Origin of the sequence: Frondihabitans sp. Leaf304, assembly GCF_001423105.1 — a bacterium.
In the GTDB taxonomy this organism is placed as follows: Bacteria; Actinomycetota; Actinomycetes; order Actinomycetales; family Microbacteriaceae; genus Frondihabitans.
In genome coordinates, this window is record NZ_LMNV01000003.1 from 334,146 (window position 1) to 447,448 (window position 113,303).

Annotated in this window: 113 protein-coding genes and 2 tRNA genes; 47 read left to right on the plus strand and 68 right to left on the minus strand. The window is 68.1% G+C overall.

Translation table 11 applies throughout. The annotated features are described in order from the left end of the window. Positions 1–148 precede the first annotated feature (148 nt). From ASF54_RS11825 to ASF54_RS11845, 5 genes are all read left to right on the plus strand, one after another. Positions 149–634 (plus strand): FBP domain-containing protein, encoded by a 486-nt coding sequence (locus ASF54_RS11825; protein WP_055963094.1) that lies wholly within the window; start codon positions 149–151, stop codon positions 632–634. Between the two features lie 93 nt (positions 635–727). Further along, a complete protein-coding gene (locus ASF54_RS11830) occupies positions 728–1,870 on the plus strand; it encodes a LolA family protein (protein WP_055963097.1) in 1,143 nt (380 codons plus the stop codon). A 17-nt stretch (positions 1,871–1,887) separates the two neighbouring features. Further along, entirely contained in the window at positions 1,888–2,847 is a 960-nt protein-coding gene (locus tag ASF54_RS11835; protein ID WP_200919618.1) for an ABC transporter ATP-binding protein, read from the plus strand. Between the two features lie 4 nt (positions 2,848–2,851). Then, positions 2,852–3,718, plus strand: a complete 867-nt coding sequence (locus ASF54_RS11840; protein ID WP_055963103.1) for an ABC transporter permease — start codon at positions 2,852–2,854, stop codon at positions 3,716–3,718. 112 nt (positions 3,719–3,830) lie between these two features. Further along, complete coding sequence (locus ASF54_RS11845; RefSeq protein WP_055963106.1) at positions 3,831–4,415, plus strand: type 1 glutamine amidotransferase domain-containing protein; 585 nt, start codon at positions 3,831–3,833, stop codon at positions 4,413–4,415. A 40-nt stretch (positions 4,416–4,455) separates the two neighbouring features. Here ASF54_RS11845 and deoC read toward each other — a convergent pair whose 3' ends face one another. Continuing rightward, entirely contained in the window at positions 4,456–5,142 is a 687-nt protein-coding gene (gene deoC, locus ASF54_RS11850) for a deoxyribose-phosphate aldolase (protein WP_055963109.1), read from the minus strand. 97 nt (positions 5,143–5,239) lie between these two features. Here deoC and ASF54_RS11855 point away from each other — a divergent pair, with 97 nt between their 5' ends. The 3 genes from ASF54_RS11855 to bla are packed head-to-tail and all read left to right on the plus strand — an operon-like array spanning position 5,240 to position 9,434. Next, positions 5,240–7,783: an ATP-binding protein gene (locus ASF54_RS11855; RefSeq protein ID WP_055964016.1), complete on the plus strand. Its 2,544-nt coding sequence runs from the start codon at positions 5,240–5,242 to the stop codon at positions 7,781–7,783. Then, the gene (locus ASF54_RS11860; protein ID WP_055963113.1) at positions 7,780–8,463 is read left to right on the plus strand and encodes a response regulator; all 684 of its coding nucleotides are present in this window, start codon (positions 7,780–7,782) and stop codon (positions 8,461–8,463) included. The genes ASF54_RS11855 and ASF54_RS11860 overlap by 4 nt, the downstream gene beginning before the upstream one ends. Then, complete coding sequence (gene bla / locus ASF54_RS11865) at positions 8,460–9,434, plus strand: class A beta-lactamase (RefSeq protein WP_084816230.1); 975 nt, start codon at positions 8,460–8,462, stop codon at positions 9,432–9,434. The genes ASF54_RS11860 and bla overlap by 4 nt, the downstream gene beginning before the upstream one ends. Positions 9,435–9,580: 146 nt before the next feature. Here the strand turns inward: bla and ASF54_RS11870 are convergent, their stop codons facing one another. Both ASF54_RS11870 and ASF54_RS11875 read right to left on the minus strand, forming a co-directional pair. After that, complete coding sequence (locus ASF54_RS11870) at positions 9,581–10,477, minus strand: NAD-dependent epimerase/dehydratase family protein (protein WP_055963116.1); 897 nt, start codon at positions 10,475–10,477, stop codon at positions 9,581–9,583. Then, positions 10,474–12,084 carry an ABC-F family ATP-binding cassette domain-containing protein gene (locus ASF54_RS11875; protein WP_055963119.1) on the minus strand — a complete coding sequence of 537 codons (1,611 nt, stop codon included), beginning with the start codon at positions 12,082–12,084 and terminating at the stop codon, positions 10,474–10,476. Before ASF54_RS11875 ends, ASF54_RS11870 begins: the two co-directional genes overlap by 4 nt. Before the next feature lie 90 nt (positions 12,085–12,174). Between ASF54_RS11875 and ASF54_RS16125 the strand changes: the two genes are divergently transcribed. Beyond that, positions 12,175–13,191 carry a bifunctional methionine sulfoxide reductase B/A protein gene (locus ASF54_RS16125; RefSeq protein WP_084816231.1) on the plus strand — a complete coding sequence of 339 codons (1,017 nt, stop codon included), beginning with the start codon at positions 12,175–12,177 and terminating at the stop codon, positions 13,189–13,191. 172 nt (positions 13,192–13,363) lie between these two features. Here the strand turns inward: ASF54_RS16125 and ASF54_RS11885 are convergent, their stop codons facing one another. Then, complete coding sequence (locus ASF54_RS11885; protein ID WP_055963122.1) at positions 13,364–13,651, minus strand: hypothetical protein; 288 nt, start codon at positions 13,649–13,651, stop codon at positions 13,364–13,366. Positions 13,652–13,826: 175 nt separating this feature from the next. Further along, positions 13,827–14,012 (minus strand): HPF/RaiA family ribosome-associated protein, encoded by a 186-nt coding sequence (locus tag ASF54_RS11890; RefSeq protein ID WP_055963125.1) that lies wholly within the window; start codon positions 14,010–14,012, stop codon positions 13,827–13,829. Between the two features lie 209 nt (positions 14,013–14,221). Here ASF54_RS11890 and ASF54_RS11895 point away from each other — a divergent pair, with 209 nt between their 5' ends. After that, positions 14,222–14,710, plus strand: coding sequence for a DUF1877 family protein (locus ASF54_RS11895; protein WP_055963127.1), 489 nt, complete (start codon positions 14,222–14,224; stop codon positions 14,708–14,710). 330 nt (positions 14,711–15,040) lie between these two features. After that, the gene (locus tag ASF54_RS11905; protein ID WP_157510167.1) at positions 15,041–15,376 is read left to right on the plus strand and encodes a hypothetical protein; all 336 of its coding nucleotides are present in this window, start codon (positions 15,041–15,043) and stop codon (positions 15,374–15,376) included. Here ASF54_RS11905 and ASF54_RS11910 read toward each other — a convergent pair. From ASF54_RS11910 to ASF54_RS11925, 3 genes are all read right to left on the minus strand, one after another. Then, on the minus strand, positions 15,360–16,040 hold the full coding sequence (locus ASF54_RS11910; protein ID WP_055963137.1) for an SDR family NAD(P)-dependent oxidoreductase: 681 nt from the start codon (positions 16,038–16,040) through the stop codon (positions 15,360–15,362). The two genes, ASF54_RS11905 and ASF54_RS11910, sit on opposite strands and share 17 nt — an antisense overlap. 67 nt (positions 16,041–16,107) lie before the next feature. After that, a complete protein-coding gene (locus ASF54_RS11915; protein WP_084816232.1) occupies positions 16,108–16,740 on the minus strand; it encodes a helix-turn-helix domain-containing protein in 633 nt (210 codons plus the stop codon). 481 nt (positions 16,741–17,221) lie between these two features. Further along, positions 17,222–18,175 carry an ABC transporter substrate-binding protein gene (locus tag ASF54_RS11925; RefSeq protein WP_235481052.1) on the minus strand — a complete coding sequence of 318 codons (954 nt, stop codon included), beginning with the start codon at positions 18,173–18,175 and terminating at the stop codon, positions 17,222–17,224. A 116-nt stretch (positions 18,176–18,291) separates the two neighbouring features. On the opposite strand from ASF54_RS11925, the gene ASF54_RS11930 reads away from it, so the two are divergent. Genes ASF54_RS11930 through ASF54_RS11940 form a run of 3 tightly spaced genes read left to right on the plus strand, consistent with a single transcriptional unit; the run spans position 18,292 to position 21,199 of the window. Further along, entirely contained in the window at positions 18,292–19,305 is a 1,014-nt protein-coding gene (locus ASF54_RS11930) for a FecCD family ABC transporter permease (protein WP_055963148.1), read from the plus strand. Continuing rightward, positions 19,302–20,345, plus strand: coding sequence for a FecCD family ABC transporter permease (locus ASF54_RS11935; protein ID WP_084816233.1), 1,044 nt, complete (start codon positions 19,302–19,304; stop codon positions 20,343–20,345). Before ASF54_RS11930 ends, ASF54_RS11935 begins: the two co-directional genes overlap by 4 nt. Before the next feature lie 59 nt (positions 20,346–20,404). Continuing rightward, on the plus strand, positions 20,405–21,199 hold the full coding sequence (locus tag ASF54_RS11940; protein ID WP_055963151.1) for an alpha/beta fold hydrolase: 795 nt from the start codon (positions 20,405–20,407) through the stop codon (positions 21,197–21,199). Positions 21,200–21,207: 8 nt separating this feature from the next. Here ASF54_RS11940 and ASF54_RS11945 read toward each other — a convergent pair whose 3' ends face one another. Then, complete coding sequence (locus tag ASF54_RS11945) at positions 21,208–21,465, minus strand: DUF6458 family protein (protein ID WP_055963154.1); 258 nt, start codon at positions 21,463–21,465, stop codon at positions 21,208–21,210. 196 nt (positions 21,466–21,661) lie between these two features. On the opposite strand from ASF54_RS11945, the gene ASF54_RS11950 reads away from it, so the two are divergent. Next, positions 21,662–22,417, plus strand: coding sequence for an SDR family NAD(P)-dependent oxidoreductase (locus ASF54_RS11950; RefSeq protein WP_055964029.1), 756 nt, complete (start codon positions 21,662–21,664; stop codon positions 22,415–22,417). 9 nt (positions 22,418–22,426) lie between these two features. Beyond that, a complete protein-coding gene (locus ASF54_RS11955; RefSeq protein ID WP_055963157.1) occupies positions 22,427–22,894 on the plus strand; it encodes a MarR family winged helix-turn-helix transcriptional regulator in 468 nt (155 codons plus the stop codon). 196 nt (positions 22,895–23,090) lie between these two features. On the opposite strand, the gene ASF54_RS11960 is transcribed toward ASF54_RS11955, so the two are convergent. Both ASF54_RS11960 and ychF read right to left on the minus strand, forming a co-directional pair. Then, on the minus strand, positions 23,091–23,687 hold the full coding sequence (locus ASF54_RS11960; protein WP_055963160.1) for an LON peptidase substrate-binding domain-containing protein: 597 nt from the start codon (positions 23,685–23,687) through the stop codon (positions 23,091–23,093). Positions 23,688–23,759: 72 nt separating this feature from the next. Then, positions 23,760–24,833 (minus strand): redox-regulated ATPase YchF, encoded by a 1,074-nt coding sequence (ychF, locus tag ASF54_RS11965; RefSeq protein ID WP_055963162.1) that lies wholly within the window; start codon positions 24,831–24,833, stop codon positions 23,760–23,762. 141 nt (positions 24,834–24,974) lie between these two features. On the opposite strand from ychF, the gene ASF54_RS11970 reads away from it, so the two are divergent. Further along, positions 24,975–25,565, plus strand: coding sequence for an exonuclease domain-containing protein (locus ASF54_RS11970; protein ID WP_055963165.1), 591 nt, complete (start codon positions 24,975–24,977; stop codon positions 25,563–25,565). A gap of 27 nt (positions 25,566–25,592) precedes the next feature. Here ASF54_RS11970 and ASF54_RS11975 read toward each other — a convergent pair whose 3' ends face one another. Beyond that, complete coding sequence (locus tag ASF54_RS11975) at positions 25,593–26,714, minus strand: Ig-like domain-containing protein (protein ID WP_055963168.1); 1,122 nt, start codon at positions 26,712–26,714, stop codon at positions 25,593–25,595. Next, the gene (locus ASF54_RS11980) at positions 26,711–26,914 is read right to left on the minus strand and encodes a hypothetical protein (RefSeq protein WP_055963171.1); all 204 of its coding nucleotides are present in this window, start codon (positions 26,912–26,914) and stop codon (positions 26,711–26,713) included. Before ASF54_RS11980 ends, ASF54_RS11975 begins: the two co-directional genes overlap by 4 nt. A 187-nt stretch (positions 26,915–27,101) precedes the next feature. Here ASF54_RS11980 and ASF54_RS11985 point away from each other — a divergent pair, with 187 nt between their 5' ends. After that, positions 27,102–27,863, plus strand: a complete 762-nt coding sequence (locus tag ASF54_RS11985) for a GntR family transcriptional regulator (RefSeq protein WP_055963174.1) — start codon at positions 27,102–27,104, stop codon at positions 27,861–27,863. Between the two features lie 41 nt (positions 27,864–27,904). Here ASF54_RS11985 and ASF54_RS11990 read toward each other — a convergent pair whose 3' ends face one another. The 10 genes from ASF54_RS11990 to iolC form a co-directional block, all read right to left on the minus strand. Further along, positions 27,905–28,309 carry a tautomerase family protein gene (locus ASF54_RS11990; protein WP_055963177.1) on the minus strand — a complete coding sequence of 135 codons (405 nt, stop codon included), beginning with the start codon at positions 28,307–28,309 and terminating at the stop codon, positions 27,905–27,907. Between the two features lie 37 nt (positions 28,310–28,346). Next, positions 28,347–29,435 carry a transaldolase family protein gene (locus ASF54_RS11995; RefSeq protein ID WP_055963180.1) on the minus strand — a complete coding sequence of 363 codons (1,089 nt, stop codon included), beginning with the start codon at positions 29,433–29,435 and terminating at the stop codon, positions 28,347–28,349. Positions 29,436–29,577: 142 nt separating this feature from the next. Continuing rightward, the gene (locus ASF54_RS12000) at positions 29,578–30,441 is read right to left on the minus strand and encodes a sugar phosphate isomerase/epimerase family protein (protein ID WP_055964031.1); all 864 of its coding nucleotides are present in this window, start codon (positions 30,439–30,441) and stop codon (positions 29,578–29,580) included. 18 nt (positions 30,442–30,459) lie between these two features. Continuing rightward, a complete protein-coding gene (locus ASF54_RS12005) occupies positions 30,460–31,527 on the minus strand; it encodes a Gfo/Idh/MocA family protein (protein ID WP_055963183.1) in 1,068 nt (355 codons plus the stop codon). Positions 31,528–31,553: 26 nt separating this feature from the next. Beyond that, positions 31,554–32,486, minus strand: coding sequence for a sugar phosphate isomerase/epimerase family protein (locus ASF54_RS12010; RefSeq protein ID WP_055963186.1), 933 nt, complete (start codon positions 32,484–32,486; stop codon positions 31,554–31,556). Positions 32,487–32,521: 35 nt separating this feature from the next. After that, positions 32,522–34,429 (minus strand): 3D-(3,5/4)-trihydroxycyclohexane-1,2-dione acylhydrolase (decyclizing), encoded by a 1,908-nt coding sequence (iolD, locus tag ASF54_RS12015; protein ID WP_055963191.1) that lies wholly within the window; start codon positions 34,427–34,429, stop codon positions 32,522–32,524. Beyond that, positions 34,426–35,346: a 5-deoxy-glucuronate isomerase gene (gene iolB / locus ASF54_RS12020; protein WP_055963194.1), complete on the minus strand. Its 921-nt coding sequence runs from the start codon at positions 35,344–35,346 to the stop codon at positions 34,426–34,428. The genes iolD and iolB overlap by 4 nt, the downstream gene beginning before the upstream one ends. 3 nt (positions 35,347–35,349) lie before the next feature. After that, positions 35,350–36,879, minus strand: coding sequence for a CoA-acylating methylmalonate-semialdehyde dehydrogenase (locus tag ASF54_RS12025; RefSeq protein WP_055963197.1), 1,530 nt, complete (start codon positions 36,877–36,879; stop codon positions 35,350–35,352). Between the two features lie 17 nt (positions 36,880–36,896). Further along, positions 36,897–37,850, minus strand: coding sequence for a class I fructose-bisphosphate aldolase (locus ASF54_RS12030; protein WP_055963200.1), 954 nt, complete (start codon positions 37,848–37,850; stop codon positions 36,897–36,899). Beyond that, entirely contained in the window at positions 37,843–38,811 is a 969-nt protein-coding gene (gene iolC, locus ASF54_RS12035) for a 5-dehydro-2-deoxygluconokinase (RefSeq protein WP_055963203.1), read from the minus strand. The genes ASF54_RS12030 and iolC overlap by 8 nt, the downstream gene beginning before the upstream one ends. A gap of 167 nt (positions 38,812–38,978) precedes the next feature. Between iolC and ASF54_RS12040 the strand changes: the two genes are divergently transcribed. Then, a complete protein-coding gene (locus ASF54_RS12040) occupies positions 38,979–40,259 on the plus strand; it encodes a DNA recombination protein RmuC (RefSeq protein ID WP_084816234.1) in 1,281 nt (426 codons plus the stop codon). Between the two features lie 96 nt (positions 40,260–40,355). On the opposite strand, the gene glpX is transcribed toward ASF54_RS12040, so the two are convergent. Next, on the minus strand, positions 40,356–41,348 hold the full coding sequence (gene glpX, locus ASF54_RS12045; RefSeq protein WP_055963206.1) for a class II fructose-bisphosphatase: 993 nt from the start codon (positions 41,346–41,348) through the stop codon (positions 40,356–40,358). Positions 41,349–41,498: 150 nt separating this feature from the next. Between glpX and fbaA the strand changes: the two genes are divergently transcribed. Next, the gene (fbaA, locus tag ASF54_RS12050; RefSeq protein ID WP_055963207.1) at positions 41,499–42,527 is read left to right on the plus strand and encodes a class II fructose-bisphosphate aldolase; all 1,029 of its coding nucleotides are present in this window, start codon (positions 41,499–41,501) and stop codon (positions 42,525–42,527) included. Positions 42,528–42,618: 91 nt separating this feature from the next. Here the strand turns inward: fbaA and ASF54_RS12055 are convergent, their stop codons facing one another. Both ASF54_RS12055 and ASF54_RS12060 read right to left on the minus strand, forming a co-directional pair. Continuing rightward, entirely contained in the window at positions 42,619–43,221 is a 603-nt protein-coding gene (locus ASF54_RS12055; RefSeq protein ID WP_055963210.1) for a DUF6264 family protein, read from the minus strand. Beyond that, positions 43,218–44,231 carry a 4-hydroxy-3-methylbut-2-enyl diphosphate reductase gene (locus ASF54_RS12060; protein WP_055963213.1) on the minus strand — a complete coding sequence of 338 codons (1,014 nt, stop codon included), beginning with the start codon at positions 44,229–44,231 and terminating at the stop codon, positions 43,218–43,220. Before ASF54_RS12060 ends, ASF54_RS12055 begins: the two co-directional genes overlap by 4 nt. A 132-nt stretch (positions 44,232–44,363) precedes the next feature. Here ASF54_RS12060 and xseA point away from each other — a divergent pair, with 132 nt between their 5' ends. The 5 genes from xseA to ASF54_RS12085 all read left to right on the plus strand — a co-directional run bounded on the left by xseA (position 44,364) and on the right by ASF54_RS12085 (position 48,798). Then, positions 44,364–45,587 carry an exodeoxyribonuclease VII large subunit gene (gene xseA, locus ASF54_RS12065; RefSeq protein ID WP_055963216.1) on the plus strand — a complete coding sequence of 408 codons (1,224 nt, stop codon included), beginning with the start codon at positions 44,364–44,366 and terminating at the stop codon, positions 45,585–45,587. Between the two features lie 47 nt (positions 45,588–45,634). Next, a complete protein-coding gene (locus ASF54_RS12070) occupies positions 45,635–45,892 on the plus strand; it encodes an exodeoxyribonuclease VII small subunit (protein WP_055963217.1) in 258 nt (85 codons plus the stop codon). Continuing rightward, positions 45,889–46,554, plus strand: a complete 666-nt coding sequence (locus tag ASF54_RS12075; protein ID WP_055963221.1) for a DUF4245 domain-containing protein — start codon at positions 45,889–45,891, stop codon at positions 46,552–46,554. Before ASF54_RS12070 ends, ASF54_RS12075 begins: the two co-directional genes overlap by 4 nt. A gap of 94 nt (positions 46,555–46,648) precedes the next feature. Then, positions 46,649–47,251, plus strand: coding sequence for a carbonic anhydrase (locus ASF54_RS12080; protein ID WP_055963224.1), 603 nt, complete (start codon positions 46,649–46,651; stop codon positions 47,249–47,251). A gap of 134 nt (positions 47,252–47,385) precedes the next feature. Then, entirely contained in the window at positions 47,386–48,798 is a 1,413-nt protein-coding gene (locus ASF54_RS12085; RefSeq protein WP_268761022.1) for a class II fumarate hydratase, read from the plus strand. Positions 48,799–48,888: 90 nt separating this feature from the next. Here the strand turns inward: ASF54_RS12085 and ASF54_RS12090 are convergent, their stop codons facing one another. The 6 genes from ASF54_RS12090 to ASF54_RS12115 form a co-directional block, all read right to left on the minus strand. Beyond that, a complete protein-coding gene (locus tag ASF54_RS12090) occupies positions 48,889–49,473 on the minus strand; it encodes a prepilin peptidase (RefSeq protein ID WP_055963228.1) in 585 nt (194 codons plus the stop codon). 167 nt (positions 49,474–49,640) lie between these two features. Next, complete coding sequence (locus ASF54_RS12095; protein ID WP_055963230.1) at positions 49,641–51,005, minus strand: PhoH family protein; 1,365 nt, start codon at positions 51,003–51,005, stop codon at positions 49,641–49,643. A 273-nt stretch (positions 51,006–51,278) separates the two neighbouring features. Then, positions 51,279–52,406 (minus strand): aminotransferase class V-fold PLP-dependent enzyme, encoded by a 1,128-nt coding sequence (locus ASF54_RS12100; protein ID WP_055963233.1) that lies wholly within the window; start codon positions 52,404–52,406, stop codon positions 51,279–51,281. Between the two features lie 25 nt (positions 52,407–52,431). Next, positions 52,432–53,244, minus strand: a complete 813-nt coding sequence (locus tag ASF54_RS12105; RefSeq protein ID WP_442855785.1) for an isoprenyl transferase — start codon at positions 53,242–53,244, stop codon at positions 52,432–52,434. A 4-nt stretch (positions 53,245–53,248) separates the two neighbouring features. Continuing rightward, complete coding sequence (locus ASF54_RS12110; protein WP_055963239.1) at positions 53,249–54,202, minus strand: hypothetical protein; 954 nt, start codon at positions 54,200–54,202, stop codon at positions 53,249–53,251. Further along, the gene (locus tag ASF54_RS12115) at positions 54,199–54,645 is read right to left on the minus strand and encodes a peptidase inhibitor family I36 protein (protein WP_084816236.1); all 447 of its coding nucleotides are present in this window, start codon (positions 54,643–54,645) and stop codon (positions 54,199–54,201) included. Before ASF54_RS12115 ends, ASF54_RS12110 begins: the two co-directional genes overlap by 4 nt. Before the next feature lie 122 nt (positions 54,646–54,767). On the opposite strand from ASF54_RS12115, the gene trhA reads away from it, so the two are divergent. Beyond that, complete coding sequence (trhA, locus tag ASF54_RS12120; RefSeq protein WP_055963245.1) at positions 54,768–55,415, plus strand: PAQR family membrane homeostasis protein TrhA; 648 nt, start codon at positions 54,768–54,770, stop codon at positions 55,413–55,415. A gap of 61 nt (positions 55,416–55,476) precedes the next feature. Here the strand turns inward: trhA and ASF54_RS12125 are convergent, their stop codons facing one another. After that, positions 55,477–55,779 carry a hypothetical protein gene (locus ASF54_RS12125; RefSeq protein WP_123942941.1) on the minus strand — a complete coding sequence of 101 codons (303 nt, stop codon included), beginning with the start codon at positions 55,777–55,779 and terminating at the stop codon, positions 55,477–55,479. Positions 55,780–55,796: 17 nt separating this feature from the next. Then, positions 55,797–56,681 (minus strand): mycothiol conjugate amidase Mca, encoded by an 885-nt coding sequence (gene mca, locus ASF54_RS12130; RefSeq protein WP_233573073.1) that lies wholly within the window; start codon positions 56,679–56,681, stop codon positions 55,797–55,799. A gap of 49 nt (positions 56,682–56,730) precedes the next feature. Here mca and ASF54_RS12135 point away from each other — a divergent pair, with 49 nt between their 5' ends. Both ASF54_RS12135 and greA read left to right on the plus strand, forming a co-directional pair. Continuing rightward, positions 56,731–57,186 carry a DUF4307 domain-containing protein gene (locus tag ASF54_RS12135; RefSeq protein WP_055963247.1) on the plus strand — a complete coding sequence of 152 codons (456 nt, stop codon included), beginning with the start codon at positions 56,731–56,733 and terminating at the stop codon, positions 57,184–57,186. A gap of 83 nt (positions 57,187–57,269) precedes the next feature. After that, on the plus strand, positions 57,270–57,761 hold the full coding sequence (greA, locus tag ASF54_RS12140; RefSeq protein ID WP_055963250.1) for a transcription elongation factor GreA: 492 nt from the start codon (positions 57,270–57,272) through the stop codon (positions 57,759–57,761). A 94-nt stretch (positions 57,762–57,855) separates the two neighbouring features. Here greA and ilvA read toward each other — a convergent pair whose 3' ends face one another. Then, a complete protein-coding gene (gene ilvA / locus ASF54_RS12145) occupies positions 57,856–59,097 on the minus strand; it encodes a threonine ammonia-lyase (RefSeq protein WP_055963253.1) in 1,242 nt (413 codons plus the stop codon). Between the two features lie 69 nt (positions 59,098–59,166). Between ilvA and ASF54_RS12150 the strand changes: the two genes are divergently transcribed. Then, a complete protein-coding gene (locus ASF54_RS12150) occupies positions 59,167–60,384 on the plus strand; it encodes a winged helix-turn-helix domain-containing protein (RefSeq protein WP_055963256.1) in 1,218 nt (405 codons plus the stop codon). Positions 60,385–60,430: 46 nt separating this feature from the next. On the opposite strand, the gene ASF54_RS12155 is transcribed toward ASF54_RS12150, so the two are convergent. Then, the gene (locus ASF54_RS12155; protein WP_055963258.1) at positions 60,431–61,012 is read right to left on the minus strand and encodes a LemA family protein; all 582 of its coding nucleotides are present in this window, start codon (positions 61,010–61,012) and stop codon (positions 60,431–60,433) included. Positions 61,013–61,231: 219 nt separating this feature from the next. Between ASF54_RS12155 and ASF54_RS12160 the strand changes: the two genes are divergently transcribed. Continuing rightward, positions 61,232–63,553: a hypothetical protein gene (locus ASF54_RS12160; protein ID WP_157510168.1), complete on the plus strand. Its 2,322-nt coding sequence runs from the start codon at positions 61,232–61,234 to the stop codon at positions 63,551–63,553. Positions 63,554–63,561: 8 nt separating this feature from the next. Here the strand turns inward: ASF54_RS12160 and ASF54_RS12165 are convergent. From ASF54_RS12165 to ASF54_RS12205, 9 genes are all read right to left on the minus strand, one after another. Next, positions 63,562–63,635: transfer RNA gene (locus ASF54_RS12165), tRNA-Leu, on the minus strand. A gap of 78 nt (positions 63,636–63,713) precedes the next feature. Continuing rightward, the gene (locus ASF54_RS12170) at positions 63,714–65,258 is read right to left on the minus strand and encodes an NAD(P)/FAD-dependent oxidoreductase (RefSeq protein WP_055963263.1); all 1,545 of its coding nucleotides are present in this window, start codon (positions 65,256–65,258) and stop codon (positions 63,714–63,716) included. A gap of 39 nt (positions 65,259–65,297) precedes the next feature. Then, the gene (locus ASF54_RS12175) at positions 65,298–66,557 is read right to left on the minus strand and encodes a S8 family peptidase (protein WP_235481054.1); all 1,260 of its coding nucleotides are present in this window, start codon (positions 66,555–66,557) and stop codon (positions 65,298–65,300) included. A gap of 5 nt (positions 66,558–66,562) precedes the next feature. Further along, positions 66,563–67,117 carry a DUF501 domain-containing protein gene (locus ASF54_RS12180; protein ID WP_055963265.1) on the minus strand — a complete coding sequence of 185 codons (555 nt, stop codon included), beginning with the start codon at positions 67,115–67,117 and terminating at the stop codon, positions 66,563–66,565. Positions 67,118–67,146: 29 nt separating this feature from the next. Beyond that, on the minus strand, positions 67,147–67,686 hold the full coding sequence (locus tag ASF54_RS12185; protein ID WP_055963268.1) for an FtsB family cell division protein: 540 nt from the start codon (positions 67,684–67,686) through the stop codon (positions 67,147–67,149). Positions 67,687–68,018: 332 nt separating this feature from the next. Next, the gene (eno, locus tag ASF54_RS12190) at positions 68,019–69,299 is read right to left on the minus strand and encodes a phosphopyruvate hydratase (RefSeq protein WP_055963271.1); all 1,281 of its coding nucleotides are present in this window, start codon (positions 69,297–69,299) and stop codon (positions 68,019–68,021) included. 111 nt (positions 69,300–69,410) lie between these two features. Further along, a complete protein-coding gene (gene hisS / locus ASF54_RS12195; protein WP_055963274.1) occupies positions 69,411–70,649 on the minus strand; it encodes a histidine--tRNA ligase in 1,239 nt (412 codons plus the stop codon). Positions 70,650–70,936: 287 nt separating this feature from the next. Continuing rightward, complete coding sequence (locus ASF54_RS12200; RefSeq protein WP_055963277.1) at positions 70,937–71,536, minus strand: TetR family transcriptional regulator; 600 nt, start codon at positions 71,534–71,536, stop codon at positions 70,937–70,939. A gap of 210 nt (positions 71,537–71,746) precedes the next feature. Further along, on the minus strand, positions 71,747–72,451 hold the full coding sequence (locus ASF54_RS12205) for a MazG nucleotide pyrophosphohydrolase domain-containing protein (RefSeq protein ID WP_055963280.1): 705 nt from the start codon (positions 72,449–72,451) through the stop codon (positions 71,747–71,749). Between the two features lie 106 nt (positions 72,452–72,557). Here ASF54_RS12205 and ASF54_RS12210 point away from each other — a divergent pair, with 106 nt between their 5' ends. Further along, positions 72,558–73,748, plus strand: coding sequence for a Na+/H+ antiporter NhaA (locus ASF54_RS12210; RefSeq protein WP_055963283.1), 1,191 nt, complete (start codon positions 72,558–72,560; stop codon positions 73,746–73,748). Here the strand turns inward: ASF54_RS12210 and mfd are convergent. The 3 genes from mfd to ASF54_RS12225 all read right to left on the minus strand — a co-directional run bounded on the left by mfd (position 73,745) and on the right by ASF54_RS12225 (position 78,709). Next, positions 73,745–77,368: a transcription-repair coupling factor gene (mfd, locus tag ASF54_RS12215; protein WP_055963286.1), complete on the minus strand. Its 3,624-nt coding sequence runs from the start codon at positions 77,366–77,368 to the stop codon at positions 73,745–73,747. The genes ASF54_RS12210 and mfd overlap by 4 nt on opposite strands. An 87-nt stretch (positions 77,369–77,455) precedes the next feature. Beyond that, on the minus strand, positions 77,456–78,037 hold the full coding sequence (gene pth / locus ASF54_RS12220) for an aminoacyl-tRNA hydrolase (protein ID WP_084816239.1): 582 nt from the start codon (positions 78,035–78,037) through the stop codon (positions 77,456–77,458). Between the two features lie 45 nt (positions 78,038–78,082). Then, on the minus strand, positions 78,083–78,709 hold the full coding sequence (locus ASF54_RS12225) for a 50S ribosomal protein L25/general stress protein Ctc (protein WP_055963289.1): 627 nt from the start codon (positions 78,707–78,709) through the stop codon (positions 78,083–78,085). Between the two features lie 282 nt (positions 78,710–78,991). Between ASF54_RS12225 and gndA the strand changes: the two genes are divergently transcribed. Next, entirely contained in the window at positions 78,992–80,452 is a 1,461-nt protein-coding gene (gndA, locus tag ASF54_RS12230) for an NADP-dependent phosphogluconate dehydrogenase (protein WP_084816240.1), read from the plus strand. A 19-nt stretch (positions 80,453–80,471) separates the two neighbouring features. On the opposite strand, the gene ASF54_RS16780 is transcribed toward gndA, so the two are convergent. From ASF54_RS16780 to ASF54_RS12260, 7 genes are read right to left on the minus strand one after another with little or no spacing between them, the layout of a single operon-like run. Beyond that, complete coding sequence (locus ASF54_RS16780) at positions 80,472–81,017, minus strand: amidohydrolase family protein (RefSeq protein WP_200919619.1); 546 nt, start codon at positions 81,015–81,017, stop codon at positions 80,472–80,474. Between the two features lie 8 nt (positions 81,018–81,025). Further along, the gene (locus tag ASF54_RS16785) at positions 81,026–81,655 is read right to left on the minus strand and encodes an amidohydrolase family protein (RefSeq protein ID WP_200919620.1); all 630 of its coding nucleotides are present in this window, start codon (positions 81,653–81,655) and stop codon (positions 81,026–81,028) included. Further along, positions 81,643–82,632, minus strand: coding sequence for an adenosine deaminase (add, locus tag ASF54_RS12240; protein ID WP_055963292.1), 990 nt, complete (start codon positions 82,630–82,632; stop codon positions 81,643–81,645). The genes ASF54_RS16785 and add overlap by 13 nt, the downstream gene beginning before the upstream one ends. A gap of 37 nt (positions 82,633–82,669) precedes the next feature. Continuing rightward, positions 82,670–83,554 carry an ABC transporter permease gene (locus ASF54_RS12245; protein WP_055963295.1) on the minus strand — a complete coding sequence of 295 codons (885 nt, stop codon included), beginning with the start codon at positions 83,552–83,554 and terminating at the stop codon, positions 82,670–82,672. Then, entirely contained in the window at positions 83,554–84,444 is an 891-nt protein-coding gene (locus ASF54_RS12250; protein ID WP_055963298.1) for an ABC transporter permease, read from the minus strand. The genes ASF54_RS12245 and ASF54_RS12250 overlap by 1 nt, the downstream gene beginning before the upstream one ends. After that, entirely contained in the window at positions 84,437–85,279 is an 843-nt protein-coding gene (locus ASF54_RS12255) for an ABC transporter ATP-binding protein (RefSeq protein WP_084816241.1), read from the minus strand. The genes ASF54_RS12250 and ASF54_RS12255 overlap by 8 nt, the downstream gene beginning before the upstream one ends. Positions 85,280–85,284: 5 nt before the next feature. Then, positions 85,285–86,409 carry an ABC transporter substrate-binding protein gene (locus ASF54_RS12260; RefSeq protein ID WP_055963300.1) on the minus strand — a complete coding sequence of 375 codons (1,125 nt, stop codon included), beginning with the start codon at positions 86,407–86,409 and terminating at the stop codon, positions 85,285–85,287. A 168-nt stretch (positions 86,410–86,577) separates the two neighbouring features. Between ASF54_RS12260 and ASF54_RS12265 the strand changes: the two genes are divergently transcribed. Both ASF54_RS12265 and ASF54_RS12270 read left to right on the plus strand, forming a co-directional pair. Next, on the plus strand, positions 86,578–87,180 hold the full coding sequence (locus tag ASF54_RS12265) for a TetR/AcrR family transcriptional regulator (RefSeq protein WP_055963303.1): 603 nt from the start codon (positions 86,578–86,580) through the stop codon (positions 87,178–87,180). 118 nt (positions 87,181–87,298) lie between these two features. Then, positions 87,299–88,741, plus strand: coding sequence for an NtaA/DmoA family FMN-dependent monooxygenase (locus ASF54_RS12270; RefSeq protein WP_055963306.1), 1,443 nt, complete (start codon positions 87,299–87,301; stop codon positions 88,739–88,741). Here ASF54_RS12270 and ASF54_RS12275 read toward each other — a convergent pair. The 6 genes from ASF54_RS12275 to ASF54_RS12300 all read right to left on the minus strand — a co-directional run bounded on the left by ASF54_RS12275 (position 88,705) and on the right by ASF54_RS12300 (position 95,316). Further along, complete coding sequence (locus ASF54_RS12275) at positions 88,705–89,451, minus strand: HAD family hydrolase (protein WP_055963309.1); 747 nt, start codon at positions 89,449–89,451, stop codon at positions 88,705–88,707. The genes ASF54_RS12270 and ASF54_RS12275 overlap by 37 nt on opposite strands. Before the next feature lies 1 nt (position 89,452). Continuing rightward, on the minus strand, positions 89,453–90,430 hold the full coding sequence (locus ASF54_RS12280) for a ribose-phosphate diphosphokinase (protein ID WP_055963312.1): 978 nt from the start codon (positions 90,428–90,430) through the stop codon (positions 89,453–89,455). Positions 90,431–90,510: 80 nt separating this feature from the next. Next, complete coding sequence (gene glmU / locus ASF54_RS12285) at positions 90,511–91,944, minus strand: bifunctional UDP-N-acetylglucosamine diphosphorylase/glucosamine-1-phosphate N-acetyltransferase GlmU (protein WP_055963314.1); 1,434 nt, start codon at positions 91,942–91,944, stop codon at positions 90,511–90,513. Between the two features lie 135 nt (positions 91,945–92,079). Beyond that, positions 92,080–92,721 (minus strand): NUDIX domain-containing protein, encoded by a 642-nt coding sequence (locus ASF54_RS12290; protein ID WP_055963317.1) that lies wholly within the window; start codon positions 92,719–92,721, stop codon positions 92,080–92,082. Further along, entirely contained in the window at positions 92,718–94,313 is a 1,596-nt protein-coding gene (locus ASF54_RS12295; protein WP_055963320.1) for a nicotinate phosphoribosyltransferase, read from the minus strand. The genes ASF54_RS12290 and ASF54_RS12295 overlap by 4 nt, the downstream gene beginning before the upstream one ends. An 85-nt stretch (positions 94,314–94,398) precedes the next feature. Beyond that, positions 94,399–95,316, minus strand: coding sequence for a ribose-phosphate pyrophosphokinase (locus ASF54_RS12300; protein ID WP_055963323.1), 918 nt, complete (start codon positions 95,314–95,316; stop codon positions 94,399–94,401). A gap of 208 nt (positions 95,317–95,524) precedes the next feature. On the opposite strand from ASF54_RS12300, the gene ASF54_RS12305 reads away from it, so the two are divergent. From ASF54_RS12305 to ASF54_RS12335, 7 genes are all read left to right on the plus strand, one after another. Further along, a complete protein-coding gene (locus ASF54_RS12305) occupies positions 95,525–96,100 on the plus strand; it encodes a hypothetical protein (RefSeq protein ID WP_055963326.1) in 576 nt (191 codons plus the stop codon). Between the two features lie 44 nt (positions 96,101–96,144). After that, positions 96,145–97,314, plus strand: a complete 1,170-nt coding sequence (locus tag ASF54_RS12310; protein ID WP_084816242.1) for a sensor histidine kinase — start codon at positions 96,145–96,147, stop codon at positions 97,312–97,314. Continuing rightward, positions 97,311–97,970, plus strand: a complete 660-nt coding sequence (locus ASF54_RS12315) for a response regulator transcription factor (RefSeq protein WP_055963332.1) — start codon at positions 97,311–97,313, stop codon at positions 97,968–97,970. Before ASF54_RS12310 ends, ASF54_RS12315 begins: the two co-directional genes overlap by 4 nt. Before the next feature lie 110 nt (positions 97,971–98,080). Beyond that, on the plus strand, positions 98,081–99,136 hold the full coding sequence (locus ASF54_RS12320; protein WP_235481056.1) for a zinc-dependent alcohol dehydrogenase: 1,056 nt from the start codon (positions 98,081–98,083) through the stop codon (positions 99,134–99,136). Between the two features lie 40 nt (positions 99,137–99,176). Beyond that, complete coding sequence (locus ASF54_RS12325) at positions 99,177–100,757, plus strand: FAD-dependent oxidoreductase (protein WP_084816243.1); 1,581 nt, start codon at positions 99,177–99,179, stop codon at positions 100,755–100,757. Next, on the plus strand, positions 100,754–102,028 hold the full coding sequence (locus ASF54_RS12330; RefSeq protein ID WP_233573068.1) for a cytochrome P450: 1,275 nt from the start codon (positions 100,754–100,756) through the stop codon (positions 102,026–102,028). Before ASF54_RS12325 ends, ASF54_RS12330 begins: the two co-directional genes overlap by 4 nt. A gap of 44 nt (positions 102,029–102,072) precedes the next feature. Beyond that, positions 102,073–102,603 (plus strand): cysteine hydrolase family protein, encoded by a 531-nt coding sequence (locus ASF54_RS12335; protein ID WP_162237131.1) that lies wholly within the window; start codon positions 102,073–102,075, stop codon positions 102,601–102,603. Positions 102,604–102,641: 38 nt separating this feature from the next. On the opposite strand, the gene ASF54_RS12340 is transcribed toward ASF54_RS12335, so the two are convergent. Then, a tRNA-Gln gene (locus ASF54_RS12340) sits at positions 102,642–102,713 on the minus strand. 199 nt (positions 102,714–102,912) lie between these two features. Between ASF54_RS12340 and ASF54_RS12345 the strand changes: the two genes are divergently transcribed. Beyond that, positions 102,913–103,413 carry a MarR family winged helix-turn-helix transcriptional regulator gene (locus ASF54_RS12345; protein WP_055963344.1) on the plus strand — a complete coding sequence of 167 codons (501 nt, stop codon included), beginning with the start codon at positions 102,913–102,915 and terminating at the stop codon, positions 103,411–103,413. A 38-nt stretch (positions 103,414–103,451) separates the two neighbouring features. Here ASF54_RS12345 and ASF54_RS12350 read toward each other — a convergent pair whose 3' ends face one another. The 5 genes from ASF54_RS12350 to ASF54_RS12370 form a co-directional block, all read right to left on the minus strand. Further along, on the minus strand, positions 103,452–105,269 hold the full coding sequence (locus tag ASF54_RS12350; protein WP_055963347.1) for an ABC-F family ATP-binding cassette domain-containing protein: 1,818 nt from the start codon (positions 105,267–105,269) through the stop codon (positions 103,452–103,454). Between the two features lie 140 nt (positions 105,270–105,409). After that, positions 105,410–105,862, minus strand: coding sequence for a molybdenum cofactor biosynthesis protein MoaE (locus tag ASF54_RS12355; protein WP_055963349.1), 453 nt, complete (start codon positions 105,860–105,862; stop codon positions 105,410–105,412). Next, the gene (locus tag ASF54_RS12360) at positions 105,855–106,370 is read right to left on the minus strand and encodes a MogA/MoaB family molybdenum cofactor biosynthesis protein (RefSeq protein WP_055963351.1); all 516 of its coding nucleotides are present in this window, start codon (positions 106,368–106,370) and stop codon (positions 105,855–105,857) included. The genes ASF54_RS12355 and ASF54_RS12360 overlap by 8 nt, the downstream gene beginning before the upstream one ends. After that, entirely contained in the window at positions 106,367–106,858 is a 492-nt protein-coding gene (gene moaC, locus ASF54_RS12365) for a cyclic pyranopterin monophosphate synthase MoaC (protein ID WP_055963355.1), read from the minus strand. Before moaC ends, ASF54_RS12360 begins: the two co-directional genes overlap by 4 nt. Continuing rightward, the gene (locus tag ASF54_RS12370) at positions 106,851–108,134 is read right to left on the minus strand and encodes a molybdopterin molybdotransferase MoeA (RefSeq protein ID WP_235481058.1); all 1,284 of its coding nucleotides are present in this window, start codon (positions 108,132–108,134) and stop codon (positions 106,851–106,853) included. Before ASF54_RS12370 ends, moaC begins: the two co-directional genes overlap by 8 nt. A gap of 51 nt (positions 108,135–108,185) precedes the next feature. On the opposite strand from ASF54_RS12370, the gene ASF54_RS12375 reads away from it, so the two are divergent. Beyond that, a complete protein-coding gene (locus ASF54_RS12375) occupies positions 108,186–109,082 on the plus strand; it encodes an MTAP family purine nucleoside phosphorylase (RefSeq protein WP_055964055.1) in 897 nt (298 codons plus the stop codon). Then, complete coding sequence (locus ASF54_RS12380) at positions 109,079–110,155, plus strand: NAD-dependent epimerase/dehydratase family protein (RefSeq protein WP_055963361.1); 1,077 nt, start codon at positions 109,079–109,081, stop codon at positions 110,153–110,155. The genes ASF54_RS12375 and ASF54_RS12380 overlap by 4 nt, the downstream gene beginning before the upstream one ends. Before the next feature lie 72 nt (positions 110,156–110,227). On the opposite strand, the gene ASF54_RS12385 is transcribed toward ASF54_RS12380, so the two are convergent. Then, positions 110,228–110,980 (minus strand): response regulator transcription factor, encoded by a 753-nt coding sequence (locus tag ASF54_RS12385; protein WP_235481059.1) that lies wholly within the window; start codon positions 110,978–110,980, stop codon positions 110,228–110,230. A gap of 110 nt (positions 110,981–111,090) precedes the next feature. On the opposite strand from ASF54_RS12385, the gene ASF54_RS12390 reads away from it, so the two are divergent. From ASF54_RS12390 to ASF54_RS12400, 3 genes are read left to right on the plus strand one after another with little or no spacing between them, the layout of a single operon-like run. Beyond that, a complete protein-coding gene (locus tag ASF54_RS12390; RefSeq protein WP_055963367.1) occupies positions 111,091–111,759 on the plus strand; it encodes a glycosyltransferase family 2 protein in 669 nt (222 codons plus the stop codon). Then, positions 111,756–112,385 carry a TIGR04282 family arsenosugar biosynthesis glycosyltransferase gene (locus tag ASF54_RS12395; protein WP_055963369.1) on the plus strand — a complete coding sequence of 210 codons (630 nt, stop codon included), beginning with the start codon at positions 111,756–111,758 and terminating at the stop codon, positions 112,383–112,385. The genes ASF54_RS12390 and ASF54_RS12395 overlap by 4 nt, the downstream gene beginning before the upstream one ends. Next, complete coding sequence (locus ASF54_RS12400) at positions 112,382–113,095, plus strand: class I SAM-dependent methyltransferase (RefSeq protein WP_055963373.1); 714 nt, start codon at positions 112,382–112,384, stop codon at positions 113,093–113,095. The genes ASF54_RS12395 and ASF54_RS12400 overlap by 4 nt, the downstream gene beginning before the upstream one ends. The last annotated feature ends 208 nt before the right edge of the window (positions 113,096–113,303 follow it).

Genomic DNA, 113,303 nt, shown 5'->3' on the forward strand with positions numbered 1-113,303 from the left:
ATAACACCCCCTCCCAGCACCATCCGAACGGCCCGTCGCACCCTGTGCGACGGGCCGTTCGGCGCGCGCCCAGCAGAAACCGGCGTGCGGGCCTCTGTCGGAGGCCGTAGCTAGGCTGGAACGACACCGACTGAGTGAAGGGCCGACTGTGAAGCCGCTGACCGAAGACGACATCCGCTCGTCGTTCGTGAACGCCCTCCCCGGCGATCTCGACCGTCTGCCCATTCCCGGGCTGCACGAGATGCTCTGGGAGGAGCGCGAATTCCTCGGGTGGCGCGACAGCCAGGCCCATCTGCGCGGGTACATCGTCGTCTGGATGGATGACCGGCCGACCGGCCTCGTCGTCCGCACCGCCTCCACGACATTGCGCCCCGGTATCGCCGCCATGTGCTCCCTCTGCCACTCTCCCCAACCCGCCACCCAGGTGCGACTGTTCACAGCACCCCGGGCTGGCGAGGCCGGGCTGAACGGCAACACCCTCGGCACGTACATCTGCGAAGACCTCGCGTGCTCCCTCCTCATCCGCGTCGCACCGCCCCATCTCAATCCTCCGGAGCGGATCGCCGAACGCGCCGCCGGGCTTCTGGCGCGCGTGCAGAACTTCACGGCCGGGGTCATGAAGACGGCAGGCTGACGCCTGTCGACCGAACACTGCTTCTCGGAGTCGGCTCGCAGACTCGCGACGTAGCCTGCCGAATCACATGAGTCGCGTAAGAAGGTCGTAGCAATGCTGCAGAAATCGAAGCTCCGGTGGATCCCCGCGATCGCCGTTCCCGCCGTCGTCATCGCGGGCGCGGTCGCCATTCCCAGCATGGCCAACGCCGGTGTCTCGCTGCCCTCCAAGTCAGCGGCGCAGATCGTGGCTCTCGCTGAGAAGAGCGTGGGCACGTCGTTCTCCGGCACCGTTGAGCAGACGGCCAACCTCGGTCTTCCCGACCTCTCGTCGTTCGCCGGGGCGACTTCGAGCGACGACGGCTCGGGCGTCTCCGACATCGTCAGCCAGCTGAGTGGCACCCACAAGGCCCGCGTGTTCGTCGACGGCTCCTCGAAGTCGCGGGTCCAGACGCTCGACCAGCTCGCGGAGCGCGACGTCATCCGTAACGGCACCTCCGTCTGGGCCTACGACTCCAGCGACAAGTCTGCCGTGCACCTCACCCTCCCCAGCCGAGACGGAGACACGCCCTCGGCCGGCGCGACGCCCTCCACCGGTGCTGTGCCGACCGACCCGGCCACCGCCGCAGCCTCGGCCCTCAAGGCGATCGGCCGCTACACGACGGTCTCGACCTCCGACAACGTTCGCATCGCCGGCCAGAAGGCCTATCAGGTCACGCTCGCACCCAACGATTCGAGCAGCCTGATCACGACCGCGACTCTGGCCGTCGATGCCACGACCGGGGTTCCGTTGCGAGTCGCGGTGACGGCCAAGGGCCAGACCGACCCGGCCTATTCCGTCTCGTTCACCTCGATCGACTACTCCACCCCGGCGGCCTCGACGTTCGCGTTCACGCCCCCGCAGGGCGCGACCGTGAAGAAGATCGCGGTGCCCGACCGCTCGGCGCACGCGGGCGGCACGACCACGAAGTCCCATCCCGGCATCACCAGCCGCAACGACCGCATCGCGAAGGCGAAGGCAGAAGCCCAGCCGACCGTCATCGGCACCGGTTGGTCGACCATCATCGGCGCGAAACTTCCCACATCGGCGATCAGTGCGCTTTCCAGCGACGACACGCTCGGTCAGGTCTTCACACCGGTCGACGGCGGACGCCTGCTGAAGACGGCACTGGTCACCGTGCTGATCACCGACGACGGCGAGGTGTACGCGGGCGCCGTGACCCCCTCTGCCCTCCAAGCCGCCGTCGCCGCGCAGTAACCCCCGCTCTGCCACCCGTGACCGCCGACCCCCTCGTGGCGACGACCGAACTCGCAATCGAGACGACGGGCCTCACCAAGGCCTTCGGACGCCAGCGGGCCGTCCACGACGTCGACCTCGCGGTGCCTCGCGGAAGCGTCTACGGCTTTCTCGGGCCGAACGGCTCGGGCAAGACGTCGACCATCCGCATGCTCCTCGGTTTGACCCAGGCGACCGGCGGCCAGATCCGGCTTTTAGGATCCCGCATGCCCGATGATCTCCGAAGCGTCCTGCCGCGTATCGGCGCCCTGGTCGAAGGTCCCGCGTTCGCGCCCTACCTCTCCGGTCGGGCCAATCTGCGCCGGCTCGACACGGCCGACCGCGATGCGCCCGGCGCGACCCGCAAGTCCCGTGTCGACGAGGCCCTCGACCGGGTCGGGCTCGGTCATGCCGCCGACAAGAAGGCCCACGCCTACTCGCTCGGGATGAAGCAGCGGCTCGGAATCGCCGGCGCACTACTCATGCCGCGCGACCTGCTCATCCTCGACGAGCCGAGCAATGGCCTCGACCCGCAGGGCACGCGCGAGGTGAGGTCGCTCATCGGCTCTCTCGCCGCCGACGGCACCACGGTGTTCGTGTCGAGCCATCTCCTCAGCGAGATCGAGCAGATGTGCACGCACGTCGGCGTGATGAGTGCGGGGCGCCTGCTGCTTCAGGGCACGCTCGACGACGTGCGGCGTCAGGGTGTGCAACGCGTCACCGTCGTCACACCGGATGCCGAGGCGGCGCAGCGGATCCTTGCGACTCTCGGCCTCGAACCCGAGCTCCTGCCGACGGGTGTCTCCGCTGCGCTGCCGACCACCGAACAGGAGCCGGAACGCCTGAATGCGGCCCTGGTCGCCGGTGGTGTGCGCGTGCGCGGCTTCTCGGTGTCGGGCGCGACCCTCGAGGATCGTTTCGTCGACCTGACCGGAGAGGGGTTCGCCGTTGCCGAATGAGACCGTGCCCGCTGGCACCGCGCCGAACAAGACGGCCTCTCGACCCGCGAGCGGTAGCTCGCTGGGGCTCGCGCTGCTCGGGTCCGAGATCCGGACGCTCTTCCGTCGAGTGCGGACCATCGCCATGCTGGGCGCGCTGGCGGCCATCCCCATCCTCTTGGCGATCGCCGTACGGGTGACGTCCGACGGAGGAGGAGGCGGGCCGGCGTTCCTCGGCGACATCACCCAGAACGGTCTCTTCGTCTCGCTCACGGCCCTCGTGGTCGCCATCCCCCTGTTCTTGCCCCTCACCGTCGGCGTCGTCGCGGGCGACACGATCGCCGGTGAGGCCGGTGCCGGAACGCTGCGCTACCTGCTCGTCGCCCCGGCCGGACGCGTGCGCCTGCTGGTCGTGAAGTACCTCGCGACGGCGCTGTTCTGCCTGACCGCGACTCTCGTCGTCGTGGTCGTCGGCGGAATCATCGGGGCGATCCTCTTTCCGGTGGGGCCGGTCACGCTTCTCTCCGGGCAGACCGTCTCCTTCGGCGAGTACGTGCTCCGCCTGCTGCTCCTGGCCCTGTACGTCACCGTCTCACTGCTCGGGCTGTCGGCGATCGGTCTCTTCATCTCGACGCTGACCTCGGTGCCTGTCGGGGCCATGGCGGCGACCATCGTGCTGTCGACGGTGGCGCAGATCCTCGGGTCGTTGCCCCAACTGGAGTTCCTCCACCCGTGGCTCTTCACCGATCACTGGCTCGAGTTCGGCGACCTCCTCCGCACACCGCTCTCGTGGGAGTCGTTCGGCAACAACGCCCTGCTTCAAGCGGGCTACATCGTCGTCTTCGGCTTTCTCGCGTGGGGTCGCTTCTCGTCCAAAGACATCCTGAGCTGAGGCGACCTCGGCGAGCGCCGCTGTCCCCCGCAAGCTGGACTCGGCACGACGTGGCGAGACTACGGTCACGGTCGTAAGGGTCGTCGGAGTCGACGCCCGGAAGGAGCCCATCATGACCACCGATCTCACCGGCCGCCGCGTTCTGGCCATCGTCACGAACTACGGCATCGAACAGGACGAGCTCGTCAAGCCCGTCGAGCACCTGCGCCAGGCGGGCGCGCACGTCGACATCGCCGCCACCACGCTCGATCCGATCGAGACCCTCGTCGACGACAAGAAGCCGGGCCAGTCGGTCACGCCGACGATCACCCTCGACGACGCCGACCCCGCCGCCTACGGTCTTCTGCTCGTCCCGGGCGGCACCATCAACGCCGACACTCTGAGGACGTCCGAGCGTGCCGTCGAGATCGTGCGATCCGTCGTCGACGCCCACGGCGCCATCGCAGCGATCTGCCACGCGCCCTGGACCCTCGTCGAGTCGAAGGTCGTGTCAGGCAAAAAGCTCACGTCGTTCCCGTCGCTCCGCACCGACGTCGTGAACGCGGGCGGCGACTGGGTCGACCAGTCGGTGGTGCGCGACGACTCGAGCTCGTGGACGCTCATCACGTCCCGGAACCCGGACGACATCCCCGACTTCCTGCGCGAGATCGACAAGGTGCTGGAGTCGCTCGAGACGCCGCAGCAGCCGGTTCTCTAGAAGCGAGTCGGCGAGCGGGGGCAGGCCGACGCGACCGGTCTCAGTAACCGGCCGTGTCGGATCCTGCGCCCGCGGTGTCGTCGGCGGCGAGCATCGCTCGCGAGCCCGAGACTCCGAGGCGGGTGGCGCCCGCGGCGACCATCCGGCGGGCGTCGTCGAGGCTGCGGACGCCACCGGAAGCTTTGACGCCGAGGCGCGGAGCGACGGTCGCGGCCATGAGCGCGACAGCGTGCTCGGTGGCCCCGCCGGTGGGGTGGAAGCCCGTCGACGTCTTCACGAACTCGGCGCCCGCGCTCTCGGCGGCCTTCGAGACCGCGACGATCTCATCGTCGGTCAGGGCTGCCGACTCGATGATGACCTTGAGCACCGTGGGGGCCGGCGCGGCGGCTCGAACCGCGGCGATGTCACGCTCGACGCTGTCGAAGTCGCCGGCCTTCGCCGCGCCGATGTCGATCACCATGTCGATCTCGTCGGCCCCGAGCGAGACCGACTCGGCTGCCTCGGCGGCCTTGACCGCAGAGGTGTGCTTGCCGCTCGGGAACCCGCAGACCACCGCGACCTTGAGGTCAGACCCCTCGGGGATCACGACGGGCAGCATCGAGGGCGAGACGCACACCGAGTAGGTGCCGAGCTCGGCGGCCTCGGCGATGAGGGCGTCAACGTCGGCGCGGGTCGCCTCCGGTTTGAGCAGCGTGTGGTCGATGAGGCGTGCAATGTCTGAGGGCATGACACCAGGCTAGTCGCCTCGAATTCGAAGGGAATCCGCCCCGCCCGATACCGTGGGGCCTGACCATGTGGGTGTTCGACGAGAGGTGGGGGTGAGCGTGAAGAGAGGGCAACTCCGCGTGTTGCTCGGCGCCGCCCCCGGTGTCGGCAAGACCTTCACCATGCTCGAAGAGGGCGCACGACTGAAAGCCGAGGGGCGAGACGTCGTCGTGGCTGTCGTCGAGACGCACGGCCGGGCTGCGACCGCCGCTCTCACCGACTCACTCGAGATCCTCCCCCGAGTGGTCTCGCGGCATCGCGGTGTCGAGCTCACCGAGCTCGACGTCGCCGGGGTGATCGCTCGCCGCCCGAGCCTCGCCCTGGTCGACGAACTCGCCCACACCAACGCCCCGGGCAGTCGCAACGAGAAGCGCTGGCAAGACGTGCTCGACCTGCTCGAAGCGGGCATCGACGTCATCTCGACCGTCAACGTGCAGCACATCGAATCGCTGAGCGACGTGGTGGAGCAGATCACCGGCGCACCGCAGCGCGAGACGATCCCCGACGCCGTGCTCCGTTCGGCCGACCAGATCGAAGTGATCGACCTCGCCCCGCAGGCTCTCCGCGATCGCCTCGCCGAGGGCAACGTGTATCCCGCCGCCCGCATCGACGCCGCCCTCTCCAACTACTTCCGGCTCGGCAACCTGACCGCCCTCCGCGAGCTCGCCCTGCTGTGGCTGGCCGACGAGGTGGAGTCGTCGCTCAAGGCCTACCGGGCCGAGCACGGCATCGACAGCAAGTGGGAGGCCCGCGAACGCGTCGTCGTGGCCCTGACCGGCGGCCCCGAGGGCGACACCCTCGTCAAACGCGGCGCCCGGATCGCCGCCCGCTCGGCAGGAGGCGATCTCATCGTCGTGCACGTCAGCCGGCAGGACGGCCTCGCCGAAACGCACCCCGGTGCGCTCGCCTCGCAGCGTGCACTCGCGGAGAAGCTCGGTGGCAGCTACCACCAGGTGATGGGCGACGATGTTCCGCGCGCCCTGGTCGACTTCGCGAAGTCGATGAACGCCACCCAGCTCGTGATCGGGGTCAGTCGACGCTCGCGACTCGCGGCAGCACTGTCGGGCCCCGGCATCGGCGCGACGGTGATCCGCGAATCCGGCGCCATCGACGTGCACATCGTCTCGCACGCCCGCGCGGGCGGCCAGTTCACTCTCCCCCGCGTCGGCGGTGCTCTGACGCTCCAGCGCCGGCTCATCGGCCTCGCCCTGACGATCGCGCTCGGGCCGCTCGTGACCTGGCTCCTCACGGCGCTCCGCTCCGACGACACCCTCACCAGCGACGTGCTCGTCTACCAGCTGCTCGTCGTCGTGATCGCCCTCGTCGGCGGCATCTGGCCGGCCCTCGTCGCCGCTGTGCTCTCCGGGCTCACCCTGGACTTCTTCTTCGTGCAACCGATCCACAGCGTGACGATCGATCAACCGTTGCACTTCATCGCCCTGGGCCTCTACGTGGTCAATGGCCTGCTCGTCTCGTACGTCGTCGACCAGGCGGCCCGCCGATCCCGATCTGCCGCCCGAGCCCTCGCCGAATCCGAGCTCCTTGCGACCGTCGCCGGGAGCGTGCTGCGCGGCCAAGACGCCCTCGAGGCCCTTGTGTCACGCACCCGCGAGGTCTTCGGCCTCACCAGCGTGCGAGTGCTCTCCGATGGAGAAGTGGTGTCGGAGTCCGGGCAACCCGACCGCGACGACCGGATCACGACGGTGCCGGCCGGGTCACACGGCTCGCTCGAGCTCCGCGGACCCACCCTCGCCGCCACCGAGCAGCGTCTGCTGGGCGTCATCGCCACTCAGGTCGACGCCGCCCTCGAACGATCCGCCCTCCGGCAGGCGGCCGACGAGGTAGCCCCCCTCGCCCAGGCCGACCAGATGCGCACCGCGCTGCTCGCCGCGGTCGGCCACGACCTCCGCCGACCGCTCGCCGCCGCCACGGCCGCCGTGACCGGCCTCCGCTCGCCCGGTGTCGAGTGGTCGGCTGCCGACCGCGACGAACTCCTCACGACCGCCAGCGAGAGCCTCGACTCGCTCGCGACCCTCGTCACCAACCTGCTCGACGTGTCGCGGGTACAGGCCGGCGTCCTCGCGGTGTCACTCGCGGCGGTCGACGTCGACGACGTGGTTCTCGGGTCGCTCGACGAACTGGGCCTCGGCCCCGACCGGGTCGAACTCGGACTGGCCGACTCCCTCCCCCCGGCGCTCGCCGACGGGGTGCTCCTGCAGCGGATCGTCGTCAACCTGCTCGACAACGCGATCCGCCACGCACCGCCGTCGACGAGGGTCCGCGTCGCGGCGAGCGAGTTCGGCGGACGAGTCGAACTTCGGGTCGCCGATCACGGCCCGGGGATCTCGAAGGAGCGACGAGACGAGGTGTTCGTTCCGTTCCAGCGACTCGGCGACACCGACAACACCACGGGGCTCGGGCTCGGGCTCGCGCTGTCACGGGGGTTCGCGGAGGGCATGGGCGGTACGCTCGACGCCGAAGACACACCGGGAGGTGGGCTCACGATGGTGGTGTCACTTCCCGTGGCGCCTGGCGCGGAGTCGAGCGGCGGTGGGCCCGGATCCTCGGCTTCGCCCGCCCCCGAAAAGGAGCCTGACGCATGAAGATCCTCGTGGCCGACGACGACCCGCAGATCATCCGGGCCCTGCGAATCACCCTCGGCGCCGCCGGATACGAGGTGGTCACCGCTGCCGACGGCGCCGCCGCCCTCGCGCAGGCCATCTCGCAGCACCCCGACATCGTGATGCTCGACCTCGGCATGCCGCACCTCGACGGGGTCCAGGTCGTTCAGGCGCTGCGGGGCTGGTCGCAGGTGCCGATCCTCGTCGTCTCGGGCCGCACCGGTGCCGCCGACAAGGTCGACGCCCTCGACGCGGGCGCCGACGACTACGTGACGAAGCCCTTCGCGATGGACGAACTGCTGGCCCGCATCCGAGCTCTCACCCGTCGGCTCGCGGGGCCGAGCGAGTCGCCGACCGTGCGCCTCGGCGACATCGCCATCGACATGGCGTCGCGCGTCGTCACCGGGCCGGACGGCGCGATTCGACTCACTCCGACCGAGTGGCGCCTGCTCGAGCTGCTCGTGCAGAACCCGGGCCGGCTCATCACGCGGGAGGCCATGCTCACCCAGGTGTGGGGTCCGTCGCACGCCCGCGACACCGGGTACCTCCGCCTGTACCTCGCGCAGCTGCGCAAGAAACTCGAACCCGTGCCGGCCAGCCCGCGCTACTTCGTCACCGAGCAGGGCATGGGATACCGATTCGTGCCGCAGGGGCTCGCGTGAGACGGCGCGGGAGCGCGATCGCCGCCAGCGCCCTCGTCGCGGCCGTGCTGCTGACCGGCTGCACGGCGGGTGGGCAGGGTGGGAGCGGTACCGAGCCGGCATCGGTATCGGCCTCCGCACCCGATGCGGCGGGCACGACCGCGCCGAGCCCGACCACGACCCCGGCAACGACCACTCAGTCGACAAGGGCCGAGTTCTCCGCTCTCGAGAACAAATACGGCGCACGACTCGGTGTCTTCGCCGTCGACACCAGCGCCCCCTCCGGCAGCGAGAAAACCATCGCCTACCGCCCCGGCGAGCGCTTCGCCTTCGCCTCGACCTACAAGGCCCTGGCCGCCGGCATCCTCTTCAAACAGTCGACCGAAGACGAGCTCGACCACACGATTCACTTCACGGAGAGCGACCTCGTCGACTACTCCCCCGTCACCGAGAAGCATGTCGCCAGCGGCATGACCGTGCGCGAGATCATCGCCGCCGCTCTCCAGTACAGCGACAACACGGCCGCCAACCTCATGCTCGATCAGCTGGGTGGCCCCGCCGGGCTCACCGAATCGCTCCGCTCGCTCGGAGACACGACCACGAGTGTCGACCGTCCCGAACCCGGCGTGAACGAGGCAATACCCAAGGATCCGCGCGACACCACGACACCCGCAGCCATCGCGGGCGACCTCCGCTCGTTCCTCCTCGGCGGTGCGCTCGCTGCCCCGCGCCGCGCCGAGATGACCACCCTCATGCTCGGCAACACCACCGGCGCGCCCTGGATCCGCGCGGGAGTGCCCTCGACGTGGAAGATCGCCGACAAGACCGGCAATGCGTCGTACGGCACGCGCAACGACATCGCCGTCGCCTACCCGCCGGGCCGCGCTCCGATCGTCATCGCACTGCTCAGTGATCGAGGCACGGTCGACGCTACGAGCGACGACGGGCTGCTGGCCGACGCCACTCGCATCGTCGTGGGCGCGCTCGAGTAGTCCCGCTGCCGGCCCCGCCGTCAATTTAAGAGCGATTCGGCCGATCGCCACCACGCTCGCCCGGATCCGCGTGGCCGAGATCTAAGATCACTCGCAAATTGGCGGCCCGGCGGCCTGACAGCCGGCGACCGAAGCACGCCCCGGACCTAGGGGTGCCTCACCCCGGCACCCGCGAGCACAGCGCGGTAGCCCTCGCGATAGGTCGGATAGGCGAACTCGAAGCCCGTGGAATGCAGGAGGGCGTTGTCGCAGCGCTTGTCTCCGGCTGCTCCCCTGGCCATCTCGGATCCTTCGCTCGGTTCGTCGACGTCGAGCTCGGCGGCAATGAAGCGCAAGACGTCGGAGAGGGGCGCCGACTCGTCGTCGACCCCCAGCACGACCGGAGGAGGCGTGGCAACGTCGAGGGCGAGGTGCACGATGGCCGCCGCCGCGTCGTCGCGGTGGATGCGGTTCGTGTGCGGAGAGTTGCGCGGGGCGTGCGCGCCCTGGCGCACCTGGTCGATGAGACGCTCGCGGCCGGGTCCGTAGATGCCGCCGAGGCGGAGGGAGACGGACTTCCAGCCCGACGCGGCGGATCGGGAGGCGAGCAACTGCTCGGCCTCGAGCAGGATCGCGGCGGTGGGGCCCGACGCCGTGGCCGGGGTGTCTTCATCGACCACGCTGCCGTCGGCCACGTCGTAGACGGCCGTCGAGGAGACGAACACGATCCGCGGCGACGCCCCCGAGGCGGCGACGGCGTCGAGCACGTGCCGGAGCCCGTCGAGATAGGTGGCGCGATAGTCGTCGGGGTCTCGGCTGCCGGCGGCGAGCGCGACGACGACCACGGCGGTATCCGCCGGGATCACGGGGGCGTCGACCGAGAGGTCGAGGCTCTGCCGGTCGAAGGAGCCGGGCAGCAGGTCGGCCTGGCGTCGGATTCCGACCACTTGCAGGCCGCGGTCGGCGAGTCGGAGGCCGACCTCGGTGCCGAGGTCGCCGGATCCTGCGATGACTGCCGTTCGCGGGGCAGCAGCACCCGCGAAACGGTGCGACGAGTCGCTCATGCGGCGCTCATCTCGAGCTCGGAGGCGGCGGCCCCGTCGGCGCCGAAGACGAGGCGACGGTTGGCGACCTTCTCGGCGAAGAAACGATCGTGGCTGACGACGATGACGGCGCCCGGGAAGTGCTGCAGGGCCCGCTCCATCACCTGCGTGCTGGCGAGATCGAGGTGGTTGGTCGGCTCGTCGAGGAGCAGGACGGACGCGCCCGACAGTAGGCACTGGGCCATCGCGACTCGCGCCCGCTGGCCTCCCGAGAGGGTGCGGATGCGGCTCTGCAGGTCGGCCTCCGAGAACTGGAACATCGTCAAGAAGCGGCCCACCGATTTGCGCGTGGCGGTCAGCGCGAGACTGTCGGGCATCGCGTTGACCGCGTGAGTGACCGTGTCGTCGCCGTCGAGCTCGTCGAGCATGCGGTTGTACGAGACCACCTTCGCTCCGGCGGCCCAGTTCGCCGAGCCGCTGTCGGCCTTCTCGTCACCCGTCAGCACGCGCAGCAGGGTGCTCTTGCCCGAGCCGTTCGAACCGAGCACGACGATGCGATCGCGACGCCGCACCTCGAACGAGACGCCCTCGAACAGCGTTCGATCGCCGTAGCTCTTGGCGAGCCCCTCGATGCGACCGAGGACGTCTTTGACGTGCAGGCCGCCGTAGATCTCGGTGATGATCTGGTCGACGGGTCGCGGCGTGCGAGCTTTCTTGATCTTCGAGAGCTCTTTCGAGAGCCCTGTACCGGCCTTCGCCGCCTTGACCGCCTCGCGACGGTCAGAGATCCCCTCCGACTCGAACGCGAGCAGCTCCGACTCGTGAGCGAACTGTTGCTCGAGCGTCTTCAGCCGGAACTGCTTCTGCACGATGTACTCGCCGAAGTTGCCGGGGTACTCGTGGAGGTGGAAGTTCTCGACCTCGACGATTCGGGTCGCGATCGCATCGAGGAAGCTCCGATCGTGCGAGACCACGATGGCGGCACCCTTGAAGTCGCGGAACCAGGCCTCGAGCCACTCCACGCCCGCGACGTCGAGGAAGTTCGTCGGCTCGTCGAGGAGGAGGACGTCAGGATCCTGCAGCACGATCTTCGCCAGGGCCGCCCGGTTGCGCCACCCGCCCGAGAGGTCGTCGATCGCGCTCGTCCGGTGCGCGTCGTTGAACCCGAGCACGCTGAGCGCCGTGTCGATGCGGCGGCCGTACTCCCAGCCATCGAGGCGATCCATCTCGGCGAAGAGCTCGGACTGGCGCTCGATCAGCGCGGTCAGCTCGTCACCGCCGTCGGGATCCATCGCCACGACGGCGATCCGCTCATCGATGGTGGCCAGCTCGGCCTCGATCGCGCGGATGTCGGCGAAGAGGGCCTCCAGCTCGTCGACGATGGTGAGCGTGCCGTCGAGCTCGGAGAACTGCGAGAAGTAGCCGACCTTCACACCCTGCTCGACCGTGACCGTGCCCTCGTCGGGATCGACCTGCTCGAGAATCAGCTTCAGCAGCGTCGTCTTGCCCGAGCCGTTGCGCCCGATCAGGCCGACCCGGTCACCGGAGTCGAGCTTCAGGAAAGCCTCTCGCAGCACGGGACGGTTCTCGAAGCGGACGGAGACGTCGTTCAGACGGATGAGACTCATAGGCGACAGTCTGACAGGAGCGCCTGCGCGGGAACTTTCTGGGCGCCCTCGGCGTTGGGGCGTGTAGACCGACAGACACAAGGAGGCACCGTGTCGAACGACTATCGCAAGACCCCCGAAGCTCTCGAGAAGCTGACGCCGCAGCAGTATCGCGTCACTCAGAAGAACGGCACCGAACCCGCGTTCCGCAATGAGTACTGGGACACCCACGACGACGGCATCTACGTCGACGTCGTCACCGGCGAGCCCCTCTTCTCGTCCATTGACAAGTACGACAGCCACACCGGCTGGCCGAGCTTCACCAAGCCGATCGAGCCCGCGAGCGTCACCACGAAGACCGATCGCAAGCTGTTCGTGAAGCGCACCGAGGTCAGGTCGGCCTCGGGCGACAGCCACCTGGGCCACGTCTTCCCTGACGGCCCGCTCGCGACCGGCGGCGACCGCTACTGCTTGAATTCTGCCGCCCTCCACTTCGTCCCCGCCGCCTCGCTCGAGGCCGAGGGATACGGCGCCTACTCAGCCCTGTTCACACCGAAGGAGAACCCCATGACCGACACCAGTGCCGCAACAGACACGGCAGCACACCAGGATCCGGCTCCCGCCACGACCGAGACCGCCCTCCTCGCCGGTGGTTGCTTCTGGGGCGCGCAGCAGCTGCTCCGCCGCCGGCCCGGCATCATCTCGTCGCGCGTCGGCTACTCCGGCGGCTCGGTGGAGAACGCCACGTACCGCAACCACACCGGCCACGCCGAGGCCGTCGAGATCGTCTTCGACCCCGCGGTGACGTCGTACCGCGAGATCCTGGAGTTCTTCTTCCAGATCCACGACCCGTCGACGAAGAACCGCCAGGGCAACGATGTCGGAGACAGCTACCGCTCGGCGATCTTCTACTTGTCGGACGAGCAGAAGAGCATCGCGCTCGACACCATCGCCGACGTGAACGAGTCGGGCCTCTGGCCGGGCAAGGTCGTCACCGAGGTCACCGCCGCCGGACCATTCTGGGAGGCCGAGGAAGAGCACCAGGACTACCTCGAGAAAGACCCCTTCGGCTACACGTGCCACTTCGTGCGGCCGAACTGGAAGTTGCCGCAGCGGAACGCCGCGTAGCCGCTTCTCGGCACTGAGACCGGCACCGGCACCGACGAGGCCGGGTCGCATCACCTTGCTAGGTGCATGCGATCCGGCCTTTTGTGCGCCAGGGCCTTTTGTGCGGCAGGGCCTTTCGTGCGCCAGGGCCCGGTGTGGAGCGCGGCTCCGCCGGATCCTGCGCCCTGGTCAGCTAGAAGCCGACGCGGCGCTGCTGCTGCCGCGGCTCGCCGAATCCCGGCAGATCGAGCGACGAGAAGTCGGGCATAGGGATCTCGGGAAGCGGCGGAATCTCGCCGTCGTTCACGACGATGGGCGCGCCGGGAGTCCAGAGCACCCACGTCGCGTTTCCCTCGGCATCGAGGAGGTCGAATTCGGCGGGCTCACCGGCGGCTGCTGCGTGGCGCAACCCGTCTTTGACCTCGACGAGCTGGGCGTCGCTGATGGCGATTTTCTGACCGGAGAAGACGATGTGCGGCATAGGCCGAGCGTAGGCCGGGCTGGGGCAGGGGGCGAGGGTGTTCGCCGCGGGAGGAACCGGGTCTGACTGGGAGGGGCCGGTTCGTTCGATCCCACGAGATCGCACTTGCGGTCGGGTGGCGGCGACCACTACTGCGATCTCGGCGCGGAGCCGTTCTTGCAGCGCAAACCTGGGCTCAGCTCAACGGAGCGAAGAGCCTCGACTGCTCGGACGACGACGTGACCACCGTGCTGACCGCGACACTGCCGAGGGGCATCGAGTCGAGCGCGCGACGGATAGCAGTGCGGCGATCTTCGCTCGTCGCCGAGACGTTCATGACGGCGCCGTTGGCGAGACGCGCCTGGATTTCGACGTGGAACACTGGGCGGCCCTCCTAGGTCGGTGGTGTCTAAGAGAAGTGTGCCCGTTCGAGCCCAAACCGAGAAACGTGAACTGACCCATTGCTTTCGGTACCGATGTGTGCTGGGCGGCTCATGCGTCCTCGTCTCCCCAACGGCCGCTTGCGTTCTCCGCTTTGCACCCTGTGGAGAACGCCCGCAGGATCCGGCACGGGTCGTCAGGATTTTCGGCATGGGAATTCGTTACTACGCCTATCCGATCCTCGCCTCCGACATCGATCTCGCCCGCCGCGACCCGGTCGGCTACCTCAACTCGCATCCCCTCGTCGACGACGACAAACCGTACGACGAGCAGCTGCGCCTCGACCTCGACAAGTCGTGGCGCGACCTCCAGGAGCTCTTCACGGTGCCGCACTGCTCGCCGGCCGAGTGGGGAATGGATCTCGTTCGTGGCAACGTCCACTACGACAGCGGTTTCGCTTACCAGCCGCACTACGCCGTGCTCACTCCGGAGCAGGTCGCGACCGTCGCGACCCAGATCGCACGCTTCGACAAGGTCGACGTCCTTGCCATGTACGTCGATGGTGGGCGAAGCCATGTGCGTGAGACGGGCCGGATCCGCGATTACACGAGCTACGTCGGGCACTTCCTGGCAGAAGCGCAGAAGTTCACGGCCGCCTGCGCGGAGGCCGGCTACGGCGTGATCTACACGATCGGGTGACCTTCATGGCCACCGATCCGTGGGTATTCGGAACGACGCAACTCATCACGGTCGGGGTTGCCGGCCTCGCGTTCGTCGGAGTGGCTCTGACCGCAACGTTGCGCTGGCGCGCCGACCGGAGCGACGAGCTCTGGCGGCGAATGAAATGGGCCTTCGATCAGTGCTGGCACGAGAGGGCAAGCGCTCGATCTGTCGGGCGCTTCGCCTTGCGGACGTTCATCGGCAGCGCCCACGAATCAGACCATCCTCAGCCTCCCGCATCGGTTTCGAGCTACGATTTAGTGCTTATAGAACGGGTGCTAAATACACTACAAGAAGAGGAGGCCCTTGATGGAAGCATGGGAGATAGCTGACGCGCAGCTCGCCGTCACAGTCTGTAAGGCTTTGAATAAACCACTCCCCGGATGGATCGCCGAACTCGCAAAAGTGGAATTGAACAACATCCCCGAGTGCACCATGAGGGAGTTCCGACTGTCACTGCCCGACACCGTGCCGAAATACGCCGACATCGTCTACTGGCGTCGCGTGCCCTGGTGGAAGGTCTGGAAGCGCTGCCAGTTCGAAGATCGGCCTCCAGAGCGGCTGACGAAGAAGAAACGCAAAGCGGCGCTTGAGCAGACGGCTGCCGAGCATGCCAACGCCGAACCGGCTAAAAGGCCGAGCTAGGCAGATCCTTCTCGTCGTCGGCGATCGCCCGGACGATGCGCTTCGCCACGTCATCGGGATCGAACCCGGCGCCCAGAGCGGGAGCAATGCCAGCAATGGGGTGCTGAGAGAGTTCGGTGCCGATATGGCCGGGCCGGGCGTCGAGCAGCCGGATGCCCTGGCGCCGATACTCGCGAGAGGCGGCGGTCATGAACGCCGCGAGGCCCGCCTTCGCCGCCGAATAGGCAGCCATGCCCGCCGTCGGAACCTCGGCGACGATGCCGCTCAGCGTGACGATAAACGGCGAACCACCCGCCTTCGCCGATTCGACGAGCGCCGGTGTCGCCGCCCTGATGAGCCGAATCGGAGCCTGGAGGTTCACGTCGATCAGCTCCTCGAGAGTGGCGTCGTCGATATCGCCCGCCGGGCCGAAGGCGACCACGCCGGCGGCCACCACGACGCCGTCGAGCCGCCCGTGGGCCTCGAGGGCCGCGGCGACCAGCGAGGCTCCCCCCTCGGGCGATCGAAGGTCGGCCAGGTAGGCGCCGTCGCCGCTGAGACGTTCCGCGGTCCGGCCACCGCGTACGACGACCGCACCCGCCTCGGCAAGCTCCCGCGAGATTCGCGACCCGAGACCTCCCGACGCTCCGACCACGAGAACGACCGCACCGCTGATGTCTGTCATTGCCCGCACGGTACCCGCTGCGGTGACGGAATGCCTGGCCCGGGGGCGACTCGCCCTCCAGGCCTGGTCAGGGGTGCTCGGAAGCGAGCGGCGTGATGCCAGACACGACGCTCTCGGCGTCGGGTATCCCGATGGACTGGAAGAGGGGAACCCATAGGGCCTTGAGACGCGCCTCGACACCCGGGCCACCCGGAGTCGGGAGGGCGCCGAGCACCCCGAAGGTGGCGTTGATGACGAGTTGTGCGGCGGCCTCTGAATCACCGAGGGGCGAGGATCGCGACCCGTCGAGTTCGGCCTCGATCTGGTCGCGGGCGAAGCGGTACCAGTCGTACCCGTCGGGCACCTCGATGTCTGCCCGTCGCAGCTCGTGCAGGAGACGAATCGATCCGGCGGCGACCGGGCACTCCTGAGCGTTGAGCGCCGACGACAGCAGCATGGTCGCGAGCTTCTCGACGCCTCGCGATGCCGGGATCGCGTCGTCGAAGCGCTGCCATCGAGCCTGCTGATCGGCGATCACAGCCACGGCGAGACTGTGCTTCGACGGGAAGAGGTGGTAGCCGATGGCCGACTTCGGCTTGTTCATCGCCGCGGCAACACCCGAGAACGACGTGCCCTCGTACCCGTGCGCCGCGAATTCGGCACCGGCCGCCTCGACGATCTCCTGTCGAGCGCGAGCCATTCCTGCTTGGCGTTGATTCATGGAACCCCTCAGACGAGCGCTGCTCCGGGTCTTTCGATTCCCGGTCCCTCACTATACGATCATCTATGTCAGACGATCGTCTGGGATAACTGCGGCGATTCAGCGCGGCGACTCCTCGTGAGAAATGAGCCCGAAGATATGAGCGCGGAGAAAAGAGCCCACTGATATGAGCGCGCACGAATCGAGCGCGGTGAAATGACCCCACACCGCCATCCGCCACACGCCGAGGTGTTCCGCAGCCTGGCTACCGGGCAGCCGATCCGCGTGTCGTGCACGTGCGATATCGCCCGCGACCACACCCACTTGGAATACCGAATGGCCCACCCGGGGCCGCCCGACCAGCTGAGAAGCGCTGCGGAGTCGATTCGCAGCTACCTCGCCTCCTGGAAGACGGCATCCGTCGCGTCCCGGTCCACTCGGCGGCAGGTGCCGACCGACTGGACCGGGTAGGCAATGCCGGCCGCGACGACGCCGTGACGATCTACCCCAGCGTTTTCTTCAGTTGCTGAAGCACGGCACGGGCCGCAGTCGGGCCCACATTCAAGAAGAACGTGTCGTCATCGACCGCGACGGCGTGCTTCGCCGACACCGCAGTGAGGGTCCGCCAGAGCGGCAAGCCGGTGAGTTCGGTCTCGTCGCCACCCTGGACGCCGTAGAACAGCCAGTCACCGTCGGCTTGCGACAGCTGTTCGGCGGAGATATCGACCGAGGTGTCGTCGGTGAACGTCTGGGTCGACGGGCGAGCGAGTCCGGCGTCTTCCGCGACGGAACCACTGAACGAGGCGATACCGAAGATCCGGGTGCGGTCGGCACTCTTTCGAAGGAACGAGACGGCCGGATCACCGTCGACGCCGCGGCCGAAGGCGGCGGCGTCATCCTGGTAGGCCGTCAGCCACGCCTCGGCCTGTTGCGTTTTACCGACGGCATCGGCAAGGAGAAGGAAGTCCTGTTTCCAGTATTTGCCCGTTCCCTGCGTGGCGACGGTCGGGGCGATGGCGTTAAGACCGGCGTACAGGCCGGCAGCATCCTTCCCGGCGATGTTCATGAGGATCAGATCCGGGTCGACATTCGCGATCGCTTCGAGGTTGGGTTCGAAGCGGTTGCCAACGTCGACGACATCGGCCAGCTGCGAGGCCTTCGCCGGGAACGCCTCGGTGAGGTACGCGGGGACGAGGTCGGCACCGTCGCCCGAGGTCGAGGCAGCCGGAGTGAGCCCCAGCGTGAGCAGGGCGTCCGCCTGCCCGGTCGAGATCACGACGATCTTCTTCGGCGCCGACGGGATGGTGGTGGAGCCCTCGAAGTGGGCGACCGTTCGAGGAAAGACCCCGTCGTCGGCATCGCTGCCCTTCCCTGCGGGCATGGTGCGCGGCGTCGACCAGGAGCCATCGCCCTGCGTCGCGGCCGACTTCTCGCTCGTGGCGGAAGCGCCGGACACCTGCGCACACCCGCTGAGAGAGAGTGTCGCGGCCGTGACGACTGCAAGGACTATGGCAACAGGTGAGGTCGTTCTTTTCATCATAAAGTTAGCTTAGGCTATCCTAATTACTCGTGATGTCTGACGAACGCCTTCGCCCCACCTCGGGCCCTCCCCGGGCGGCTATCCGCATCGTTTCCCTCGGGGCGCTCGCTACCGGCTTCGCCGTCGCGAGTCTCCTGGTGGGATCGGGCGAGCTGGGCCCCGGGCAGGTGATGCGGGGCCTCCTGGCCCACGACTCGACATCGGCGTCCATCATCGTCTGGCAGTTGCGCCTCCCCCGCACCCTGCTCGCTGTTCTGATCGGAGCAGCCCTCGCCGTCGCGGGAACCGTCATTCAAGCCCTGACCCGCAACCCCTTGGCCGAACCGGGTCTGCTCGGCATCAACGCTGGTGCCGCTCTCGCGGTCGTGACCGGAATAGCGGTCTTCGGCGGCGGTTCGGCTCTCGCTTCCACTTGGTTCGCTCTCGTGGGCGCCGCCGGCGCAGCACTCCTCGTGTTCGTCATCTCCACTCGCCGATCCCGGGCCTCCCCGACTCGACTACTCCTCGCCGGCGTCGCTCTCGGGGCGAGCCTGAGCGCACTGACCGGCATCATGATCCTGCGCGACGCCACCGCTTTCACGACCTTCAACTCATGGGTGGTGGGGTCGCTGACGTCGCGAGGCATGGACGTGGTGGTCACCGTCGCGCCGTTCTTGACGCTCGGGTTCGCTCTCGCACTCCTGTCCGGGCGCATGTTGAACGTGCTGACGCTGGGAACCGAACAGGCGACATCCCTCGGCATCCCTGTTCGCCTCGCGGTCGGAGCCGCCGTGCTGTCGGTGACGCTGCTGTGCGGGGCGGCGACCGCCGCGGTCGGCCCGATCTCGTTCATCGGGCTCGTCGTTCCTCACGTCAGTCGGCTGATCTGGGGAGCCGACCAGCGTCGGATCCTGGTCTCGAGCCTCGTCCTGGGGCCCGCGCTCCTCCTCGCCGCCGACATCGTCGGCCGCACCATCTCGTTTCCGGGCGAGATCGAGGCGGGTATCGTCACCGCTTTCCTCGGCGCACCGGTGCTGCTCTTTCTCATCGCGCGGCGAGCCTCGTGAGCGGCTTCTCCCGCCGCCGCGCTGTGCGGATCGGCGGCCTGTCGGTGGTCATCCGGCCGAGGGTGATCGGCGTGACCGGGATCCTCGCGCTCGTCGCTCTGACGGTCGCAGCGCTGTCGGTGGCCACCGGCACCTACCGGCTCGAGCTGCCCGGTGTCGTCGATGCCCTCACGGGCGGCGGAACCGCGACCGCCCGCTATCTCGTCGTCGAGCAGCGCCTGCCCCGCGCCGTGGCCGCACTCCTCGTGGGGTGCTGCCTCGGCGTCTCGGGGGCGCTCTTCCAGAGCGTCTCGCGCAATCCGCTGGGCAGCCCCGACATCATCGGCTTCACGACCGGGGCGGCCACCGGCGGGCTCGTCGTCATCCTCCTGACGCCGTCGCCGTCGGCCCTGTCGATCGCCGGGGGAACGATCGTGGGAGGCCTGGCCTGCGCCACCGTCGTCACCCTGTTCGCCGCGGCACGACGCTTCTCGGGCGACCGCCTCATCCTGGGCGGCATCGCCGTCGCCGCGCTGCTCGCATCGGTCAACGACTACGTGATCAGCCGGGCCTCCCTCGAATCGGCCGAGGCGGCGCGAGCGTGGAAGTACGGCAGCCTCAACCTGATCACCTGGGATCGAATCGTCCCTCTCGCCGCCTGTCTGCTCGTCGCGTCGGTTGTCGTGGTCGCGATTGCCCGCCCGGCAGGAATCCTCGAACTGGGCGACGATCTTGCCACCGGCCTGGGCGTGCGCACCCGACGGCAGAAGCTGATCATGGTCGCGGCCGGAACGATCCTGGCGGCCGCGGCGGTCTCCACCGCCGGTCCGATCGGATTCCTGGCCCTGGCAGCACCGCGTCTCGCCCGTGCCGCGGCAGGCTTCTCGTCAGTCGGGCTTCTCCCGTCGGGGGCGATGGGGGCTGCCCTCCTCGCGGCGAGTGATCTGGCGGCGCAGCGGATCCTCGATCCGTTCCAGATTCCGGTCGGGCTCGTCTGCTCGGCACTCGGCGGCTTCTACCTGCTGTGGATGGTCGGTTTCGCGAAGACCACCGAGAGCTGACGGAGATGCCCTCGAGATCCCGTGCGGGTCTAGCCTGATCGAGACCACGAGAGGGCGACATGGCTGACATCACGCGGGGAACGATCGAGCTGCAGGGCGCGACGATCGCGTTCTCGGAACAAGGATCCGGCCCCACCGCCGTCTACGCCCACGGTCTTTCGGGCAGCCGAGCGCAAGTGTCTCGACTCGGCGTCCCCGATCTGTCCGGCGTCGTCGACACCAACCGACTCGTCACCTACGACGCTCGCGGTCATGGCGAATCGACCGGCGCTGCCGACCCGGCCTCGTACACCTGGTCGTCGCTCGCCGACGATCTACTCGAACTGCTCGACACGTTCTCGCCCGACGAGCCCGTTGCCGGCATCGGCACGTCGATGGGGACGGCGACGTTGCTCTTCGCCGCGCTCAGACAGCCGGAGCGCTTCAGCCGCCTCGTGCTCACCGCGCCGCCGACCGCCTGGGCGACGCGGGCCGGGCAGACAGACGTCTACCGCCAGATGGCCGACCTGGTGGATGCGCGCGGCACCGGCGTGCTGGCCGGGATGATGGCGGCAGCGCCGGTGCCCGAGCTGTTCCGCGACGTCGCCGGCTACCCGCCGGAACCCGATGTCCGCCCCGAGCTCGCTGCGTCGATCTTTCGCGGAGCGGGCTCGTCCGATCTGCCGTCACCCGACGACCTCCGGTCGCTTGACCTTCCCGTGCTGCTTCTGCCCTGGGCTACCGACCCCGGGCACCCCGTGTCGACGGCCGAGATCCTGGCGTCACGCCTGCCGAATGCCGAGATGCGAATCGCCTCGTCGGCACCCGAGCTGGCCGGGTGGCGCGAGGCGATCCGCGACTTCGTCGCCGTCTAGGGGGTCACTCAGACGAGCGGGCCGCCGTCTTCTGTCGAACGGCGCGTGACGCGCTCGCCCGTCGCCGAGTCGATGCCCGAGCGCGAAGTGGTGGTCACCTGGCGGCGACGGCTGAGAAGCACGATTCCGAGGATGATCCCCAGCGCTCCCGCTGCCATCAGGATGTAGCCGATCAGGTGGATGTTGACGCCGGCGACCGTGAAGTCGACGGCGAACGCCAGAATGGCGCCGATAACGAGCAGGAAGATTCCTCCGCCGAGACTCATGGTGTTCCTTTCGTCGGGGTGACCTCGATTTCGAGGTTTAGAGGAAACCTATCGGGGCACGGCCCTCCGCGCCCGCTCACACGCGCTGCTGAGCAGCCCGGCCCGCGAGCTCTCGGGGTACTTGACGTTTCGTTTGCTACCTGACAATAATTGCGAGGTAGCAAACGAATTATCGTCGAACATGAAGGAGGGCGCCATGCCCACGGAACGCATCGCACTGGTCACCGGAGCAAATCAGGGAGTCGGCAAGCAGGTGGCGAAAGAGCTCGCCGAGCACGGGGTGACCGTGCTGGTCGGGTCACGCGATCTGGCGAAAGGCGAAGCGGCGGCTGCCGAAATCGGAAGCGGAGCCAGCGCGATCCAGCTGGACGTCACGGATCCTGCGTCCATCGAATCCGCGGCCAGCACCATCCGCGAGCGCTTCGGCCGCCTCGACCTTCTCGTCAACAACGCCGGAATCTCGAACACCCTCGGTGCGGGCCTCACCCCGGAGCAGAACGCGGCGCAGTCGACGGCCAGCCAGGCGTCGCTCGACGAGATCCGCGCGGTGTGGGAGGTCAACGTCTTCGGTGTCGTCGCGGTCTACCAGGCGATGCTGCCGCTGCTTCACGACGGGATCAACGCCCGCATCGTGAACGTGTCGAGCGGCGTCGGCTCGCTGGCGTCGAACGCCGACCCGAGCTTCCCGTACCGCGCCATCTTCGGCCCGGTCTACCCCGCCTCCAAGGCGGCGCTGAACGCGATGACCCTGGCGATGATGATCGAGCTCGAGGGCACCGACATCAAGGTCAACCTGGTCTCTCCCGGTTTCACGAGCACGGCGCTGAACAACTTCGCCGGCACCGAATCCGTCGAAGACGGCTCGCGCGAGGTCGTCCGCGTCGCCCTGTTCGGGCCGAACGACCCGACCGGCACCTTCACCCGCTGGGAGGACGCCACGATTCCGTGGTAACCATGTCGGGTGCCTGACGAACCCCAAGACCAACACGACTCGGTCGGAGCGTGGGCGAAGAAGTACTACCTCACCTCCCGCGCTCTGATCGAGTCGGTTCTGCGCGAGCACGACCTCGGGCCGACCCAGTGGTACGTGCTGTACCAGCTCGCCAACGTCAGCGCGACGAAGCAGCGCGACCTGAGCCAGCTGCTGAACATCGAGCGGGCGACCCTCAGCGGCGTCGTGGCGACACTCGTGCGCAAGGGACTCGTGGCGCAGGTGGCCGACGAGGTCGACCAGCGGCAGCGCATCCTGAGCATTACCGACGCCGGGCGTGCGCTCTGGGCCGAGCTTCCGGATCCTGTGGGGCGTGCGACGGCTCTGTCGTTCGACGGTGTCGATGCCGCTGACCTGGAGGTGGCGCGGCGGGTGCTGCGGGAGGCGACGCAGCGGCTCGTGGAGCACATGGCGGGGCCTGGTTCGGCTGGCGCTTAGCTCCTGTTGCTGATCCTTTCGCAAGGAACATCGGGCCACTGCTCCTTCCCACAGGAACGATTACTGACCGATCTCCTTGCTGGAATGACGACCGGCGTCACTTCTCCTGCTCAGCGTCGCGCGGCTCCTTTCGAGAGGACGCCCCTGTCGTCCTCAGTCGACGCGGATCCCCGAGATGGTGCGAGGGAGAAAAGCCTCACTCGGCAGACCAGAGCTCTTCGGCCTCGAGGGCCAGATCGATCAGCTGACGCAAGAGACCCCCCAGCGTCGTCGACCTCAACAGGGTGTAACTGTCGTAATCACCCAGCGGGGCGATCGCCGCAAGCTGCCAGACGGCGGCGACGGGATCGTCCGACAGCTCGATGTCGTCATCCGACATGGGCCCCGCGGCTCGGGTGATCAAGCGGCGGACCACTGCTTCGGCCTGGTCCCGTAGGGGTGCGAGCTTCTCGGACCACTCGAGATCGGGAAGCATCGAGAGCTTGGCCTGCGGGTACGGGTCTTCGTCGACCCAGCGCTCGACCGTGAACCGCTTGGTCCCCAGGCCGACGATGAACAGGTCGTCGGCACCCGCGGCGGCGCTCACGAGACGCGCCATTGTCCCGACCGAGGCGCGCTGGTCGCCACCCCCGGCCTCTGATCCGCGCTCAATGAGGACGACGCCGAACTCGGGTTCCTCCTCGTCGAGCATGCGGCCGACCAACGTGAGATACCGCGGCTCGAAGATCCGCAGCTGGATTGGCATGAAGGGGAACAGCACTGATCCGAGCGGGAACATCGGTGAGACGGCCATACCTCAGTGAAGCACCGCGGGCGGAGTGTTGGCAGGCGCCCAGAGAGCGGTCGTCCACACCTCGAGAGAGGCCTAGTTGTTGAAGCGAAACTCGACGACGTCGCCATCCTGCATGACGTATTCCTTGCCCTCGATGCGAGCCTTGCCGGCCGAGCGGGCGTCGGCGATCGAGCCGGTCTCGACGAGGTCGGAGTACGAGATGACCTCGGCCTTGATGAAGCCCTTCTCGAAGTCGGTGTGGATGACGCCGGCGGCCTGCGGGGCCTTCCAGCCCTTGCTGATCGTCCAGGCGCGGGTCTCTTTGGGGCCGGCCGTGAGGTAGGTCTGCAGGCCGAGCGTGTCGAAGCCGATGCGCGCGAGCTGGTCGAGGCCTGACTCCTCCTGGCCGGTGGAGGCCAGCAGCTCCGCGGCGTCTTCCGGGTCGAGGTCGATGAGCTCCGACTCGATCTTCGCGTCGAGGAACACCGCTTCGGCCGGCGCGACGAGCGCTGCGAGCTCGGCTTTGCGCGATTCCGAGTTGATGATCGTCTCGTCGACGTTGAAGACGTAGATGAAGGGCTTGGCTGTCAGCAGACCGAGCTCGGCGATGGGCGACAGGTCGATCGATGTGGCCGAGAGGGCCTCGCCGCGCTGCAGGGCGTCGCGGGCGGCGACGGCCGTCTCGTGCGTGATGGGCTCGACGCGCTTGAGGCGCAGTTCTTTCTCGTAGCGGACGAGCGCCTTCTCGACGGTCTCGAGGTCGGCGAGGATCAGCTCGGTGTTGATCGTGCCCATGTCGTTCTCGGGGTTGACCTCACCGTCGACGTGCACCACGTCGGGGTCGACGAAGCCGCGCACGACCTCGGCGATGGCGTCGGCCTCGCGGATGTTGGCGAGGAACTTGTTGCCGAGCCCCTCCCCCTCCGACGCGCCCTTGACGATGCCGGCGATGTCGACGAACGACACCGGCGCGGGCAGGATCTTCTCGCTGCCGAAGATGCCCGCCAGCACGCCGAGGCGCGGGTCGGGCAGGTTGACGATGCCGACGTTCGGCTCGATGGTGGCGAACGGGTAGTTCGCCGCCAGAACCTGGTTCTTGGTCAGGGCGTTGAAGAGGGTGGACTTGCCCACATTGGGGAGTCCGACGATCGCGATAGTGAGAGCCACGGTCCCCAAGCCTAACCGGCCCCACAGAACGAAGGATCCGGGCGGCGCAGGTCGCGGAGACCGGGTCACAGACCCGAGGTGGCCGGTTTGAGATCGGGGCGTCGGATCCTGAATGTCTGAGGCCCGTGTCACCATGACACCGTGCCCCTCGACTACGTAGCAATCGACTTCGAGACCGCGAACTCCTCCAGTGCGTCGGCCTGTTCGGTCGGTCTCGTCAAGGTCCGCAGCGGTGTCGTCGTCGACGCGGTGTCGTGGCTGATCAAGCCGCCGTTCGGGCACGACGACTTCAGCGAGTGGAACACCCGCATCCACGGCATCCGGCGCGACGACGTTATCGATGCGCTCGGCTGGCACGAGCAGCTGGCCGACCTGGTGACGTTCGCGGGCGACGACGTGCTGGTCGCGCACAACGCCGGGTTCGACATGGGTGTGATCCGGGGCGGGTGCGCCGCGACCGGGCTCGAACCGCCGGCGTCGCGCTACCTCTGCAGCCTCCAGGTGGCGCGCAAGACCTACGCGCTCGAGTCGTACCGCCTGCCGGTCGCGGCGATGGCCGCCGGGTTCGAGGGATTTCAGCACCACGACGCCCTGGCCGACGCCGAGGCCTGCGCGGCGATCATCGTGCACGCCGCCGAGCGGCACGGTGCCACCACGGTCGACGAGCTCGCGGCCGCGACCGGCGTGCGCATCAACACGCTCACGCCGAAGACGGCTGTCCGCTTCGTCTAGGGGCCCTCGTTCGAACGGCTCCGGGAGCTAGCGCACGACCTTGATCGTCTTCGACTCGATGTCGACGTTGCCCTTGCCGTCCGACACCTGCACGTAGAAGCGGTAGACCCCGGCCGCTGCGGGAGCCTTGATCCGATACCGCCCGGTACTCACCTTGGTGAAGTTGGCGCGCGGGGCGGTGCCGTTCTGGTCGATCGTGGCCGACGTCCGCGACACGCTCCAGGTCAACTTGTCGCGGTCAGGATCCGCCGCCGGCGCCGCGAGGGTGAACGTCTTGCCGGCCTTCACCGACCCGACCGAGAACCGCAGCGACGACACGACCGGCGGCCGGTTCGAGCCGCCCGACCCGCCCCAGGCCTTCGCGAGCGCGTAGTACGAGGCGCGCTTCTTGTCTCCCGGCCGGATGCCGAACCAGAGAGACTGCAGGTCGGTCTGATTGCTGTAGTGGAACATGGTGCCGCCGAGCGAGATACCCCGGGCCCCGGTGATGTTCGACCATGCCGAAGCGTAGGTGCGGGCGTTGGCAGCATCGGTCGGCTGGACCGGCTGACCGTTCGCGTCGCGGGCGACCTCCCAGGATCCGAAGGGGCCCGCCTCGGTGAGCACGTACGGCTTGGTGAACTTCCCGGCCCGCCACGCCTTCTCGACCGTCGGGATCCCGCCGTACATGTTGAGCCCGAACACGTCGAGCGACGGCGCGTACTTCTCGTACGCCGGCCAGAACGCCGTCTGAGCGTCGGTGGAGGTCACCAAGTGGTGGGAGTCGATGGCGTGGATCGCCTTCGCGGCCTTCTCGATGAACTTCGCGTAGCCGGCTCGCTGGGTGGCGTTCGGCAGGGTGAGCATCACCTCGTTGCCGACGTCCCACATCAGCACCGCGTTGTCGTCTTTGTAGGCCGTCACGGTCTTCTTGATGGTCGCGAGCGCCTGCTTCTGGTAGGCCGAGTTCGTCGTCCAATTCTGGTTCTGGTCGATCCACAGACCCGCGATCACACGGAGGCGGTTGGCGCGAGCCTGCGCGAAGAAGGTGTCGGTCGTGCTCGAGACATCGGTGCCCCAGTCGCGCACGGTGTTCGCGCCCATCGACGCGATGTCGGGAAGGTACTTCGCGGGTGCGTTGACGTTCGGGTCGTAGGTGACGCCCTTCACCGTGTAGGCCTGCCTCCGACAGTGAGATGCCACGACCCCTGCGATCCGGCGACGCGGACGGCCAGAGCGGTCGTAGCGGCCGCGGTCGTAGCAGCCTCGGCGGGCGCGGGTGCGGCGGCGGTGAGACCGCCCGCGACGAGGGCCGCGACGGCGGCGGCCGAGACGACCACGGCTGTGGAGGAACGGACAGTGCGCGGCATGGGGCTCCCAAGCGATCGGTTGCTCCCACGCTACGTGTCGCGAACGCACCGCGCAGTCCCCCAAAGTGCCTGCACTGATGGCCTCCGGCGCGAGCCGACGCTCCCTCAACTGGACGGATGCTATTGTCAGCACATATGCGGCCAGACCCTACGGTCTACGGGGTCGCCCGTGCAGCGGGGAGTGGCGATGACAGCGCAGGATGGCGTCTTACCAGCGGACCTCTTCATGGATCTCGACAGATCCGGGCCCATGCCCCTGTACTTCCAGGTCTCGACCCGCCTCGAGCAGGCCATCACCTCCGGCCGCCTGCCCGCCGGATCGCGCCTGGAGAACGAGGTCGCCCTCGGTGAACGGCTCGGCCTCTCGCGCCCCACTATTCGACGCGCTATTCAGGAGCTGGTCGACAAGGGTCTTCTCGTCAGGCGGCGGGGTATCGGCACGCAGGTCGTGCACGGTCCGGTCAGCCGGAAGGTCGAACTGACCAGCCTCTTCGACGACCTCAAGAACGGCGATCAGCATCCCACGACGACCGTGCTCGGGCACAGCGTCATCCCGGCCGACGAACCGATCGCCGAGGCCCTGGGCATCGACGTCGGAGACCCCGTCACCCACCTCCGACGCCTCCGCCTGGCCGACGATGTTCCCGTCGCCCTGCTCGAGAACTACCTCCCGACCGCTGTGGCCGACCTGTCCGAGGTCGACTTTGACGAGTTCGGCCTCTATCAGATCCTCCGCGGCCGGGGCGTGACGATCCGTGTTGCAAAGCAGACCATCGGAGCACGGGCCAGCTACGACGACGAGGCGTCTCTGCTCGAAATCGACGAGCACGGTGCCGTGCTCACGATGACCCGCACGGCGTACGACGCCTCCGGCCGAGCGGTCGAAGTCGGCTACCACTGCTACCGCCCCGACCTCTACTCGTTCTCCATCACGCTGGTCGAAAAGTAGCCGAGAGCCTTTGAGGCTCTGAGCCTTGTAACTGAGCCGTCTTAGGCCCTGGGAACGTTCAGCTCGCCCGTCATGTACTGCGCGGCACCGAAACCGAACGACCAGTCTTCCGGCCCGTTCTCGACGTAGCCGATGAACACGTTCTCGCCCGCGACACCGACAGCCGCGAGCCCGGAGGCGATCCGGGCGTAGAGCGCCGCCTTGTCGTCGGTCGAACGACCGCGCTGCGTGAAGATCTGGATCATGACGACACCGTCGGTACGCTCGAAGCCGAGACCGGCGTCTTGAGCGATGATCCGCGCGGCGGGCTGCTCGGTGATGATCTGGAAGCGGTCGCGGGGCGGAATGCCGTAAACCTCGACGATGGCTTCGTGGATGGCGTCGGCGATGGCGGTGAGCGTCTCGGCGGAGTGGCCCTGGATGACGTCGATACGAACGAGGGGCATGGGGATCCTTCGGTTTTGGGGGTTGCGAGTGTGGGAGTCAGACCGCGGGAACCAGGATGTCGCGCACCAGCGCATCGAGCTGAGCGTCGGCGTCGAGGAACTGGCGCAACGTCGTGACGGTGGCACCGAAGCGGTCGAACTCGTCGGGCGTCATGCCGTCTTCGTCGTAGCTGCGGCTGAACTCGGGAACCTTATCGCGCAGGATCTGGATGATCTCAGGATCCACGGGGACGTCGATGCGGTTCTCGGCCGGAAGGGCTGCTGCGTTGATATCGACCTGCCACTGGAACGGCGGGGAGACCACCAGGTCGCCGCCGACGAGCTCCGACCACTGCAGGTGGTTGCGGAAGGCCGCTGACAGCACGCGGGCACGATAGCCGCGTGCCGTAAAGAGGTGGTGCGCCTTCTTGAGCGCAGCGACGCCGGCCCACTCGAGGTAGCCGGGGTCGATCATGATCCGGTCGCGCTTGACGACGGCCTTGAGCCAGTCGTCGAGGCGCCCACCCATGATCGTGACGACGTTGCCGAACTCTTTTTCAGGCAGCCCGTCGGCGGCGCGGCGGTCGAGGGCGCGCTCCATCGCCTGCGCGACAGCGACGGCCTGAGCCACGGTGAACGAGACCGTGGCATTGATGCTGACGCCCCGGTAGACGGCCTCCTCGATCGCCTCGATACCCAGCTTTGTCGCCGGGATCTTCACGATGATGTTCCTCGCGAGCCCCGAGAAATAGATGGCTTGTGCGACCAGGGCGTCTTTGTCGCGGTGAAAGCGCGGGTCGGTCTGCATCGAGAGACGGCCGTTGCGCCCGCCCGACGCCTCGAAGGCCGGCTCGAGCAGCTGAGCGGCGCCGATCGACAGCTCTTCAACGGCCTTCCAGCCGAGCTCCGACTCCCCCGCGGTGGGGAACTCGTCGGCCAGCTGACGGATGCGCGGCACCCAGGTCTCGGGGTCGTTTTTGATGCAGGTGTAGGCGATCACCGGGTTGCAGGTCGCCCCGACGGCGCCGAACTCGGCGATCGACCGGCTCAGTTCACGAGGATCCGCGGAATCGTTCCAGAGGCTGGTGGGCGTGTCGTGCGCGGCTCGAAGTGTGCTGGGGCGCGTGTCGGTGGCAGTCGTCGTCATGGTGGGTCTCCCGTCTCGTCGACCAGCCTAGGCGCTCTGGTCTTATTGTCCTAACATATCTCGATGGCTATGGCACCGCTCTTCGGGTGAGACACCGTCGATCGACGGAGTCGTCACCGCACACCGGTGTCAAAGCTCAGGCCTAGGCGATCCGCGACCGGATCTCGGCGAGCTGATAGCGCGACACCTCGTCGGCGTTCTCGTCGTCGGCGAACACGCTCGACACCGCGACGGTGTCGTCGCGGTCGAAGAACCCGAGGCCTTTCAGCCCGCCGAAGAACTCGCCGAAGTTGACGTCGCCGCCCCCGATCGGCAGGTGCTGGTGCACCCGGACCGCGTTGCCCGGCGGATTCGTGATGTAGCGCAAGCCGTGCGACCGGTGGTGGTCGAACGTGTCGGCGATGTGCACGAGGCCGATCGACTGCCCTGCCGCCTCGAAGATGGCGGGTGTCTGATCGCCGTAGTGGAACGTGTGGCAGGCCACGAAGGCGAACCCGACCTGCTTCGAATTGAGCCCGCGGATCACCCGCACCGCCTCGAGGCCGTCCTCGACGAAGTCGTCGGGGTGCGGGTCGATCAGCACGCGGATGCCCTCGCGCTCGAAGAGCGGGAGCAGCTCTTCCATCGACTCGTAGAAGGCGCGCTCCGACTCCTCCTGCAGCTCGGGTCGGCCGCTGAACTCGGTGTTGATCAGATCGACGCCGAGCCTGGCGGTGATGTCGATCACGCGCTTCCACTGCTTCACAGCCGCGAGGCGCTCCGCCTCGACCGGGCTCGACCAGCGCAGCACCGGCAGCACCGACGCCACCTGCACTCCCGCGCTCGTGCAGGCTGCGGCGAACGCGTCGACCAGGTCGTCGTCTGCCTTCGGGTGCCGAAAGAAGGGGAGAAAGTCTTTGTGCGGGGTGAGCTGGAGGTAGTCGTACCCGAGGTCGCGCACCTTCTGCGGCAGCTCGAGCAGCGAGTAGTCGTGATGGAACGGGGTCGGGTCGAGAGCGATCTTCACCATGGCTTCAGGATCCGACTAGGCCGTCGCCGAGGAAGGGGCCGTCGCGAGCGACTGCCGCGTCTCGTAAAAGGCCGGCTTCTCGATCGCGCAGGTGACGGGTTCTTTCTTGCCCGACTGCTGCGCGAGCACACCGGCGTCGGCGACGACGCTGGCGAGGTAGCCGTCCCAGGCCGAGGGCCCGTCGATCTCACCCCGGTGCGCGGCGTCGACCCAACGCTGGATCTCGGTGTCGTAGGCGAGCCCGAAGCGCTCCTTGAACGACGGGGTCACCGACTGGCCGATCTGCCCGGCGGAGGCGATCTGGATCGTCTCGGCGCGCCCGATCGAGGCGACTCCCGACTCGAAGACGGCATCGGTGGTGACCTGGTAGCCGAACTGGATGTTGACGCTGATCTCGACGATGGCCAGCGTGCCCGACGCGGTCTCGAAGAGCACGAACTGCGGCTCCACCAGGCCGTCGGGGGCGAGCGAGTTGCGGCGCGGCTTCTTCACTTCGACCGAGACGATCGGCTCGCCGGTGAGGAAGGGCACGATGTCGATCTCGTGGATGACCGAGTCGGTGATGAGGGCCGACTCCGAGTAGTTCGGCGGTGTGGACGGATTGCGATGCGCGCAGTGGAGGGCGAGCAGTGCCCCGTTATCGCCGCGCTCCACGAGCTCTCGGAGCTGGAGGTAGCCGGCGTCGAACCGGCGCATGAAGCCCACCTGGATGTGCGGGCGAGCGAGCTTCTGCTCGGCCTCGACGATGCGAAGGCTCGACTCGACCGTGTCGCTCAGCGGCTTCTCGCTCAGGATCGCCAGACCCGCATCGAGCGCGGGCAGGATCACCGGCTCGTGCAAGAACCCGGGCGTCGCGATGATGACGGCGTCGAGTTCGACAGCCTTCAATGCCTCCTCGAACGAGGCGAAGGTCACCGAGCCGGGCGCGAGCTCGGCGGCGGCCGTGGCGCGGCCGGTGTCGGGGTCGACGACCGCCGTGACCTCGGCGCCCGAGATCCGGGTGGTGATTCGGCGGACGTGGTCGGCGCCCATGGCACCGGCGCCGACGACGGCGACGCGGAGGGGAGCGGGTGACACAGACATGGGGTCTCCTTGAGAGCGGAAGCGGATCAGTGGATGCGGGCGGCCGACGTGCAGCCGAAGATGTGCTCGCGGGTGCGGGTGGCGATGCCGAGGGGCAGGTCGATCGACGAGACCGGGAACATGTCTTGCTCGACGATTCCGAAGATGGTCGGGTCGATCTTCGCGACCGCCTCGATGATCGGCGCGAACTCGGGCACCCCCGTCGGCGGCTCGACCATGACGCCCATCGCGACGGCGTCGCCGAACGGGATGTCGTTCTTCAGCACCGTGAAGCGCAGGTCGGAGTCGACCTGCTTGAGGTGGAGGTAGCCGATGCGGTCGGGGTACTGCTCGATGAGCCTCACGTTGTCGCCGCCGTAGTAGGCGAAGTGCCCGGTGTCGAGGCAGAGGTTCGTGAACTGCTGGTCGGTCACCTCGAGGAACCGCTCGGTCTCCTGGTAAGTGCCAACGTGGCTGTCGGCGTGCGTGTGGAACTGCTGCTTCACGCCGAACTCTTCGAGCAGTGCTTTGCCGAGCTTGTCGTGGCCCGCGCCGAGCTTGCCCCACTGCTCGGTCGTGAGCGTGCGCGACTCGATCACACTCGCGTCGAGGTCGCTCCGCCAGAGGTCGGGGATCACGACGAGGTGCTCCGCGCCGAGCTTCGAGGCGAGACCCGCGACGTTCAGGGCTTGATCCCAGGCGCGCTGCCATTGGTCGTCACCCTTGTGCAGCCCGGTGAAGACCGTTCCGGCCGAGAGCTTGAGGCCCCGCTTGCCCAGTTCGTCTTCGAGCTGGTGCGGGTCGGTCGGCAGGTAGCCGAACGGCCCGAGCTCGATCCACTCGTAGCCAGCCTTCTCGACCTCGTCGAGAAAGCGATCCCAGGGAATCTGGCTGGGGTGCTCCGGGAACCAGACGCCCCAGGAGTCGGGCGCGGTGCCGATGCGGATGCCCCGGTCGACGGTGGTGGAGGTGACGGTCATGACGTCTTCGTCTTTCTGGTGGAGGTGGTGAATGGTCAGCCGAGGAGCGGACGCTGGTGGGCCCGCTCCGCGAGGTAGTCGTCGTAGGCGGCCTTCGTCGACGGGATCGTCGAGACCTCGGCCACCGGCACGTCCCACCAGCCGTCGCCGTCGGGCGCGTAGACCCGGGGGTCGCTGTTGACATGGATCAGCGTCGAGGTGTCGGACGCCTTGGCGGTGGCCAGCGCCGCCGACAGGTCATCGATAGCACGGGCCGTCGGTTCGATCTCGATCACGTCGAGGCCGTAGCTGCGCGCGTTCATGGCGAGGTCGACCGGGAGCAACTCGGCCCCCTGGAAGTCGAGGGTGTCGGGATCCTGCCGTCGATAGAGGGTGCCGAAGCGCTCCGACCCGACCGTCTCGGAGAGGTGGCCGATCGAGGCGTAGCCGTGGTTCTGAATCAGCACGACGATCACCTTGATGCCCTCGGCGACGGCCGTGACGAGCTCGGTGTGCAGCATCAGGTACGACCCGTCGCCGACCATGACGATCACGTCGCGCTCGGGGGCGGCGCGCTTGACGCCGATGCCGCCGGCGATCTCGTAGCCCATGCACGAGAAGGCGTACTCGACGTGGTAGCCGAGGCTGTCACGCACGCGCCAGAGCTTGTGCAGATCGCCCGGCAAGGATCCGGCGGCCTGTACGACGACATCCGTGGGGGCGCTGCCCGACTGGATCGCCCCGATGATCTCGGGCTGGCCGGGGAGCGCGAGGCCGCTCGGCTCGAACGCCTGGTCGACGAGGGCGTCCCAGGCGGTCTTCTCGGCTTTGATGCGAGCGGCGTAGTCAGCATCGACACGGAAGTCGGCGAGGGCCTCGGCGAGCGCGTCGAGGGCCTCGCGGGCGTCGGCGATCACCGGCAGCTGCGATCCGTGCTTGTAGGCGTCGAACGAAGCCACGTTGATGTTGACAAACGTGACGTCGGGATCTTGGAAGGCGGTGCGAGAGGCGGTCGTGAAGTCGCTGTAGCGCGTGCCGATGCCGATGACGACGTCGGCCTCCGCTGCGAGGTGATTGGCCGCGAGGGTTCCGGTCGCGCCGACCCCGCCGAGGTACTGCGGGTGATCCCAGTCGAGGGCTCCCCCGCCCGCCTGCGACGTGCCGACCGGGATGCCGGTGGCCTCGGCGAAGGCCCTCAGCTGCTGCTCGGCGTCCGAGTAGATCACGCCGCCGCCGGCGACGATGATGGGGCGCTTTGCGTTAGCAATTGCGGCGACGGCACGGGCGAGTGGCCCCCTCTCGGGCACCGGACGTCGAATGTGCCACTCGCGCGGCTGCAAGAACTCGAGCGGCACGTCGAGCGCCTCCGCCTGGACGTCTTCGGGCAGCGCGATCGTGACGGCGCCGGTCTCGACCGGGTCGGTCAAGACGCGCATCGCCGCGAGCGCGATCGAGAAGAGCTGCTCGGGGCGATCGACCCGGTCGAAGTACCGCGACAGCGGGCGGAACGCGTCGTTGACGCTGACAGAGGTGTCGTGGGGCATCTCGATCTGCTGGAGCACAGGATCCGACACCCGGGTCGCGAAAGTATCGCTCGGCAGGAGCAGGGCGGGCAGCCGATTCGTCGTGGCGAGCGCCGCCCCGGTGAGCATGTTGGCAGCGCCCGGGCCAACCGACGCGGTCGAGGCGTACGTCGCGCGGCGACGGTGCATGCGCGCGAATCCGACCGATTCGTGCACCATCGCCTGCTCGTTGCGCGCCTGGAGGTAGGGCATGAGGCCGGGGTCGGTGTCGTGCAACTGCTTGAGCGCCTGGCCGACTCCCGCCACGTTGCCGTGGCCGAAGATGCCGAACATGCCGGGGATCGTGCGCTCGCGCACGTCGCCGTCGACCGTCCACTGGTTCGCCAGAAACTCGACCAGGGCCTGGCCGACGGTCATTCGCTTGGTGTTCGGGGTGCTCATCGAGACGCTTCTTTCGGTGTTTCGGTGTAGGGCAGGCGGGGGTCGGGCTCCTGCGATTCCCATTCCGCCCGGACCCAGCCGTGGGCCGGATCGTCGGAGATGTTCCAGACCCGCTCGGGGTCGGGGCCCGCCATCACGTTGAGGTAGTAGAGGTCGTAGCCCGGGGCCGCAACGGCCGGGCCGTGATAGCCGAAGGGCACCAGGGCGATGTCTCCAGTGCGCACGAGCGCGTTGATGTCGATCTGGCCGGCCGGCGACGAGTACGTCGCGAACATGCCGAACGGGTCGGCCTCGAGGGGTGCGGTCACACCGCGCGACACCGCCGACTCGAAGTAGTAGATCTCTTCCAGCTTCGACTCGTGGCCGGGCACCGACTCGTCGTGCTTGTGCGCCGGGTACGACGACCAGTTCTCGGCCGGCGTGATGACCTCGCACACGATGAGCTTCTGCGCACGAAGGCCCGCCGGGGTGCCGTAGTTGTGCACCTGCCGGGTCGAACGACCGGCACCGCGGATCTCGACGGGAATGTCGGCTTTGCGGAGCACCTGCACGTCGAGCGCCTCGGTCGCGGGCGCCTCGGCGACCGCGACGCGGCCGGTGCCGGTGAGTGCGACGCTCGTGCCCACACCCGTGTACGCCACATCGGGCGGACCGTCGAAGACCGAAGCGCGACCGGCGAGATCGAGTGAGCCGTGGGATCCTTCGCTCGTCACGTACTCGACGTGGACATCGCCCGATAGCGGGACGATCATCCGCTCGACGTCGACGCCCTCGAACCCGAGCGACCTGCCCTCGGTCAGCGCACCGACACGGATGCCGGTGTGCTGCCACCCTTCGAGGGAATCGTCGACGACGCTCTCCCAGCCGTCGCGGGCGAGGGCGCCTCTCGGATGGAACCAGTTCTGCTGCGGAGCCATCGACTAGGCCTGCGGGAATCCGAGGTTGATGCCGCCGTGCGACGGGTCGGACCAGCGCGACGTGATCGCCTTCTCGCGCGTGAAGAAGTGGAAGCCCTGCAGACCGTAAGCCTTCGAGTCGCCGAAGATCGAGTCTTTGAAACCGCCGAACGAGTAATACGCGACGGGGACAGGGATCGGCACGTTGATGCCGATCATGCCGACCTCGATCTCGTTCTGGAAGCGCCTCGCGGCCCCGCCGTCGTTGGTGAAGATCGCGGTGCCGTTGCCGAACGCACCCGAGTTGATGAGCTCGACGCCCTCCTCATAGGTGTCGACGCGCACGACGCTGAGCACCGGGCCAAAGATCTCTTCGGTGTAGACGCGGCTCGTGAGCGGAACCCGGTCGATGAGGGTGGGGCCGAACCAGAAGCCGTCCTTCTCGCCGTCGACGGCTACTTCACGCCCGTCGACGACGACCTCGGCACCGTCTTCGAGAGCGATGTCGACGTACGAGGCCACCTTGTCGCGGTGCTGCCGGGTGACGAGCGGGCCCATGTCGCACGAGCGTCGACCATCGCCGACGACGAGCTTCGCCATGCGCTCCTTGATCATCGGCACGACCTTGTCGGCCACGTCGCCGACCGCGACGAGCACGCTGATCGCCATGCACCGTTCGCCGGCCGAGCCGAAGCCGGCGTTGATGGCACTGTCGGCGACGAGCTCGAGGTCGGCGTCGGGCAGCACCAGCATGTGGTTCTTCGCCCCGCCGAGCGCCTGGACGCGCTTGCCGTTCTTCGCCGCGGTCTCGTAGATGTACTTCGCGATCGGGGTCGACCCGACGAACGAGATGCTGGCCACGTCGGGGCTGTTCAGCAGGCCGTCGACGGCGAGCTTGTCGCCCTGGAGCACGGTGAAGACGCCGTCGGGAAGCCCCGCCTCCTGGAACAGCTCGGCCAGGAAGATCGACGACGAGGGATCCTTCTCACTCGGCTTGAGCACGACGGTGTTGCCGACCGCGATGGCGATGGGGAAGAACCACATCGGCACCATGACCGGAAAGTTGAAGGGGCTGATGATGCCCACGACGCCGAGTGGCGATTTGGTCGAGTAGACGTCGACACCCGTCGAGACCTGCTGGCTGAACTCGCCCTTGATCAGGTGCGGGAAGCCGGTGGCGAGTTCGAGCACCTCGAGGCCGCGCTGGATCTCGCCGAGGGAGTCGGAGACGACCTTGCCGTGCTCGGCGGTCAGGATCTGGGCGAGCTCGTCTTTGCGCTCGTTCACCAGCTCGCGAAAGCGGAACATGATCTGCTGGCGCTTGGTGATCGACATGTCTCGCCAGGCCGGAAAGGCTCTCTTGGCGCTCGCGATGGCCCGGTCGATCTCGTCTTGGCTGGCGAGGGCGACGTTCTTCGTCGCGACGCCGAGGGCCGGGTCGAAGACCGGGCTGGTGCGGCCGGAGGTACCGGCGACGCGCTGACCGTCGATCCAGTGGGTGATCTCGGGAAGCGCGGTGCTCGTGCTGTCGGTCGAGGGAGCGGTGGTGGTCATGGCTGCTTCTTTCTGAACTAGGCGTGTTGGGTCTGCGCGGGCTGGATCGACGCGGACCCCGTCGGCGCCGACTGCTCGGAATGGACCAGACTCGCCGCGATGTCGACGGCGCCCTGGACGTCGTCGTCAGGCGGGTAGAGGAGGGTGCGCCCGACGGTGAGGCCGCGGACACCCGGCTGCGCCAGCGCATCGGCCCACTTTGCGTAGCTCGCGTCCGGGTTCTCGGCCGGATCGCCGCCGAGGAGCAGGGTCGGGAGGGTCGTCGCCGCCATGACACGTTCCATCTCATCGACGACCGGCAGCTTCAGCCAGCTGTACGCCGTTGACTCTCCGAGGCCCGAGGCGATGGCGACCGACTTGATCACGGCCTCGGTCGAGAGGTCGTTGACGATCGCGCCGTCGACCCAGTTCGAGACGAACGGCTCGAGCATGATCGGGAGCTTCAGGGCAGCCGCCTCGCTGACCGCCCGCGCCGTGGCCTCGACCGTCGCCGCCGTACCGGCGTCTTCGAGGTTGAGCCGCACGAGCAGCTTCGCGAAGTCGAAGCCGGCGTCGACGATACCGCGGGCCGAATAGGCGGTGAAGCGGTCGTCCATCTCGAAGCTCGCGCCCTGCAGGCCGCCCCGGTTCATCGACCCGACGACGACCTTCCCGTCGAGGGCGCCGAGGAGGGCGAGGTCTTCGAGGATGTCGGGGGTTCCGAGCACGCCGTCGACTCCGGGGCGTTCGAGCGCGACGACGAGGCGTCGCAGCAGTTCGCCGCGATCCGACATGGCCAGCGAGTCCCCGCGGACCCCGAGGGCACCCCGGGCCGTGTGATCGGCCGCGACGATGAAGAGCCGTCCGTCGCCCTCGAGCAGAGGGCGCTTGACGCGGGCTGCCAGTGCGGCGCCGATGGCAGCGGGCTGTGTGGCTCTGATGTCGCGGAGCCGTGCGATGTCGATGCCGTCGTGAGTGAAACCGTCAGACATGGAGAGCCTCCTCGAGAACAGCCTCGACCTCGGCCGAGGTCGGCATGGCGGTCGAGCACTCGAATCGGGTGGCGACGATACCGCCGGCGGCATTCGCGAACCGCAGCACCCGCTCGAGCGGCCAGCCTTCGATGAGCCCGTGGCAGAGGGCACCGCCGAAGCCGTCGCCCGAGCCGAGACCGTTGATGACGGTGACGAGGTGCGCCGGAACCTCGATCGTCTCGTCGGCCGTCTTCGCGAGCACACCCCGCGGCCCCTGCTTGACGATCGCGAGTTCGACGCCGCGTTCGAGAAGAGCATCGGCCGCCCGGTGCGGATCGGTCTCGCCGACAGCGATCTCGCATTCCTCGCGGTTGCCGACTGCCACGGTGACGTGCTCGAGCGCACGGCCGACCTCGCGGGTGGCGACCTCGGGCGACGACCAGAACATGGGCCGGTAGTCGAGGTCGAGGATCGTCAGCGGGCGGCGGGCACGAGCCTGATAGGCGACGTGGTGAGCCTGACGACTGGGCTCCTCGGAGAGGCCCGTCACAGTTGTCCAGAAGACCTTGGTCTGCTCGATCGCGGCGAGGTCGAGCGACTTCACCGAGATCATGAGGTCGGGCGCTTTGGGGGCGCGGTAGAAGTAGAGGGGGAAGTCGTCGGGCGGGAAGATCTCGCAGAAGGTCACGGGTGTGTTCAGCCCGTCGACCGATGCGATGAACTTCGTCGAGACACCGAGCCGCTCGAGTTCTTTCACGACGTAGCGACCGAAGGGGTCGTTACCGGTGCGCGTGACGACGGCTGTGCGGTGCTCGTACCGCGACGCGGCGATGGCGACATTCGTGGCGCTGCCGCCGACCGACTTCGAGAACGTCTCGACCTCCTCGAGCGGAACCCCGGCTTGCTGCGGATAGATGTCGACGCCCACTCGACCCATGGTGATCACGTCGAAGGCGTGGTGCTCTGGTGTCTGCGTCATGCTCGTCTGGACAACTTCCTCGTCGTGGGCCGATCTGCGATTCCCGATGAGCGTACACCGGTTTTGGCTTAATGTCATGACATTATGTCTCAGCTCTGCTGAAGCACCGTAGAGACCAGATCCCAGGATCCGACGGCACTGTCGGTAGCTCCTGCCAGACTCCTCGCATGTCTCCCGTCATGGCCCTTCTCCTCGGTCTTCTCACCGGTGCGGTGGCCGGTCTCGTGATCGGCCGCCTGCTGCTCTCAGCTCGCGCGGCCGCCGCCGACTCGACCGCCGCCGCTCTCCGCGATCGCCTCGCCGCGCAAGAAGAGCTGCACGCGCGGCAGCTCGAGCAGCAGGAGCAACGGGTCGACGAGCTCCACGACCGGCTGATCGCCGCGGCCGAGGCCGAAACCAGACGCTCGTCATCCGACGGGCGGGTCTTGACGGCTCTCAGCCCGGTCGCCGAGACTCTGCGAGCCGTGCAGCTCAAAGTCGCCGAGCTCGAACAGCAGCGACACCGGCAGCACGGCGAGCTGAGTGAGCAGCTGCGGAGTGCCGCCGAGTCGGAGGAGCGCCTCCGGTCGACGGCCGAGTCGCTCGCGGCCGCCCTCAAGTCGAACAGCACGCGCGGAGTCTGGGGCGAGACGCAGCTCCGCAACGTGGTGCAGGCGGCCGGGCTGCTCGAACGGGTCGACTTCGACGTGCAGACCGGCATCGTGGCCGATTCCGGTGCCCGGCGCCCCGACATGGTCATCCACCTGCCCGGCGGCAAGAACATCGCGGTCGACGCCAAGGTCCCCTTCTCCGCCTATCTCGAGGCGTCGAGCATCCCCGCGACGGCGACGGGGGCCGAGTTCGCGCGCCGGGGCGAGCTGCTCCGCGAGCACGTCAAGGCGGTCCGCGCTCACATCGACGCCCTGTCGAGCAAGGCCTACTGGTCGGGGCTCGAGTCGTCGCCCGAACTCACCATCGCCTTCATCCCGAGCGAATCGCTCGTCTCGTCGGCCCTCGAGGCCGACCCCTCCGTGATGGACTACGCCTTCCAGAAGAAGGTGGCGCTGGCCTCCCCCGTTACCCTCTGGTCGGTGCTCAAGACCATCGCCTTCAGCTGGCAGCAGGATGTCGTCACCCAGGAGGCCAAGCAGCTGTTCGATCTGAGCCGCGAGCTCTACGGCCGCCTCTCGACGATGGCCACTCACGTCGACAAGCTCGGCCGGTCGATCCGCGGCACCGTGACCGACTACAACCGCTTCGTCGGCTCGCTCGAGCGGCAGGTGTTGCCGTCGGCGCGACGGCTGAGCGTGCTCGACGAGAGCACCGTCATCGCGGCGTCCCCTCCGATCGACGACGTACCGCGCGATCTCGCTGCACCCGAGCTCATCGCCGAGCTCGACGCCGCTCCTGCGCCCGTACCCACGCCTGCACCTGCCTCCCCACCCGAGCCAACTCCCCCAGCTATCTAGGCAGCGTTCCCTCGACCGACGAAAACGGGCGGACCCGCCACCGAAGTGACAGATCCGCCCGAGATGGTCGGTCGAGGGTTTCGACCGGAAGAGCTCTTACTCGCCAAGCCACTTCGACTCGAGGTGGTCGGCGATCACACGACGCTGGGTGCCCGAGTGCGACCGCAGCACGAGCGACTCGGTGCGAATGAGGCCGTTCTTGCGCGAGACACCGGCCACGAGGCCACCGTCGGTGACACCCGTCGCGACGAAGTACGTGTTGTCGCCCGTGACCAGGTCGTCCTGGTCGAGAATCCGGTCGAGGTCGTGACCGGCGTCGAGGGCGCGCTGGCGCTCGGTGTCGTCTTTGGGCTTGAGTCGCCCCTGGATCACGCCGCCGAGCGCTTTGACGGCGCACGCGGTGATGATGCCCTCGGGGGTTCCGCCGACGCCGACACACATGTCGATGCGCGAGTCGGGGCGGGCGGCGTTGATGCCACCGGCGACGTCTCCGTCGAGCAGCAGGCGCGTGCCGGCGCCGGCCGCGCGGATGTCGGCGATGAGCTGCTTGTGGCGCGGGCGGTCGAGGACGGCGATCTGCATCTCTTCGACGGGGATGCCCTTGGCCTCGGCCAGGGCGCGGATGTTCTCGCCGATCGGGCGGGCGAGGTCGATGACTCCGCGACCCTCGGGCCCCGTCACGATCTTGTCCATGTAGAAGACGGCGCTCGGGTCGTACATCGTTCCGCGGTCCGAGACGGCGATGACCGAGACGGCGTTCATGCGGCCGGTCGCGGTCAGCGAGGTGCCGTCGATCGGGTCGACGGCGATGTCGAACGACGCCCCGTTGCCCGTGCCGACGTGCTCGCCGTTGAACAGCATGGGGGCTTCGTCTTTCTCGCCCTCGCCGATCACCACGACGCCGTCGAAGTCGACCGTGCCGAGGAATTTGCGCATGGCGTCGACCGCGGCGCCGTCGGCGAGGTTCTTCTCGCCTCGGCCGATCCACGGTGCTGCTCGGATCGCCGCGGCCTCGGTCGCTCGCACCAGCTCCATACCGAGGTTGCGGTCGGGGTGCGTGAACAGGGTGCCTGGCTCCGTAGTCGTCATATTCCGAACTTTACTAGGGCCTCGACTCGATCCCTTCGTGCGGGGTGGGCTTTCGCCTGCACGTCTGTGCATCGTCATCGCGATGGAGCGCCCATTTGGGCGGCGAGTCTAGAGTTGAGCCCGAACGCGCCCGTCATCGAAGGAGAAGTCATGCCCGTCGCCACCCCAGACCAGTACGCCGAGATGCTCGACCGAGCCAAAGCGCAGGGGTTCGCCTACCCCGCCATCAACGTCTCGTCGTCGCAGACCATCAACTCGGTGCTGCAGGGTCTGACCGAGGCCGGCTCCGACGGCATCATCCAGGTCACGACCGGAGGCGCCGACTACTTCGCCGGCCAGACCGTCAAGAACCGAGCCGCCGGCGCCATCGCGTTCGCCAAGTTCGCCACCGAGGTGGCCAAGAACTACCCGATCACCGTGGCTCTGCACACCGACCACTGCCCGAAAGACGCTCTCGACGGGTTCGTGCTGCCCTTGATCGCCGCCTCCGAAGAAGAGATCAAGGCCGGGCGTAACCCGCTGTTCCAGTCGCACATGTGGGATGGCTCGGCGGTTCCCCTCGACGAGAACATCTCGATCGCCGAAGAGATGCTCAAGCGCACCCGTGCGATCAACGCCATTCTCGAGGTCGAGATCGGCGTCGTCGGCGGCGAAGAAGACGGCGTCGAGCACGAGGGCACCAACGACGCCCTGTACACGACCGTCGGCGACGTGACCCGCGTGGTCGAGGCGCTCGGCCTCGGCGAGAAGGGTCGCTACATCGCGGCGCTCACCTTTGGCAACGTCCACGGCGTCTACAAGCCCGGCAACGTCAAGCTCCGCCCCGAACTCCTCGGCGAGATCCAGCAGGGCATCCAAGAGAAGTTCGGCACGAAAGACAAGCCCCTCGAGCTCGTCTTCCACGGCGGTTCGGGCTCGTCCGACGCCGAGATCTCGGAGGCCGTCTCGAACGGTGTCGTGAAGATGAACATCGACACCGACACGCAGTACGCCTTCTCCCGCTCGATCGCCGACACGGTGCTCAAGAACTACGACGGCTTCTTGAAGGTCGACGGTGAGGTCGGCAACAAGAAGACCTACGACCCGCGCTCCTGGGGCAAGATCGCCGAGTCCGCCATGGCCGCTCGCGTGATCGAGGCCACCAAGCAGCTCGGCTCGTTCGGCCACTCGCAGGGCTGAGACTCGACGCGAAAGCCCCGCCCACTCGGGCGGGGCTTTCGTCGTCTCGGGCCCTGGTGCATCGACCCCAGGATCCGGGTCGGTGATGCGACTAGACGGCTCCGGTGAACGACGGGTCGCCCATGACGATCGCCACGACGACCAGGCCCAGCGCGAGATTGACGATCACGCCCGGCAGCAGCAGCACCAGCCACGATCGCTTGCCGACTCGCAGGCGACGCAGAGCGACGACCAGCGCGATCAAAAAGACCGGCACCGAGACGATGGCCGCCACGAGAGCGACGGTGTCGAGGATCGCAGTGCTCTGAAAAGTGCCACTCAGGTACCCGAGCCGCGTGAACTCCGACACGTAGCGGCCGGTGAAGGTCTTGGCGTCGAACGCCGAACTGACGACGTCGTAGCCACCGAGAACGGCGAGCAGGACGGTGGCGAAGCGATTGAACGCGGCACGACGAAGCGCTCGGGGCGGAGGGCCGGCGACGGGGGAACCGGTCGGCGGAGGAGCGTCGAATCGCTGCCGGGCCTCGGGCGGTGCCGGACGTGCGTCGCTCTGCTGACGAGCCGCAGGATCCTGCGCTCGTTGCTCATCGACAGGTGCCGGGGCAACCGGGCTCACCCAGCCCGGCGGCGCGTACTCGCCGTACTCGGGGGCCGGACGCCCCTCGACCCGCACGTCGCCGTCGGGATCGGTCATCGAGTGCGGCCGCCGAGCGCCCGCGAGTCGACGCTGCCGGTCGCGTCTTTGCGGAGCTCTTTGGGCAGCGAGAACATCAGGTCTTCTTCGGCGGTGACGACTTCGCCGACGTCGTTGTAGCCGGCGTCGGAGAGCTCGGCGAGCACCTCGTCGACCAGGACCTCGGGCACGGATGCACCGGAGGTGACGCCGACTGTCTCGACGCCGTCGAGCCACTCCTGCTGGATCTCGGAAGAGAAGTCGACCCGGTAGGCGGCCTTGGCGCCGTATTCGAGGGCGACCTCGACAAGGCGGACACTGTTGGAGCTATTGGCGCTGCCGACCACGATCACCAGATCGGCGTCTTTCGAGACCTTCTTGATCGCCACCTGGCGGTTCTGGGTCGCGTAGCAGATGTCGTCGGACGGAGGATTCTGGATGTTCGGGAACCGCTCGCGGAGCCGGTTGACGGTCTCCATCGTCTCGTCGACGCTGAGGGTCGTCTGCGACAGCCACACGAGGTTGTCGGGGTCGGCGACCTCGATCTGGTCGACCTCGGCCGGGTTCTGCACGAGTGTCGTTCGATCGGGGGCGTGACCCATTGTGCCCTCGACCTCTTCGTGACCGGCGTGCCCGATGAGGATGATGTGCTGATCCTGCTTCGCGAAGCGGACCGCCTCGCGGTGCACCTTGGTGACCAGGGGGCAGGTCGCATCGATCGACAGGAGACCACGATCGGCGGCTCCCTGGACCACGCTCGGGGCGACCCCGTGCGCGCTGAAGACGATGTGGGACCCCTCGGGAACCTCGTCGACCTCGTCGACGAAAATGGCGCCCTGCTGTTCGAGCGTGGAGACGACGTGCACGTTGTGCACGATCTGCTTGCGCACGTAGACGGGCGAACCGTAGTGCTCGAGGGCTTTCTCGACGGCGATCACGGCGCGGTCGACACCAGCGCAGTAGCCGCGAGGGGCCGCCAGGAGCACGCGTTTGCGCCCGATGACGGGGGTATCCTTTAGCCTGTTGCGCACCGCGGGAACACGCGGCGTCGGAAGGTCTATGGCGAGAGCGCCATTGGTAATTCGGCTCACGAAGCGAGTCTAGGCGGGCCCGGTCCGGTCGGCCTGAGAGTCTCTCGATCAAGCGCCCAGGAGGAGCCCCCTTTGACGATCGTCACACCGCCTCCCACAGCCGAATCCCCCTGGCCGGTGGGGTTGCTCGCCGGCAAGGTCCGTGACTGGATCGACCGGCTCGGCACGGCCTGGGTCGAGGGTGAGATCACGCAGTGGAACTCCTCCGGCGGCAACGTCTACGGCAAGCTCAAAGACCTCGAGATCGACGCGACGGTCTCGTTCTCGATCTGGTCGAGCGTTCGTGGCAAGATCCCCGCCGACCTCAAGCAGGGCGATCGGGTCATCGCGGCGATCAAGCCCAACTTCTGGGTCAAGGGCGGCTCGCTCACCATGCAGGTCTTCGACATGCGCCACGTCGGCATCGGTGACCTCCTCGAACGACTCGAGCGTCTCCGACGCCAGCTCGCATCGGAGGGCCTCTTCGGTGCCGACCGCAAACGGCCCCTCCCCTTCCTTCCGGGCTGCATCGGCCTCATCACCGGCAAAGACAGCGACGCCGAGAAAGACGTGCTGCGCAATGCTCAGCTGCGGTGGCCCTCGGTCCACTTCAAGGTCGTCCATGCGGCCGTGCAGGGCGACCGGATGGTCGGCGAGGTGACCGCCGCGCTGCAGAGGCTCGACGCCGACCCCGAGGTCGACGTCATCATCGTCGCGCGAGGCGGTGGCGATTTCCAGAATCTCCTGGGCTTCAGCGACGAGACTCTCGTACGTGCCGCAGCGGCGGCCACCACTCCCATCGTCAGTGCGATCGGGCACGAGGCCGACCGGCCCCTTCTCGACGACGTAGCCGACCTCCGCGCTTCGACGCCGACCGATGCGGCCAAGCGGGTCGTCCCCGACGTGGGAGAAGAACTGCAGGGCGTTCGTCAAGCCCGTGCCCGGATGGGCTCTCGTCTCACCCACATCGTGAACGTCGAGATCGACCGACTCGGTCAGATCCGCAGCCGGCCTGTGCTCGCCCGCCCCGCCACGATGATCGAGTCTCGAGCCGACGAGCTGGTCCGCTACGTGGCCCGCAGCGAGGAGCTGCTGCGGCGAGCGCTCGAGCGTGCGAGCACCCGGGTCTCCGAGCTCACCGTCCAGCTTCGCGCCCTCTCACCCGAGTCGACCCTGCGACGCGGCTATTCCATCGTCCAGCTCCCCTCCGGCGCCGTCCTGCGCGACGCCTCCGAAGCCCCCGACTCCACACCCCTCGTCCTGACCCTCGCCTCGGGCACGCTCGGCGCCACCAGCACCGGCCCGGTCTCGGCCTGACCCTCCCCTCCCCATCGACGTCCACCCTCTCTCGATAGGATCACCCCGTGGCACAGACCTCTTCCTCCGACGCCGACGCACGCACCGCGACGGCTGACTCCAACGCCGTCGCCGACCTCTCGTACGAGCAGGCGCGCGACGAGCTCGTCACCGTGGTGAACGAGCTCGAGCAGGGGTCGTCGACTCTCGAGAGATCGCTCGCCCTCTGGGAGCGCGGGGAGGCGCTTGCCGCCCGGTGCGAAGAGTGGCTTCTCGGCGCGAAAGAGCGTCTCGAGCGGGCACGAGCTCAGGTCGTAACCGAATGAGCAGCGTTCCCCCACCCCCGCCCCCGGTCGGCAAGCAGCGCGCACCCCGTGTCGTCGCCGAACTGGGGCGGCCCGAGACCCCCTCTGAGACGGCCGCCCGCAAAGCCGCCAGTTCGCGTGCCCACCGCGAGAATCAAACAGCCTTCAACCTCACCATCGCCATCATCGTGTCCGTGGGCATCGTGGTACTGCTCGTCCTCGTCGTCGTGCGGCCGGGGGCCTCGCAGCTCAAGACGATCGATTACCTGAAGGTGGCCGCCGACGCGCAACCCCGACAGAGCGAAACGCTCGCCGCCCCTCAGCTGCCGTCGGGGTGGACGAGCAACCGCGCCGAGGTCCGGCCGGCCGGCTCGTCGGGCGTCGCTAGCTGGTACGTCGGCCTCATCACTCCGTCGACGCAGTTCATCGGGGTGACCCAGGGCTTCAAGGCCAACCCCACGTGGGTCAGCAACCAGCTCGGCGAGGCTCGTCAGACGTCGTCGAAGACGGTCGGCGGAGTCCGCTGGGCCGTCTACAACCAGCGCGACAAGACGGACGCCGGCAACACCGAATACGCCATGGTCGCAGTCGAGGGCGACTCGACCGTCGTCCTCGCCGGTACGGCCGACGACGCCGAGTTCGACCTGCTGGCCGGTCGCATCGCCGACCAGCTCTCCGACTGACACCAGACCCCGCCCACCTCCGAACACCCGCAGGAGACCGCTCGTGACCACCGCAGACACCCCCACTCGTACGCCCGGCGCCGCCTGGGACGAAATGCGAGCCGGCAACGAGCGCTTCGTCGCCGGGGCGCCTGAGCACCCCCGCCAAGATGCCGATCGACGCGCTCAGCTCGCGGGCGGCCAGACCCCCGTCGCGGCCCTTTTCGGGTGCGCCGACTCCCGCCTCGGTGCCGAGATCATCTTCGACGCCGGCCTCGGCGACCTCTTTGTCGTGCGCAACGCGGGTCAGGTCGTCGGCGACACCGTGATCGGTTCTCTCGAATTCGCCGTCGGCGAGCTGGGCATCCCGTTGATCGTGGTCCTCGGCCACGACAGCTGCGGTGCGGTCGCGGCGGCGATCCAGTCGATCGACGCCGACTCCGAGCCCCAGTCGTTCCACCTCCAGCGCGTCATCGACATGATCGTCCCCTCCGTCAAGCGGGCCCACCGCGCACTCGGCGTCCAGCCGGGCGACGACCACGCCCTCGACCCGCGAGAGGTCGGGCGCCTTCACATCGAGGCCTCGGTCGGCGCCCTCCTGGAGCGGTCGATTCTCATCTCCGAGGCTGTGGCCACCGGTAAGTTGGCAGTGGTCGGGGCCAACTACGACCTCGCCAACGGCCGAGTCGACGTCCACACCGTGGTCGGCGACCTCTAACCGGCGGTCTCGAATCACAGTCCGCTCGTGAGCGGCATGTCGTCGCCCCGATTCATCCCCGTCATCACCACACCACCAACGCACCGCTCGACGCCCCTACCGGAGCACCGGGCCCACGGAAGGACCACAACGTCGTGACCACTACCGACGCCACCAACGCAGCCGAGTACCGCATCGAGCACGACACGATGGGAGAGGTGCGCGTGCCCGCGAACGCCCTCTACAGCGCCCAGACTCAACGAGCGGTCGAGAACTTCCCGATCTCGGGCGCCGGGCTCGAACCGGCACAGATCGTGGCGCTGGCGCGGATCAAACGCTCGGCGGCCGTCGTCAACGGCGAGATGGGCATCATCGACCCCGCGATCGCCTCGGCCATAGCCGAAGCGGCCGATCTGCTGATCGAGGGGGCCCACCACGATCAGTTCCCCGTCGACGTCTATCAGACCGGCAGCGGCACCTCGTCGAATATGAACATGAATGAGGTCCTCGCGACGCTGGCCTCGGGGATCCTCGGGTCTCCCGTGCATCCCAACGACCACGTCAACGCCTCGCAGTCGTCGAACGACGTGTTCCCGACATCGGTGCACGTCGCGGTCACCGGCGCGATCCTGCACGACCTCATCCCGGCCCTCGACCACCTCGCGATCGCCCTCGAGAAGAAGGCCGACGAGTGGAGCGGGGTCGTGAAGGCGGGTCGCACCCACCTGATGGATGCCACCCCTGTCACCCTCGGTCAGGAGTTCGGCGGCTACGCCCGCCAGATCCGGTTGGGCATCGAGCGCGTCACCGGCACGCTCCCCCGGGTGGCTGAGGTTCCCCTCGGCGGCACGGCTACCGGCACCGGCATCAACACGCCGGCCGGGTTCCCGCAGCGAGTGATCGCCCTGCTCGCCGCCGACTCCGCGCTGCCCATCACCGAGGCTCTCGACCACTTCGAGGCTCAGGGCGCCCGCGACGGCCTCGTCGAGGCCTCGGGTGCACTGCGCGTTCTCGCCGTCAGCCTCACCAAGATCAACAACGACCTCCGCTGGATGGGCTCCGGCCCCAACGCGGGCCTCGGCGAGCTGCACATCCCCGACCTCCAGCCGGGATCGTCGATCATGCCCGGCAAGGTCAACCCGGTCATCCCCGAGGCCGTCCTGATGGTCAGCGCGCGCGTGATCGGCAACGACGCGACCATCGCCTGGGCCGGTGCCTCCGGCGCCTTCGAGCTCAATGTCGCCATTCCCGTGATGGGCACCGCCCTGCTGGAGTCGATCCGCCTGCTGTCGAACGCCACCCGGGCTCTCGCCGACAAGGCCGTCGACGGCCTCGTCGCCAACGTCGAGCACGCCCGCGCCCTCGCCGAATCGTCGCCGTCGATCGTCACGCCGCTCAACCGCATCGTCGGCTACGAGGCGGCGGCGAAGATCGCCAAGCACTCGGTGTCGGCCAAGATGACCGTGCGCGAAGCCGTCGTCGACCTCGGCTTCGTCGAGCGCGGCGAAGTCACCGAAGAGCAGCTCGACAAGGCGCTCGACGTACTCAGCATGACCCACCCGGGCTGACACGACCACACACCCTCGATAGCGCAAAATCCGCCCGGCAGCCGAGTGCTCCGGGCGGATTTTGCGCATTCGGCAGACGCGCGTGAGAGGTCACACGACGTTCACCGCCGCCAACGCGACCCAGTACCCGAACAACAGGCACGGCCCGTAGGGGATCTCACCAACCTCTCTTGCGGGGTCGACGCTGGCGAAGCCGTCGACCCCGTCGACGCAGCGGCTCTTCCGCCGCGCCACTCGACGCAGCCGCAGCCTCACCGCCAGCACCACCGCCCCGCCTGCGGCACCGGCGACGACCATCAAAGCCCAGGCAGCATCGGCCTCTACGAGCGACGCTGAGCCGGCCGCGGCGGCGGCGAGCTTGACGTCACCGAGGCCGACGCCACCGAGGCGCACCGACAGAAGGCCACCCGCGGCGATGAGCGTGGTGACGAGCAGGGCGAGCGCAGGATCCTTGACTCCCGTATCGACAAAGACGGCGACGGCACTCGATCCCAGCACGAGGCCGAGCGCGGGCATCGTCGCAAGGTTCGGCAGGCGTCGCCTCGTAACGTCGGATCGAATCAGGAGCGGCGTCGTGAACGCGAGCCACACCGCGGGCACGAGCGCTCCCGGCGGGCTCGGCGCGGCGACACTGAGGAGCGCGAGGACCACTGCGGCGTCTACGAAGGCGATCATGCGTCGACGCTAGAACGGGGCTCGCGCCGCAGGATCCAGGAGGTTCCGTCGGTGGAGGAACACTCCCCGCCCCGGCCCGGTGGAGACGAAGACGGTCCGGCTACTGACTACACAGGCGCCCCGAGTCGAAACCCGGGGCGCCTCGTCTTACCAGAGATCGCGGTCGATCAGGCCAACTCGTTCGACTCCAGCAGCTCGGTCACGAGGGCCGCGATCGCCGAGCGCTCGGAGCGGGTGAGCGTGACGTGGGCGAACAGCGGGTGGCCCTTGAGCGTCTCGATGACCGAGGCGACGCCGTCGTGCCGGCCGACCCGCAGGTTGTCGCGCTGGGCCACGTCGTGGGTGAGCACCACGCGAGAGTTCTGACCGATGCGCGACAGCACCGTGAGGAGCACGTTCCGCTCGAGCGACTGGGCCTCGTCGACGATCACGAAAGCGTCGTGCAGCGAGCGCCCGCGGATGTGCGTGAGCGGAAGCACCTCGAGGATGCCTCGCTCCAGCACCTCGTCGAGCACGTTCTGCGACACGATCGCCCCGAGGGTGTCGAAGACCGCCTGCGCCCACGGGTTCATCTTCTCGCCCGCGTCGCCCGGCAAGAAGCCGAGGTCTTGCCCGCCGACCGCGTAGAGCGGACGGAACACCATGATCTTCTTATGCTGCTGTTTCTCGAGCACGGCTTCGAGGCCGGCGCAGAGGGCCAGCGCCGACTTGCCGGTGCCCGCGCTGCCGCCGAGCGACACGATGCCGACCTCCGGGTCGAGCAGCAGGTCGATCGCGAGTCGCTGCTCGGCCGAGCGGCCGTGGAGCCCGAAGACGTCGCGGTCGCCGCGGACCAGTCGGACGTGACCTCGCGACGTGACGCGGCCGAGAGCGGAGCCGCGGTCGGAGTGCATGACGAGCCCCGTGTTGACCGGCTGCTCGGCCTCGCGGGTCGAGATGTGCTCGTCGTCGTAGAGCCTCTTCATCTGCTCGACCGAGATCTCGACCTCGGCGATGCCGGTGTAGCCCGAGTCGACGATCTGCTCGGCCCGGTACTCCTCCGCCGAGAGACCGATCGACGCCGCCTTGACTCGCAGCGGCAGGTCTTTCGAGACGACGACCACGTCGAGCCCGTCGGCCGAGAGGTTAGATGCGACGGCGAGGATCCGCGAGTCGTTGTCGTCGAGACGGAGGCCGGAGGGGAGCACCGACATGTTCGAGTGGTTGAGCTCGACCCGCAGCGAACCGCCCTCGCCGACCTCGACGGGAAAGTCGAGTCGTTCGTGCTTGACGCGGAGGTCGTCGAGCAGCCGGAGCGCCTGCCGGGCGAAGTAGCCGAGCTCGGGGTCGTGGCGTTTCTTCTCGAGCTCGCTCACGACGACGACCGGAATCACCACCGACTGTTCGGCGAACCGGAACATCGCCTGGGGATCGCTCAGCAGCACCGACGTGTCGAGCACGTAGGTGCGCTGACCCGTGGCCGGCACCGCCGCCCCGCTCGAAGCTGAGGTTGCCTGGGGAGTGACTTCGAATGCGGTCACGACCGACTCCATCTCCGGGTGAAGAACACCCGGTACCTACCCTCGAGTCGGCCATGGAGCAAGAGCTAGACGAACTTACGTGGCCGTCTCGACCGGGTGCCTTACCCGATGGCTTGAAGCTACGTCAGCCCACCGACATCCCACAAATCCGACACACCGTGCCGGGGTTACGGGCAGATTAACGCGCGCCACAGGGGCCCCACGAGGAAGCAGGGCCGAGGGACGAGGATCCGAGCGGCGTCTGCCGGATCCTCGTCTCCGGTCAGCCCCCGGGCCGAGAGACGGTCAGTACTGCACGGTCGTCGCGTACGACGTGAGCGCCCCCCGCAGGGCTCCGAGCGTCTCGCCGCCCGTCGAGACATGCGCGCTGAGTCGCACCAGGCCGTCACGGACGGTCGCGGTGATGCCGTGGTTGATGAGCGACGCGGTGATGGCCGTCACCTGCGGAGGCTCGGGCTCGAGCACGACGATGCCGGCGCGCTCGCTCTCGTCTCGCGAGGAGATGACGGGAAGCGCGAACTCGTCGGCGAGGTCGATGATCGACGACACCGTCTCGGTGATCGCCCCGGAGATGGCGCCGACTCCGACGTCGGCGATGCCTTCGAGAGCCGTCGCGAAACGGGCCTGCGCGATCGGGTCGGTGCGCGTGACCTGGAAGGCGGCAGCACCCTGCAGGGGCGGCGGTACCTCTTCGTACGACGAGCCGAGCGGAACGATCGTGCCGGTGACTCCGCTGATGAGCGGAACCAGGTCGGTCGCCGCGCGTTCGCTCAGTGCGAGGAAACCTGTTCCCCAGCCCGCCCGAACCCACTTCTGCCCGCCCGCCACGACGACGTCGGCCAGCTCGTAGGCGGCCTCGACGACTCCGAAGCCCTGGATCGCGTCGACGATCAGCAGCCGGTCGCCGATCACGTCGCGAATGCCCTCGAGATCGCTCCGGTAGCCGGTGCGATAGTCGACGAGACTCACCGCGACGGCGGTGGTCGCGGGCGTGAGGTTGTCACGAACCACCTCGGGGGTCACGACCCCCTGCGGCGGCTGCATCGTGATCGAGTCGACCGAGTGCAGAGCCTGGGCGGCTCGCTGCGCCGCCACGGGGATGCTCGGGTACTCCCGCGCCGAGTAGAGCACCTGTCCGGTCAAGCCGAACATCGCGTGGAACAACCCCATCGAAGCGTTGGGCTGGAACACCACCCGGTCGGTCGGGAACCCGGTGAGGCGTCGAACCGCCTCGCGCACGCGGATGTCTTGCTCGTCGAAGACGCTCCCCGCGCCGTACCGACCTCGGGCGTGGATCTCGCCGAGGGCGTTCTGCTCGGCCAAGACGGCCTTGCTCATGGGCCCGAAAGAGGCGAAGTCGAGGTACCCCGGATCTTCTGCGAACCCCTGGCGGTACTCGTCGATGGTGGTCACGCGGGCTCCTTGTATGCGAACGAACCTAACTACCGTACCTGCGGTGGCGGTTCGCGAAGTCTCGGACGGCCCGCAAGAAGTCGACCTCGCGCAAATCCGGATAGAAGGCCTCGACGAAATAGAACTCGCTGTGCGCGCTCTGCCACAGCATGAAGTCGCTGAGGCGCTGCTCCCCCGAGGTGCGGATCACCAGGTCGGGGTCGGGCTGTCCGCCCGTGTAGAGGTGGTCGGCGATGAGCTCGGGGGTGAGCACGTCGGCGAGGTCGTCGATGGTGCCGCCGCCTTCGCCGTGGGCTCGCACGATACTGCGCATGGCGTCGGCGATCTCGCGCCGGCCACCGTAGCCGACCGCGAGGTTGACGTGCAGACCGGAATGCTTCGCCGTGCCCGCCTCTGCCTCCTGAAGCGCAGAAACCAAGGATCCGGGGAGCCCGTCGACCGACCCGACGTGCTGCACCCGCCAGTCGCCCTGCTGCGACAGGTCGTGAGCCAGCTCGGAGATGATGTCGACGAGAGCTTCGAGCTCTTCGTCGTGGCGGTTGGTGAGGTTGTCGGCCGAGAGGAGGTAGAGCGTGACGACCTTGATGCCGAGCTCGTCGCACCAGGTCAAGAACTCGCGGATCTTCGCGGCACCGGCACGATGCCCGTGCGCCGCGGTCTCGAGCATGCGCTGCTTAGCCCAGCGGCGGTTTCCGTCGACGATCATGGCGACGTGGTTCGGCACCTCGGCTTCGGCGAGGCCGCGGCGGATTCGGCGCTGGTAGAGACGGTAGGCGAAACCCCGGCCCACCGGCGTCTCGGCCGTGTCGCCGCCGCCTGATCGTCGCCGTGAAGTCACGCTCTTACGGTAGCCCACTCGTCTGAGCCGGGGTATCCGCCTCCCGGGTGATGGACGGTGCCGCGCGGATGACGCCGCGTTGCTTTAGATACGCGTGAATGCGTCGATGCTGGGCATCGAGTCGCGCCCTGATCTTCACGAGGCGGTCGGCGTACTTCTCCACCAGCTTCGCCTGGATATCCCACTCGGTGTCGTAGATAGCTTCGGCGTAGCCGCTTGATTCTTGGCACCCGGCGTCGGCCGTCGCGATCCTGATCTCGTCAGCGCTCGCCTTCTCTGTGGGTGGCGCATCGGCGTCGAGGCCGAACGTCGCACGAAGGGAGGGTGTCGGCATATCTGCCGGGTCGGAGCCCAGATCGGCAATACCGAGCGGAGCCATGCAGTCGGCCCAGCGCCCGGCGGCGGCGACCACCCCGTGGTCTGCTCGGGCGCGAGCGTAGGCCTCGGCCGCGAGCTTCGTCGCGAAATGCGAGATCGGCTTGTCGAGCCCGAGACGCCGGTCGGCGCGCTCGGCACAGGCAGTCCAGGCCTTCTCGCCCGCTCGATCGAGGCGCGGTTGCCGAAAGAGCTCGTCGATCTTTCGCTGGTCGAGGCCGCCCTCGCCGATCTGCTGGTGATACCCGAAGGTACGCGCGGTCTCGGGAGTGAAGATCAGGCGGGTGACGGAGTTCCAGCTGGCGTTTCCGTCAGGACGCACCGTGCGGGGCGCGACGGACCACTTCTGGCCGGCCGCCTTCATGCAGGTGACGATCGCGAGGTCGCGGGCATAGTCGCGGTTGCCGGTCTCCGTCTCGACGAAGGCGTCGGTCGGCATGACCATTCGGCTGCGGTCTTTGGCCGGCAGCCGGACGTCGTGGCGGCCCGTCTCGGGTTCGCTGCAGGCCAGTGCACCAAAGGCCACGACGAGGGTGACCGCCACGCCCGCCAGTGCGCGGCGAGCGCGGGGCCGGGCAGTCATTGCGCGACGAATTTGCCGGAACTGATGCGATTGTCGAACACCTTCGTGATCGTGCCGCCCGCATCGCCGAGATAGCGGTCGCCGGAGCCCCGAGGGAGATCGATCGACGGGCCTTTGAAATTGGCGTCTTGCCAGAAGCGGACGGTCTGGTACCGACCGTTGTTGTAGACGGAGGTGGCGATGTCGTCGGCGTTCCACTGCCCCGAATCGCCGACACGCACCAGACGGAGATCGCTGACCGAGTTCGCGAAGCTCGTGCGGATTCCGCCATAGCTCTTCGCGTCGTAGAGACAGGCCGAACCGAGTGCACAGGTGCCAGGCGCGGGCGAGGTCGCGCGCGAGACCCCGCTGGCGAAGGCTGGGCTGGCGGCACCGATCGCGGCCGCCGCACCGGTGAGAGCGGCCACCGCGCTCACGAACATCCTCTGGCGAATGGACTTCATCGTTCTCCCTCGAGTCGTCGCCCGGCTGGGCCCCTTCACTCTATGGAACGAGAAGTGTCACATGCAAATACAGGTCTGTGAACTCCTGGCGGATAGCCAGAAAAGCCCCCTACGATCGGTGGATGACCGCTCTTAGCACCCAGCTCGAGGTCAAACCCACCTGGCGCGGGTGGATTCACGCCGCGACCTTTCCCGTGGCGATCGCCCTGGGCGTCGTCCTCGTGAGTCTGGCCGTGGGCACACCGGCCAAAGCATCGACGGCGGTGTACTTCGGCACGTCACTGCTGCTCTTCGGAGTGTCGGCGACCTACCACCGCTTCAACTGGAAGCCGAAGGCGAAGCTGCTGCTCAAGCGCCTCGATCACTCCAACATCTTCCTGCTGATCGCCGGTACCTACACTCCCCTTGCCGTCTTGAGCCTCCCGCACGACAAGGCGGTCATCCTGCTCTGGCTCGTCTGGGGCGGGGCCTTCGCCGGCATCGCCTTCCGCGTCTTCTGGACGAGCGCGCCCCGCTGGCTCTACACCCCGCTCTACGTGCTCCTCGGCGTGGGTGCTCTGCTCTACGTGCGCGAATTGATCGCCAATAACCCCGCGTCGATGATCCTGGTTCTCGCGGGCGGGCTCCTCTACATCATCGGAGCCGTCTGCTACGGCACGAAGCGTCCCAATCTCATCCCGGGCGTCTTCGGCTTCCACGAGCTCTTTCACGCCCTGACCGTGCTGGCGTTCCTCTGCCACTGGACGGCCGTGCTGCTCGTCGCGATCTAGCGCCGCTCTCGCGGGTTCAGCGAGTGGAGCCCGGGTCGTCCGTCTCGCCGCACTCGCGGGTTCAGCGAGACGAGCCCGAGTCGTCCGTCTCGCCGCGCAACTCGTCGTCGAGCCCGGCGGCCGCCCTCGCGGCCTCCTCGCGCTCCGCCTCGATCTGCTCGCGCACTTCGCCCCGGTAGCGGGTACGCCGCACTCGACGTGTCATGTCGACGATCAAGAACACCGTGGCCAGGGCGACGCCGAAGATCGCCAGGAACCCGATCCATCCGGGCGTGACGACGCTGTCGGGGACGGTCTGGACCCCCGGTGAAGACGGGTTGCCGGTTTCGGCAAGGATCCTCGTCGCCAGTGCACTGACTGACACCGAGACTGCCAACACGCTCACTCGGTCACGCCCGCGAAGAGGTCGGTCTCGGGCAGCGTGGTCTCGACCTTGGAGTCGATGAGCTGGAAGTCTTCGGTCGGCCAGACCCTGGCCTGCAGCTCGTGGGAGTGCAAGAAGAAGAATCCGGTGGGGTCGACCTGGCTCGCGTGCGCTCGCAGCGCATCGTCGCGCGCCGGGAACGAATCGGCGACGTTCACATGTGTTGTCGACGGGTCGGCTCGTTCGCCCCAGCGTTCGAACATCTCATCCATCTGCGTGAGCACGGGAGAGTCGGGGGTCTCGACCTTGATGGCCTCGTAGATCGCCCGCATGCGCGTGGTGTTCATGATGCGGTCGTAGTAGAGCTTCGACACCTGCCAGGCAGGGCCCGCGTGGGGGTAGCGCGCGGGGTCGGCGGCAGCCTCGTAGGCCGCGACCGAGACCTCGTGGGTGCGGATGTGGTCGGGGTGGGGGTAGCCGCCGTTCTCGTCATAAGTGAGGAGCACGTGGGGCTTGAACCGACGCACGATGCGCACGAGCGGCTCGGTCGAGATCTCGAGGGGAATGGTCGCGAACGAGTTGACCGCGACACTCTCGCCCTCCTCGGGCAACCCGGAGTCGCTGTACCCGAGCCAGACATGGTCGACACCCATGGCCTCTTGAGCGCGGGCCATCTCGAGGATCCGCAGCCCGGCGATGTCCCGCTCGGCGTGCGCCCGCGCCTCGAGGTGCTCGTTGAGGATCGACCCCTGCTCGCCTCCCGTGCAGCTCACCACCAAGACCTCGACCCCGGCCTTGCGGTAGTGAGCGTACGTAGCGGAGCCCTTGCTCGACTCGTCGTCGGGATGGGCGTGGACTGCCAGCAGGCGCAATGGCACGGTGGTACCTCGGATCTCGGTCACGGCCAGCGTTGCTAACCTCTACCCAAGGATAATCGGACGGAGACCGCAGGTGGCGCCCACCCCCTCGAGCAACAGCACGAGCGCACCGCAGTCGTCGGCAGCACCCGCGGGCGACAGCAAGCTCGACGTCCGTTACGGCCGCACTCGCGCCTTCCGTCTGCGGCGTCGCTGGATCGCCGCAATCGCCGGCGGCGTGGTCGTGGTCGTCTTCGGAGCCTGGGTGCTCTTCGCAGCCTTCGATGGCACGAGCGCCACCATCGAGTCGAACGACGCCGGGTATGAGATCCACGACGCCCACTCAGCAACCGTGCGCTCGCAGATCAGCGTCGATCCGGGCACGAAGGTCGACTGCTCGATCCAGGTGCTCAACTCGGGCTTCGACGTGGTCGGCTGGAAGGTCGTCCACTTCCCCGCATCGACGAGTCAGAACAACACCTACACGACCGACCTCAAGACCATGAACCGCGGAGTCACGGGCTTGATCGACAAGTGCTGGCTGCCGTAAACTCTCGTGATTCCCGCTCGAGACCGGCCACACGGCCGGTCTCCTTTTTTCAGCCACCCACCCTTCGGGGTATTGGAGCAACCATGAGCAACGCAGAAACGACCACCTGGCTCTCGCAGGAGGCCTACGACCGACTGGCCGCCGAGCTCGAGACTCTCAGCACCTCGGGCCGCGACGAGATCGTCGGGCGCATCTCGGCCGCGCGCGAAGAGGGCGACCTGAAAGAGAACGGCGGCTACCACGCGGCCAAAGACGAGCAGGCGAAGATCGAGGCGCGCATCCGCACCCTGATCAACCTCCTCAAGACGGCGACCATCTCGGAGCGCGCGGCCGACACCGGCATCGTCGGCCCCGGCATGCTCATCACGGCGACCATCGCCGGCGACGAGTCGACGTTCGTGCTCGGCAGCCGTGAGATCATCGCGCCCGGCAGCGACCTCACCGTCTACAGCCCGACGAGCCCGCTCGGCGAGGCAATCGAGGGCAAGAAGGCCGGCGACTCGACCTCGTACACGGCCCCCAACGGCAAAGAGATCGCCGTCGCGATCTCGTCGGTCGCGCCCTACAGCTTCTAGCCCGTCACGACAGAAGGCCCAGGATCCCACGCGACTCGCGCTGGATCCTGGGCCTCTGTCGTGCGGACGCGCCAGCGTCGCGGACCGTCAGCGCCTACGAGGCTGCGGGCTGCGGCGTGAAGCCGTTGTCGCGCAGACGCTCCATGACCTGCTCGGCGTGATCGGGGCCGCGTGTCTCGACGCTGAGCTCGAGTTCGACCTCGCTGATCTGAAGGCCACGGCCGTGCCGGGTGTGCAGCACTTCGACCACGTTCGCGTTGGCCTCCGAGATGATCTCGGAGACGCGGGCGAGCTGACCCGGCCGGTCGGGAAGCATGACGCGGAAGTGCAGGTACCGGTCGCTGGCGGCGAGGCCGCGGCTGATCACGCGTTCCATCATGAGCGGGTCGATGTTGCCGCCCGAGAGCACAATGACGGTCGTTCCGGTCGGCTGCACCTGCTCGGTGAGCACGGCGGCCACGCCCACGGCTCCGGCGGGCTCCACGACCTGCTTGGCCCGCTCGAGCAGCACCAGGATCGCGCGGGCGGTGTCGTCGTCTTTGACGGTCACGACCTCGTCGACGACGTCGCGGGCGATCGCGAAGTTGAGCACTCCGGGCTTGGCCACGGCAATACCGTCGGCGATCGTCGGCGTGGGAACGACCGCGGTCGCCTCGCCCAGCTTCATCGAGATCGCGTAGGGCGCCGAGTTCGCCGCCTGGACGCCGACGATGCGGATCGTTCCGCCGGTCTCGCGCCGAGCCTGGGTGACCGCACTGGCCACCCCGGCGATGAGGCCTCCGCCGCCGATGCTCATGATGATTGTCTCGACGTCGGGCACCTGGTCGAGGATCTCGAGGCCGAGCGTGCCCTGGCCCGCGATCACGTCGGGGTGGTCGTAGGGCGGGATGAAGACGGCGCCGGTCTCGTCGGAGAACTCTTTCGCCGCTCGCAGGGCGTCTTCGACGGAGTTGCCGCCGAGCACCACATCGGCGCCGTAGTCGCGGGTCGCCTGCAGCTTCGGCAGCGCAACGCCGACCGGCATGAAGATCGTCGCCGTGATGCCGAGCTCGCGAGCCGCCAGCGCGACGCCCTGTGCGTGGTTGCCGGCACTCGCCGCCACGACGCCGTGGGCGCGCTCGTCGGCGTCGAGCTGCGACAGCCGGTTGTAGGCCCCGCGGATCTTGTACGAGCCCGTGCGCTGGAGGTTCTCGCACTTGAGGTACACCTTCGCGCCGAGCGCCTGACTCAAGAAAGACGAGCTCTCCATCGGCGTGACGTGCGCCACGTGCGAGACGCGCTCGCGGGCTTCTCGGAACTCGGCAAGTGTCGGGCCAGCCAGGGTCACATCCGTCATGGAAGAAGTGTAGGCGGCGAAACCCCGATTGAGGATCCGTATGTCGGTAGCGGCATCTATCCTCAGACCGTGCTCCCGTCCAGCGTTTCTCCCGCTCTCGCCCGTCGCGTCGCCCTGGCCGCGCAGGGGTTCGGTCGCGTCCCGTCCGGGCCCGTCGCGACGCGTCAGCTCAACACCCTCATCGATCGTCTCGGCCTCTTGCAGATCGATTCCGTCAACGTGTTCGAGCGCAGCCACTATCTGCCGATCTACGCCCGGCTCGGATCCTTCGAACGGTCTCTGCTCGACCGACTCACCTTTGCCCGAGGGGGCCGCTACACCGAATACTGGGCGCACGAGGCGGCGTTCCTCCCGACGACCGATTGGCCGCTCTGGCGCTGGCGGATGGAGCACTACCGCGACTACTACGCCGCCCGGCCCGACTCGTGGGCGTCGGCCAACACAGCGACGCTCGACTGGTTGCGGGCGGAGCTCCGGGCATCCGGGCCCCTGCCGGCGAGTGCGATCGAGGCCGATGCCGTGATCGGCGCCGAGTCGACCGCGCGGCGCGGTCCGTGGTGGGGCTGGAGCGACGTCAAGCGGGGCCTCGAGGTGCTGTTTCGCACGGGCGAGGTCGTCAGCGCTGGTCGCACCCGCTTCGAGCGCGCCTACGGTCTTCCCGATCAGGTACTGCCCTCAGCGGTGCTCGATCGCACGGTCTCGCGTGCCGACGCGCACCGGGCGCTCGTCTCGCACGCCGCCCGGGCGCACGGTATCGGCACCGCGTCCGACATCGCCGACTACTTCCGGCTTAAGGCGGCCGACGTGGCCCCGGCCCTGGCCGATCTGGCCGAGGCCGGCGAGATCACTCAGGTCTCGGTCGACGGCTGGGGCCGGCCAGGGTGGCTGCACACCGAGGCGAGACTGCCCCGGCGCGTTGAGGCCGACGCACTGCTCTCGCCGTTCGACCCGATCGTGTGGGAGCGCGCGCGGGCCGAGCGCCTCTTCGGCTTCCACTACCGGATCGAGATCTACACGCCGCAGCCCAAGCGAGTCTTCGGCTACTACGTGCTGCCGGTGCTGCAAGACGAGGCACTGGTCGGTCGGGTCGACCTCAAGAGCGACCGCCAGGCCGGTGTGCTGCGGGTGCAGGCGGCGTGGCACGAGGCGGGGCAGACAATCGACGTCGAGCGGTTGGCGGCCCTGCTCCGCCGGACGGCCGAGTGGCAGGGCCTGGAGTCACTCGAGGTGATGCCGCGTGGCGACCTCGCGCCGGCACTGACTGCTGACGTCCGCGCCCTCTCCTAAGGAAGCGCCGGACCGCTCACCGGGTTCGCTTCAGAACTGCACGCGGTCAGAACTGCACGCGCGGGGGCTCGGCGATCGCCGACGGCTCTGCCACCTCGAAGAAGTCGCGCGAGGTGAATCCGAGCCGCTTCGAGAAGAGGGTGTTCGGGAACACCGTGGTCTTCGTGTTGAACTCACGCACGCCGCCGTTGTAGAACCGCCTCGACCCTTGGATCTTGTCTTCGGTTTCGACGAGTTCGGACTGCAGTTGAAGGAAGTTCTGGCTCGACTGCAGCTGCGGGTAGGCCTCGGCCACGGCGAAGATGCTCTTCAGCGACTTCTGCATGTGGCTCTCGGCGACCGCGGCCTCGGCCGGACTCGTGGCACTCAGCGTCTCGGCACGCGCCTTCGTCACGCTCTCGAAGACCCCCGACTCGTGAGTGGCATACCCCTTCACCGTGCTGATGATGTTCGGGATGAGGTCACCCCGACGCTTCAGCTGGACGGTGATATCGCTCCACGCCTCATCGACGCGCACCTTGAGGGTGACCAACGAGTTATAGGTCGCCCAGAGGTAGATGCCGAAGATGATGAGCAGCAGCACGACGATGCCTGCTGCAATGAGAATGCCGATGAGGGCGGAATCCATGGTTGAGATACTCCTTGTCGATCCGGGGATCACTATAAACGGGCTGAATGGGGGCTCCATGCGCGGGGGGCATTCTCGGAGGCAACTCACGCCCAGCGGCGGTTTCGACGGATCCTTGACCTCGTGCCTGTAGGTACTTGTAACAATTCACGGAGATTTCACGTACTCCGCCGTTCGAACGATTGACTTGTACCCCGCAACTTGGCTTACTGGGGGGCAGTGCTCACCAACACGACCCCCAGCTCCCGACGCTCCGTGGCCATGGCCAGCGGGCGCGTTCGTCGTGGGCGGGTGCCCGCAGCGATCTGCGTGGCAGCACTGGCCCTCGTTCTGATCGTCTCGGGTCTCTCGGTCGCTCCGTCCGCAGCCGAGGCGGCGCCGACGAGCGCGACGCCGACACCCTCGCAGGGCATCGGCACACCGGCCCCGCCCGTCGCCCCGACGATCTCGGTCGCCGACTCGCCGCGCGCCCGGGTGACGGTGTCAGGAACAGCCACGCCCTCGGCACACCTGCGCGTGCTCGACCCCGTCCACCCCGCATCGTCGCTCTGCACCTCGACAGCCACTGCCGACGGGCGCTGGTCGTGTGAAGTCGACCTCGTGTCAGGCGCCGGGCAGACTCTCACCGTGCGTGACCTCACCGACACCGCGCTCGGCGACGTGCAGTCGGCCCCGTTCTCGGTGCTCGCCGCCCCGGTGCTGTCGACCGGGTCGGGAGTCGACATCGGAGCCCGCGTCCAGGGAACGGGCTATCCCGGCGCTCGAGTGACGGTGACGACCGATGGCAAGGCCGCGGCGACAGCGACCGTCAGTGACGCGGGGCAGTGGAGCACCGTGCTCTCGGCCACGACGACACCGTCCGGTCGCTACAGCGTTCAGGCGACGCAGTCGTCGTCGCGCGTGCCGGCGGTTCCCGTTTCGTCCGCCTCCGCCGCGGTCACCGTCACGATCGATCGCGATGCCCCGGCTGCGCCGACGGTCGTCCACCCCGCGCAGGGCTCCACCATCAGCCGGCAACCCGTGGTCTTCGACGGCACCGGCGAGAGCGGTTCCACCGTCACCACCTACGTCGACAGCAATCCCGTCTGCACCGCCGTCGTGAAGCACGGGGTGTGGAGCTGCAGTTCGGAGGGCCTCCTCCTCCCGTCCGGAGACCGCCGGGTCCAGGCCGCTCAGCGCGACGCCGCCGGCAACTACGGTGCGCCCAGTGCGGCCGTCCTGGTCACATTCGCCCCGTCGTCGCCATCGGCCACGCCCTCGACTCCGTCGGCGACTCCGTCCGCCCAGCCCACGACGCCATCCGACTCGACGGAGCCGTCTGCCGCTCCCCCGACGGGCACGCCGACCAGCCCCGGTACCCCGGGCGGCGGGTCGCCCAGCGGTGGCCCGTCTAGTTCCGGTGGGTCGACCGGATCAGGGGGAGGCACCGGCGGCAGTGGTTCAGGCGGCGGTGCAGGAAGCGGCTCAGGATCCCTCGGCTCGGGTTCCGCCTCGACCCCCGGCGTCATCGACAGTTCGTCGTGGTCGGGCCCGACGGGCTTCGGCGGCACCCTCCCGACGCTGTCGCAGGGTCTTGGCGGCTGGTCGTGGATGTGGGCCCTCGTCATCGGCCTCGTCTTCCTCCTCCTAGTCGTCGCACCCCTGCGCCTTGCTGCCTCGGCGCTGGGCGGTCGGCTCGCCGGACGAGCCCACCGACTCGCGGGCCGCAACCGCTCACTCTCCGACCGCGACGAGCGGTCGGTCCTCTCGCCGACCGCAGGGGTCGTCCTGGCCCTCGCGGTCGGCGCCGTGCTCGTCGCCCTCGCCGCGGGCGTCGACGACCAGGTGCGCTACATCCGGCTCGTCGTGGCGATCGCCGTCGGAATCGCCCTGATCAACGGTCTCGGTGTCGTGCTCCCCACCTGGCTCCTCGGGCGTCGTCTCGGGCTGCGCCTCTCCCTCTCCGTTTCGCCCCGCCTGCTCGTCGGAGCCGTGGCGGCGTGTGTGGCAACCCGGGTGCTGGGCATCGACCCGCCTCTTGCCATCGGAGTACTCCTCGCTGCGGGCCTCGCCGACGCGGGTGGGCGCGCGCTCGAAGCGAACACGCTCGATGCACGAGGCCGCGACACCGGGCGGGTCAACGTCCGGCGAGACGACGTCCGAACAGGCGGTGTCCTCGCCACGGCCCAACTCGGATCCTTGGCCGGTCTGTCGTTCCTGGCCTGGATCGCCCACGGGCTCATGCCTGCCTCGAGCACTGCGTTCGCCGCCGAGATCACGCGGGAGGCGCTGGCGACGATGTGTCTGGCGGGTCTTGGATCCTTGATCGTCTTGCTGGTTCCGCTCGGAGCCCTACCCGGCCGCGCTCTCTACGCCTGGTCGCGGCCGACGCTGGTCGGGTTCGCCGTGATCGGCGTCGCCATGGCCTCCGTCGTCTATCTCGGCGGCCCTGACGAGACGTTCCCGATGCTGCCGCTCGTGATCGCCTCTGCGGCATTTGCGACCCTTGCCGTGGGCGCCTGGGCCTGGGTGCGCTTCGTCGAGCCCGGCGACGACGTCTGACGAGCGAGTGCCCCCGCAGGGACTCGAACCCTGACTGAAGCGATTTTAAGTCGCCTGCCTCTGCCGATTGGGCTACGGGGGCGTGCCCGTCAAGCGTACTGAACGGGCCGCGAAACGCCTGATGCCCCCGCAGGGCGGGGGCATCACGACTAACGACGAGCTACTCGGCGGCGGGGGCCTTCTCGGCGGGCGCCTTCTTGGCAGCCGGCTTGCGCGCCGGAGCCTTCTTAGCGGCGGGCTTCGACTCGGCAGGCTTCGACTCCGCAGCCACCGGCTCAGCCTTCGTCTCACCGTCGGCGGGAGTGGCGTACGCGGGGCCGGGCTGGCCGGCAACCTTGCCGATTTCAGGCGCGGGGGCCGCTGCGGGCTCGTCGGCCGGAGCCGCGGGCTTCGGGCGCGAGGCGAACTCCTCGAAGGCGGCGCGCGGCCTCGTGACGTTGTCGAGCGACGCGATGTCGCGGCCGAGCACGAAGTTGTTGGCCCAACCGGTCACGACGCGGATCTTGCGCTCCCACGACGGCATGGCCATGCCGTGGTAGCCGCGGTGCGCCATCCACGCCGGGAATCCCTTGAGGGCGAACTTGCCGCTCTGGAACACACCGATGCCGATGCCGAGACCGGCGACGGCTCCGAGGTTGTCGTGGCGGTAGTCTTTCGTGTTTTCGCCACGGAGATCGGCCGTGAGGTTCTTCGCGAGCTGCTTGCCCATGCGAACGGCGTGCTGGGCGTTCGGCACGCAGAAGCCGCCGACGCCGCCGCCGGTGAGGTCGGGCGTCGCCGCGACGTCGCCGCAGGCCCAGGCGTCGGGCACGACGGTGCCGTCTTCGGTCACGATGCGGAGGTCGGGCTGCACCGAGATGCGGCCGCGGGCCTCGATCGGGAAGTCGGTGTTGCGAACCACCGGGTTGGCCATGACGCCGGCCGTCCAGATGATGAGGTCGGACTCGAACGACTCACCGGTCGACAGCTCGACCTTGCCGCCGACGGCCGACTGCAGCTGCGTGTCGAGGTGGACGATGGCCTGGCGCTCGGCGAGGTTCTTGAGCACCCAGTGGCTCGTCTCGAGGGCGACCTCGGGCATGATGCGACCCATCGCCTCAATGAGGTGAAAGTGGGTGTCGTCGATGGTGAGGTTCGGGTAGTTCTTGAGCAGGTCGGTCGCGAAACTGCGCAGCTCGGCGAAGATCTCGATGCCTGCGAAGCCGCCACCGACGACGACGGTGGTAAGCAGGCGGTCGCGCTCGGGGCCGGCGTCGAGGTTCGCGGCCTTCTGGAAGTTGGTGAGGAGCTTGTCGCGGATGGCCTCGGCCTCCTCGATCGTCTTGAGGCCGATGGCCTCGTCGGCGACACCCGGAATCGGGAACGTGCGCGAGACGGCACCAGCGGTCATGACGATCTGGTCGTACTCTTCCGTCCACTCGGGGCCGACCTCGGGGGTGATCGTCGCGGTCTTCGTCGCGTGGTCGACCTTCGTCACCTTGGCCGTGACGACGTTGGTGCGAGTCAGGTGGCGTCGCAGCGACACGATGGCGTGACGCGGCTCGATCGAACCGGCTGCGACCTCGGGAAGGAACGGCTGGTAGGTCATGTAGGGCAGCGGGTCGACCACGGTGACCTCGGCCTCGCCCTTGCGCAGCCACTTCTCGAGCTTCCAGGCGGTGTAAAAACCGGCGTAGCCGCCGCCGACGATCAGGATTTTGGGCACGAGGGATGAACTCCTAGATAGGTGTGGACGGGAAACAGGCTAGCGCCTGCTTCGCAGACGACTGAAATGGCGAACGGCCCCGATGACGACGACCAGCACACTGACCCCGAGACCAGAATAAACCGCGAGGGGGATCCCCGCAGATCTCCAGGTCTCGACACTCGGGAGGAATCCAGCGCTTCCGTCTCTATTCGCCACCGCGGTCGTCGGGCTCGCGGTCACCGGCGCAGAGGGCTCGGGCGACGAGGTCGGCTGCGGCGAGGCCTCGGCCCGGCGGTGGAGCCGGATCCACTCTGCGAGGTCGCCGACGGGGTTCGTCGAGACGCTCGCCACGCTCCTGGTGACAGCCGCATCGGCGTCGACCAGACCGTGGCCGTAGATCGGGCCGGGCGACGGCGACCCCTTGGGCGTGGCCGTCGAGACGATTCGCTGGATCACGTCGTCGGCCGAGATGCCGGGATGGCTGGCGAAGACGAGGGCGGCAATGCCCGAGACCAGCGGGGCGGCGCCACTCGTTCCGGACCACAGCAGGTACTGCCCGCCCGGCCCCACACCGACGAGCCCTTCGCTCGGTGCCGCGACCCCGATCGTGATCCCCTGGCTCGACGCGTCGAAACTCGCGTTCTTCGACTGATCGACGCCGGCCACGGTCAGCACTCCCGGCATCGTCGCCGGGGCACCCACCTCGTCGGTTCCGCTCCCCCGGTTTCCGGCGGCGGCGATGACCACCGCACCCTTCTTCATGGCGTAGAGAAAGGCGTCGTCCCAGCTCGTGGGCCAGTCGAGGGTATTGCGCGTCAGCGACATGTTGATGACCTTGGCCCCGTGGTCGACCGCCCAGCGCACGGCCGTGGCGATCTGCCCGTCGGCATCGTTCGCCTTGGCGCCGAAACCGACCGAGATCGAGAGGATCTTCGCCTCGGGCGCGACGCCGATCACTCCGGAACCCGAACCGGTGCCCCTGCCGGCGATGAGCGAAGCGACCAGGGTGCCGTGCGCGGAGTCGTCGCCGATCGGCGTCTGCCCGTTCGACGATCCGCTCCCCGAGAAGTCCGCGCCACCGACGACGGCGCCCTGCAATTCGGCGACCGAGCCGTCCACTCCCGAATCGATCACGGCCACGGTGACGCCCTGGCCGCGGGTGGTGTTCCACGCCTGCTCGATGCCGTAGTCGCTGAGCCAGTACTCCCGATCGCGGATCGAGTCGGCAGACGCTGCGGTGGCCGGGAGGAGGACGCCGGGGATCACCAGCGCGGAGACGACAGCCACGGCGGCCGCGAACGCTCCGAGCTGGCGCACTCTGGTCAGCCCTCGGATCCTGCGGTCGCGTCGGGGCGCTCTGCGCCGTCGGCGGAGTAGTCGGGGCAGGTGCACACGTCGGGGCTCCAGGTCGCTCGTTCGAGCGCGAGGTCGCCGAACGGGTTGACGCCCGGCCCGGCGGCGAGGGCGTGGCCGGCCAGGGCGTGGAGGCACTTGACTCGCTCGGGCATGCCGCCGGCTGTCACGTGATCGATCTCGTCGACGTGCTCGATGCCCTCGCGATCGGCGAGGTACGCCTCATGAGCCGCACGATAACTCTGCTGCAGGTCGGCGCTGTCGGCGAGCATCTCGGTGTACTCGGCCATGACGCCGGTCGCCTCGAGAGTCGAGATCGCGGCCGTGGCACCCGGGTGGCACAGGTAGTAGAGGGTCGGAAATGGCGTTCCGTCGGCCAGGCGGGGCTTGGTCGAGACCACGGTCGGATTGCCGCAGACGCAGCGCGCGGCGATGCCGATCACGTTGCGCGCCGGGCGACCGAGCTGCTGAGAGACGACGAAGATGTCGTGCTCGGTGACGGGGGCGAAGGGTGGCGTGGTCATGGAGTGATCAGAATACCCGGCCCGTGCGCCTACTTGGCGCCCTTCAGGTCGGGTGACACGAGCTTCGCCGCGGGCTCGTCGGTCAGGCCCGCGTCGAGAACCGACGCGGTCATCGCCCCGACCCAGTCGACCTGCGGGTTCTGGATGTCTTTGGTGATCTTCGTTCCGGCCTCGGTCTTCGCGGCTGTCTCGGACTTCGTCGCCGCATCGTCCATCACGAGGTAGCTGTACTCGCCCGGATAGACATACAGCAGGCGATCGCGAGCCTGGGCCTCGATGTAGGCGGGGTCGTTCCACCGGGCGACGGTGTCTTTGAGATCGTCGACGTTCTGCTTCTGCGCATCGACGTCGGACTGCAGCGACGTGATCTGATGCTGCTGCTGAATCAGCGTCTTCAGGCTCGGCGCGAGGATGATCACGAACAGCACGATGATCACGAGCATCAGCAGGCTGAACCCCGAGACGCGCATGCCACGCAGCCAGCCGCCGGCCGCCGTCTCCATCGCCGGCAGGGTCACCGGCACGCGTCGGGTCGTTCCGCCTTCGCGGTCGGAGGGTGAGCTAGCCATGCCTCGACCCTAGGCGACGCCCGGCCGCCTCTGGGCCAGCGCGCGCGTGCCGCCCGAATTCGAAGGAGATTCCCGCCTCCGGCGACGAGAAATCAAGGATCCGAGGGGGTCGCCCGACAGTTTCTCCTTCAAATTCGGCAGGGGGCCGGCGCCGCGAGGGGTTCAGCGCCGCAGAAGCTCGCGAAGCGACGCGGTTCGGCCAAACCGACCTGGCTCGCCGCGTCGTTTTGGCCGAACCGCGTCGCTTTCGCCAAACCGCGTCGCCGAGCGAGCGCGCGCACGCAAAAGCCCGCCCCGCGCCGAAGCGCGAGACGGGCCTCCTGCAGCAGTCGTTACGCGGTGAAGCGCGGGAACGCCGAGGCGCCGGCGTACACCGCGGCCTCGCCGAGCTCCTCTTCGATGCGGAGCAGCTGGTTGTACTTCGCGACGCGCTCGGAGCGAGCCGGGGCGCCGGTCTTGATCTGACCGCCATCGGTAGCGACGGCGAGGTCGGAGATCGTCGTGTCTTCGGTCTCGCCGGAGCGGTGCGACATCACGGTCTTGTAGCCACTGCGCTGTGCGAGGGCCACGGCGTCGAGCGTCTCGGTGAGCGTGCCGATCTGGTTGACCTTGACGAGCAGCGCGTTGGCGGCGCCGTTTTCGATGCCCTTGGCGAGGCGCGTCGGGTTGGTGACGAAGAGGTCGTCGCCGACGATCTGCGTCTTCGAGCCGATGACGGACGTGAGGTGCGCCCAGCCCTCCCAGTCGTCTTCGTCGAGAGGGTCTTCGATGGTGACGAGGGGGTAGGACGCGACGAGCTCTTCGTAGTAGGCGGACATCTCTTCGGCCGACTTCGATGCACCCTCGAAGGAGTACGAGCCGTTCGAGAAGAACTCGCTGGAGGCGACGTCGAGGCCGAGTGCGATGTCTTTGCCGGGGGTGAAGCCGGCCTTGGTGATCGCCTCGACGAGGAGGTCGAGAGCGGCGCGGTTGCTGGAGAGGTTGGGGGCGAAGCCACCCTCATCGCCGAGGCCGGTGGAGAGGCCCTGCGACTTGAGCTCGCTCTTGAGCACGTGGTAGGTCTCGGTGCCCCAGCGAAGGGCCTCAGAGAAGCTGGAGGCACCGATCGGCAGGATCATGAACTCCTGGATGTCGACGTTGCTGTCGGCGTGGGAGCCACCGTTGATGACGTTCATCATCGGCACGGGAAGCGTGTGCGCGTTCGGGCCACCGAGGTAGCGGAACAGCGGCAGGTCGGCCGAGTCGGCGGCGGCGCGGGCGACGGCGAGAGACACACCGAGGATCGCGTTCGCGCCGAGACGCTTCTTGTTGTCGGTGCCGTCGAGGTCGATCATGGCCTTGTCGATGACGCGCTGGTCGGTGGCGTCGAGACCTTCGATCTCGGGGCCGATCTCGTCGATGACGGCGGCGACGGCCTTGAGAACACCCTTGCCCTGGTAGCGACCCTTGTCGCCGTCGCGAAGCTCGTAAGCCTCGAATGCGCCGGTCGATGCGCCGGAGGGCACTGCCGCGCGCGCGACGACACCGTCGTCGAGCAGAACTTCGACCTCGACGGTCGGGTTGCCTCGCGAGTCGAGGATTTCGCGAGCGCCTACTGCGTCGATTGCTGCCACGGATAACTCCTTAGGATCGTCTGTTTTCGCTCAGGCTCGAAGCCCGCGCCCAATCCTAGTAGGGCGCCTTAACGCCGGAGGAGGTTCTCCACAGGCTGCCCGATGCCTCTTCTACGACAGGGAGCGGAAGGAGAGATCGGCGGCCGTCGCGGTGCTGTCGGAGACCGTGGCGAACGACTCGAAGCCCTGTTCCTTCAGGCCGGCGAGCTGGTTCTTGAGGTTCTTCGCCTTGCGGTCGAGGCGGACGCGGGTTCCGTCAGCGGCGAGCTCGTGCTGCAGACGCACGAGAGCGGCCGGTTCAGCGCCCGCGTCGTAGAGGAGAACGACGCCGTCGCCCGATCCTTCACCCGCAAGCTCGACGAGGTCAACCAGACGCTCGAAGCCGAGCGAGAATCCGGCCGCAGGCACGTCCACGCCCAGGAACCGACCGATCATGCCGTCGTAGCGACCGCCGCCGCCGAGCGAGTAGCCGAAGTCGGGGTGCGCCACCTCGAAGATCGTTCCGGTGTAGTAGCCCATGCCCCGCACGAGCGTGGGGTCGAACTCGAGGCGGGCGCCGGGCAGAGCGTCTCGGAGCGAGACCAGATCGGCGAACGCGGCCGCGTCGAGCCAGTCGGCGCCGACCACCGATTCCCAGGTGGCGCCGGAGAGCTCGCGCAGAGCCTCGGCCAGACCGTCGACCGGGACCCCGATCGAGGCGAGCTCGGTGACGACACCGTCGACGCCGACCTTGTCGAGCTTGTCGACGATCACGAGCGCGTGGTCGAACCGGTCTACGGGAACGCCCCAGTGCGAGAGAAGGGCGACGAGGATCCGGCGGTCGTTGATCCGAATGGTCGTGCCCGCCAGTCCGAGCCCGTCGAGCACGGCCGACGTGGCACTGAGCAGCTCGATCTCGGCCATCGGGCCCGGCTCTCCGATGATGTCGATGTCGCACTGGACAAACTGTCGGTAGCGCCCTTTCTGCGGTCTCTCGGCCCGCCAGACGGGCGCGATCTGAATCGCGCGGAACACCCCGGGGAGAGTCGCGCGGTGCGTCGCGTAAAAACGCGCGAGCGGCACGGTCAGATCGAAGCGGAGACCGAGGTCGGCGAGCTCGAGCGGCTCGGAGGCCGCCGCGAGCTTATCGGGCGTGATGCCGCGCTTCATGATGGCGAAGGCGAGCTTCTCGTTATCGCCTCCCAGCCCGGCGTGAAGGCGGTCGCTCTCCTCCGCTACGGGCGTCTCGATCTCGTCGAAGCCAAAGGATCGATAGGTCGACCGGATGCGGTCGAGGATCAGGTCGCGGCGACGCTTGTCGGCGGGGAGGAAGTCGCGCATTCCGCGCGGCGGAGTGACGGAGGAGGCCATGCGATCAGTCTTTCAGAGTCCGGCGAGCGCTTCTGCGCTCTGATCCGGTTGTCGAGATGTGACATTTCATGTATTCTGGCAACACCCGATCGGGTGGCCAAGCGTTTCACACCGACCACCCCCCAAGACCGGCAGGCGCGAATCGGGTTGCGCGCCTTGCCTGCCCGGCAGCTCGTCCCTTCCCTGCGGTGACGAGCTGGTCCGGCCGGCGGCGCCCCGCTCCCTAGGCGGGGCGCCGCCACTTCGTTCCCGCAGACCCCGCACGGGCCCTGCTTCGATCCCACGCCTCAGACAGTGGCGGGGGTGGCTGCCATTCGCATCCGCTCGGCGAAAGTCGCGACGTGACGACGAAAAACGTCGGCGACCTCCTCCGTCGCTCCCGTCGCCAGGGCGTCGTACTGCAGGCCGTAGACGGTGTCGGTGAACAGCCGCGCCTCGACCGTGGCCACAGCCTCGGGCACTCCTTGCGAAACGCACCACTGCCGCGTGAAACCCTGCCATTTGGCGACGGCCGAGCGTGCGACGCCCGTCTCGACACCGTCGATCATCTCGAGCATGGCGGCCTCGTACTCGAGACGCTGGAGTTGAAGATTGTAGGGCGTCGACACTTTCTGCCACGCCGACTCCATGAAGTCGAGCCAACCCTGCTCGTCGAGGGTGGTGGGGTCGACCGCGAGAAGGTCGTCTTGGCGCGCCACGATGGCTCGTACGATCTCGTCGACGAGCTGCGCGCGATTGCCGAAGTGGTAGACGAAGACGTAGGTGCTCACGCCCAACGCTTCGGCGAGCGTGCGGAACGAGACGGTGGCGAGAGTCCGCCCGGCGAGGTGTTCCAAGATCTGGCCCAAGAGCTCCGGCTTGCGTGTCGGGTCGGGCTTTCTGGGCATCACACTCGTCTTTCGTACCGTCGCCGCGATGAGCCACCCTGCGCGACCCCAGCGACCAACGCTCACCATAACAGAGGGTGGACAGCAGGGGTCCGCCTGGTGAAATACTGAAAGTGACCAGGTGACATTTTACTGTGGTGTAGGGTTATTCCATCGCGCTGAACAAGCGCGGTCGAGCATGGCTGATCACCTGTTCGGGCGGGGTCCCCTCTATTCGGGTTGTGGGGTGCCCCGCCGTCTCTTCTCTCCGTCCTGCTCCACCTCGGCAACCCGAAGGGCAGCCTCGCGTCGGCGCACGGCGCCGCGAAGAGCTCGCTCGGCATCCCATCCGCGGGCCGACGCCCGATCCACCTCCGCTAAGAGGGCCGAGCCCCACGCGGCCTCGCTGTCGGCGTCGAGAAGCGAGCCGTCGGATCCTGCACTCGGTTCTGAGACGGCCAACGACTCCGCGCGCGCCGCGATCTTCTGCGCTCTCGCCAGAGCCGGCAGTCCCGCGGGCACGCCCTCGAACCGGCTGCTCCGAGCCGCCTTCTCTCGGGCCTTCGCCGCCGACCAGAGCCGCACGATGTCGTCGACCCCGTCGGCCCGGTCGTCGCCGAACACGTGCGGATGACGCCGCCGGATCTTCGCGTCGACCTCCGTCACGACTGCGGTGAGGTCGAATCCGGAACCGTTCCGCTCGGCGATGGCCGCATGCAGAACGACCTGGTAGAGAACGTCGCCGAGCTCCTCGCAAATGTCGGCCGGTGCTCCGTCTTCGATCGCCTCCACGAGCTCAGAGGTCTCTTCGACCAGGTAGGTGACGAGTGACTCGTGCGTCTGCGCGCGATTCCACTCGCACCCGGGCGGATCGAGCAGAGCGCCGACCGTCGCCTCAAGGGCGGAGAGGGCGGCCGATGCCGGGGAAGACGTCACGTGATGCCTGCTTTCTGCGCCTGTCGGTGCTCAACGATAGAATGGCTGTTGGTGAGTCGGGAAGTCTGGTCGACACTTCTCTGCCCGACCCTCCCGACAGGAACCCATGCCGAACCTGCTCCGCTCCGAGCGCGCCTCCGCCGTTCTTCTTCTCGCCGCCGCCGTTCTCGGCCTCGTCCTCGCCAATCTGTCGACCGGGCCCGGCCTCCTCGCCCTCAAAGACCACCACCTGTCGATCCCGCTCATCGGGCTCGATCTGTCGATCGGGCACTGGATCTCTGACGGCCTCCTGGCCCTCTTCTTCTTCGTCGTCGCCGTCGACCTCAAGCACGAGCTCGTCAAGGGCCAGCTCAACTCGCTCTCGAAGGCGATCGTCCCGGCCATAGCGGCCATCGGCGGAGTCGCGGCGCCCGCCGCCGTCTACCTCATCATCACGGCCGGTTCGTCGTACGCCTCCGGCTGGCCCGTGCCCACGGCCACCGACATCGCCTTCGCGCTGGGCGTGCTCGCCGTGTTCGGCCGGGGCCTCCCGGGGCGCATCCGCGTCTTCCTTCTCGCGCTCGCCGTGCTCGACGACCTGGTCGCAATTCTCATCATCGCCGTCTTCTTCACCCACGACAGCAGCCCGCTCTACCTCGGCCTGGGAGTTCTCGGCGTCGTCGCCACATTGGTGGCCGGCCGGCTGCTCGGACGACGACAAGGATCCCTCGGGGTTGCGGCAGTCGCCCTCGTGACCGTCTTGGCAGTGGTCACCTGGTATCTCGTCCTGAGCTCCGGGGTCCACGCGACCATTGCAGCCGTCGCCGTCGGCCTCGTGCTGCCGCTGGGGCCCGCGCGCAAGGCCGTGCACGCGCTCGAGCCCTTCGTCAACGGCATCGTGCTGCCCGTCTTCGCCTTCGCTGCGGCCGCCGTGGCCGTCCCGAGCGTGGGTCTCGGCGAGCTGAGCCCGGTGTTCTGGGCGATCGTCGTCGCGCTTCCCGTCGGCAAGCTGATCGGTATCACCCTCGCCGGCGGTCTCGCGTCGAGAGTGTTCCGCGATCCCGACCCGGCGAGGCGCGGGCAGATTCTGAGCACGACCGAACTCCTCACCGTCGCGATGCTCGGCGGCATCGGATTCACAGTGTCGCTCCTGATGAACGAGCTGGCGTTCGCGCGCAGCGAGGAGATCGTCGACGAGGGCACGCTCGCGGTGCTCGTCGGGTCGGGGCTGTCGATCGTGATCGCCGGCGCGCTCGTGAGCATGCTGGCGCGGGCGCACCGCAAGCGGGATCGCGCCCGCGGACGGCAACCCGCTTAGCTCGGCGCCGCCGCGCTGTCAGCCGGCCGCGCGGGCTCGGCCCCGTAGACGCTCGTCAGCAGCTGCTCGACCCAGGTGATCAGCTCGGCGTCGGGGAGGGCCTCGCCATTCTTGCGCGGCATCGGCACGCTGACTGACTTGGTCTGGGCGAAGTAGCGCGCGCCCGGGAACAGCCGGGCGAGCCGGAGCTGCACGCTGTCGGCGAGTTCCATGGCCGCAACACGCATGTTGGTTCCCATCGCGACGACCTCGCTGAGGCCGGTCTTCTGGGCCATCCTGCGAAGCCTCGACACCTCGATCAGGGCGAGGACCTCAGCGGGCGGTTCACCGTAGCGGTCGGTCAGCTCTTCGAGCACCGAGTCGATCTGCTCGTCGGAGGAGGTCGGCGACGACGCCGTCGAGAGCTTCTGGTACGCCTCGAGACGGAGGCGCTCGCTCTCGACGTAGTCTTCGGGAATGTGGGCGTCGACGGGCAACTCGAGCCTCAACTCGGTCTGCCCCTCTGCGACGTCGCCGCGGAAGGCGTTGACCGCTTCGCCGATCATGCGGAGATACAGGTCGAAGCCGACGCCGGCGATGTGACCGGACTGCTCGCCGCCGAGCAGGTTTCCCGCACCGCGGATCTCGAGGTCTTTCAGCGCCACCTGCATACCCGCGCCGAGTTCGTTGTTCGCGGCGATGGTCTCGAGGCGATCCTGGGCCGTCTCGGAGAGCGGCTTGTCGGCGTCATAGAGGAAGTACGCGTAGCCGCGCTCACGGCCACGGCCGACGCGTCCGCGCAGCTGGTGCAGCTGCGACAGACCGTAGCGATCGGCGCGATCGATGATGAGCGTGTTGGCATTGGCGATGTCGAGGCCGGTCTCGATGATCGTCGTGGAGACGAGCACGTCGAACTTGCGCTCCCAGAAGTCGACCATCACCTGCTCGAGCGCCGACTCGGGCATCTGCCCGTGCGCTATGGCCACGCGGGCCTCGGGCACGAGTTCGGCGAGCTGGGCGGCCACCCGGTTGATCGACGAGACACGGTTGTGCACGAAGAAGATCTGCCCCTCACGGAGGAGCTCGCGACGGATCGCGGCGCCGATCTGACGTTCGCTGTTGGGGCCGACGAAGGTGAGGATCGGGTGCCGGTCTTCGGGCGGCGTGGCCAACGTCGACATCTCGCGGATGCCGGTGACGGCCATCTCGAGCGTGCGGGGGATGGGCGTGGCGCTCATCGCGAGGATGTCGACGTTCGTCTTCAGCTTTTTGAGCTGGTCTTTGTGCTCGACGCCGAAGCGCTGCTCTTCGTCGATGATCACGAGCCCGAGGTCTTTGAAGGAGAGCCCCTCGGTGAGAATGCGGTGCGTGCCGATCACGATGTCGACCGTGCCGTCGCCGATGCCCTTGATCGTCTCTTTCGACTCTTTGGCCGTCTGGAACCGGCTCAGCGCTCGGAGGTGCACCGGGAACCCGGCGAATCGCTCCGAGAAGGTCTCCATGTGCTGCTTGACGAGGAGCGTCGTCGGCACGAGCATGGCGACCTGCTTGCCGTCTTGGATGGCTTTGAAGGCGGCACGGATAGCGACCTCGGTCTTGCCGTAGCCGACGTCGCCCGAGATGAGGCGATCCATCGGAATGGGGCGCTCCATGTCGGCCTTGATCTCGTCGATCGTGGTCAGCTGATCCGGCGTCTCGGCGAACGGGAAAGCCTCTTCGAGCTCGCGCTGCCAGGGAGTGTCGGGACCGAAGGCGTGACCCCGAGAGGCCATCCGCGCCGAGTACAGCTTGACCAGCTCGACGGCGATGTCGCGGACGGCCTTGCGCGCTTTGCCCTTCGCCTGCGACCAGTCACTGCCGCCCATCTTGGACAGCTTGGGGGCCTCGCCACCGACGTAGCGGCTGAGCAGGTCGAGCTGATCGGTCGGCACGTAGAGACGGTCGCCGGTCTGCCCGCGCTTCGACGGCGCGTATTCGAGCACGAGGTACTCGCGGCTGTGCTTGACGGCGTTGCGGCCGCCCGACGAGACCTCGCGGCTGGTGAGCTCGAGGAACCGGCCGATGCCGTGCGTGGAGTGCACGACGATGTCGCCCGTCTTGAGCTGCAGGGGGTCGACGACGTTCTTTCGACGAGAGGCGAGCTTCTTGACCTGACGCCCGTCGTAGCCGGCGGCGCGACCGAAGAAGTCGGCCTCACCAAGCACGGCGAGCTTCGCCTCGGGCACCTGGAAGCCGGCCTCGACACCGCCGGTGACGAGATGCACGACCCCCGGCTCGAGGTCGTCGCCGAGCGCCTCGACGATGCGTGCCGCGACCCCGCGCTCGGCGAGGACGTCGCGGGCACGGTCGACGAGGCCCACGCCTCGGGCGGTGACGACGATGCTCCAGCCGGCGGCCGCGAGTTCGGCGACGTGCTCGACGGCACCCTCGGCGTTGCCCGAAAAGCTGGGGACGGTCTCGGCGTCGATCCGCACGTAGTCGCCGGCCGACTCGATCCGCTCCTCGTCGCTCAGCACGACGCCCGAGTCGAACCCGGACAGCGACCACCAGGTGCGGTCGCCGGCCTGGAGGCGCAGGTCGCCGACCGTGAGGAAGTCGCCCGAGTCGAGGTCGATGGGCGCTTCGGCGCCGGCCGTGGCGGCACTCCAGGCGGCCTGGAGGAACTCGCGGTTGGTGTCGGCGAGGCTCTTGGCCCGCGACACGACGCGCTCCGGTGAGAGCACGGCGATGGCCGCCGACGGCGGCAGGTAGTGCGTGAGCGGCACGAGACGGTGCACGAGTGCCGGGGCAAGCGACTCCATTCCGTCGACGGGGATGCCCTGCCCGATCTTCTCGAGCATCTGCGCGAGGCTCGGGAACTCGTGCTGCATCTCGCGGGCCCGCTGGCGGACCGACTCGGTGAGCAGCATCTCACGACTCGGCGGCAACTCGACCGTCTTCGCTTCGGTGTCGAGGCTGCGCTGGTCGGCGACCGCGAACAGGCGGATCTGGTCGATCTCGTCGCCGAAGAAGTCGACGCGGACGGGGTGCTCGGCCATCGGCGGGAACACGTCGAGGATGCCGCCGCGCACGGCGAACTCGCCACGACGCGTGACCATGTCGACGCGGGCGTAGGCGAGGTCGACCAGGCGCACGGCGATCGCCGAGAGGTCGTAGCCGCGCTCCCCCACGGTGAGCCGCACGGCATCGATGTCGGTGAGGTTGTCGGAGATCGGCTGGAGCGCGGCGCGCACGCCCGCCACGACCACGAGCGGTGCGACAGACGAAGGATCCGACGCGAACGCGGATTGCCACTCGACCAGGCGCCGCAGTGCGTGGATGCGCTTGCCGACCGTCTCGGCGCTCGGGCTGAGCCGCTCGTGGGGAAGGGTCTCCCATGCGGGGAACTCGATCACCTCGGCGCCCGGCAGGTAGCTGGTCAGCGACGTGCGGACCGCCTCCGACTCGCGCCCGGTGGCGGTGATCACGAGAAGCGCCTGCGCCGCACCCGACCCTTCGGCACGGCGGTCAAGGAGACCGGCCAGAAGAGGCACGCGGAGGCCGTCGACGAGAGAGAAGTCGCTCGATCTCGTCGCCTGCTTCAGGGCAGAGTCGAACGTCGAGGCGCGCGAAAGCGCAGGAATCAAACCCTGGAGTATCACGAGTTCGAGTGTACGTGCCGCCTCCGACACCGGCCCGGGAGTCCGCGCAGGGCGAAGAAAGAGGCGGGGCGGGGCGGGCTACCGGAGTCAGGCCGTGTGGAACTTCAGCTGCGCCGCGGTCAGGCCGTCGGCCGCGATCATCTCGACGGCGTCGGCCGCATCGTCGAGGAGGTTGGGGAGCGTCTTGCGCTCGGTGCTCGAGAAATCGTGCAGAACGAAGTCGGCGGCGGGTTGACGCCCGGGGGGACGGCCGATGCCGACCCGCACCCGGGTGAAGTCGTTCGACCCGCAGGCCGCGATGATGTCGCGCAGACCGTTGTGGCCGCCGTGGCCGCCGGCCTGCTTGATTTTGAGGGTGTCGAAGGGGATGTCGAGTTCGTCGTGCACGACGATGAGCCGCGACACGTCGAGGTCGTAGTACCGGAGGAGTGCGGCGACGGGCGGACCCGAGACGTTCATGAACGTAGTCGGCTTCGCGAGGACGAAGCGCGGGCCGCCGGGGAAGCTGCGCCCCTCGGCGACCACGGCCTGCGTCTTGTGGCTCTTGAAACCGGACTGCAACCGATCGGCGAGGAGAGCGAGGACCATCTGGCCCACGTTGTGTCTGGTCGAGGCATAGTCGGGCCCGGGGTTACCGAGCCCGACCACGAGCCATCTGTTGTCGTCCAGAGCGCTGCTCCTCGCCGATCCGCTATCGCGCTGTTGTTCGGGGTGTTACTCGGAGCGCTCTTCGTCTTCGATCGACGGCACGTCGCCCTCGGCGGCCTCGTCGGTCGAGTCGGCGTCGGACTCGAGGTCGAGCTGCGGCACGGTGACGTTGACGACGAGGGACTCGCCGTCGAGAACGAGCTTGGCGCCCGAGGGGAGCTCGACGTCGGAGGCGAGGATCTGGGTGCCCTCTTCGAGGCCCTCGATGGAGACGACGACGCTCTGCGGGATGTGCGTCGCCTCGACGTCGAGGAGCAGGGTGTTGGCCTCGACCACGTGGATCGTGCCGGGAGCCGACTCGCCCTCGATGTGAACGGGGATCTCGACCTCGACGCGCTCGCCGGCACGGACGACGATGAGGTCGATGTGCTCGATGATCTGGCGCACCGGGTCGCGCTGGATGTCTTTGACGAGTGCGAGCTGCTGGGTGCCCTCGATGTCGAGCTCGAGGACCGAGTTCGCACGACGGGTGATCAGCATGGTCTCGTGACCGGGCATCGAGATGTGCACGGGCTCGGTGCCGTGACCGTAGATCACGGCGGGGATCTTGTCGGCGGCGCGGATCTTGCGAGCCGCTCCCTTGCCGAAGCTCGAGCGACGCTCGACGGAAAGCTTGTTGCTGTCGTCAGCCATTGTGTGTCTCCTTGGAAGATTGTGGGCCTCGCCGAAGTCGGCGATCTGTGGCCCGTGGATTCAACTCGAACGCAGTTGGTGAAACCGTGCGTGAGGAAAGACCGGGGCCTGCGCCCATAATCCGCCCACCGCGTCGATAACGGGTGCCGTGCACCCCTCGCCGAAGTTCAAGGGAAGAGTCTACACGGCACTCTCTCCGGCACCAGAGTGGGCCTGACAGACCCTGGATACGTGTCGGAAGTGGTGGATAGATTGACCTCACTTACTTTCGAAGGAGGCACCGTGGCCGAACACGGAAAGACCGCACAGGCGAACATCGGAGTGGTCGGGCTCGCCGTTATGGGATCGAACCTGGCGCGCAACCTGGCCAGCCGCGAGGGCAACACCGTCGCGGTGTACAACCGCTCCCCCGAGCGCACCGACACGCTGATGGAGGAGCACGGCGACGCCGGCTTCATCGCGTCGAAGACGATCGAGGAGTTCGTCGATTCACTGTCGAAGCCGCGCACCGCGATCATCATGGTGCAGGCCGGCAAGGGCACCGACGCGGTCATCTCGCAGCTCGCCGACCTCTTCGAGGAGGGCGACATCATCGTCGACGGCGGCAACGCCAACTTCCACGACACCATCCGTCGCGAGCACGACCTCAAAGAGAAGAAGCTGAACTTCGTCGGCACCGGCATCTCGGGTGGTGAAGAGGGCGCTCTCAAGGGTCCGTCGATCATGCCGGGAGGCAGTGCGGAGGCCTGGGAGACGCTGGGCCCGATCCTGAAGTCCATCGCCGCGGTCGCCGAGGGCGAACCGTGCGTCACCCACATCGGCACCGACGGCGCCGGGCACTTCGTCAAGATGATCCACAACGGCATCGAATACGCCGACATGCAGCTCATCGCCGAGTCGTACGACCTCCTTCGCCGCGTTGGCGGCCACGAGCCCGCCGCGATCGCGAAGGTCTTCGAGGAATGGAACAAGGGCGAGCTCGAGTCGTACCTCATCGAGATCACCGCCGAGGTGCTCAAGCAGGTCGATGAGAAGACCGGCAAGCCTCTCGTCGACCTCATCGTCGACCAGGCGGGCTCGAAGGGCACCGGCGTCTGGACGGTGCAGAACTCGGTCGGCCTCGGAGTGCCGGTCGGCGGCATCGCCGAAGCCGTCTTCGCCCGGGCGGTCTCGTCGAAGCCCGACCAGCGCGCTGCCGTTCAGAAGACACTGAAGAACCGACCCGAGATTCAGGATCCGGGCGAGAATTTCGAAGACGACGTCCAGAAGGCCCTGTACGCCTCGAAGATGGTCGCCTACGCCCAGGGCTTCGACGCCATCATCGCGGGTGCCAAGGAGTATGGCTGGAGCATCGACAAGGGCGCCGTCGCCAAGATCTGGCGCGGCGGCTGCATCATCCGCGCGCAGTTCTTGAACCGCATCGTCGACGCCTACGAGAACGACTCGACCATCGCCACCCTTCTCGAAGACGAGTACTTCGCGAAGGCCGTCGCCGACGGCGAAGACGCCTGGCGCCGGATCGTGGCGAAGGCAGCCCTCTCGGGGATCCCGGTTCCCGGCTTCTCGTCGGCCCTCGCCTACTACGACTCGCTCGCGTCGGAGCGCCTCCCGGCCGCGCTGATCCAGGGTCAGCGCGACTTCTTCGGAGCGCACACCTACAAGCGCACCGACAGCGACAAGGTGTTCCACACGCTGTGGTCGGGCGACCGCTCCGAGATCGAGACCGAACCGTCGACCCACTAGGGCCAAGACGGCGAGACGGCTAGACGCGGCCGAGGAGGTCGGCGCTCGCCCGGGCTGCGGCTCGAGCGACGCCGACCTCGTCGATCGTGGTCAGGCGGCCGTCGTCGACGACCCGGCGCCCACCGACGAAGAGTCCTGCCAACGGCGGCATCGACGCGAGGCCGAGTGACGCGACCGGGTCGACGAGGCCGGCGAATTCGACGCCGCGGAGATCCCAGAGCGCGAGATCGGCCAGCTTGCCGACCTCGATCGACCCCAGATCGGCGTCGCGCCCGAGCACGCGGGCACCGCCCACGGTCGCGATCCGCAGCCCGTCACGGACGCCGAACCCATCGGCGCCGGCACGCAGGCGATTCATGAGCACGGCCTGGCGGATCTCGGTGCCGAGCTGGCCCGACTCGTTCGAGGCGGAGCCGTCGACGCCGAGGCCGACCGGCGCCCCGGCGCGGAGCAGCTGCGGGATGGGCGCGATGCCGGCCGCGAGCCGGGCGTTCGACGACGGGCAGTGGGCGCTGCCGGTGCCGGTCGCGCCGAAGCGGGCGATTGCGTGGTCGTCGAGGTGCACGCTGTGCGCTATCCAGACGTCGTCGCCGAGTCGGCCGAGGCGTCGTGGTACCGCTCGACCGCGAGAGCCGACGCCTCGAGGGCTGCGGCCGTGGTCTCCACGGCGAAGTCGGGCGGGAGCCCACCGGCCGAACGCCCGAGGTCCATCGAGCCGCGCGTACCGTGGAGCCGGATTCCGACTCGAGCGGCAGCACGGACGATGCCCCCGACGATGTCGCCGGATCCTTGGGGGAAGACGTAGTGGTGATCCGCCGCGAGGGTGCAGCCCGACTTGGCCAGCACGGCAAGGGCCGCTTCGGCACCCGCCTCGACGAGGTCTTCGTCGATGCGCGCCCAGGTCGGGTAGAGCGCGACGAGCCAGTCGAAGAGGATCGAATCTTGCGCGATGCCGCGGGTGAGCCACTGGTAGAGGTGGTGGTGCGTGTTGACGAGGCCGGGCGTCAGCAGATGACCGCTGCCGTCGACGCGTTCGACCTCGACCCCGTCGGCGAACACCCAGGGCGGCGCCGGCCCGTCGCCGACCGCGATTATGCGCGAGCCGTCGACCACGACGTGTCCGCCGGCGAACTCGCGATCGACTGCGTCGACCGTGGCCACGTGCGCGCCCTCGATGACGAGGCGACGCATCAGGCCAGCCACGCCGCGATCCCGGCGACTGCCTTCTGCTTGACGGCGTCGGAAGCGCCACTGCACTCGATCGAGCTGAGCGCGCACGCCGCGATTTCTTCGTCGGTGAGCCGGAGCACCGACCGGCACAGCTCGTACTCCGATAGGAGGCCGGGGCCGAAGAGCACCGGGTCGTCGGCGTTGATCGAGCATCGCACGCCCGCGTCGAGCAGCTGCTTGAGCGGGTGCGCGTCGATCTCGGGGATCACGCCGAGCAGCAGGTTCGAGGTCGGACAGACGTCGAGGCAGATGCCCTCGGCGGCCAGCCGTGCCGTCAGGGCGTCGCTCTGAATCGCGGTCACCCCGTGCAGGATCCGGTCGGCCTGGAGGGCATCGACCGCTTTCTCGACCTGCTCCGGCCCTGCCAGCTCACCCGCGTGCGGAGTGGACAAAAGCCCCGCCTCCTTGGCGATCGCGAACGCCTCGTGGAACTGCTCGGCCGGGTGGCCCCGCTCGTCGTTGGCGAGGCCGAGCGAGACGACCCCGCGACCGGCGTAGGCAGCGGCGATCTTCGCGTAGGCCGTCGCGGTCTCGACGCTCTCGGTGCGATCGACGGTGACCATGTAGCCGACCTCGACGCCCCAGCGCTCGCCGGCCTCGCGGGCTCGGGCGATCATGGCGTCGAGGGCGAGCTCGGTCGAGCCGAAGGTGTCGACGTAGAAGTGCGGGCTCGCACCGAACTCGGCGTAGACGATTCCCTCGCGAGCGCAGTCCTCGATCGACTCGTCGATCAGGCGGAACAGGTTCTCTTTGATCGAGAGCACCTGCAGCATGCCGCGGTAGGTCTGGCTGAATGCGCTGAAGTCGTCGAACTCGGCGGGCACGGAGACGTCGACGCCTTCGGCGGCCCCCATCTCGGCAAGCGTCGTCGCCCGGATGGCGGCTTCGTGGTGGATGTGCAGGTGCGCCTTCGGCAGGGCCGTGAGGTCGCGGACGGGGGTGTCGCTCATGCGGGTACTCCTGGGTTCGGTACGGGGATGGCGCGGGTCACTTCGAGACGGCTTTTCCGGCGTCGGGGCCCCACTTGGCGAGAACGGCCGTCTCGATGAACGTCGCGATCGTGTAGAAGAGGATCGACACGACGGTGATGAGCACCACGATCGCCCAGATCATGCCGTAGTCGGAGCTCGACTTGGCGCTGGTGATGGCGGCTCCGAGGCCCTCGTAGGTGAAGAGCCATTCGTAGAGCATCGCCCCCGTGATGGCTCCGGGCACGGCGATCCGCATCGAGGCGAAGAAGTGCGGCAGCGCCGTCGGAATGGCGATCTTGCGCATGATCGTCCAGCGGCTGCCGCCGTAGACGCGGATCAGGTCGACCGACTGGGCGCTGACCGACCGGAAGCCGAGCGTCAGGTTGACCAGCAACGGGAAGAACACGACGACTCCGCCGATGAAGGCTGCCGTCACGAGCCCGTTGCCGAAGATCAGGTAGATGACGGGGGCCATGGCGAGCAGCGGAACGGTGCGCAGCAGCATGGCGATCGGCATGAACATGAACTCGATCGGGCGAATGAGGGTGAACACGATCGCGATGACGATCGATGCGCCCACCCCGAAGACGAAGCCGACCAGGGCATGCAGCAGTGTCGTGCCCAGCAGACCGAACAGCACCTCGCGGTTCTCGGCCGCGGTGGTCTGCGACAGCGACGAGTCGACGAACAGGTAGTTGTAGACGTCGAGCGGCTTCTTGGCGATGAAGGCGTTCGCGTGCAGTCCGATGATCGCGAACTGCCAGAAGAGGCCGAGGATCACGGCTGACGCGAGAATCGTCACGACCGTGCGGCCGATGCGACGCGCGACGAACCGCACGGTGGCTCCGGTCTGCGACGGCGCTCGGCTCTCACTCCGCGAGAGGCGGATCGCGGTGGCCATCAGAACCCCTGCCCGGCGCGGCTGTCGCCCGCCGACCACGGTGTGACGAGGCGACCGATTCGGCCGATCACGAAGTAGGCGAGGCCTGCGACACCGCCGCAGATCAGCGCGATCGCCCAGAGCTTGACGCTGGCAGCGGTGGCCTGCGCGGCCAGAAGAAGGATCCCGATGCCCGAGTCGACCCCGAGGAGGAAGTACTCCCCCAGCACCGCGCCGAGGAACGCTGCCGGCGCTGCCAGCTTGAGCGCCGCCATGATGCTCGGCAGGGCCGCGATGAAGCGCACCTTGACGAGCTGCGTGAGGCGCGAGCCGCCGTAGGCGCGGACGATATCGAGTTGGGTCTGGGTCGCGGCGTTGAGGCCGAGAATGGCGCCGACCACGGTCGTGAAGATGACGCTCAGGGCGGCCAGGAAGATCGACGTGGTGCGGGATCCTGCGGGCATCAGAAGCGTCACGATGGGCGCGATCGCCGTCAATGGGATGCACGAGGTGACGACCGCGAGCTGCGTCGACATGCCCTCGAACCACGGGAAGACGAGCACGAGCGCGGCCAGCACGAAGGCGATGAGGTTGCCCCACAGGAATCCCCAGCCGGCAGTCGCGGCCGTCTGGGCGATCGCGTTCCAGTAGACCGGGTCGGTGAGGTCGTGGAGGAGCTGGGCGGCGACGAGACCCGGCTGCGGCACGCTGCCCGTGACGGAGAACGCGGTGACGGCGACGATCTGCCAGACCACCAGGATCACGATGATGCCGACGACGGAGCCGACCCAGGGCGGCATCGAACGGAAGGAGTCGAGCAGCGAGCGGCGAACGGGGCCGCGGCTCGTCTCGACGTCGAGGGCGATGCTCTGCGAGAGCTCGCGCTCGGACGCCTGCTTGAGGTCAGTCATCGACGGCCGCCCCGTGCGAGCCGAAGAGGATCTCGGAGATGCGATCGACGTAGGCGTGGAACTCGGGAGTGCGAGTCAGTTCGGGGAGGCGCGGGCGCGGCAGGTCGATCTCGACGACCTCCGCGATGCGGCCGGGTCGAGCGCTCATGACGGCGACGACGTCGGAGAGGAACACGGCCTCCGAGATGCCGTGGGTGACCATCAGCGTGGTCGCGGGCTTCTCGGTCCAGATGCGAAGCAGCTCGACGTTCATCCGCTGGCGCGTCATGTCGTCGAGTGCACCGAACGGCTCATCGAGCAGCATGATCGTCGGCTGCACGGCGAGGCAGCGCGCGATCGACACACGTTGGCGCATGCCGCCGGAGAGCTGGGCGGGCTTGGCGTTCTCGAAACCCTTGAGCCCGACCAGGTCGATGAGGTCGTCGACGAGCCCTGCGGGCGGGGTGATACCGGCGACCTCGAGTGGAAGCCGGATGTTGGCCGTCACGCTCCGCCACGGCAGCAGCGCGCTGTCCTGGAAGGCGATGCCGGTCTCGTGGCTCTTCTGGATCTCGGCGGCGGATTTGCCGTTGACGACCACGGCACCGGAGCTCGGGGTCTCCAGGCCCGCCAGGATGCGGAGAATCGTCGATTTTCCGCATCCCGACGGACCGAGGAGGGTCAGGAAGGCGTCTTTCTTCGTGCCCAGGTTGATCTCGGACAGGGCCTGGACGGACTTCCGGCCGAGCTGGAACGTCTTGGTAAGACCCTGGATGTTGATGCCGGTGGCGAGTTCCGGCGAACCGGCCGGGTCGTTCGTGGCGAGCGAGAGCTGAGTACTGGGCGCGAAAGACATGGCGATCAGGCGGTCGGGATCGTGAAGGTCGTGATCAGCTCGGGGTTCTCTTTGTAGACCTCGTTGATCAGGGTCAGGTCGAACAGTTTCTCGGCCGTGATGTCTGTTCCCATGGCCTTGAGCGACGCGATGTTCTCGGCCACGAGCTCGTCGGTTATCGTAAAGAGGCCGTTCTTGTTGACGTCGTCGGTCAGGATCAGGGTGTTCTGCGCCTCGGCCTCCTTCGTCTGCTCGGCCACGTCGAGATCCTGATCCTTGCCGTACTTCTCGGCGGCGTACTTGGCGCTCTGAGCGGGATCCTTGGCGGCGTCGGTCCAGCCCTGCACCTCGGCCTTGAGGAAGGCCTTGAGGGTGTCGCGCTTGTTGTCGATCGCATCCTGCGTGGTGGTGAAGGTCTCGGCGACGAACGGGAGACCGTTGTCGGCGAAGCCCAGCACGACCGGGGTGAAGCCGTCGGCCTCGGCCAGGATCGGCTCGTTGGTGATGTACGACATGTGCGCGTCGTACTTGCCCGCCTCGAGCGGGGCGATGTCGTACTGCGTGGTGACCATCGTCACGTCGGAGGTGGTCAGGCCGTTCGCCTTCAAGAAGCCCTCGAAGATGGTCTGGTTGCCTCCGGACTGCACGCCGATCTTCTTGCCCTTGAGGTCGGCGACGGTCTTGATCGGGGTCTTCTCGTCGAGCGACAGCAGGCAGAACGGGTTCTTCTGGAAGGTCGTGCCGATGATCTTGAGGGTCGCGCCCTTGTTGATCGAGGGGGCGGTGATCGACGGCGACGACAGGCCGACAAGCGCCTGTCCGGCGAGGAGGGCTTCTTCGGCGCCGGTCTGACCGCCACCGGCGAGAAGCGTGACCGCGTCGAAACCGGCCTTCGTGTAGTAGCCCTTCTCGGTCGCGAAGTACTCGCCCGCGAACTCGATGTTCTTGATCCACGACAGCTGCACGGCAATTGTGCCGAGGCTTCCGGCAGCAGCGGCACCGGACGATTTCGGGCTCGAACCGGAATCGGTTGAGCAGGCGGCCAGGAGGGCTGTGGTGCCGACCACGAGGCCGACGCTTCCCCCGAGGCGCAGGAACCCGCGACGGTCGTAGTCCTTTTTCAGCACGGGCGGGGCAGAGAAGATGCTCATGGCACTCCAAGGGGCTCGGTGGCTCAGAAGGGATCGTTCGCGGCTGGGGCGGGTCTGTGGCCGCGGCATCGATCGGTGATCCTCGGAACGCTAGACCGCCGATGTTTCATCGGCATTTCGGTCGGATTGCCGTCGTCGCACTCCCGGCCAACCGATAGCGTCGACGGCATGGACGACGTCGACGGAGCCACTCGGGCCACGGGCGCACCCGGTCGCCGCGACGAACTGCTCGACCGCATCGTCGATCACGTCGTCGAGAACGGCATCGCCCAGATCACCCTGCGGGCACTTGCCACGGCGGTGGGCTCGAACAACCGCATGCTGCTCTACTACTTCGGCTCGCGAGAAGAGCTCATCGTCGAGGCGCTGCACGGAGCCGAGTCGCGGTTTCCGACCATGGCCGAGGTGATCACGTTTCTCGATGATGACGCCCTGCCGCTCGCGGAACGTCTCGGGGGCGCGTGGGCGATCATCGCGGATCCTCGGAACCGGGCTTTCCACCGGCTCTTCTTCGAGATCTTCGGCCTCGCCGGGTTCGAGCGCGACCGCTTCGCCACCCTGCTGGGGTTGATCGGCACCGAGTGGGTCGGTCACGTCGCCGGCGCGTTCGAAGACGCCGGCGCGTCACCCGACCAGGCTCTCGAGCTCGGCCACGAGACCGTGGCGCTCTGGCGGGGGCTCCAGGCGTCGCTGCTCAGCCTCGGCGACGACGCGCTCGTGGGCCGGGTGGCCGACAGTGCGCACCGGGCCCTCTGCGAGCGCGTGGTGTGACCGTCGTCGCCCCAACGGAGGCCAGGATCCGGCCCGCCGTGTTACGACTTCGCGCCTGCTTCGTAAACAGCCTGTTTCGCACCTAGACCCCGAGTGAACCATTTGGTTCACTGGCGCCATGAAGCAGATGCATCTCGGCGTGTTCGAAGTCGCCGGCACACAGGTCGGCGGAACGCGCAGCTGGTCGCACCCTCGAAGCGACTCCGTCCGGTACCACGAGCTCGATCTGTGGATCGGCATGGCGAAGATCCTCGACCAGGCGGGATTCGACTTCCTGTTCTTCGCCGATGGCTTCGGCTACCCGACCATCGACGGCGACCTGCCCGAGATGGCGGCGCGGGGCGGAATCAACTTTCCGGGCATGGATCCGTCGCTGCTGATCCCGACCCTGGCCCGCGAGACCACCCGGCTCGGCTTCGTGGTCACTTCGGCGACGGGGCTCGACCACCCCCTGCAGACCGCCCGGCGTTTCGCCACGCTCGACCACCTCACCGGCGGCCGCATCGGCTGGAACATCGTCACGGGCGGCTCGGCGAACGCCGTCGCCGCGCTGTTCGGCCACACCGAGATGGTCAAGCACGACGACCGCTACGACCAGGCCGACGAGTACGTCGACCTCGCCATGACTCTCTGGGAGGGCTCCTGGGAAGACGACGGCTTCCGCGCCGACAAAGACGCCGAGATCCTCGCCGACCGCTCGAAGATCCACCGCATCTCGTTCGAAGGCCAGCACTTCCGCTCGAACGGCTACTTCACGGTCGCACCGTCGCCGCAGCGGACACCGACGCTGTTCCAGGCCGGCACGTCGCAGCGCGGTCGTGCCTACGCCGCCCGCAATGCCGAAGCGGTCTTCGTCCAGTACACGACCGGCCAGCACACCAAGGCGAACGTCGCCGACATCCGCGCCCGCGCCGCCGAGCACGGCCGCGACCCGGACTCCATCGTGACGATGGTCGGGCTCTCGGTGACAGTCGCCCCGACGAGCGAGGAGGCGCATACCCTCCGGGCCGAATTCGACGCGATGCAGACCGACGAGGTCGTCGCCGTGCTCTACGCCGGCAACACCGGCATCGATCTGCTCTCGCTCGACCCCGATCGCGATCTGACCCAGCTGCGCGACGACGGCGGGCAGATCGGACAGATCGCCCAGAGCAACATCGACCGCTTCCTGCCCACCGACGGCACGGCTCCCCCGACCGTCCGCGAGATCCTGGACGATCTCAAGGGCAAGGGCACGCGCGGCCTCCAGCTCGTCGGCGATCCGATCGAGGTCGCCGATGCTCTCGAACGCATCATGGACGAGACCGGCCTCGACGGCTTCCTGCTCGAACCGCTGTTTGGCACCGCCGACTGCGTCGACTTCGCCGAACTCGTCGTGCCCGAGCTCCGTCGCCGCGGCCGCATGCCCCTGGAGCCGGCCACCGGCACCCTCCGCGAGCAGGTGCTCGGACGACCCGGAGCCCACCTCTCAGCCGACCACCCCGGCCGCACCTTCGTGGTGACGCCGAGCCCGGCACCCGCCGATCAGGCGCGCGAGGCCCAGGCCGCGATGTCGTCGTAGAGCCCCTCGAAGGTCGGGGCCCGGAAAGTGGGCTTTGCTTCGGCAGCTGCGAACCGCTCGATCAGGGCCGTAGGGGATTTCTGATCGGCGGCCGGCTCGAGGTCGTTGCGCCAGATGTCGCCCACGCTGAGCAGATGCTCGGGGTGGGCGGCCAGGCCGTGCTTCTCCCGCAGAGACGTAAGGATCCGAGGCATCCCCCTTGGTTTACCGGCATCGGTCACGATCTCGTCGAAGACGCCGTCGAGCCCCAGGTGCGTCAGCTGCCCGGCTACGCCGGTCGCCGTGGCATTGGTGACGAGCACGACGGTGACGCCGGCGCGCCTCAGGCCGGTGAGGAAGTCGGCGAGGCCGGCCGGAGCCCAGGTCTCGAGGAGGCCGTCGGCCAACTCGCGGCGGCTGGCCTCGTACGCGCGGCTGAGCGAAGCGGCGGCGACGCCGCGGGAGCGCGCGAGAGAGGCCGCAGCCGCGTAGCCGTCGGCGGCGTCGACCAGAGTTGCGAGGTGGCGAGCTGCGGATCCTGCACTCTGGTCTTGGTGCTCATGGACAGCTGCGTCGGGGCCGGCCAGGAACGCGCGGATCGTTGATTCGACGACGCGCTCGGTCTCGGGCAGGGCCTCGTCGATGTGCCGCGCGTAGCTGAGCACGGGTTCGTCGCCGAGGCAGACGGTGCCGTCGAAGTCGAGGACGAGCAGTCGCGACAGCGGTGTCACCTCAGGCGGCGCCGTCGAACATCGACGTGACCGACCCGTTGTCGAACACCTCGTGGATCGCGCGGGCGATGAGCGGAGCGATCGGCAGGATCGTGAGGCTGTCGAACATCTGGTGCTCGGTGATCGGCAGGGTGTCGGTGACGACGACCGAGTCGATGAACTCGTTCGAGAGGATCTCGGGAGCCGGGTCGGAGAAGACGGCGTGCGTCGCGGCCACGATGACCCCGAGGGCTCCGGCCTTCTTCAGCGCCTCGGCGGCCTTGGCGATCGTGCGACCCGTGTCGATGAGGTCGTCGACCAGCAGGCAGACACGACCGCTGACCTCACCGACGATCTCGTGCACCGAGACCTCGTTCATGACGCGGGGGTCGCGACGCTTGTGGATGATCGCCAGCGGCGCTCCGAGCTTCTCGCTCCAGATGTCGGCCACCTTGACGCGCCCCATGTCGGGTGAGACGACGGTCAGCGTCGAGGGGTCGAGGCGCTCCTGGAAGTGCTTCAGTAGCACGGGCATGGCGAAGAGGTGGTCGACCGGACCGTCGAAGAAGCCCTGGATCTGCGGCGCATGCAGGTCGACGCTCATGATGCGGTGCGCGCCGGCGGCCTTGAACAGGTCGGCCACGAGGCGGGCCGAGATCGGCTCGCGACCGCGACCCTTCTTGTCTTGGCGGGCGTAGGGGTAATAGGGAGCGACGACTGTGATGCGCTTGGCCGAGGCCCGCTTGAGCGCATCGACCATGATGAGCTGCTCCATGAGCCACTCGTTGATCGGCCGGGTGTGCGATTGGATCACGAACGCGTCAGAGCCGCGGACGCTGTCGTCGTATCGCGCGTAGATCTCGCTCGACGCGAAGGTGCGTGCGTCGGTGTGCGTCAGCTCGGTGCCGAGCTCCTGCGCGATGTCGATCGCCAGCTGCGGGTGCGCACGCCCCGTCACAAGGACGAGACGGTTTTCGCCGGTGATCTTGATTCCCGACACGTCACTCGCTCTCTGGCCCGGGGGCCCCGACACCGGCCGCAGGGCGGCGCAGTCATCGATTGGTGGTTCTGGGTGCTCGGTCAGCTCGCCGTCTCGCTGGTCGCCGCCGCGTCGGCTGCCGCCTTCGCCGCGTCGGTGCCGGGGCGCTTGGCCTCGACCCACCCGCTCATGGTTCGCTGCGGAGCGACGGTGATAGCCAAGGATCCGGCCGGCACGTCTTTGCGGACGACCGTTCCGGCGCCTGTGTACGCTCCGTCGCCAATCCTAACGGGCGCGACGAAGACGTTGTGCGACCCGGTGCGCACGTGCGACCCGACCACCGTGCGGTGCTTGTTCACGCCGTCGTAGTTGGCCGTGATCGTGCCGGCTCCGATGTTCGCGCCGACGCCGACCTCGGTGTCGCCGACGTAGCTGAGGTGGGGAACCTTGCTGCCCTCGCCGATGGTCGAGTTCTTCGTCTCGACGAAGGTGCCGATCTTGCCGTCGGCACCGAGGATCGTGCCCGGGCGAAGGAAGGCGAACGGGCCGACGGTCGCACCGGCACCGATCACGGCGAGGGTGGCGTCGGTGCGCTTGACGACGGCGCCCGCCCCGACCTCGGTGTCGACGAGCGTCGTGTCGGGGCCGACGATCGCGCCGGTCTCGACGACGGTGGCGCCCTTCAGCTGCGTTCCGGGCAGGATCTCGACGTCGGCGGCGAGGCTGACGTCGCGGTCGATCCAGGTGGTCTGCGGGTCGAGGATCGAGACGCCCTCGCGCTGCCAGTGCGTGACGATCGTGTCGTTGAGGCGCCGGGCCGCGGCGGCGAGCTGCACGCGGTCGTTGATGCCCTCGACGCGCCAGGCCTCGGCCACGGGCTTGGCCGACACGTGACCCCGGTTGATTGTCAACAGCCCGACGACGTCGGTGAGGTACTTCTCGTTCTGCGCGTTTGCGGCGGTCACGAACGGGAGGTGCTTGCGAAGCGCCTCGACCGTGAACACGTAGGTGCCGGAGTTGATCTCGGCCACGTCGCGCTCGTCAGCCGAGGCGTCTTTGTGCTCGACGATCTTCTGCACCCGGCCGGAGGAGCGAATCACGCGGCCGTAGCCCGTGGGATCCTCGAGGATCGCACTCAGCAGGGTCGCGTCGGCCTCGTCGGAGCGGTGCAGCTCGAGAAGGGCGAGGAGGTCGTCGTCGTCGAGGAACGGCACGTCGGCGCTCACCACGACGACGTCGCCGGTGAAGTCGGCGGGCAGCGCCTCGACGGCCTGCTCGACGGCTCGACCGGTGCCGGGGGTGTCATCTTGATCGATGAGAACGGCGCTCGGTGCGGCCTCGAGCACGCTCGCGGCGACCGTGTCGCGGTCGTGCCGGACGACGACCATGAGGTGCTCCGGCTCGAGCGACCGGGCCGTTTCGAGCACGTGGTGGATGAGCGGCAGGCCCGCGAGACGGTGGAGCACCTTGGGCGTCGACGACTTCATGCGGGTGCCCTGGCCTGCGGCGAGGACGATGACGGCGAGTGGCTGCATGGGTGCTCCTTGGTTCGACGTGCCGGGGCACGAGGTCGACTACCAGGGTAACGAGCCCGTCGCGAGGACGGTTCGTCTGTCAGGCGAGCCGAGGATCCCGCGGCACAGACGGGACTGACGAGGGTGCGGGGCGGCTCAACCGGGGGTCGACCCCCAGGCCCAGGTGGTCGCCCTTCGTCCGCCGGCGACCGTGGATTCGGCCTTGCCGGTAGCTATCAGCCCGTCGAGGCCGGAGAGCTGACGGTGCAAGTTGCCGGCGTGCGGCGCTGTGCCGGTCAGAGTCGCGGCGATGGTGGAGGCGTCGCGGGTGCTGAACGTCTCGCCGGTGACCGCACGGGTGAAGGCCTGGTCGACCCAGAGCCTGGTGCGGGCGACGTCTTTCGAAGCCTCGAGAATTCGGTCATGATCGAACGGCATGCCGCCAACGTCGCCCCAGTCGCGCCAGGTGATCAGGCGCGACGGGTGCGGTGCGATGACGGCGAGGAACGCAACACTGATGGCCTTGTCGCGGGGATCCCGCCCGGGGCCGTCGAACGCGCCGACCTGGGTGAGGTGGGTGACCTTTCCGGGGTGGAAGCCGCCCTTGTCGGCGAGGGCACGACGGGCTGCCTCCTCGAGTGTTTCGTCGGGGCCGAGGAGGACGCCGGGGAGCGCCTGCTCCCCGGCGAAGGGCTCGAATCGACGAGTGGCGGTTCCGTAGCGCAGCTTCTGCGTGGATTGGTCGTAGCCGATGGGGACGACGTCGATGGCGATAAGGGGCTGCTGGCGTTCGGTCATGCTGACTCGGTCCGGTGGTCGGCACGTGCTGCGCGGTCGGCGCGCGCACCCTTCAGGTTGGCCCGAACGTCGGCGAACGACACCGGGTTGATGAACTCGCCGTCCAGCCACACGGTCTGGATGAGCGAGCGTGCCTCGTCCTCCGGGGTGGCCTGCTGGAGGAGTTCGAGCTCTCCGGTCTCGTCGCGGATGACGGCGAGGCGACCCTTCGCGCTCTTCTTGCCGGCGCCGGTCTTCGGATCCTTCTGGATGTCGACGCTTTGCCCGTCGACGTCTGCCCAGGTGGCCTTTACGGCTGATCCGAGATTGTCACGGGTGAGGTACTGGTAGGTGAACGACCCGATGCCGAGGACGACGCTGGTGGACTCCCAGCCCTTCGCAGCCAGACGCTCGAAGGTCCGCTGGGCCCGGTCGAGGGTGATGCTGTCGCCGTAGATGAGACCGATGTGCTGGTTGAGCCGCTTGTAGTTCTTGTCGTTGAGCTCCCAGCCGAACAGGTCGCCGAGGATCTCGATCGCGCCGAGCTCTTCGGGGGTGAGGGCGCCAGCGGCCTTCTTCGCCTCGTAATCGGCGCAGTTCGAGTCGTCGACGATGTAGGTGCCGGTCATGATGTCGACGGGGTCGCCGGAGTCGGGGCGGATGACGAGCTTCCCGTCGCGGGCCAGAATGCGGCCCTTGAGCTGCGGGAGGATCTCGGTGAGGACGCCGAAGAAGTCGTAGCCGTCGGCGACCGCGGAGACGATGCCGGTGGGGAACGCGTCGAGGATCGCGTTGAACGTGTCGAATTCGCCCTGCTCTCCGCGGATGCACATGACGGAGTGCTCGGTGGCGGGCACGGATGCTCCGACCCAGCCGTTATCGCCGGGGTAGTACCGGTCGATGAAGTCGAGCGACGGCATCGAGTCGGTGCCGAGGAACGACAGCAGGTGTCCGGCACCGGACGCGGCGGCCGATTCGAGGCTGGTCTGGCCGCGCATCGAGAAGTCGTGAGCCTGGAAGTCAATGGCGTCGAGGTCGCCGCCGGTCTTCTCCGCCCAGCCTTCGAGGAGTTCGCGGTAGATGGTGGCGACGGTCGCGGTGGTGGACGGGTGCCAGATCGACGCGGAAAGCGCCGTCTCGATGTAGTTCGGCAGCCAGAAGAACTCGGGGTGGGTGTTTTCGACCAGAACGGTGGGGACGCCGAACGGTGCGAGCGTCCCCTCGGGGAGACCCTTCACGTGCAGGGGCAGGTAGCCGAGGCGGTGCAGGGCCCGAACGTGATCGGAGCCGATGTTGTTGGGCCCGAAGTACGACAGCAGCACGCGCTCGAACTCGTCGGCGACCTCGTCTTCGGTTGCGGCGAAGAACGGCGCCCACATCTCGATGAGGTAGTTCTGCAGGAATGCCTGCAGGCCGAAGTGAACAGCGTGGCTTGCGCCAGGCAGCAGCTTGCCGGAACGGTTGGTCCAGTTGATCAGGATGGTGTTGGTGCCCTGGGGGTAGACCTGGCGGTGGGAGTGCTTGTAGCCGTCGGTGGCGAGGAGGCCCGCGATGACGCTGGGCTTCGTCGGGGTGCCGAGGCGGCTGGCTGCGGATGCGGCTGTCGTGGTCATGATGTCCGTTCTGTGTGAAGTGATGAGAGCTATGAGAGGGTCTTGTCTGCTGCCGTAGTTGTGCCCGACGCGTCTTCGCGGTGCCTTAAACCTCTGCCAGGTAGGGCTCGGGAGCCGCGATGGCGCGGGTGAGGTAGGCATCGACGTCGATGGTGCGGAAGGCCGCGGCGCGGGTGTCGTCGTCGGCCATGCCGGTCGGCTTCGGGTCGGCTGCGTAGGAGTTGGTGGTCCAGATCTCGCCGAAGTAGTTCACGAGCTCGGCCGCCCGGTCGGTGTAGACACCGTGGCTGACGTAGAGGCCGAGTCGCTCGGCCGGGAGCCCGGTTGCTGACGCCAGGCCCATGAAGGTTCCGCCTCCGTCGCAGATGTCGTCGACGACGAGGAAGCGACCTGTGTCGGGAAGGGGCTCGCAGGAGAACCCGGAGAGCTGACGGGTCACGGGGTCGCGGTGCTTTTCCGCGAGGTACACCGGGATGTGGCAGGCATTGGCGACGGCTGTGGCTCGGGCGACGGCGCCCTTGTCGGGGGCGATGATGCCCTGGTAGCGCTGGGCCATCGTGTCGCTGTCGGCGCGTCCGACGATGTTCTTGCGGACGATGTGCTCGGAGGTGAGGACGGTGATGTTGTCGATGAGCGAGGGCATGACGGGCGAGTGCGGATCGAGGCAGATGACCTGGTCGAGTGACATCGAGTTGATGAGGTCGGCGTAGACCTTGGCTCCGAACGGGAGGGCGTCGGCGTGATCCTGACGGGCTCCCGGCAGGTACGGCATGACGAGAATGGTAGGGGCGTTTCGCTGGTGGGCCGCGTCGGCCCACATGGCGAGGCTGATGAGGTCGTTCCCGTCGGCTCCGTCGATGCGTGCCATCTCGGTGAGGCTGCCCTTGCCGTCGTTGTCGTTGATGACCTCGATGTGCTGCTCGCCGGCCCAGAAGGTGTGTGCGCGGAAGGTCGGTGTGGTGACGTAACCGGGGCCGATTCGGGTGCTGAACGTGACTGTCATGGCTTCCTCCAGTTTTTCTCTCCGTGATAAGAACTGGTTCCACCGTAGCAGTTATTCTCAGAAAGAGAAATACCTTCGGCCTCAAGCCCGCGAGCTACTGCGAACGCAGTACACAGCCCGGCCTGAATCGACGACGTCACAGGGCCCCGTTTTCGCGATTCTTGAGGTGCAGCAGGAGCTGCCACCCCGGACGATCAAGGAGTTTCCCATGACCATCACGACGCCCCCCACCGGCCAGACCGTCGCACCGGCCCCCACCGTCTGGGACTACCAGACCATCGCTGTCGCCCGCTCCGAGGCGGAAGAGCGACTCACCGCACTCGAGGTCTTCGGCTGGACCCTTCAGGATCAGGTCCCGACGATCCTCGACCGACGCACCGCCACCTTCTTCCTCCGCCGCGATCGCGCCATCGCCGACCGAGCTGCACTCGATGCGCTCGAAGCAGAACACATCGACGCCGTCACTGAAGTGGAGCGCCTACAGCGTTCGCCGGAGCGGATGGCGCGCACCGTGGCGATCATCGCCGGCCTCGTCGGCGTCGCCTACATGGGCGGAGCGGTCTTCGCCTACCTCGACGGCGGCGGCCTGACCTATTACATCCTCGCCGCGGTGGCCTTCGCCCACTGCTTCCTGCCGATTCCGCTGAAGAAGACCATTCTGAAGAAGCGAAGCGCGTCGGTGTCGGGCCGACTGGCCGAGCAGAGGCAGGCCGCGCACGACGTCCTCGAGGCCGCACACGCGCTCCGCGACGAGCAGGCCGTGTCGCGGTCGATCCGTCGGTGAGAGTTCCGCCTCGGGTGCGACCTGTCGTGGGCGAGAATCAACCCATGCCCTCGCCTCGTCAGCCGCTCCTGCCTCGGGTCACGCGGAACGGGATCTCGCGACTCGATGTACTCCCTGCGGTGGTCGCCGGGCTCATCGGACTCAGCCTCGCCGTCGAGCTGATCCGGATGATCGCCGACTCAGCGGAAATCGTAGCGATCGAGGGGCTCGCGGTCACGCTCGCCGGCCTCCTCATCGCGACGAAACGGCCCTTCGTCGGCCTGGCCGTGAGTTCATTCGGATGCCTCGTCGTCGCCCTCGGATCATGGAGGCCTCTGGTCGAGTGGAGCATCACCGTCTTTCTGGTCTTCATCGTCACCCTCCGCTTCGGGCGACCCATCCGGGCTGCGGCACTGGTGGTCGCTCCCACCCTCGCCGGCACGATCATCGCCGGTGACCTCGGCGACCCCCTTACCAGCGTCTTCGCGACCCTCGTCTCGTTGGCTGCAGGGTCGGCGATCGGCGCCGGACTGCGCGCGCAGCGGCTCTACCGCGACTCGCTCGAGCGGCGGGCCGAAGACGCGCTGGCCACGCGGGAGCTCGAGGCGACACGGCGAGTGGCCGAAGAGCGCCTCCGCATCGCCCGCGACCTCCACGACGTCGTCGGCCACGAGGTCGCCGTCGTCAGCATGAACCTCGGCGTTGTCGAAATGGCCCTGGTCGACACACCTCCCGACGTGACCGAGGCGCTCGATCAAGCGCGCACCGGGGTGCGCAACGTCCTTGCCGAAACGCAGCGGATGCTCGTGCTCCTCCGCTCCGATGACGAGCAGTGCAGGGCCGATCCCGTTCCCGATCTCGACTCGCTTCCGACGCTGTTCGAGTCGTATCGGCACATCGGGATGGACCTCCACGCCGAGCTCGAGGTGCCCGCGGACAGCGTGGATGCGGCGACGCAGCTGACGGTCTATCGGATCCTGCAGGAGGCCCTGACGAACGCCCAGAAACACGGGCGCGGTGCGGTGAGCGTCACGTGCGCCGCCGAGGGCCTGAGGCTGGTCGTGCGCGTGCGCAACGGCCAGCGCCTCGAACCATCCGAGCCGAGCACCGGCCTCGGCCTCGTCGGAATGCGCGAACGGGTCACCGCGGGCGCCGGAACGATGACAGTGACCTCTACCGACACCGAATTCGTGCTGACCGCCCACCTGCCTCTGAAGAATGGACGTGTCGCATGATCCGCCTCCTCCTCGTCGACGACCAGGAGATGATCCGGATCGGGCTCCGTGGGATCCTCGGCCGTCATGACCCGTTCGAGATCGTCGCGGAGGCCTCTGACGGACTTGGCGCCGTCGAAGCCCTCGCGTCGCAGCCGGTCGACGTGGTGCTGATGGACATCCGCATGCCGGGGATCGACGGTGTCGAGGCGACGCGAAGGATCCGACAGCGCTGGTCGGCGGAGGAGGTCCGGGTGGTCATGTTGACCACTTTCGAGCAGGACTCCAACGTGCTCGCGGCTCTCCGCGCCGGTGCCAACGCCTTTCTGAGCAAGGCCGCAGGACCGAAAGAGCTCATCGCAGCGATCGAGGAAGTGGCCGCGGGTGGCGGAGCGCTCTCGCCCGCCGCGGCCGCGATGCTCATCGGCCGGGTGAAAGACGAGCCGGCTACGGTCGTCGACGCGGACATGACGGCGCGCTTCGACGCGTTGACCCCGCGCGAGCGCGACGTGGTGCTCAGCATGATGACCGGGCTCGACGTCGACGCGATCGCCGCCGAACGGTTCCTGTCGCCGTTCACTGTGAAGACGCATGCGAACCGGGCGATGGCGAAGGTCGGGGCGCGCGATCGGGCGCAGCTGGTGGCGTTCGCGTACCGCGGTGGGCTCACGCCGTAGTCCGCTTCTACTGCGAACGCAGTAGGCCGAATGGGTGCAGTCGGACGATTCGTGAACGGGTCCCCGCCGGGAGGCTTGAGGCATCACCTCAGCCCCTCAAGGAGAACCGGATGTCCAGCTCGAAGCCCCCCACCCCCGCCCGACCCGCGACTATGAAGTCGACCTATGTCACCGGCCCTGGAACGACCGCCGTGCTCGACGTGACTACCCCCGAGGTCGGCCGGCGCGACGCGCTCGTGAAGGTGCGGGCCTGCGGCATCTGCGGTTCCGACTCGTTCTACGTCTCGCTCGGCGGGCTGCCCGGCCGGGAGGGCCACACGCCCCTCGGCCATGAGCCCGCCGGCGAGATCGTGGAGCTCGGTGCCGAGGTCACAGACCTCCGGGTCGGCGACCACGTCGTCGTCAACCCGATGGCCGCCCCGACGGGAATCATCGGCAGCGGTGGCTCGACCGGCGGTCTGAGCGACTACCTGCTGATCGAAGATGCCGAGGTCGGGCGCAGCCTCGCGGTCGTCCCCGACCACATCCCATGGGAGGTCGCCGCGCTCAACGAGCCGATGGCCGTCGCACGGCATGCCGTCAACCGGACGGCGCCGAAGCCAGGTGACAAAATCGTCATCTTCGGTGCCGGGCCTATCGGGCTCGGCGCAGCCATCAGCTACATGGCCGCCGGTGCCGGGTCGATCGTCGTCGTCGATGTCATCCCCGAACGACTCGAGCTCGCCCGTGAAATCGGAGTCGACGATGTCATCGACTCCCGCACCGAGAACGTCACCGAGCGGCTCGTCGAGATCCACGGCGAAGGCGAGACGCGTCGCGGCGTTCGCAAGGCCGCCTCCGACATCTACCTCGATGCCGCCGGCGCCGCTCCCGTCATCGGCGCGATCACCGCCGCCGCCACGCACGGAGCGACCGTCGGCATCGTGGGTGTGCATAAGAACCCCGTCGAGCTGGACCTCGGCCAGCTCCTTGGAAGCGAGCTGACCATCGTGCTGTCGATGGGCTACCCGACCGAAATTTTCGAGGTCACGCGCGACATCGTCGCGAACTGGGAGAAGTACGCGGCGATCGTCAGCGACGTCATCCCGTTCGGCGATGTCGAGCAGGCGTTGACCCTCGCTGCGACACCGGGCGCCGCCGACAAGGTCGTCGTCGTCTTCGACTGACCCGTACGGCACCACTCACGTCTCGAGAAGGAGAAGAACCATGCGAATCGCGGTTGATATGACCAAATGCCAGAGCTACGCGCAGTGCGCCTTCCTGGCACCTGATGTGTTCCGGTTCGAGGGCGACGAGGCCCTCGTCTACGACCCCGACCCCGCCGAGGAGTTCCGGGCCCGCGTTACGCAGTCCGCGGCAGCCTGCCCGGTGCAGGCCATTCGCCTCGACGGAGAGCACCGAAGGGCTGTGCCCAAGGCAGTGAACCCCTCGGCCCCGGCCTCCTCAGCATTGGGCCCCTCGGCGCTGACCGAGACCGATCGCGTGGTCGTCGTGGGGGCATCGCTCGCCGGCCTGACGGCGGCGGAAGCCTTGAGGTCGGACGGGTTCCTCGGCCCGATCACGCTCATCGGCGACGAGCCGGACGAACCCTACGACCGGCCGCCCCTGTCGAAACAGGTGCTGCTCGGTACGGCGTCGGCTTCGGGCACCCGCCTTCCGCAGGTCTCCGGCCTCGACGTGGAATGGCGCCTCGGCGTGGCAGCCACCGGCCTCGATGTCGACGCCCGTGCCGTTCTCCTCGCCGACGGCGCACGCGTGCCCTACGACAGGGTGCTCATCGCCACCGGAACCCGAGCCCGACCGTGGCCGGTGGCCGACGAAGCGGCTCTCGACGGAGTCTTCACCCTCCGCACTTCGGCCGACGCGGCACGGCTCCGCTCCCGCCTCGCCGCCGGACCGCGGCGAGTGCTCATCGTCGGTGGAGGCTTCACCGGCTCCGAGATCGCGTCGGCCTGCCGTCGCCTGGACCTCCCGGTCACTCTCGTCGATCGAGGCCCGGCGCCGCTCGCCCGAGCGCTCGGCGACACCGTCGCGGGCGTGCTCGCCGATGTGCAGCGCGAGCACGGCGTCGACCTGCGGTCGCTTGTCACCGTCTCCCGACTTCACTCGGACGAGAGGGGGGCAGTCGCGGCCGCCACGCTCTCGGACGGAACGACCCTCGACGTCGATCTGGTGGTAGTCGCGATCGGCGCCCTCCGGAACACCGAGTGGCTCAGCGAGTCGGGCCTGTCGGTCGGCCCGCTCGGGGTCGACTGCGACGCCACCTGCCGGGCGCTCGACAGCGACGGCACCGTACTCGACGGTGTCTTCGTGGCCGGCGACATCGCCGCCTTCCCGCACCCGTCGGGCGATGGCCGCCGAATGTCGGTGGAGCACTGGGGCAACGCCGTGGGCCAGGCCACCGTCGCCGCCGGAAACATGCTGACGGGTGCGAACGTCCACCACGACGAGGTGCCGGTGTTCTGGTCGAACCAGTTCGGCCACGTGATCAAATCCGTCGGCATGCCCGAGGCCGCAGACAGCGTGGTCATCGCTCAAGGATCCACCGAAAAGCGTTCGTTCGTCGCCGTCTACGGCGTCGGAGACCGCATGGTCGGTGCCACCGCCCTCGACCAGGTCAAGTGGCTCGAGCACTACCGACGTGAGATCAACGACGGCGCCGCATTCCCGCCGACGGGCCGAACCGTCGACAGCCTGCCCGGTACCGACCGAAGCGTGCGCCCGCATTCCCGGGCTAGTCGCCCAACCACCATCCCCGCGAAGTCCGATGAAAGGACCACACTGTGAGCACTTCTCCCGAACCCCGCCCCGGCTGCCCCGTCACGGGCGGCTCCCCCACCGCCACGGCGGTGTGGAACGAATTCCTCGACCACGACAACCGCGCCGACCCGTATCCGGTCTATGCCCGCCTTCGTGATGCCGCGCCGGTTCAGCGCCTCGACGACGGGGCGTTCCTCGTCACGGGCTACGACGAGATCCTCGAGGTCGTCCATGATCCGCGGATCAGCTCCAACCCGCTCGCCGGCCGAGACGACACCGAGGGGGCCGCCCCCGGCCTCACATCCGCGTTCGTCATGCAAGATCCCCCGGAACACGACCGCCTGCGCCGTCAGACCATGCGACACTTCGGCCCTCCTCACCACGCCGGCTACATCGACTCGCTCCGCGACGACATCACGCAGACGGCGACCACGCTCATTGACGCGTTCCCCGCATCCGGCACCCTCGATCTCGTCGAGGCCTTCGCCTACCCGCTTCCGGTCATGATGATCTGCGACGTGCTCGGCGTTCCCCACGAAGACGAGCCGCGCTTCCATGCCTGGAGCATGGCGATCATCGCGCCTCCTGAGGCCACGACACCCGAAGAGGCTGAAAGGCTGCAGGCGGAGGCGTCACGGGCCACCAGTGAACTCGGGGCCTACCTCGCCCAGCTTGCCGAGGTCCGTCGCGGAACACCCCAGGGCGATCTCCTGTCGGGACTTGTCAACGACACCGGCCCGGATGGCGCGATGTCGACCAGCGAGATGATCAGCACCACCATCATGCTGCTGATCGGCGGGCACGAGACCACGGTCAACATGATCGCCAACGGCGCGCTCACTCTGCTGCGGCACCCGGAGGCCCTCGACCGGCTCCGCGCGGACCCGAGCACGATGCCCCTGGTCTTCGAAGAGCTGCTTCGGTTGGAGCCTCCCGCCCAGGTCACACCGAAGTACATCGCCCTCGAGGATGTGCGTATCGGCGACGTGACGATCACGAAAGGGTCCCCCGTCTGGATTGCCTGGGCCGCCGCCAACCGCGATCCACGACACTTCGCCGATCCCGATCGGTTTGACCCCGAGCGGGAGAATCGTGACCACCTCGGATTCGGCGCCGGCATCCACGCGTGCTTCGGAGCGCCCCTCGCCCGCCTCGAGACCCAGATCGCCCTGGCCGAACTCTTCTCGCGACTCGAGAACGTGCGCCTCGTCGAAGACCCGCCGCCCTATCGCCGCAACCCCCTTCTGCGCGGTCCGAGTCGACTCGACATCACCTTCGACGGCATCACAGCACCGTGACCAGCCCGACGAACGAAAGTAGAGACCACGACACAATGGCGAACATGAGCGAGATCATCTCTTCCGGTGCTGCCCTCGTCGTCGTCGATATGCAGGTCGGCACGTTGGCGAACGCACGCTCGCAACCCGCCGACCGGCTCATCGTCGAGGTGGGGCGAGCGATCAACGACTTCCGAGAGGCGGGTCGACCGGTGGTTTTCGCGATCTCGACCGGCACACCGCCGGGCATAACCCAGTACGGATCGCAAGGGCGAACCTGGCCGAGCACCGACACCGAGCTCGTCGACGGCATTCAGGCGCAGGAAGACGAGCTGATCATCCACAGGGCCGCGTGGAGCGCCTTCGCGAACACGGAGCTCCATGAGCACCTGACGGCCGCGGCTGTAAACCAGGTCGTCATCGTGGGCATCGCGACAACCTTCGGGGTCGAATCGACGGCCAGGTCTGCCGCCGACCTCGGCTACGACGTCGTCGTGCTCGACGAGGCCGTCTCCGATCCGGATCCCGCCGGTCACGACCGCACCCTCACCCGGGTCATCCCCGCCCTGGGTCGAGTTCTCTCGCTCGGAGGCTAGAAGACTCGGAGGCCGCCACATCGCTGACTAGCCCGAAGCTCCGCCTCCAGGACTCGAACCTAGACCTAACAGCTCCAAAGGCTGTCGTGCTGCCATTACACCAAGGCGGACCACGCCCGGAGGCGCCGGACCATTCTGCCAGATCGCGGCTCCGGTTTTGGGGCGGGGCCCCGTGGGCGCGCGACAGGTGCGAGTGGGCGGGTGTTATGGGGAGTCGGCGGGTGCTGCAGCACCCGCCGACCCTCAACGACACCCGCCCACTCCGACCGGCACCGGCGGCACACCGAGACCACGCGACATAATGGCCCGATGCCCGAAGAACAGCGCGACGAGGTCGACCGGATCGTCGCCAGCTGGAACCGCGAGCGCCCCGACCTCGACTTCGAGCCCCTGCACGTTCTGTCGCGCGTAGGCCGGCTCGCGAAGCACCTCGACCGCGAGCGCCGCGCCGCGTTCACCGCGAGCAACCTCGAATCATGGGAGTTCGACGTGCTGAGTGCCCTTCGCCGCGCCGGATCGCCCTACGCGCTCTCGCCGAAGGCCCTGCTCACGCAGACACTCGTGTCGAGCGGGACGATGACCAACCGGATCGATCGCCTGGTCGGGCGGGGTCTGGTCGCGCGGAACACCGATCCGAGCGACGGTCGCGGGATCCTGGTGTCTTTGACAGACGACGGTCGCAGCGCTGCCGACGCCGCGATCACCCGGCTCGTCGAGGCCGAACGCAGCCTGCTCGGCGACCTCTCACCCGCCGACCGCGAGACGCTCGCCGGGCTGCTGCGTTCGCTGTCGCTCACCCTCGGCGCCTAGAAGCCGGGCCGAAACCGAAGGATCCGGCCCACCCCCGCTCAGCCCTCGAGCTTCTCGCTCACGGCAAGCCATGCCAGCTCGAGCTCGTCGGCCTTGACCTCGATCGCGGCCACCTTCTTCTGCAGCTCTCCGAGCCCCACGTAGTCGTTCTGGTCATGGGCGGCGAACTGGTCGAGGAGCGCCTGGCGTTCGGCGGCAGCCTTCTGCATGCGGCGGTCGAGGGAGGCGCGCTCCTTTTCAGCGTTGCGCTTCTCGGCACCACTCAGCCCTGAGGCCTTGGCCGCCGCCGCGACAGTCGCCGAGGCTCCCTGCGTTGCGGTGGGACGGTCGGTCGCCTCGCCCGCGCCGCTCACGGCGATCCGGCGCAGCTCGAGGTACTGGTCGACGCCTCCGGGCAGGTGGCGCATCTCACCGCCGAGCACGGCGTACTGCATGTCGGTGACGCGCTCGAGCAGGTACCGGTCGTGGCTGACGACGAGGAGCGTGCCGGGCCAGGTGTCGAGGAGGTCTTCCATCGCCGCGAGCATGTCGGTGTCGAGGTCGTTGGTGGGCTCGTCGAGGATCAGCACGTTCGGCTCGTCGAGCAGGATCAGCAGCAGCTGAAGACGGCGCTTCTGCCCACCGGAGAGGTCTTTGACCGCGGTCTGCAGCTGCGGGGTGGTGAAGCCGAGACGCTCGAGGAGCTGACCGGGTGTCAGCTCTTTGCCGCCCGAGACATAGGACGAGCGGTAGCGCGAGACCACCGTGTTGACGCGCTCGTTCGCGAACTCGTGGAGGTCGGCGAGCTGCTGGTCGAGCACGGCGAACTTGACTGTCTTGCCGCGGGTGACGCGACCCGTCGTCGGCAGAACCGCTCCGGTGACGAGCTTCAGCAGCGTCGACTTGCCGGCGCCGTTGACGCCGAGAATGCCGGTGCGCTCGCCCGGAGCGATGCGCCACTCGATGTCTTTGAGCACCTTGCGCTCGCCGTAGTCCACCGACACGTCGATGATGTCGACGACCTGCTTGCCGAGGCGCGACGTGGCCATCTGCGACAGCGAGACCTTGTCTCGCACGGGAGGCTCGTCGGCGATGAGCGTCTCGGCCGCCTCGATGCGGAACTTCGGCTTCGCGGTGCGGGCGGGCGCGCCGCGGCGGAGCCAGGCGAGCTCTTTCTTCATCAGGTTCTGGCGCTTGGCCTCCGAGACGGAGGCCGATCGGTCGCGCTCCACGCGCTGCAGCACATAGGCCGCGTAGCCGCCCTCGAAGGGCTCGACGATGCCGTCGTGCACCTCCCAGGTGTCGGTCGAGACCTCGTCGAGGAACCACCGGTCGTGAGTCACGACGACGAGCGCACCTTCGCGCGGCGACCAGCGGCGCTTGAGGTGCTCGGCGAGCCAGGCGACACCCTCGACGTCGAGGTGGTTGGTGGGCTCGTCGAGGAAGAGGACGTCCCAGTCGCCGACGAGGAGGGCTGCGAGCGCGACGCGGCGGCGCTGGCCTCCCGATAGGGCACCGATCGTCGAATCCCAGGGGATGTCGGTGGCGAGGCCCGAGATGACGTCGCGGATGCGGGCGTCGCCGGCCCACTCGTGCTCGTCGCGGTCGCCGACGATGACCTCGCTCACGATGGAGTCGAGCGGCAGGATGTCGCGCTGGTCGAGCACACCCATCGTGATGCCGCGTCGGCGGGTGACGCGGCCGGAGTCGGGCTCCATGCGGCCGGCGAGCAGCGACATGAGGGTCGATTTGCCGTCGCCGTTGCGGCCGACGACGCCGATGCGCGAGCCCTCGTCGATTCCGAGGGTCACGCCTTCGAAGATCACACGGGTGGGGAATTCGAGGTGAAGCGCTTCAGCGCCGAGAAGGTGGGCCACCCGTCAAGGGTAGGCGGTGTAGGCGCGAGCTTCGACCGTCAGACCCTCACGATCGGCGTAAACACCTGCCCTAGGAGCGGTGTTTACGCCGGCCGTGCGGGTCTGAGCCGAGCGCGCGGGTCTAAGCCGATCGCGAGGGTCTAGCCGAGCGACGCCACCCACTCGCTCGTGCCGTCGGTGAAGTCCTGTTTCTTCCAGATGGGCACGCGGGCCTTGATCTCGTCGATCAGCAGCGCGCACACGGTGAACGCCTCGGCCCGGTGCGCGCTCGAGACCGCGGCCGCGAGCGCGACGTCGCCGATGCCGAGCGGCCCAGTGCGGTGCTCGACTGCGATGGCCACTTCGGGATGAGCCCGCGCGATGTCGGCCGCAACCCCCGCGAGCACGTCACTCGCGCTGGGGTGCGCCTCGTATTCGAGCGCGGCGACCCCGCGGCCGTCGTCGTGGTCGCGGACGACGCCCTCGAACGTGACGACAGCACCGGCCGTCGCCTCGTGCACGAGTGTCGAACAGGCCGCCACGCTGAGCGGGTCGGCGGTTACCCGGGCGAGGAGCACGCGGTGCTCCGGGATCCGGCGCACGTCGTCATCCATGCCCGCCACCGCCGAGCTGGTCGAGGAGGTGGTCGAGCACACCGCCGAGAACGTCGAGGCCGTCGCGCACGCCCCCGGGCGATCCGGGGAGGTTGACGACGAGAGTGCGGCCGGCGATTCCGACGAGCCCCCGCGAGAGGAGTGCAGTCGGAGTGTGCGCGACACCTCGGCGCCGGAGCTCTTCTTCGAGCCCGAGGAGGCGCTTGTCGAGCAGCGGCGCAGTCATCTCGGGAGTGGCATCGGTGGGAGTCACACCCGTGCCGCCCGTCGTGATGATGACCGAGACGGGCTGGGCGATACCGCCGATGAGTGCCTGGCCGACCGGCTCGCCGTCAGCAACGACCGCGGGGTCGTCGAGAGTGAAGGAGCGCTCGCGGAGCCAGGCGGCGATGACCGGCCCGGTGCGATCTTCGGCTTCGCCCCGGGAAGCACGCGTCGAGGCGACGATGACGAGGGCCGTCCGCGGCACGACGACCGGATCGGAAGCAGCAGAGAGTGGGTCAGTCATTGCGCACCCTTCAAGTCGCGAGCCCAGTCGCCGCTCTTGCCGCCCGACTTCTCGAGCACCTGGATCGCCTCGATCACGGCGAACTTGTCGACCGCCTTGATCATGTCGTACAGGGTCAGGGCGGCAACGGAGGCGGCGGTCAGCGCCTCCATCTCGACACCGGTCACGCCTCGCGTCGACACGGTCGCGAGAATGCGCACCGACTCGTCGGCCGGTTCGAAGTCGATCGTGACGGAGCCGATTGGGAGCGGATGGCAGAGCGGGATGAGGCTCGACGTCTGCTTTGCCGCCATGATTCCGGCGACGCGGGCCGTGCCGAGCGCCTCGCCCTTCGGCAGGGAGCCGTCGGCGATCCGCGCGACGACGTCGGATCGCGTGCGAAGCACGGCCTGTGCCGTCGCCACACGCTTGGTCTCGGCCTTCTCGGTCACGTCGACCATGTGGGCGCTGCCGTCGGCGCGCACGTGCGACAACCCTGAATCACTCATCGAGGGCCCACACTACGACCTCGTCGCCCGGCTCGACCCGTGAGACGCCGACCGGGATGTGCGCGAGCATGGTGGCCTGCGCGTAGTGGTGCAGCAGGTGCGAGCTCGGGCCGCCGACGAAGTGAACCCGGCCGTCGGCGTCGAGCCTGGCGCGACGGATCTGGTGCTTGCCGGGCGGCGAGTCGGCGGCCTCGGCGAGAGGCGCCCGACGATCGCGGTCAGCGAGGGCGGCGTGCGCTGCGCGGGCGAGGGGTACGTGGAGAAACGCCTCGAAAGAGACGAGCGCGCTGACGGGGTTGCCGGGAAAGCACACGATCGGAATCGAGCCGTGCCCGGTGTCGACCGCGCCCCAGCCCTGCGGCCCGCCCGGCTGCATCGCCACCGAGCCGAATTCGACGCCGCGGTCGTGAAGCGCCTCACGCACGACCTCGTACGCGCCGGCGCTGACGCCGCCGGTCGTCACGACGAGGTCGATGGCGGCACCGTCGGCGGTCGTGGGGTCGGCCCCGCCGAGGCCCTGGATGAACGCGAGGAAGGCATCGACGTCGTCGGTCGCCTGGTAGGTGGACACGTGCACCCCGAGGGAGGCGATCGCCGACCCCAGAGCGGCCGTGTTGGCGTCGTGGATCTTCGCCGCGCCAAGGTTGCCCGGGCCCGTCGCCAGCTCGGCCCCCGTCGAGACGAGCATCACGCAAAGCGGGGCGATCACCTCGACCGTCTCGACACCCGACGAAGCGAGCACACCCCAGTGCGCCGGTCGCAGAACCGTGCCGCGCTCCAGCAGAACAGAACCGCCCGGCAGATCGGAGCCGCGAGACCGGACGAACTGGCCGGCGGGGACCGGCCCCGGCAGAGTCACGGAGGCCGGGCCCGCCACCTCGTCGAGAAACCGCGGCGGATCGGCGAGTTCGATCTGGACGACGGCGTCGGCGCCGTCGGGAATCGCGGCGCCGGTCATGATGGGGGCGGCCGTACCGGCAAGAAGCGGTGGCGGGGCGACGCCGGCCGGGATCCTTCGCCCGACGGTCAGCGCCCGAGGCCCCGCGGCGAGGTCGGAAGAGCGCACTGCATAGCCGTCCATCTGGGAGTTGTCGAACGGCGGCAGATCGAGCGGCGCGATGACGTCGTGCGCGAGCTCGCGCCCGCGAGAGGCCGGGCCGAGCGACAAAGACCCGGAGGCAGCCGCCGTGACAGGCAGAAACTCGGTGCCCCGCGACGCGAGAGCCGCCTCGACCAGCTCGGAGATCGCTCGCTGATGCTCTTCGATCGTGCGCACTCGCACCTCGCTTTCACTCTCGGACGGGGCTGTCCCAGTAGTCTCGCATTCATGTCGCAGGCACCTCGGGAGTTGTCCACAGGCGCGCTTCCCCGCGTCGACGTCGCCGTGATCGGCGGCTCCGGTCTCTATTCGCTGTTCCCGCGCGGGGCGTCCGACGAGGTCATCGTCGACACCCCGTACGGCCCCACGTCGAGCCCCGTCTCGATCGGCGAGCTCGGCGGCAAACGCGTCGCGTTCCTCACCCGGCACGGCGGCGATCACTCGGTGCCCCCGCACCAGATCGGGTATCGCGCAAACATCTGGGCCCTGGCAGCTCTCGGCGCCAGGGCGATCGTGTCGTCGTCAGCCGTCGGCGGCGTGCACCCCGACTACCCGCCGGGAACGATGGTCATCACCGACCAGTTCATCGACCGCACCTGGGGCCGTGCCGACACCTTCTACGACCAGGGCTCGGTGCAGCACCTATCCGCTGCCGACCCGTTCGACCCGACCCTGCGCGATCTCGCGGTCGACGCGCTCGCGAAAGAACTCGGATCCTTCGCCCCGTCCGGCACCTGCGTCGTGATCCAGGGCCCGCGGTTCTCGACCCGCGCCGAGTCGCTCTGGTGGCGGCAGGCCGGGGCCCACACCGTCAACATGACGATGGTGCCCGAGGTGCCTCTCGCCGGCGAGCTCAACATCGGCACCGTCAACCTCTCGTTCGTCACCGACGCCGACGCGGGGCTGGCCCCGAGCGACGACGACGCCGAGGCGGACGTCGAGACGGTCAGCCACGGACTCGTGATGGCGCGCCTGGCCGAGGCGCAGCCGCTCATCGTCGCGGCGATCGAGCGCATCGTCGCGTCCATCCCGAGCGACTTCACGCCTCGCCAGCTGATCCCCGCCGAGGCGGTCGACGCGGTTCTCGCGCGTCCCGTCTCGGGCGATCCGAGGCTTCCCGAATGACCGAAGGATCCGCGCCCACCGCCCCCCTGCTCCTCGTCACCGGCGGTGCCGGGTTCATCGGCTCGGCCGTCGTCGATGCCGCCCTCGAGCGCGGCTGGCGGGTGCGGGTGCTCGACTCCCTGCGGCCGGACGTCCACGGCGGGCCAGCCCCGATCGACCCTCGGGTCGACTTCCGTCGCGACGACGTCCGCGACGTCACCGCCGTCGACGAGGCTCTGCTCGGCGTCGACGCGGTGTGCCACCAGGCCGCGAAGGTCGGTCTCGGCGTCGACTTCCAAGACGCCCCCGACTATGTCTCGTCGAACGACCTCGGCACCGCCGTGCTGCTCGCAGCGATGGCTCGCGCGGGCGTCGGCCGTCTCGTGATCGCCTCGTCGATGGTGGTCTACGGCGAGGGCGCCTACCGCGGCCCCTCCGGCATCGTGCGCCCCGCGCCTCGCCGCATCGCCGACCTCGATGCCGGCATCTTCGATCCGCGCGACGACGCCGGCGACCTGCTCGCACCCGAGCTCATCGCCGAAGATGCGCCGCTCGACCCGCGCAATGTCTACGCCACGACGAAGCTCACCCAGGAGCACCTCGCTACGGCGTGGGCCCGCAGCACCGGCGGTCGCGCCGCGGCTCTCCGCTACCACAACGTCTACGGCCCCGGCATGCCGCAGAACACCCCCTACGCCGGAGTCGCCTCGCTGTTCCGGTCCGCGCTCGAACGCGGCGAGGCTCCCCGCGTGTTCGAAGACGGTGCCCAGCGACGTGACTTCGTGCACGTGCGCGACATCGCCTCGGCGAACATTGCCGCCCTGGAGTGGACGCGAGATCAGGATCCGACGGCTTACCGAGCCTTCAACGTCGGCAGCGGAATCGTCCACACCATCGGAGAGATGGCTGCCGCTCTTGCCCTCCACGCGGGCGGCCCCGCGCCGATCGTGACCGGCGAGTACCGGTCGGGAGACGTCCGCCACATCACCGCCTCCTCGGAGCGACTCCGCCGGGAGCTCGGCTGGGAACCGAGCGTGTCGTTCGACGAGGGCATGCGCGAGTTCGCGACCGCCCCGTTGCGCGCGAGCGTCTAGCCCCACCGGCCTCTCCGGCGACGGTCGATGCCACGCACGCCTAGCCGGTGACCAGCAGCAAGTCGTCACGGCTCACGAGTGCGCCGTGCCCGGCGTGAACCGGTAGCCCACGCCCCAGACCGTGAGTAGGTGCGTCGGCGAAGCGGGATCGTCTTCGATCTTCTCGCGCAGACGCCGCACGTGGACGGTGACCGTCGAGTAATCGCCGACCTCCCAGCCCCAGACGGATCGGAGCAGTTCGTCTCGGCGGAACACCCGATCGGGGTGCGTGATCAGATGCGCGAGGAGGTCGTGCTCTCGAGCCGTCAGAGTGAGGGTCGTGTCGCCGACCCTGATCTCTCGGCGAGCTCGATCGAGACGGAAGCGCCCCGCCTCGATCGTGGCCGGGGGCCCTTCGGGTGACGAGGTGCGCCGAAGAACAGCCTCGACCCGGAGCAGAAGCTCGCGCGGGGAGAACGGCTTGACGAGATAGTCATCGGCTCCCACCTCGAGGCCGGAGATGCGATCGTGCTCCTCGCCCAGGTCGGCCAGCATGATGATGGGCACGTCGGCGAGGAGGCGGATTCGCCGGCAGGCCTCCAGCCCGTCGATGCCCGGCAGCATCCGGTCGAGCAGCACGAGATCGGGTCGCGTCTCACGAACCGCCTCGACGGCGTCGATCCCGTCGACGACCAGGCGCGCAGCGTGCCCGCTCGCCCGCAGAGACGACACGAGCACGTCGGCGGTGACCGGATCGCCTTCGACGACGAGAATGCTCCGCCGAGCTGGGCCCGACGAGCGAGAGGCGGGCATAAGCGAAGGCGCGAACATCGATGAATACGACATGTTTCACATGTTACAGATCGGTTACCGAGAGGCTTCAGCCTCATCGTTTCGTTCGACTTCTGTAATACCTCGAGCGGCCCAAGACCCCCGCCGCCCCGTACTCTCAAGGAATGCCGTTTTCTGCCGTCGACGTCGTCTTGCCCTGCCTCGACGAAGCTGCCGCCCTTCCCGGCGTCCTCTCCCGGCTTCCCGAGGGCTACCGCGCGATCGTCGTCGACAACGGCTCGATCGACGGTTCAGCCGACGTGGCCCGAGCCCACGGGGCACTCGTCGTGACCGAACCCCGGCGGGGCTTCGGGTCGGCTGCCCACGCCGGCCTCCTCGCGGCAACGGCACCACTCGTCGCTTTCTGCGATGCCGACGGCTCGATGGATCCGGGCGATCTCCCTCGGCTCGCCGCCCCCGTGCTGGCCGGAGAATTCGAACTGACGCTGGGCCGCCGCCGCCCGACCACCCGCGGGGCCTGGCCTCTCCACGCGCGGTTCGCCAATCTCGTTCTCGCCCGCCTGATGCGCAGGGCCTCCGGTGTGGCGCTCCACGACCTCGGTCCCCTCCGAGTCGCCTCCCGAGAGGGGCTTCTGGCCCTCGACCTCCAGGATCGCCGAAGCGGCTACCCGCTTGAAATGGTGCTCCGCGCCTCCGAGGCGGGCTGGCGCATCCGCGAACTCGACATCGACTACTCCCCCCGGGTCGGGCGCAGCAAAGTCACCGGAACGGTGCGCGGAACGATTCGCGCAATCAAAGACATGTCGAGACTCCTCCGCGAGGCACGAGCATGACGACGCTGGTGGTGATCGCGAAGGAGTGCCTTCCCGGCAAGGTGAAGACGAGGCTGCACCCGCCGCTGACGCTCGAGCAGGCAGCGGAGGTGGCCGCTGCCAGCCTCGGTGACACCCTGCTCGCTACCGATTCGCTGCCGGCGAGCCGCCGGATCCTGCTGTTCGATGGCAACCGACCGCCGGTCGGCTCCGAACAGTTCGATGTGATCCCTCAGACGACCGGCCCCCTCGACGAGCGGATCGCCGCGCTCTTCGACCTGGTCACCGGGCCGACCGTGCTCATCGGCATGGACACCCCTCAGCTGGTCCGCGACGACCTCGCCCCCGCCTTCGACGGTGAGTGGCCGGACGACGTCGACGCCTGGTATGGCGCCTCGACGGATGGCGGGTTCTGGGCCCTCGGACTGCGCGACCCCGACGGCTCACTCGTTCGCGGCGTACCCATGTCGCGAGACGACACCGGGGCTCACCAGCTGGCCCGTCTCGCCGATGCCGGACTCCGGGTGAGCAGGCTCCGCACCCTGACCGACGTCGACCACATCGACGATGCGATCGCCGCTGCCGCAGCCGCTCCCGACGGCCGATTCGCCGCCGTGCTGAACGACGCGCTCGGGAGCCCCGAATGAGCATCGCCGAACTGGGCCGCGAGGCCACCTTCGGTGCCGGCGGCGCCGAGCCCTACGCGCACGCGCTGCGCCGCGAAGGGCGTTTGACTCTCGTCCGTTCCGATGCGAGTGGCGAAAGTTCAGGATCCCACGGTGAAGGATCCACCGAACCGGGCTCGGGCGACTACGACCTAGGCCGCTGGATGGCAGCCGCCGACGATGTCGACCGTGCCCTGCTCGCGGCCGAGCGCGGCCCCGTGCTCGACATCGGCTGCGGGCCGGGTCGCATGGTCGAGGCCGGAATCGCGCTGGGTCTCGTCGCTCTCGGCATCGACGTCTCTTCGGCCGCCGTCGCGGTCGCCAGGAACGCCGGTCTCCCCGTGCTGCGCCGAACGGTCTTCGAGCGCCTGCCCCGCGAACGTCACTGGGGTACGGCCCTTCTCCTCGACGGCAACATCGGAATCGGAGGCGACCCCGTGCGCCTGCTGAGCCGTTGCCGCGAGTTGCTGTCTGCGACCGGCGCCGTCATCGTCGAGGCCTCCCCCCGCGACGAGGCCGATTCCGTCTTCTCGGCGCACGTCGTCGACGATCACGGTCGCGCCTCCTCGGACTTCCCCTGGGCCGAGGTCGGCGCCGACGCCATGGCGCGCCATGCTGCCTCGGCCGGCCTGCGGGTCGACCAGGAATGGCGCATCGACGGGCGCGTGTTCGCCCGGCTCATTCGCGCGTAGGCGCTGCTGCTCCTGGGGTGTGGAGGCGTTCTCAGCTGCATTGCCTCAGGCGAGCCGGAGTCGGCGGGTGTTATGAGTAGTGGGCGGGTGCTCCAGCACCCGCCCACTCTCAACAACACCCGCCCACCTACTCGAAAGCGGCGAGCCCCCACCACGCCAACCCTCTACGACCGAACGATCCGATCCCGCTGAGCCCGCCGGCGCACCA

Coding starts and splice junctions, on each gene's coding strand:
- ASF54_RS11830 (WP_055963097.1), top strand. CDS start 728: ATGCTGCAGAAATCGAAGCTCCGGTGGATCCCCGCGATCGCCGTTCCC.
- ASF54_RS11845 (WP_055963106.1), top strand. CDS start 3,831: ATGACCACCGATCTCACCGGCCGCCGCGTTCTGGCCATCGTCACGAAC.
- deoC (WP_055963109.1), bottom strand. CDS start 5,142: ATGCCCTCAGACATTGCACGCCTCATCGACCACACGCTGCTCAAACCG.
- ASF54_RS11860 (WP_055963113.1), top strand. CDS start 7,780: ATGAAGATCCTCGTGGCCGACGACGACCCGCAGATCATCCGGGCCCTG.
- ASF54_RS11870 (WP_055963116.1), bottom strand. CDS start 10,477: ATGAGCGACTCGTCGCACCGTTTCGCGGGTGCTGCTGCCCCGCGAACG.
- ASF54_RS11875 (WP_055963119.1), bottom strand. CDS start 12,084: ATGAGTCTCATCCGTCTGAACGACGTCTCCGTCCGCTTCGAGAACCGT.
- ASF54_RS11885 (WP_055963122.1), bottom strand. CDS start 13,651: ATGCCGCACATCGTCTTCTCCGGTCAGAAAATCGCCATCAGCGACGCC.
- ASF54_RS11895 (WP_055963127.1), top strand. CDS start 14,222: ATGGGAATTCGTTACTACGCCTATCCGATCCTCGCCTCCGACATCGAT.
- ASF54_RS11905 (WP_157510167.1), top strand. CDS start 15,041: ATGGAAGCATGGGAGATAGCTGACGCGCAGCTCGCCGTCACAGTCTGT.
- ASF54_RS11910 (WP_055963137.1), bottom strand. CDS start 16,040: ATGACAGACATCAGCGGTGCGGTCGTTCTCGTGGTCGGAGCGTCGGGA.
- ASF54_RS11915 (WP_084816232.1), bottom strand. CDS start 16,740: ATGAATCAACGCCAAGCAGGAATGGCTCGCGCTCGACAGGAGATCGTC.
- ASF54_RS11930 (WP_055963148.1), top strand. CDS start 18,292: ATGTCTGACGAACGCCTTCGCCCCACCTCGGGCCCTCCCCGGGCGGCT.
- ASF54_RS11940 (WP_055963151.1), top strand. CDS start 20,405: ATGGCTGACATCACGCGGGGAACGATCGAGCTGCAGGGCGCGACGATC.
- ASF54_RS11945 (WP_055963154.1), bottom strand. CDS start 21,465: ATGAGTCTCGGCGGAGGAATCTTCCTGCTCGTTATCGGCGCCATTCTG.
- ASF54_RS11950 (WP_055964029.1), top strand. CDS start 21,662: ATGCCCACGGAACGCATCGCACTGGTCACCGGAGCAAATCAGGGAGTC.
- ASF54_RS11960 (WP_055963160.1), bottom strand. CDS start 23,687: ATGGCCGTCTCACCGATGTTCCCGCTCGGATCAGTGCTGTTCCCCTTC.
- ASF54_RS11980 (WP_055963171.1), bottom strand. CDS start 26,914: ATGCCGCGCACTGTCCGTTCCTCCACAGCCGTGGTCGTCTCGGCCGCC.
- ASF54_RS11985 (WP_055963174.1), top strand. CDS start 27,102: ATGACAGCGCAGGATGGCGTCTTACCAGCGGACCTCTTCATGGATCTC.
- ASF54_RS11990 (WP_055963177.1), bottom strand. CDS start 28,309: ATGCCCCTCGTTCGTATCGACGTCATCCAGGGCCACTCCGCCGAGACG.
- ASF54_RS11995 (WP_055963180.1), bottom strand. CDS start 29,435: ATGACGACGACTGCCACCGACACGCGCCCCAGCACACTTCGAGCCGCG.
- ASF54_RS12005 (WP_055963183.1), bottom strand. CDS start 31,527: ATGTCTGTGTCACCCGCTCCCCTCCGCGTCGCCGTCGTCGGCGCCGGT.
- ASF54_RS12010 (WP_055963186.1), bottom strand. CDS start 32,486: ATGACCGTCACCTCCACCACCGTCGACCGGGGCATCCGCATCGGCACC.
- iolD (WP_055963191.1), bottom strand. CDS start 34,429: ATGAGCACCCCGAACACCAAGCGAATGACCGTCGGCCAGGCCCTGGTC.
- iolB (WP_055963194.1), bottom strand. CDS start 35,346: ATGGCTCCGCAGCAGAACTGGTTCCATCCGAGAGGCGCCCTCGCCCGC.
- ASF54_RS12025 (WP_055963197.1), bottom strand. CDS start 36,879: ATGACCACCACCGCTCCCTCGACCGACAGCACGAGCACCGCGCTTCCC.
- ASF54_RS12030 (WP_055963200.1), bottom strand. CDS start 37,850: ATGTCTGACGGTTTCACTCACGACGGCATCGACATCGCACGGCTCCGC.
- iolC (WP_055963203.1), bottom strand. CDS start 38,811: ATGACGCAGACACCAGAGCACCACGCCTTCGACGTGATCACCATGGGT.
- ASF54_RS12040 (WP_084816234.1), top strand. CDS start 38,979: ATGTCTCCCGTCATGGCCCTTCTCCTCGGTCTTCTCACCGGTGCGGTG.
- glpX (WP_055963206.1), bottom strand. CDS start 41,348: ATGACGACTACGGAGCCAGGCACCCTGTTCACGCACCCCGACCGCAAC.
- fbaA (WP_055963207.1), top strand. CDS start 41,499: ATGCCCGTCGCCACCCCAGACCAGTACGCCGAGATGCTCGACCGAGCC.
- ASF54_RS12055 (WP_055963210.1), bottom strand. CDS start 43,221: ATGACCGATCCCGACGGCGACGTGCGGGTCGAGGGGCGTCCGGCCCCC.
- ASF54_RS12075 (WP_055963221.1), top strand. CDS start 45,889: ATGAGCAGCGTTCCCCCACCCCCGCCCCCGGTCGGCAAGCAGCGCGCA.
- ASF54_RS12080 (WP_055963224.1), top strand. CDS start 46,649: ATGCGAGCCGGCAACGAGCGCTTCGTCGCCGGGGCGCCTGAGCACCCC.
- ASF54_RS12090 (WP_055963228.1), bottom strand. CDS start 49,473: ATGATCGCCTTCGTAGACGCCGCAGTGGTCCTCGCGCTCCTCAGTGTC.
- ASF54_RS12095 (WP_055963230.1), bottom strand. CDS start 51,005: ATGGAGTCGGTCGTGACCGCATTCGAAGTCACTCCCCAGGCAACCTCA.
- ASF54_RS12110 (WP_055963239.1), bottom strand. CDS start 54,202: ATGACTGCCCGGCCCCGCGCTCGCCGCGCACTGGCGGGCGTGGCGGTC.
- ASF54_RS12115 (WP_084816236.1), bottom strand. CDS start 54,645: ATGAAGTCCATTCGCCAGAGGATGTTCGTGAGCGCGGTGGCCGCTCTC.
- trhA (WP_055963245.1), top strand. CDS start 54,768: ATGACCGCTCTTAGCACCCAGCTCGAGGTCAAACCCACCTGGCGCGGG.
- greA (WP_055963250.1), top strand. CDS start 57,270: ATGAGCAACGCAGAAACGACCACCTGGCTCTCGCAGGAGGCCTACGAC.
- ilvA (WP_055963253.1), bottom strand. CDS start 59,097: ATGACGGATGTGACCCTGGCTGGCCCGACACTTGCCGAGTTCCGAGAA.
- ASF54_RS12155 (WP_055963258.1), bottom strand. CDS start 61,012: ATGGATTCCGCCCTCATCGGCATTCTCATTGCAGCAGGCATCGTCGTG.
- ASF54_RS12180 (WP_055963265.1), bottom strand. CDS start 67,117: ATGACCACGCCACCCTTCGCCCCCGTCACCGAGCACGACATCTTCGTC.
- ASF54_RS12185 (WP_055963268.1), bottom strand. CDS start 67,686: ATGGCTAGCTCACCCTCCGACCGCGAAGGCGGAACGACCCGACGCGTG.
- hisS (WP_055963274.1), bottom strand. CDS start 70,649: ATGGCCTCCTCCGTCACTCCGCCGCGCGGAATGCGCGACTTCCTCCCC.
- ASF54_RS12200 (WP_055963277.1), bottom strand. CDS start 71,536: ATGCCCAGAAAGCCCGACCCGACACGCAAGCCGGAGCTCTTGGGCCAG.
- ASF54_RS12210 (WP_055963283.1), top strand. CDS start 72,558: ATGCCGAACCTGCTCCGCTCCGAGCGCGCCTCCGCCGTTCTTCTTCTC.
- ASF54_RS12225 (WP_055963289.1), bottom strand. CDS start 78,709: ATGGCTGACGACAGCAACAAGCTTTCCGTCGAGCGTCGCTCGAGCTTC.
- add (WP_055963292.1), bottom strand. CDS start 82,632: ATGAGCGACACCCCCGTCCGCGACCTCACGGCCCTGCCGAAGGCGCAC.
- ASF54_RS12245 (WP_055963295.1), bottom strand. CDS start 83,554: ATGGCCACCGCGATCCGCCTCTCGCGGAGTGAGAGCCGAGCGCCGTCG.
- ASF54_RS12250 (WP_055963298.1), bottom strand. CDS start 84,444: ATGACTGACCTCAAGCAGGCGTCCGAGCGCGAGCTCTCGCAGAGCATC.
- ASF54_RS12255 (WP_084816241.1), bottom strand. CDS start 85,279: ATGTCTTTCGCGCCCAGTACTCAGCTCTCGCTCGCCACGAACGACCCG.
- ASF54_RS12260 (WP_055963300.1), bottom strand. CDS start 86,409: ATGAGCATCTTCTCTGCCCCGCCCGTGCTGAAAAAGGACTACGACCGT.
- ASF54_RS12265 (WP_055963303.1), top strand. CDS start 86,578: ATGGACGACGTCGACGGAGCCACTCGGGCCACGGGCGCACCCGGTCGC.
- ASF54_RS12270 (WP_055963306.1), top strand. CDS start 87,299: ATGAAGCAGATGCATCTCGGCGTGTTCGAAGTCGCCGGCACACAGGTC.
- glmU (WP_055963314.1), bottom strand. CDS start 91,944: ATGCAGCCACTCGCCGTCATCGTCCTCGCCGCAGGCCAGGGCACCCGC.
- ASF54_RS12290 (WP_055963317.1), bottom strand. CDS start 92,721: ATGACCGAACGCCAGCAGCCCCTTATCGCCATCGACGTCGTCCCCATC.
- ASF54_RS12295 (WP_055963320.1), bottom strand. CDS start 94,313: ATGACCACGACAGCCGCATCCGCAGCCAGCCGCCTCGGCACCCCGACG.
- ASF54_RS12300 (WP_055963323.1), bottom strand. CDS start 95,316: ATGACAGTCACGTTCAGCACCCGAATCGGCCCCGGTTACGTCACCACA.
- ASF54_RS12305 (WP_055963326.1), top strand. CDS start 95,525: ATGACCATCACGACGCCCCCCACCGGCCAGACCGTCGCACCGGCCCCC.
- ASF54_RS12310 (WP_084816242.1), top strand. CDS start 96,145: ATGCCCTCGCCTCGTCAGCCGCTCCTGCCTCGGGTCACGCGGAACGGG.
- ASF54_RS12315 (WP_055963332.1), top strand. CDS start 97,311: ATGATCCGCCTCCTCCTCGTCGACGACCAGGAGATGATCCGGATCGGG.
- ASF54_RS12320 (WP_235481056.1), top strand. CDS start 98,081: ATGTCCAGCTCGAAGCCCCCCACCCCCGCCCGACCCGCGACTATGAAG.
- ASF54_RS12325 (WP_084816243.1), top strand. CDS start 99,177: ATGCGAATCGCGGTTGATATGACCAAATGCCAGAGCTACGCGCAGTGC.
- ASF54_RS12335 (WP_162237131.1), top strand. CDS start 102,073: ATGAGCGAGATCATCTCTTCCGGTGCTGCCCTCGTCGTCGTCGATATG.
- ASF54_RS12345 (WP_055963344.1), top strand. CDS start 102,913: ATGCCCGAAGAACAGCGCGACGAGGTCGACCGGATCGTCGCCAGCTGG.
- ASF54_RS12355 (WP_055963349.1), bottom strand. CDS start 105,862: ATGGATGACGACGTGCGCCGGATCCCGGAGCACCGCGTGCTCCTCGCC.
- ASF54_RS12360 (WP_055963351.1), bottom strand. CDS start 106,370: ATGACTGACCCACTCTCTGCTGCTTCCGATCCGGTCGTCGTGCCGCGG.
- moaC (WP_055963355.1), bottom strand. CDS start 106,858: ATGAGTGATTCAGGGTTGTCGCACGTGCGCGCCGACGGCAGCGCCCAC.
- ASF54_RS12375 (WP_055964055.1), top strand. CDS start 108,186: ATGTCGCAGGCACCTCGGGAGTTGTCCACAGGCGCGCTTCCCCGCGTC.
- ASF54_RS12380 (WP_055963361.1), top strand. CDS start 109,079: ATGACCGAAGGATCCGCGCCCACCGCCCCCCTGCTCCTCGTCACCGGC.
- ASF54_RS12385 (WP_235481059.1), bottom strand. CDS start 110,980: ATGTCGTATTCATCGATGTTCGCGCCTTCGCTTATGCCCGCCTCTCGC.
- ASF54_RS12390 (WP_055963367.1), top strand. CDS start 111,091: ATGCCGTTTTCTGCCGTCGACGTCGTCTTGCCCTGCCTCGACGAAGCT.
- ASF54_RS12395 (WP_055963369.1), top strand. CDS start 111,756: ATGACGACGCTGGTGGTGATCGCGAAGGAGTGCCTTCCCGGCAAGGTG.
- ASF54_RS12400 (WP_055963373.1), top strand. CDS start 112,382: ATGAGCATCGCCGAACTGGGCCGCGAGGCCACCTTCGGTGCCGGCGGC.